We start from the raw sequence: 111,563 nt of genomic DNA on the forward strand, positions 1-111,563 counted from the left end.
GAGCAGAAGGCGCTGGCGTTGCGCGCTGCGCTTGATCCGGTCTGGGCCGCGCAGCAGCGGTTCAACATGGAGATGGCGGAGGCCCGCACGCTCATTTCGGCAGGCGCCATTTCCCTGGACGAGTATGTCGCCAAGCTGCGGATGGAGCAGGCGGCGCTGGACGCCGTCCAGACTGTCCAGGTGCGGGCGACCGCCACCAGCGGCGCGATGCGCGCCGGCATGCAACAGCTGGGGTTCCAGGCGCAGGATTTTACCGTGCAGGTCATCGGCGGAACAGATGCGATCCGCGCCTTTGCGATACAGGCACCCCAGGCAGTAGGCGCGCTGCAATTGATGGGCAGCAATGCCGATGGAGCAAAGGGGAAATTCGCCGCATTTACGAGTTTTCTTGGCGGGCCGTGGGGCGTGGCCCTGGGCGTAGCCATTCCGCTCGCGGTCATGCTGGGTGAAAAGCTGATCGGGGAGGCCGATGCTTCAAAGGAAGCCGCGAAAGCCGCAGATGCGCATAGGAAGTCGATAGAATCGGTAAGCGCAGCGATGCGTGCATCCATCCAGACGGCCGAAGACAAGGCGCGCGCGAATTACGTCCTGCTCGAAAGCGAACGCCTAATCGCGGCGCAGGAAGAGCGTTCGCTGCAAGTCCAACTGATCCGCGCGAAGGAACTCGCGCAGGCAGCGAAGGGCAGCAGCCTGGCTGCCGGCGGGCCGGGTGGCGCGCAGTCCATCGTTGCCAATCAATATGCGTCAGAGGTGGAAAGGCTTCAAAAGTCCCTAGCCGCCTCGCAGGAGCGGCTGAACCAGCTGACCCGCGACGCCACCACGGCGATGGGTAATTATCAGCGCGTGATTATTGATCAGGTGTCCAACGAGCGTGGCCGCGTCGCGCGCCGATACGAGAGCGACATCAATGAGGCGGTCGGTCGCGGTGACGCGGAAGCCATTGCGAAACTCAGTCGAGCGCGTGACGCGGAACTCAAGAAGATCGATGACAGCACGAGAGCGTTGGAGCGGAGCGCTCAGGCAAGGCGCGATGGAGACACCGCCACTCCGAACCAGATCAGCAAATTGCTGCTGGAGGCGTTCGGCGGCACGATCACGTCCACCACCGGCGGGAGGCATGTAAAGGGAAGCTATCACTATCGCGGGCAGGCGGTCGATTTCGTCCCGACCGGCGGCATGACTGCCATCAGCAAGGATCAGATTCGGCAAGTTTTGGAAGGCGCCGGCCTGACGATCAAGGAATTGCTGGGGCCGGGTGACAAGGGGCACAACGATCATTTCCACGTCGCCTGGAGTGGTGGCAAAGGCGCGATCGACAGCGCGCGCATCACGGACCGTTTTGCAGAAGAGCAGGCGCGCGCAGCGATGAAGGCGCAGGTTCAGCGCAACGGTTGGGCCAATGAATATGACGTCGGAGGCGCTGCCAACAACCTTTTCGAAGCCCAGGCGAACGATCTAGCCGATCGGCAGCGCCTGATCCGGTCGATGAACGACGATATCAGCGCGGGTACAGCCCTGCTCAATGTCGAATGGGAGATGCGCGGCAAGTCGCGGCGCGAGATCGAGGCGGCTGTTGAGCTCAAGCGCTATGAGATCGACCTGCAACAGCAGGGCATCGACCTTGCCAGCGCGGAAGGCCAGCAGCTGGTGGCGCGCAAGGCGAGCCAGATTGGCTTCAACCAGGCGCTGGACCAGAGCATCGACAAGATGACGGCTATGCAGGACATCGGCGCGAACCTCGCCGATACTTTGCTCAATCCGGCGACCTGGAGCAGTTGGAAGAATGTCGGGCTGAGCGCGATCAACGAGGTAACGTCGGCGCTCTGGAAGCTGGCGATCGTCAACCCGATCCAGAACCAGCTGACCGGCGGATCGCTGCCCACCATCGGCAGCCTTTTCGGATTGCTGGGCAAGAAGAGCGTGCCCGGCAGCGCCATTGGCCATGCGTATACGCCCGCCGGCGCGATGCTGGTGGGCGAGAATGGCCCGGAAATCGTGAACATGCCGCGCGGCGCAAAGGTGATGACTGCCAGCGACACGCGGCGCGCGATGGCGGGGGGCGGCGCGGCGGAGGTTACGGTGCGCGTGATCAAGGGCCCTATGTTCGACGTGGAGGTGACGCAGATTAGCGGCGCGCAGATCGCGCAGGCGGCACCCGTCATCGCGGCCGGCGCCAGCAGCGGCGCGCAGCGGGCCGTCTACCGTCGCAATTCGCGGCGGCTGGCATGATCGTCTGGTCGAGCGTGGGAGCGGTGGCGAGTGTCACCCCGACCTTTGTCGACAATGGCGGCACGATTCGCGGCGCGACCAATGCCGCCGGCTTGCGCGTCGATCGGCTGGGATCGCATTATCGCGCCGCGATCACGATCGGCATCGGGACGGCGAATGGTCGCGCCGCCCTGATCAGCGATCTGGTTCGGGCCAAGCAGGAGGGCATGCGCCTGCCCTATCCGCTGATGGGCGTGGACCAGGGCGCGCCCGGCGCGCCTGTGATGGACGGGGCCAACCAGGCGGGACGGGTCATCAATCTGCGCGGCCTGACGCCCGGCTATGTCGCCGCCAAAGGCTATTGGCTGTCGATCGTGGACGCAGCCGGGCAGCATTATCTGCACAATGTTCATGTCGGAGGCACGGTGGCGGGCGATGGCAAGGTGACCATCACGTTGGCCGAACATTTGCGCGTGCCCTTTGCTAATGGGGCGACCGTGAAGCTGGCGACGCCAATGATCGAGGGTGAGATTAGCGGGAATGAGCAAAGCTGGCAATTACAGCGGGGCAATCGCGTGATCGGCATCGGCTTCACGATCGAGGAGATGGGGTGATGACTGACATTGCATTATCAAGGCCCGCCCCTAAAACTGTCGGTATGGATGACGCCACGCGGGCCTATCTTGAGCGAGACTATCGATTTGGAAGTGAGGAGGCTGCCGAGCGCCTCCGCTTTTCTGTCGGCTTCGCGCAGAGCGGCTTGCAAGCTCTGACGTTGATCAACGGCGGTGCTCTGGTCGCGCTGTTCACTTTCGTGGGCGCGGCCGGGTCGATCCGGTTCAGCATCGCCATGCTGTGGTGGTCTTTCGCCTGCTTCGCGGCTGGGCTGACCTGCAACATCCTTGCCTATCTGTTCGCGCATCTGTCGCAGGATCAATTCTATATTGCCGCGCAAGGCGGCGCATGGGATGCGCAGGAACAGCTGAACGGTGTGCAGCCTGACCGCGACCATATGCCCCATCTTCGGTGGGGCGATCGTTATCGTATGGGCGGCGTGGCCTTCGCCTTATTGGCGCTAATCGGTTTCGTCGCGGGCGCCGGCTTCGCACTTAGCAGCGTCATCTCCGCCTGAATTCCGACCATTTGAACCCTTGCGTGCGGCGTGATGCCGCATGTTTGTCGTGGGAGTTTGCCCTTGGACCGCATCCGCCTTGCCGGCCTGCTGAAGCTGGAATTGCGCGACGGGCGCGTCATTCAGCTGTGCGATGGCGGCTTCGTGCCATGGGGCAGCGAAATCTACCGGGTCAACGATACGCAGTTCGGCATTATCGGGTCGATCGACAGTTTCGAGGAAGGCGTGGGAGACGAGGTGCCGGCCTTTTCCATCACCTTCCTGCCTGCCAGCACGGCCGCGGCTGTCGATCTGGCCGCGCCGGGGATGCAGGGGTCGCGCCTGCGGCTGTTGATCGCGGAAATCAACGACCTGACCGGACAGATCATCGGCACGCCCGATCAGCAGTTTGACGGGATGCTGGATCAGGTGCGGCTGGTCACCGGACGCGCCAAGCGGGAATTGCCGATGACATTCGTCCCGCGTGGCGAGCGGTTCTTCAATTCCAATGACGGCAACACGCTGTCAAGCGCGTTCCACAAGTCGGTCTATCCCGGCGAACTGGGCGAGGACAATGCCACCGGCCTCACCAGCGCGGTCGCCTGGGGCGTGGAGGCGCAGCCGGGCAGCAATGGCGGGCGCGCCGCGTCCATCTATCCTGGATCGGGTTGGTCCAACATCATCAACAATCCGCCGTTCCGTGAAGTCTGATCTGCCGCGCCGCGCGGCGGCGACTCGCAAGACGCTCGACAAATATCGAGCCATGCCGTTCGACTGGCGCGCGCGGGCGACCTGCATCCATCTGGCGCGCACGCATCTGCGCAACATGGGGCACAAGCCGCCGGCCATCCCGGATTTTCGATCGCCCGTTAGCGCGCGGACGGCTTTGGCGCGCACGGGAAATAGCGATCTGGTCGGGTTGCTCGACAGTCTGCTACCCCGGATCGGCGCGGCGGAAATCCTGGTCGGCGACCTTGTGCTGATCCCCGGCGATGATCTGTTCGACTGCATCTGCGTGTCGGCCGGGGGCAAGTTGTTGGGATGGCACCCGGATGATCCGAGTGGGATCAAACCGCTGCATGTCGTGGGCGAGATATTGGGGGCGTGGCGTGTCTAGCGAGATTCATCGGCAAAACAACGAAGTGCCTGCTTAGCGGTCATCCACGAAACCACATGCGTGCCTTTAGTTGCCTTCGAAAGATCGATCCTAGCAGCGCTTAGTCCCGCCGATACTCCGCCTGAAATCCATATAATAGTCACTCGGTTTGGTCGGTCCGGCTGTCGATAAACATTGGGCGCGAGCCAGCCTTCCATGTCGATCAGGCATCTTTCAACGTCTTCGAGCGGCAAATCCGTGTCGTATTCTCCTACCGGATCCCGGTTATCGAACTTCGAGATAGGGCCAGCCGCCTGAGCTGCATAAGCAACAGCGGCAAAAAGCACCGTGATTAAAGTTCGCATCAGTCCCTCCAAATTCGGGGTGTATTTAGCGCAATGTCGAAAGCGTTGAAAACCGTTGCTGTCATCGCGGGAGCGGTTGCCTTGGTGGCGACTGGCGTTGGCGCGGCGGCGGGCTTGGGCGCTTTGGGGGCGGTGGGGTCTGCATCGGCGACTGCCGCAGCAGCGACAGCATCGACCGTGGCCACCATCGCCTCCGTAGCATCCACCGTCGCGTCGATTGGCGCGCAAATGACGGCGAAGAAGCCGCCGGCGCGCGGCACGATCAACCAGGTGATCATCGCCGCCGAACCGATATCGCCCTGCATCCTGGGCCGCACCTATTCGGGCGGCGTGCTGCGCCACGATGTCGGCTATGGCGCGAAGCTGAAGAAGGTGCCGAACCCCTATAGGGGGATGGTGATCGAATATAGCGTGGCGGGGCCGTGCGACGGGCTGGATGGCATGTATCTCGACTATGCCCCGGTTCCTTTTTCGGGCGACGCGGCCACGGGCTATTATTCCGGCTTCCTCTATCGCAGCGTGCGCAGCGGGCTGTGGAGCGAAACCGCGCTGGCCCCGCACTGGAGCGGGATGCCCGACTGGACCAGCGCGCACAAGCTGTCGTCCAAGGCCGCGATCCTGTGGAACGCCAAGTTCGACCGCGACGGCAAGCGCTTTGCGTCCGGCTTCCCAGCGTCGGGGGCGGTCTGGCGCGGGGTCAGGGGATATGACGCGCGCCAGGACAGCACATTTCCCGGCGGATCAGGGCCACAGCGTGCGAATGACGAAACGACATGGGCATATAGCGAAGACCCGGGCGTGCAGGCGATATCCTATGTGCTGGGGCGGTTCCGCAACGGCAAGAAGGTGTTCGGCGTCGGTTTGCCGTTGGACGGCATTATCGTCGAGGATTTCGTGGCGCTGTCCAATATCTGCCAGGCGAATGGCTGGAAGGTGGGCGGCGTCATTTATGAACCCGGCGATCGCTGGGCCAATTTGAAGCGCATCCTGGAGGCGGGCGCAGCCGAACCGATGTGGCGCGGCGGCCGGCTGGGCGTGCGCTTCAACGCGCCGCGCGTGTCGATCCATACGCTGACCGAAGATGATCTGGCTGACCCCGATGTCGACGTGACCGCGATGCAGCCATGGGGCGCGCGGATGAATGGCATCCGGCCCAAATACCGGTCGGAAGCCAATAAATGGGAATATGTCCAGTCCGAACTGGTGTCGATCCCCAGCTACGTCACGGAGGATGGCGAGCAGAAGATCGAGGAAGTGCAATGGGATCTGGTCCAGGACAAGGATCAGGTCGCGCAGCTGGCCGCCTACCGCCTGCTGAACGCGCGCGAGCTGGCCCCGATCATCCTGCCCTGCAAGCCGCATATGCGCCATTTCGGACCCGGCGACATGCTGACGATCGACCTGCCGGAGCATGGCCTGGGCGGCGTGGACGCGGTGGTCATCAAGCGGGAACTGGACCCGGCCTCCATGGTCGTCACCTTCACGCTGATGTCGGAAAGCGCGGGCAAGCATGATTTCGCGCTCGGCCGCACCGGCACCGCGCCGCCGACGCCGGCGCTGACGACGGGGGAAGAGCGCGACGAGGTGTCGGATGGCGTCGATCGCGGCGCGGACGGCTTTTCGATCGCACCGTCGGCATGGGTGCGGGCGATCAGCTGCACCTATGCCGGCGTGCCGAAATCCGGGCAATTCCCGCTGTCGGCGACCTATTATGTGTATCAGGGGTCGGAAGATATCAGCGAGGACCCGCTGACCACCTACAGCCTGACCACCAGCAATTGCGTGGCGGCGCTCGGTGGCGCGAACAATCGTGTGCTGACGATTAGCTCGATGGCCGCAGATCGCGCCACAGCTCAGGTGACGATAAGCTATGACGGCACCGCTATCGGCGTCGCCAACGTCAACCTGACGAAGGTGCGGGATGGCGGGTCGGTGAACAGTGCGACCGATACGACGCTGACGATCAACAACAGCGCCACCTATGGTCCGGTCAATGGCGGGCCGCTTGCCCTAGCAGTGGGACCGGACGGGCTGATTTCGGCTCAGGTCAATCTGCCCTATTCGGCGTCGGTGGGTAGCGCGAAGTTGGCGGGGAAGATCCAGTATCGCACGACGCCGGGCAGCGGCAGCTGGACCGACATGGCGGCCGAAGTGCAGGACGATTACGGCGCCACGGCCGGGGAGCCATCCGTCCTGTCGATCGACCAGTCCATGGCAGGCCCCGCCAGCGCGACGACGTGGGAATTCCAGTTGCTGACGCGGCGCTATCTGGGGGCTGGCACGCTGACAGTCGATTCTGACGCGGCCATGACGGTGGGCTGGAACTGATGAACGACCGCCCAACACACCGGCTGAAAGCCGACGGGTCGCTGATTTTCCCCGAGGGCTATGCCGCCGCCGATATCGAGCTGCTTCCCGCCGGCTATTATGACGCGATCAACCTGGCGGCGGCCGAAGCGAGCCTGATCGCCCGCGTCGATCGCAAGCGGGAACAGATGCGGTCCGCCGTAATGACGCAGGGCGTGGGGCAATCCTACGCCTATGCGCAAAAGGCGGCGGAGGTGCGGGATTATCGCAATACGCTCGCCAGCGTGATCGCCGCCCTGACGACGCCGCAGCGTACGACCCGCTTCCCCTTCGCCATGGCGGAGGTGACCGCCACCGGCGACAGCCTGGCGACGGTGATCGGCCGGATCGAGGCGGGCATGACCGCATCCTGCGCCCGCATCGCTGCCGTCGAGGCGGCGGCTGTGCTCGCCAAACGCCGCATTCGCGCGGCGACCAGTACCGCGGCAAAGCAAGCCGCTTTCGACACCGCCACCTGGCCAGCCTGACACCCTAAAAATCCGAGGACAATCCATGACGATGTTCCGCACCGTTTCCGGGGCGCTGACGATCTATGCCGGTGATCCGCGCCCGGTCCATTTTCCCTTCTTCGACGCGGCCGGCGTGCCGCAGTCGTTGTCGGGGCGCAGCTTTGTTTTTGCGGTGCGGCGGGACATATTGACGCAGGCGATCTTCGACCCGATCCCGATGATCCTGTCGAATGATGGTTTCTACGTGACGGCGCCGATCACGGCTGACCAGGCGACCGCCATCTATGAGGCGGGTGTCGGCTACCCTATCGTCTATGACGTCATCGAGACGACGGCCGGGGCATCGACGACGCGATGGACGGGGCGCATCGCGGCGCTGCCCAGCACGGCGCTGCCCAGCGATGCCCCGCCCCGTTGGATCGACCTGCCGGTGGCCGAACTGGTTGCGGAAGGCGCTATCCTGCGCGTGAGTGAACGCGGCGCGGCGGGGCCCGGCGTCGAGCAGCGGTTGAAGGACCTGGGCGACATTGCCGAGGCCGATCCTGCGCTGATGCGCGACAAGATCCGCGAGTGGGGCGGCGAAGGTGGCGCGCCATTTGCGGAGGCGGCGCAGATGGCCGCACAGTTCGCGGAACAGCAGGCCGGCGTCGCCCAGGGCTTGAAGGACGCCTCGGAAGCGGCTCGCGATATCTCGATCGATGCGGCGGACCGCGCGGATGCCGCCGCTCTGTCCGCCACGGCGCAGGGGCCGCTGTGGCTGGACAAGGACGAGGGGCTGTCCGCGACGGATGAAGGCGATCAGTTCCGGTTCTACAACAGCGCCACCAAGCTGGTGGAGGTCTATACGAAGACCGGCGGGGCGGCCGTCTATCTGGGCGTCGACCTGCCGACGTCATCCTATATCGTCGATCGCACGCGGGCGCTTAACTACAACCCGATGACGGTGGACGGCGACGTTGCGGTGATCGCGGACCCGGCATCGGGACGCATGCCGTGGTGGATCGACGCCATGGGCCGCCTGTTTGCCGACGCGCTCGATCGCGGCGGCAACCCCTATCTGACGCGGTATAGCCGCCCTACCGTCGATGGCGATGCCGCGTCCTTCTACGACCCTGTGAGTGGGCGCTTACCATGGTGGATTGATGGTCATGGCAGTCTTCATGCGGACCACCGCACCATCGACGGGGCTAAACTGACTCCGTTGGACATGTTCACCGCCGCGGTTGCAGGCCTCCGCTATGACGGGCAGACCGTCGACGGCGATGCGGCGCTGATCATGGGGCCGGACCAGCGACTGCCCTTGTGGGTGGACGGGCGAGGCAACCTGCGCGGCGGCGCGTTGGATGCCGCCGGCAATCCCTATCTGACGGCACTCTCCGTCCCTTATGGGCAGCGGTCGCTTTATGCTCCGGACCGGCTGCGCCAGGCGGCAAGCCGGCTGCGCTCGATCAAGAGCGGAACGAGTTCCGTCGCGGTCACCTTCGCCATGATCGGCGACAGTTGGACCGGCACTTCGCTCTACTGGATACGCGCCTTCACCGAATATATGCAGGCGGAATATGGTGACGGGGGGCCGGGCTGGACCGCCTTCGCCTTCTCCTCCTCCGGATCGATTGCCGGATGCGCCCGCGCCGACGTGACAGTGACGAAATCCGGATCGTGGGTGTCCAACTATTTCGCCGGCGGTTCGGCCGATGCCGGGCAGGTCAGCAGCAGCACGCCGGGCAACAAATACACCATCACGCTCGCCGGGCCGGCGATCGTGACCGATGCGATCCTCCACGCGTCGAACGGGACACTGCGGTATCGCTGGAACGGCGGCGCGTGGACCGAAATCGCGATCAGCAACGATGCGCTCCAGACCTTTGCCCTTGCCGGCGTGCCGGCGACCGGATGGACGCTGGAGATCGAGGTTGTGTCGGGCACGGTCAGGATGAGCGGGATCGACCTGCAGAAGTCCGGCGGGGGCGTGCGCGTCCACAAGCTTGGCAAGAACGGATCGAATACGGCCCACTGGACCAGCGTGCCGGAGGCCGACTTCATCACCGGCATGGCCGCACTGGCACCGCATGTCGTGCAGATCATGCACCTTACCAACGACCAGATATTGAGCGGGCAGGCGCCGGTTTCGCCGGAGCAGCATGCTGCGAACGTGACGGAGATGATCCGGCGCGCGCGGATCGCCGCGCCGGTGGCGGACATGCTGCTGGTGTCGCCTCCTTCGGTGCGCAGCCAAGGATCGCCGCAAACGGCTTATGCCGTCGCCGATCGCGGGGTGGCTATCACCCAAGCCTGCGCGCATCTCGACCTGCAATATGTGTTCGGCGAGCGGTACGACGACTATGCCTATGGAGCGGACCGCGCCCTGCTCGACAACACGCTGATCCATCCCACCCAGACATTCGGCCGCGCGACCATTCTGGACGCGTTGATCCGCACGCTCACCACCGCAACGTAAAGGACGCCCGATGCCCGACATTCTCGGCCTCAATTCCGGACCGATCGAATCCAGCGATATCCCGCTCTGGGTTCCCGACCGCCTGCTGCACGGCGCGAACGGCGGCGTTATGGGACTGTTCGACCTCGCATATGCGCCCTGTTTCGAGGGCGCGGCGGCGGGCCGATCCCCCGTCGCCGGTGAGACGATCAGGGATATCGCCACCATGCTGGTCGACGGCAGCCAGAGCGAGACCACCTACAATGCCGTGATCGACATGGATTTCGAGGGCGGGTTGCCCAGCTATGAGGGGCACGGCTTCGATTATTCGACAGCGACGATCATCGGGTCCACCGTGTCCGTGCCGAACATCGCCGAGCATGTGACGGCGCAGGCGAACCAATATTGGTATCAGTGTTTATATGTCCGCCTGCCCATCAAGGCCAATTGGCACGCCAGCGGCAGCATCCGCCCCTTCACGGCGTACACCACTGATGCCGGCGGATTCCAGGCCGAGCCGGACCTGCTGACCATCGGGCAGGCGTATAGCGCCAACCAGCTGCTGCGAGCGGTGCGCACCACCAGCGCGGGCACCTATGAGCAGCTTCAGTTCACGCCGTTCGATGCGCATTTCGGGCAGATGGCGCAAATCCTGTGGTGGCGGGACGCGGCGGGCATCGGCCTTCAACTGCGTACCCAGGCCGGCGGCGTCCAGTCAATACAGGGCGCTGCGGGCGTAAAGACCACCCAGAACCTCGCCGGCAAGAAATGGCGATCCGGCCTTGGCCGCAGCTTCTGGCCCGGTACGCCGCCGCCCGCCGCGCGGTTCCGGCTCTATCGCGGTTGGGCGGAGGATGTGGAACTGTCCGGCCGCGATGCCCGCACTGTCGCAGATCAGGACTGGCGGCGCGTCATGGCACGGCCGGCGCATGTCGCGTTTTCCTGAACCTGCCGGGCCATGCCGGTCATGACATCACAACAGGGAGCATCGGCGATGACTGAAATTGGGAGGTGTCCATGATGACGGCAATCCTCGGCGCGGCGGGCAGCGCCATCGCCAACATGATCGAGCAAAGCCCTGCCACGGCTGCCCCGCCCAGTTTCGACAATGGCGCGTCGCTCTATCTCTTCAACCTGTTCCTGATGACAGCGACGACGTTCCTTGGGGCCATGCTGGTCGGCAAGCAGTGCAGCCGCATCTGGACGCAGCGTTTCTGGGACCATCCCCTCCACCCTGTTACGCTCTATCGCGCCGTTACCTTCTGCGCGGGCGTGGGCATCACCTTGCGATGCGGGGCGGAGGCGATGTTCCTGTGGGGATGGAACCCGCAGGACATCGTCACATCGGCCCGGGTATCGATGGCAAAGCGGTGGATCGACCCCATTGCCATCGGCTTTGGTCTTATGTGGATGACCATCGTGGTTCTGGGCGAACCCGGGATCGAGCATCAGCTGCGCAAAGCCCCTTTACCCGTCGACATGTGGTCGCGCTGGCCGGTTTTGGTCCGCGCGGCCGCTGTCATCCTTTTGAGCTTCGTGGCTGCGCTGGCCGCCGTATGTCTGCGGTGAGACTGGGCGCGGCGCTGGGGGCAGCCGCAATGACCTCTGTAGCATCTCGCGAGCCGGTGATCTGGTGGATCTTCGGCGAGCCGTTTCACGCTGGCCCCACCATCGTCTGCATCTGCGCCGTCATCATCACGCGCGTTATCATTGGCCTTCAGGCCAAAGGCCGCGCGCAGGTGGCGCTCGATATTTCCATCACGCTTCTGTCGCTGCTGGTCGCCATCCTGTGGGTGCAGGATCAGCAACTGGAACTGCTGGCCGCCGGCATCACCGGCATCGGCATCGGCAGTCTGGGCGCGGGCATCATCGGCATCGCCAAGGGCGCCGTCGGCGGCCGGGTGCGCGCCGCGATCGATGCCTTCTTCGGCATGAAGTCCTGACGCAGGACTGAAAACTTCCAACATTGCGAGGATCCAATGACCATCATTTCTGATGACGCTTTCGTGCGCCTGTGTCAGGCGCGCTATGGCCTGAAACAGGACGGTATCGCCGGGGCAGTGACAATCGGACGGCTGGGCCTCAAAGCGCCCCGTCGCCTGCCCGTCGATGACGATACCTTCGTGCGCCTGTTCCAGGGCAAGCATGGACTGAAGATTGACGGATGGTCGGGGCGCGACACGATCGCGATGCTTGACAGCCTGAAGCCGCCGGTGATCGATCCCAGCGACGCGGCTGGCATCCCGGACAGCTACTGGCCCATGCTCTCCCGGATCGAGAGCAGCGACAAGCCCTATGCGCAGGCGCCCACGTCCAGCGCGTCCGGCCTCTACCAGTTCATCAAGTCGACCTGGATCGGCGAAGGCGGCAAATGGGGGCCGACGCTGCGCCCGGCATTTGGGGGGCTCAAGCCGACACCGGAAGAGCAGCTGGCGCGTGCGCGATCCTTCACGGCGAAGAACGCCGCCTATTTGCGGTCGCGCGGCGTGCCGATCAATCGGGCGACGCTCTATGCTGCGCACTTTCTGGGCGCGGTCACGGCCGGGTCGATCCTGGCAGCGGACAAGGCGCAGCGCGCCGACCTGATCGCCGGCAAGGCAGCGACGGCGGCCAATCCGTCGATCCTGGAGGACAAGACGGTTGGCGACTTCATTGACTGGTTGCGCGGCAAGACGGGTGATGCGGCAAAGTGAACGCACTTTCATCCACGCTGCGCGGCTCGGCAGACGGCGGCATCCTGTTCATGTGCCCCGGTTGCAAGGCGGTGCATGGCATCAAGGTAGGCGAAGGTGCTGGGCCGCGCTGGGGCTATAACGGCAATCCCGAAGCGCCGACCTTCACGCCGTCCATCCTGGTGACCACCGGTCGCGCGGTGGACCCGTCCTTTAAGCCTGAGCCTGGCGATCCGCCGGAGGTATGCCATTCCTTCATCACCGATGGACGCATCCAGTTTCTGACCGACTGCACCCACCGGCTGGCCGGCCATACCATCCCGCTGCCGCCCTTCAGTTGGGGCGAAGAGTGATGGGGCTGGGAAAGATTGCACGCGGCCTCGGCAAGGTGGGGCAGCTCATCGAGGGTGTTGGCTATATCATCGCGGCGGGTCGCGTGCTGGTTCGTTCCATAAAGGGTGACCCTGCCGAACGCCGCGATGATGAGCGACAGGATCAGGCGTCCAATGGCCCCAGCGGCGACGAAGAGCAATAGAGAGGGGGGAAACCAAAGCGGCGTCGCGGCCTAGCCGACGCGCAACGCCAAATTGACATTCGCCGACCAGCAATGCACCGTACGATAATGCGAAACCAGACAGAGCATGTTCACATTAACAGCGTGCCAAGATTGGTTGTCGGACAGCCGGGCCTTACAACAGTGATAGTTTTAGCGTTTTCGCTTGCGGGGTGTTCACCCTCGCGAGGAGCAGATAGTGGTCAGCAAATCATCGACCGTGTTGAGGCCACTTGGAATATTAAAAATCCGGTTGGCGCTTATCAGATGCTTCCCGGGGAGAATCCGTCTTCTGTAGCCGTGCTAGACACGCGCACAGGTCGTCTACAAAACTGTTTTCTCGTGGATTCCCGCTATCACTGCTTGGCGCAGACCAACGTCAGCCAGCAGCGAGGCGGTTTGCCATCGTCCTAATTATGGTGGATCTGGCCGGTGTATTACGGTGCCGCGTGTTGACATCAAACTTCAGTGAAAGCAGCTTACCCGCCCCATGTGTAATCGAGCGGAGCGCGGGCAGACGGATAAGGTGCTGCGCCTTTTCAAGGCGCGGCCGGGCTTGCGTTTCAACGAAGGACCGATGGAAACACATCCTGGGCAGCCGGGCACGATCATACGGATCGAAGATAGCGAACGGGTGCTGGAGCAGATGACTTGGGGCTTTCCGGTTAGCCTGAAGAGCAAGAAAACCGGCAACCTGCTGAAGCCCAAACCAGTGAACAATGCGCGGTTCGACAAGCTGGGCAGCTTCTGGAAACGGTGGGCGACCGACCCCGGCAACCGATGCCTAATCCCGACGGCACGCTATGCGGAGGCGGTGGGCGAGCCGGGGCGGATGACGGAGACGTGGCTGTCCGTTACTGATCAGCCAATCTTTGCCTGGGCGGGGCTATGGACCAACAGCGACGAATGGGGCGCCGTCTATACCGGGGTGATGACCGACAATGCGCCCGAGCTACACGACATTCATGATCGGTCCCCGGTGATCCTTGATCCTCAGGATTGGGAGACATGGCTGCATGCGCCGCTGAAGGACCTTTATCAGTTTGACCGACCCTATCCGGCGGAGCGCATGACGATCGACCGAACGGACCGGCCATGGTTCAGAAAGGCCGGATCGGCAGACGCGCAGCGCCCTTTGTTTTGATGGCGACAGACTCCGCAAAATATTGATCCCAAATGGTTCTCCCCGCCCGAATGGCATAGACAACTATTCTGTCCCGGGCGTAGATAGCGCCGTCGTCGATCCGGCGACTATTCGGGGGTTACTATGAAAATCATGAAGTTCGCCGCGGCGTGGTGCGCCGTTGCGTTTTCGTCGTTCGCGGCGTCGGCCGCCACGCTTCCTGCCAACACCATGATCGTTGTCACGCCGGTGCAGGAAGTGACGTCCAAAAAGATGAAGGAAGGGGACGCCGTCGCATTCCAGGTCGTGAATGACGTGGTGGAAAATGGCGCCGTGATCATCCCGCGCGGCACGCCGGTCAAGGGCACGGTGACCTGGCGCACCGGCAAGGGCATCGGCGGGAAGTCGGCCAAGTTCGAGGTCACGTTCAATTCGGTGCAGCTGGCTGGCCGGGATTGGGGCCTGCGCGGCAGCCATCGTCAGGAGGGTCGCGGCAACACGATGGCGGCGCTGTTCGGATCAATGCTGATTTCGGGTCGATCGGCCGTGATGGTGCCGGGCCAGTTGGTCAATGCCTTCACATCAGAGGCGATCGTCACGCAATGACGACCATGCGGGGCATCGAAATGGTGCCCCGCCTGATATGGGTGACAGGGCAGGAGCAGGTCTGGCGGTGCTACAGGTCGATATTCCGGCGCTCCATTTCGCCCAGCGCCAATTCCTCGCGTCGGGTCGGATGCTCATGATCAGCCGCATTCAGCCAAATCGCCAATATCTCGGCGTCCGTTAACGCGGCCAGTTCGGCTTCAAGCTCATCATCTGTTGCCATAAGAGATCGTCTCCTTGAGCGCTGATTCGGTCAAGCCTTCGCTTCAGGCGCGAGATGGGCTATTTTGGCAGATGCTCTGCAAGTCGATCTGCCCAGGTTTCCGCGCCTTCTTCGCGCAGCGCCTGCGCCAGTTCCCATATCTCCATCGGGTGGACATAGGTGCCAGCGTCGATTTGCTTCATGAGGATGTTCAGTTCAGCGGTGAGCGGGTGATGATCGGGCAGGACAGGCATGCGCTCTGTTCGCGCAATGTTCTTGTGCTCGTCAAGCCAAATCCGGTTTACGCCTGCGCCCCAACACATTGAAAAGGCACAGCGCAATTTCTGGCCGTTTTACAGATTGGGTGGCAGAAATCCGGGATTCTGTAGAGCTTGGAAGGCTAGTGCTCTACCATTGAGCTATACCCGCCCGGCAGAGGAGCGCCCTGCCATCATCGCGGGGGGTTCGTCAACCCGGCTTTGCGTGGAAAGCGCGCGAAGATGGCGCTTACGCATGGAGGCCATTTCCTCTATCACCGGCGCATGAGCAGCCCGTCCCTGCGCCAGTTGGATATTTTCGCGCAGATGGTGGCGGCGGGCAGCGTGGCGCGCTGTGCCGAGGATATGGGTCTGACCCGGCCAGAGGTGCTGGACGGGATCGCGGCGCTGGAGATGCGGCTGGGCTATCGGCTGTTCGACGATCCAGGCGGCGAAGCGCGGCTGACGCCGGCCGGGCGCAAGACCGCGCAGGCGATGATGCAGCTGGGCGGCGACGCGCCGGCGGCCGTCGATGCGTCGGCGGCGGATATGCCGCCTTTGCAAGCAGTGCAGCCCACGCCGCCGCGCGATGCGATCATCCTGGCCGCGCCCGCGCCGATCTTCGGCCATTTCCAGGACGCGCTCGCTGCGTTCGAGGCGGCCAATGACGATATCGCCATCAGCATCGACCTGCATGTCCACAGCGCGAACGACGCCGCGGCGGCGCTGGCGAGCGGGCACGCCGACATCGCCTATTTCTACGCGCTGGAAGAGCCGGCCGCGCCCCCGTCCCGCTATGGCTGGTCGGAGCCGGTCAACCTTTATGCCGGAAGCGGCCATAGGCTGGCGCGCGCGGACATGGTGGGGCGCGCGGACCTCGCTGCGACGCCGCTGCTGACGATGGAACGCAGCAACGGAATGCGCGACATCGTCGAGGCGGCACTGGCGCGCGGGCGCGCATCCTTTGCGATGGCAGCGCTGGAAAGCGACAATATGCTGGAGATCGTCGAGGCGCTGCGTGATGGAGCCGGCTGCTTTGCCGCCTTTGGCCCCCTGGCGCGCGACCTTGGCCGGATGAGCGGCATCCGGCGGCTGGCGCTGGACATGCCCCTGCCCGCCATCGAAATCCGGCAGGCGGTGGGACCGCATCTGGCCGACAAGCCGGCGGCCGAGGCGCTGGCCGACTATCTGTTTCTATAAGCCGCCATTGTCATTGCCGCCATGTTTCCGCGTCGTGGCGCATCGTCGCAAATTTCCGACGAACAGGCTTGTTACGGTGTAACATCCTAGATACAGGGTCGGCATCAGATCATAGTCAAAGGGTTGATCCTCCATGTCCCGCTTTTCGATGCTGCGCGCCGGCTGCGCCCTGCCGCTGCTGTGCCTTTCCGTCCCGGGCCTTGCCCAGACCGCGCCGGCCGCCGACGCGGATCAGGATGGCAGCTATCATGACCAGCGCGCCGACATTGTCGTCACCGCCCTGATCCCGCGGCGGCAGGGGGACATATTGTCGGGCACCAGCGTCCTGACCGGTGAGAAACTCACCCGCGAACTGCGCCCCAGCATCGGCGAAACGCTGGCGCGTCAGCCGGGCGTGTCGGCGACCTCCTTTGGCCCCAGCGCATCGCGCCCCATCCTGCGTGGCTTTCAGGGCGAGCGGGTACGCATATTGACCGATGGCATCGGCAGCTTCGACGTGTCGAACACATCGGTCGACCATGCCGTGGCGATCAATCCGCTGACCGCCGATCGCATCGAAATCCTGCGCGGGCCGTCCGCCCTGCTCTATGGGTCGTCGGCGATCGGCGGCGTCGTCAATGTGATCGACAGCCGCATTCCGCGCCGCGTGCCCGATGAGCCGATACATATCGACGCGATCGGCACCTATGGCAGCGCCGCCAATGAGCGTACGGGCGCGGGCGAAATCGAAGTGCCGCTGGCCGACAAGTTCGTCGTCCATCTGGACGGCAGCTACAGCAAGACCGGCGATCTCGACACTGGCAACTATATTCTGACGCCGGCGCTGCGCGCGCAGGCGGCGGCGAGCGGCGACGCGGAGATTGCCGACCTTGCGAACCTCAAAGGCAAGCTGCCCAACAGCGCCGGGCGCGTATGGGAAGTGGCCGGCGGCGCGGCCTATATCGACGATGGCGGCAATCTGGGCGTGTCGTTCGCGCATACCGACAATTTCTACGGTGTGCCGGTGCGCTATGCACTCGCCCCCGATGGCGAGGCGGAGGAGGTGCGGCTGCGCATGAAGCAGGACCGCGTCGACCTGCGCGGCGAAGTCGCCGTCAATGGCGGCTTCCTCGACAGCATCCGCCTGCGCGCAGGTTATGCCGATTATCAGCATCAGGAAATCGAGGATACGGGTGAGGTCGGCACGACCTTCTACAACCAGTCGATGGAAAGCCGGCTGGAATTCGTGCAGTCCAAGCGCGGCGGATGGGACGGCGCGTTCGGCGCGCAATTCTTCACGCGCCGCTTTCAGGTCGAAGGCGAAGAAAAATTCCTGCCCAAGAATGAAACCAACCAGATCGGCTTCTTCACGCTGCAATCGCTGGACCTGGGCGACACCCGGCTGGAAGGTGGCGCGCGCTTTGAACATACCAATGTCAGTGCCGACGCCGACGAGGCGCTGTTTTTCGACGGGCGCCGCCGCAGCTTCGATGCGCTGTCCGGTTCCATCGGCATCAGCCAGGCGATCATGCCCGGCTGGCGCGTGGGCCTGAACGCGTCGCGCAGCGAACGCGCGCCATCGGCCGAGGAGTTGTTCGCGCGCGGCAATCATGCCGGTACGCAGGCCTTTGAGTTGGGCAACCCCGATTTCGGCAAGGAAAAAAGCTGGGGCCTGGAAGGCACGCTGCGCGGATCGGGCGACGGCTACAGCTTCAGCCTGGCGGCTTATCATAACTGGTTCAGCGGCTATATCTATGAAAGCGTCGCCGCCGACAGCGCGTGCCAGGCGGTCAATGGCGGCGAGGAGCTGGAATTTCCCTGCTACGCCTTCAACCAGGCCGATGCCCGCTATTACGGGTTCGAGGCGGAGGCGACGGTCAAGCTGGCGCAGCTGGGCAGCTATGCGATCAATGTCGATGGCGTTGCCGATTATGTCCGCGCCACCATCAAGGGCAGTGGCCCCGCGCCGCGCATCCCGCCGCTGCGGCTGCTGGGCGGGCTGGAAGCGCAGGGCGATCGGCTGTCCGCCCGCGCCGAAGTCGAGCATGTGTTCGATCAGGATCGGGTGACGGACTTCGAAACGCCGACCGACGGCTATACGATGGTCAACGCATCACTGTCGTTCAAGCCGCTGCCCGGCAACGACCGCACCACGCTGATGCTGTCGGCCAACAATATCTTTGACGTGGAGGCCCGGCGCCATGCCAGCTTCCTCAAGGATTTCGCGCCGCTGGCCGGCCGCGACATCCGCGTGACGGCGCGCTTCTCGCTATAGGGCACGGAACCGGGGCCGGACGATGCGTCCCGGCCCCGACCGGCCGATTGCGCATTATGACGTTTATGTTACATGCGATCGATGCGCCAGATCGCCGCCCTGCCCTATACGACCGCCGCCGATGGTTCGATGCAGATCCTGCTGATCACATCGCGCGATACCGGACGCTGGGTGATTCCCAAGGGCAATCGCATGAAGGGGCTTGCGGGGCATCGCGCCGCCGAACTGGAAGCCTATGAGGAAGCGGGGATACAGGGCATCGCCTGCCCGGCCCGCATCGGTCGCTACCGTTATGACAAGCGCCGCCGCAAGGGCGGATCGCGCGAGGCGATGGTCGACGTATTCCCCCTGGCCGTCACCCGCCACTTGACCCACTGGCCCGAACAGGGGCAGCGCGAACTGCGCTGGTTCCCGCTCGCCGAAGCGGCGAAAGCGGTGGACGAGCCGGACCTCCAATCCATCATCGCGCGCTTCCGCAAACCCCCCGCCGATCCGGGCTGGTTCTTTCGCGTCCTGATCGCTATGCGCGACCGGCAGAATGAAAGGACAGGTCTATTGCGCTGGTTCCACGCGCTGATGCCCAAGCAGGGGCGTTTCTTCGAACAGTTTGAGGATCATGCCACGACATTGGTCGCGGGCGCGGATGCGCTGGCGCGGCTGATGCAGGGCGGACCGGACATGGCGACCCATATCCGCACCATTTCCGATCAGGAGCATGTCGCCGACGACATCATCCGCGATGTGCTGAAGGATGTGCGGCGCATCTTCGTCACGCCTTTCGACCGCAGCGCGATCACCGACCTCATCGGGGTGATGGACGACGCGATCGACCAGATGAACCAGACCGCCAAGGCGGTCGCGCTCTACGAAGTGACGACATTCCCGCCGCAGATGCAGGATATGAGCGCTCTAATCGTCGAATGCGCGCGCATCACGGAGGAAGCGATCCCGCTGCTGCGATCGCTCAATCTCAACGCCGCGCGGCTGCACGACCTGACGGAGAGGCTGGTCACGCTGGAAGGCCACGCCGACATATTGCATGAAGACGGGCTGAAACTTCTTTATGCGCAGGCCCGCGACGGCAATCCGATGGACTTCATCGTCGGCCGGGAAATCTACAGCCATCTGGAAAAGGTGACCGACCGGTTCGAGGATGTCGCCAACGAGATTTCCGGCCTGGTCATCGACCACGCCTGATCCCGCGCACATCCCATGGACCCCATCGCCCTTCCGCTGCTGATCGCGCTGGTCGGCGTCGCCCTGCTGTTCGATTTCCTGAACGGGCTGCACGACGCCGCCAATTCGATCGCGACCATCGTGTCCACCCGCGTGCTGAAACCGCAATATGCGGTCGCCTGGGCGGCCTTCTTCAACTTCATCGCCTTTCTCTTCTTCGGCCTGCATGTGGCGACGACGGTGGGCAAGGGTATCGTCGACGCCAGCATCATCGACCCGCAGGTCATCTTCGGCGCACTGATGGGGGCGATCAGCTGGAACCTCATCACCTGGGCGCTGGGCATACCGTCCTCGTCCAGCCATGCGCTGATCGGCGGATTGCTGGGCGCGGGCGTATCCAAGGCGGGCCTGCCCGCCGTGGTGTGGAGCGGGGTGTTCAAAACCAGCGTCGCCATCGTCCTGTCGCCGGCGGTCGGCCTGTTCCTGGCGCTGATGCTGGTGCTGGTGGTGAGCTGGATATTCCGCCGCTTCACGCCACAGGGCGCGGACCGGGTGTTCCGCAAGCTGCAACTGGTATCCGCATCGCTCTATTCGCTGGGTCATGGCGGCAATGACGCGCAGAAGACGATGGGGATCATCGCCGTGCTGCTTTATTCGCAGGGCATGCTGGGCGGCACCTTCTACGTACCCTTCTGGGTGATCCTGTCCTGCCAGGCGGCGATGGGGCTGGGCACGTTGCTGGGCGGGTGGAAAATCGTCCACACCATGGGGTCGAAGATCACGCGGCTGACGCCGGCACAGGGTTTCTGCGCCGAAACCGGAGGGGCTATCACCCTGTTCATGGCGACCCATCTGGGCGTGCCTGTGTCGACCACTCATACCATCACCGGCGCCATCGTCGGGGTGGGCGCGTCACGCCGCCTGTCGGCCGTGCGCTGGAACATCGCGTCGCGCATCGTCGTCGCCTGGGTCGTCACCCTGCCCGCCGCCGCGGCGATCGGCGCGCTATTCTATGGGCTGACGCAGCTGTTCTAGGCAAGACGAAGGCGCGGTCGGTTGCCCGCCGCGCCTTTTCCTCTCCTAACCGATACCGTCAGGCCACGCGGCCCAAGCGATGATAGAGATTGGCATATTTGACCGATTCAGGCTGGTCCTGCACTTCGCGCAGATAATGGGCGATGGCGGTGCGAATGAGGCTGAAATCCTCCTGACTGAACACCGCGCGCGAACGGGCGGGCTGGGGATGGCCGTGGGTCGGTTCGATCGTCTGCGCCTGCATGAGTCGGTTTCCTTGTGTGATGCCCCATAGCGTTGGGGCCATGGACAGCGATGTAGACAGATGCGGCGGCGGCTCACAGGCCGATGAATGGCCGCCAGTCATGATTTGAATTGGTCATAGTGTCAAATCATGACATAATGACCGCATGGCAGAGGCTGGCGATCGCAAACTCTATCTTGGTCCCAAGCTCCGCGTGCTTCGCCGCGAACTGGGCCTCAACCAGACGCAGATGGCCGAGGAACTGGGCGTGTCGCCGAGCTACCTCAACCATCTGGAGCGTAACCAGCGTCCGTTAACGGCCCAGATGATGCTGCGGCTCGCCAATACCTATGACATCGACATTCGCGATTTCGCCGCACCCTCGACCGATGGCGGGCCGCGCGAACTGGGCGAGATATTGTCCGACGCGCTGGTGCGCGACATCGGCATATCGCGCGACGAGGTGCTGGAGGTCGCGGAAAATTATCCGGGCGTGACCGAGGCGGTGGCGCGTTTCTACCGGGCGCTGACCGACCTGCGCCGGGTGCCGGGGGAGGCGCTTGCGGGCGGGGCGGAGCGGGTCCCGATGACCGCGCCGATCGACTGGTTGCGCGAGATGATCGCGCGGGCGGGCAATCATTTTGCCGAGATCGACGCCGGCGCGGAAGTGATCGCGGCGGATTTGCCGGAAGACCCGGCGCTGCTTCAGGCGGCCTTGCGCACGCGGCTCAAGGACCGGCATGGAATCAGCGTGCAGACGGTCCGGGCAGACCTGATCGCGGGACGGCTGCGCCATTTCGACATGCACCGCCGCCGCCTGATGCTGAGCGAGCGATTGGCCCCATCGGGCCGACTGTTTGGCGTAGCCTGGCATCTGGTGGCGCAGGAACTGGTCGAGGCCATCGCCGCGCAGGTTGCGCGCGCCGCGCCGCCGGACGAGGACAGCCGCCGACTCGCGACGATCGCACTCACCAACCATGCCGCCGCCGCGCTCGTCATGCCCTATGAGCGGTTTCGCCAGGCGGCCGAGCAGAGCCGGCACGACCTGCCATTGCTGTGCGACCGGTTCGGCGTGTCGATGGAGCAGCTGGCCCATCGCCTGACCAGCCTCAACCGCACCGGGGCGCGCGGCATCCCCTTTTTCATGGCAAAGGTCGATGGGGCGGGGCAGATCGCCAAGCGGTTCGATGGCGAGGCCTGGCCCTTTGCCCGCTATGGCGGCACCTGCCCGCGCTGGGACGCGCATGACGCGCCAGCATCCGGGGCAATCGCCGCGCAGCTGATCGAGACAATGGAGGGCAAAAGATTCGTCACGCTGGCGGCCAGCCTGCCGCACGGGGCGGCCGGCGGGCGCGCGCGGAGCGTCATCGCGCTGGGGTGCGAAGCCAAACATGCCGCCCGCATTGTCCATGCCGATGGGCTGGACGCAGACCGGAGCGACGCGACCGAGGTGGGACCGGGCTGCCCACTATGCGAACGTCGCGCCTGTCCTGACCGCGCATTGCCGCCGGTCACGCGCGCGCTGGACCTGCACAGCTATGAACGGACGACCGCACCTTACCCGTTCCGCCGGGTCTGAGGAGGAACGTGGGAGCCTAATCAGGCCGCGACTTCTTCCGCGTCCTCCGGCTCCACCTTCTTGCGATCAGTGAACCAGATGGCGATGATCGTGACTTCGTAGAGCAGCAGCAGCGGGATGGCGAGCATCAGCTGCGACACGACATCGGGCGGGGTGAGCACGGCGGCCAGAACAAAGGCGGCGACGATCATATAGCGGCGCAGGCCAATCAATTGCGCGCGCGTAACAAAGCCCGCGCGGTTGAGCAGCATCAGCAGCACGGGCATCAGGAAACTGATGCCGAAGGCGAGGATGAACTGCATGACAAGGCCGAGATAGGCGTCCGCGCTGGGCAAGGCCTCGACCGACAGGCCGCTGCTGTCGCCCTGAAACTCCAGAAAGAAGTGGAAGGCGGTGGGCATCACCACGAAATAGGCGAGGCTGGCGCCCATGGCGAAGAGGAAGGGCGTCGCCAGGATGAAGGGCAGCAGCGCCTTTTTCTCGCGCGCGTACAGGCCGGGCGCGACAAAGGCCCAGAGCTGGTTGGCGATAATCGGGAAGGAAAGACAGAAGGCACCGAAGAACGCGATCTTCACCTGCACGAAAAAGGCTTCGTAAAGCTTGGTGTAGACTAGGCGCCCGCCGCCATCGCCGAAGGCTTCCTTGAGCGGGTGGACGAGGATGGCGAACAACTGCTCGGAAAAATAGAAGCAGATCGCGCCGGTGATGGCGAGCGCATAGACGCATTTGAGCAGCCGGCCGCGCAGCTCGATCAAATGGTCGAGCAAGGGCGCCTTGCTGTCGTCAATATCGTTGATCATGCCGCCGTGTCGCCCTTGTGCGCAGGCATGGCATCGTCGTCCTTGGCGGGGGCTTGCGCCACATAGGGCGGACGATCGACAGCCGGTTCCGGCGCGGGCGCGGGACGCGATTCGGCGACGAAGGGCGGCTTGGGCGCTGGATCGGCCACATAGGGCGGCGCCTCGGTGCCCCCTGCCCCCTCAGTGACCGACGCGCCCGGTTCGGTTCCGGCATCAGGTGCCGGCAGCGCATCCACCGCCGGCGCAGGCGGATGATCGTCCATGATCCGCTTGTTCTGGGCGGCCCATTTCTTTTCCAACTCTTCCAGCTCGACTTCGCGCACCATGGCGTCGATGCCGGTGCGGAAATGGCGCGCCATGCCCTGCGCCTTGCCTACGATCTGCCCGACCTTGTAGAGCGCGCGCGGCAGGTCCTTGGGACCGATCACGATCACCGCAATGATCACGATCACCAGAAATTCGGTCGAATCGATGCCAAACATGCGCGACTACCGGCCCAAAGGTTGAAGGATCAGGCCTTGGTCTTTTCTTCGGTGGTCGCGCTCGGCGCGTCCTGTTCAGGCACGCGATGACCCTCGATCCGGGTGGCGGGCTTGGCGGGCGTCACGTCGTCATCGTCGTCGGCCATGCCCTTCTTGAAGCTTTTGATGCCCTTGGCAACGTCACCCATCAGGCCGGAAATACGGCCGCCGCCGAACAGCAGCATGACGACCAGGAGCACGATCACCCAGTGCATCAGCGAGAAGGAACCCATAATATTTACTCCTGTCAGAGGGCCTTACTAGGCCTCTTCCTCATCATTTTCCAGAACGGATTGGCCGCCCATAGCCTCCAGTGCCAGATCGACGGGATCGAGCAGCCCGGCGGCGCGCAAATCCTCCAGCCCCGGCAGGTCCCGACGGCTGCTAAGGCCGAAATGTGACAGAAAGTCTACGCTGGTCGCATATATAAGCGGCCGGCCGGGCACTTCGCGGCGCCCCGCCGGACGCACCCAGCCCGCCTCCATCAGCACGTCCAGCGTCCCCTTGGCGACCTGAACGCCGCGGATCGCCTCAATCTCCGCGCGACTGACCGGCTCATGATAGGCGATGATCGCCAGCGTCTCCATTGCCGCGCGTGACAATTTGCGCGGCTCGTCCTTTTCCCGGCGCAGGATATGGGCGAGGTCGGGCGCGGTCTGGAAATGCCAGCGCCCGCCGCGCTCGACCAGATTGACGCCGCGCCCGGCATAGGCGTCGGCCAGACTCGCCAGCGCGGCGGCCATATCGCCATCGCCGACATGAAGTTTCAGTTCGGCCGGAGACATGGGCGCTTCGGCGACGAACAGGGCGGCTTCGATGGCGCGCATATAATCATCGGGTTCTGAATTCACGGCGCCATCCGTCCCGGCACGGCGGCGCGCAGATAGATGGGCTGGAAAATCCCGTCCTGCTGGATATCGAGCCGCCCCTGCCGCGCCAGTTCCAGCGCCGCGACAAAGCTGCTCGCCAGCGCCGACTTCGCCTTGGGCTGCTCCAGACCGGCCGGCAGGAACGCCTCCAGCCGCGTCCAGTCCAGCGCCGCGCCGACCAGCGCGCCGACGCGCTGGATCGCCTCGTCCAGCGTCATGACCGGGCGCACGGCGATGGTGTGGACCACCGGCTGCGTACGCGCGCGAATCTGGCCATAGGCCTGGATCAGATCATAGAGGCTGGCTTGCCACTGCGCCTTTTTGACAAGGGCCAACCCTTCCGGGCGGCGGCGGCGAAACACGTCGCGGCCGATGCGGTCCCGCGCCATCAGCCGCGCCGACGCATCGCGCATCGCGTGCAGCCGCTGCAACCGCAATTGCAGCCGCAGCGCCAGTTCCTCCGGGCTGGGGTCGGGTTGTTCCGCACGGGGCAGCAGCAGCGAGGATTTGAGATAGGCGAGCCAGGCCGCCATTACCAGATAGTCGGCGGCGAGTTCGAGCTTGAGCTGCCGCGCCCCTTCGATGAAGGCGAGATATTGCTGCGTCAGCGCGAGGATCGAGATTTCGCGCAGGTCGACCTTCTGGTTGCGCGCCAGCGTCAGCAGCAGATCGAGCGGCCCTTCCCAATGGTCGAAGCTGACGGTCAGCATCTCCGGCCGCGCCGCGCGGCTGTCCTCATCCTGCGCGAACTGGTCGGCGCTCACTCCACCGTCACCGATTTGGCAAGGTTGCGCGGCTGATCGACATCCGTGCCCTTGGCGACGGCGACATGATAAGCGAGCAGCTGCACCGGTACGGCATAGACCAGGGGCGCGATCAGCGGATGGACCTGCGGCATTTCGATCGTCGCCATGCAGCCTTCGCCCGCGATGGCGATGCCGTCCGCGTCGGAAATCAGCACCACCTTGCCCCCGCGCGCTTGCACTTCGGCCATGTTGCTGACGGTCTTTTCGAACAATGGGCCGCTTGGCGCGATCACGATGACCGGCACGGCATCGTCGATCAGCGCGATGGGGCCATGCTTCATTTCCCCCGCAGCATAGCCTTCGGCGTGGATGTAGCTGATCTCCTTCAGTTTCAGCGCGCCTTCCAGCGCCATCGGATAATCCGGGCCGCGCCCCAAATACAGGACGTCGCGCGCCGGCGCGATCAGGTGCGCCATCGCCTCGATCTGGCCGTCGCGGGCCAGCGCCTGGTTGAGCGCGGCAGGCGCTTCGGACAGGTGCCAGACGATGTCGGCTTCCTCTTCCGCCGTCAGCTTGCCCTTGGCGCGGGCGAGATTGGCCGCCAGCGCCGCCAGCACGGCGAGCTGACAAGTGAAGGCCTTGGTCGATGCGACGCCGATTTCCGGCCCGGCATGGGTGGGCAGCAGCAGGTCCGCCTCGCGCGCCATCGAACTGGTCGGCACGTTGACGACCACCGCGATAATCTGCCCTTCGGCGCGGGCATGGCGCAAGGCCGCCAGCGTGTCGGCGGTTTCGCCCGACTGGCTGATGAAGAGGGCCAGGCCGCCGGCCTCCAGCACGGGTTCGCGATAGCGGAACTCGCTCGCCACATCGATGTCGACGGGGACACGGGCGAATTTCTCGATCCAATATTTGGCCACCAGACCCGCGTAGAAGCTGGTGCCGCAGGCGACGATGGTGATGCGCTTCACTCCGCCCAGATCGAAATCCATGTCGGGCATGGCGATCTGATTGTCCATGCGGCGCAGATAGGAACGCAGCGTCTGGGCGACGACGACCGGCTGCTCGTAAATTTCCTTCTGCATGAAGTGGCGATGATTGCCCTTGTCGATCATCGCGCCCGACACGCCGGAAATGGTGACGGGGCGATCGACGGGGTTGTTGTCCTTGTCGAAAATCTCGGCGCCGTCGCGGGTGATGACGACCCAGTCGCCCTCCTCCAGATAGGCGATGCGCTGTGTCAGCGGCGCGAGCGCCAGTGCGTCGGAGCCGAGGAATGTTTCGCCCTCGCCATAGCCCACCACCAGCGGCGATCCCAGCCGCGCGCCGATCAGCAGGTCGGGATGCGCCCGAAAGGCGATGGCGAGCGCGAAGGCGCCGTGCAGGCGCGGCAATATGGCGCGCACGGCGTCGGTCGGGGACGCGCCCTGCTCCACCTGCTCGCTTACCAGATGGGCGACGACTTCGGTGTCGGTCTGGCTGTCGAAATGACGGCCGCGCGCAACAAGTTCCTCGCGCAGCGGCTTGAAATTTTCGATGATGCCATTGTGGACCAGCGCCACCTGCGCCGTCGCATGCGGATGGGCGTTGCTGGTGGTCGGCGCGCCATGGGTGGCCCAGCGGGTGTGGGCGATGCCGGTGGTGCCGGGCAGCGGTTCGGCGACCAGTTCCTTCACCAGATTGTTGAGCTTGCCCTCCGCGCGGCGGCGTTCGATCGCGCCGTCATGGATGGTGGCGACGCCCGCGCTGTCATAACCGCGATATTCCAGGCGCTTCAAACCATCGACCAGCCGTTCCGCCACGTCGTCCCTGCCGATGATCCCGATAATGCCGCACATGAAGGAAACGCCCCGCTATTTTGTCCCGCTCAAGCCCCTCGCGCGCCGCAATCGGCTGCCAAGGCCACGGACCAGCCATTAAAGACTCCGCGCCCCTGCGCCAACAGCGCGGCACAACTATTTCGGCGCGGCGGGCCGGATGGTGAGGAACCAGATGTCGGGCGGGGCGAGCATGCGAAAAGGCAGGCCGCTGGTGCCCACGCCTGCAGCGACGATCATCTGACGCTGGCCATCGCGATAACGGCCGCAGGCATAGCGCGTCCCATATTTCGACGGCACATAGACGATGCCGGCGAAGGGGAAGGCAATCTGGCCGCAATGGGTATGCCCCACCAGCGTTAACAGGGGCGCGTCGGGCAGGCGCGGAAATACATCCGGCCCGTGCGACAGGAGGATGGGCGCGCCGCCGACGCGCGCCATCGCCGCCAGCGTCCCGTCAATCGCGGGCTTGCGGGTATAGATGTCCTTCAGCCCGCCGATCGCCAGCGGCCCGCGTCGCACCGCACCGTCCTGCAACAACGTGATGCCGACCGCATGGAACGCCGCCTGCCAGTCGCTCGCGCTCATGGCCCGGCGGTTCTGCTTGCTGCGGCTGTCATGATTGCCCAGCACCGCCACCACCCCCATCGGCGCGCGCAGCGCGGCAAAGGGGGCGATGCTGGCGCGCGCATCATAAATGGCCGCGCCCTTGTCATCGCCGATATAATCACCGCCCAGAAGGATGAGGTCTGGCCGCAGCGCGTTGATCTGCGCGACGATCCGCGCCATGCGCTGCGGGCTGTTGTCCGGGCCGGACAGATGCGTGTCGGTCAGCAGCGCGACGGTGACGGGGCGCAGCGCCGCACCAGCCGGATAGGGCAATGTCACCTCCGCCCGCCGCACCACCGGCATCGCCCGCGCATTGTGGATCAACCACAGGGCAAAGCCGACGCCCAGTACCAGCAACGCCGCCAGCCCCAGGAGCAATTTGCGGATCACGAGCGGTACGCGCTCAAGGGCGCAGCTTCTTCGCCTGCATCCTTTCGCGGAAGCGGGCCGCCCAGCCGGTCTTGCCGACCTGTTCGGGCCGGACGAGGCAGAGCGAATCCGGCTCTACCGGACGGGTCACCACGCTGCCGGCCGCGACGATCGCGCCCGCGCCGATGCTGGCCGGCGCGACCAGCGCGCTGTTGGAGCCGATGAACGCACCCGCGCCGATCTCCGTCCGATATTTGAAATAGCCATCATAATTGCAGGTGATGGTACCCGCGCCGATATTGGCCCCCGCCCCCACGCTGGCGTCGCCGATATAGGACAGGTGATTGGCCTTGGCCCCTTCGCCCAGCGTCGCCTGCTTGATCTCGACGAAATTGCCGACCTTGGCCTTGGCGCCGATCTGCGCGCCCGGACGCAGCCGCGCATAGGGGCCGACGGCCGCGCCGCTGTCGACGCTGGCCCCTTCCAGATGGGAAAAGGCGTGGATGATGACGTTGTCGGCAATGGTGACGCCGGGGCCGAAGACGACATTGGGCTCCACCACCACGTCGCGACCCAATAGCGTATCATGCGAGAAGAAGACGGTTTCGGGCGCGACCAGCGTCACGCCGTCGCGCATCGCATCGGCCCGGCGGCGCGCCTGCCACAGCGCCTCCACCCCGGCCAGTTCAGCGCGGCTGTTGACGCCCGCCACTTCCCACGCGTCGGTTTCGATGACCGCGCTCTGGCCGCCGGGCAGCATGACGATGTCGGGCAGATAATATTCGCCCGCTGCATTGTCGTTGCCGATCGCGTCGAGCAGCACGAACAGGTCGGTCGATCGCACCGCCATCAGGCCGCTGTTGCACAGGGTGACGGCGCGCTCGGCTTCATCGGCGTCCTTATATTCCACCATTTTCTCGATAATGCCCTGCCCGTCGGCGATGATGCGGCCATAGGCCGCCGCATTGTCGGGACGAAAGCCCAGCACCACGGCGCGCGGCTCATCGCCCCGGTTGAGCCGGTCCAGCATTGCGCGCATCGTGTCGGCGCGCACCAGCGGCACGTCGCCATAAAGGATCAGCACATCGCCCGCGAAACCGGCCAGCGCGTCATGCGCCTGCGCGACCGCATGGCCGGTGCCCAGCTGCTGGTCCTGCACGGCGACAATCGCGCCGGTGCCTTCGACCGCACGCTCGACCTGATCCCGGCCCGCGCCCACGACCACCACCTGCCGTTGCGGCGACAATTGCGCCGCGCTCGCCAGCAGATGCAGCAGCATCGGCCGCCCGGCCACCGGGTGCAGCACCTTGTGCAGCGACGATTTCATCCGCGTCCCCTGCCCGGCGGCAAGGATGATGACGGCAAGCGGGCGAGCGGCGGAACTGGTCACGATGATTTCCCGATGATTGGCCTGTGCTGGGCGTTCTGTGCCATGTTTGCCTTGCCTTTGCCACCGCGCACGCGGCATGGAACGCGGCCATGAACAGCATTCCCTTCGATATTGTCGGCTTTGACCTGGATGGCACGTTGATCGACACCAGCGGCGATCTGGCCGCCGCGGTCAATCATGCGATCGGCACCATCGGCCGCGATCCCTTCCCTGCGGCCGACATCCGCCCCTTCGTCGGCAAGGGCGCGCGAGTGATGCTGCAACGCGCGCTGGATGCGTCGGGGGGCTGTGACGCGGCGATGCTGGCCGATTTGTTGCCCATATTGCTCGACCATTATGCGCAAAATCTGACGATCCATTCGACGCCCTATCCCGGCGCGGTCCGGGCGCTCGACGCACTGGCGGCGCGGGGCGTGCGGATCGCCATCTGCACCAATAAGGCGGAGCGGTTCACCATTCCCCTGATGCGGCAGATCGGCCTCCATGACCGGTTCGCTTCCATCGTCAGCGGCGACACCGTCGGTGTATCCAAGCCCGACCCCGCGCCCATCCGGGCGATGATCGAGCGTGCGGGCGGCGGCCGCGCGATCTTCGTGGGCGACACGATCAACGACATTGCCGGCGCGCGCAATGCGGGCACCGCCAATATCGCGGTCGGCTTCGGTTTTCTGGACGGGCCGGTGGAGCAACTGGGTGCGGACGCGGTGATCGCGCATTTCGACGAGCTGGTGCCGCTGCTGGAACGCTGGCCGGGATGAGGCCGCGGGCATGACGCTGCGCCTGGAGCACGACGGGCCGATCGCGCGCCTGCTGATCGACCGGCCCGCGCGCCGCAACGCGATGACGCAGGCGATGTGGGAGGATGCGCCGCGCCTCGTCGCGCAAGCCATGGCCGACGATACGGTGCGCGTGCTGATCCTCGCCTCCGCCACGCCCGGCCTGTTCTGCGCCGGCGCGGATATCGACGAATTTGCCCGCTGCGCGGCCGATCCCGACTGGCGCATTGCCAATCAGGCCGCGATCCGTTCCACCCAATATGCGCTGGCCCATGCCGACAAGCCGGTGATCGCCGCGATCGGCGGGGATTGCATAGGCGGTGGTTGCGGCATGGCGATCGCCTGCGACCTGCGCATCTCTGCGCCCGCCGCGCGGCTGGGCATCACGCCCGCGAAACTGGGCATCGTCTATTCGCTGTTCGACACCAAGCTGCTGGTCGACCTGGTCGGGCCAGCGCGGGCCAAGCGCATCCTTTTCACCGGCGCGCTGCACGATGCGCAGACGGCGCTTACAATTGGCCTGATCGACGAGATCGCGCCCGATCCGCTTGCCGCCGCCGATGCGATCGCCCGCGCGATCGCCGCCAATGCCCAGCACAGCGTGCGATCCGCCAAGGCGATCATCCGCCGCATCCTCGACGGCCAGGCCGACGACGACGATGCCACATTATCGCTGTTCCGCGACGCCTTCACCCTGCCCGACTTCACCGAAGGCGCCGCCGCCTTCCGCGAAAAACGCCGCCCGAATTTTTGAGCATCCAAGCAAAAAGGGGCAGATAACCGCCCCTTTCCTTTCTATCACTATAGGACCAGTCACATCACATCGTGATTTTGGCACCCGCATACATATAGCGGCCGACATAGCTGATCGGATAGTTGCTCGACGCAATCGAAGGTTGCTGGTCGAACAGATTGTTGGCGCCGACATAGAAACGGAAGCGTTCGTCCACGTCATAGGCGACATAGAGGTCGTGCTGCCACTTTTCCTTGTACCACAGATATTTGGATTCCGCGATGTCGGGATTGGCATTGGTCTGTTCGATTTCGTAGCGCCGCGTCTTGCTGAACCAGCTGATGCCGTAGTTGACGGTCAGCTTGTCAAGCTTCCAGGTGATGTCCCCGGTCGCGTTCCACTTGGGATAATAGGGCTCTTCGCGATCGACATCGACGGTCGCGCCCGGGGTCGGGATGAACTCCAGCTTGTTGAGATAGCCGCCAACCAGCGATAGGGCGAAGTTGCCGGCGCTGGCGGTTTCAAACTGATAGTTCAGCTTGAAATCCGCGCCGGAGGTACGGAAATTGGCCACATTCTGAGGCTGCACGAACCAGCCGTTGATATAGCCGGTCGTGGGATCGCGCGAGATATTGCCGCAGAAGACATTGTCCAGCGACGGCTGGTCGACGCATAGTTCGGCGACTTCCTCGGCCGTGGCGGTGTTGACCGCGTTCTTCAGCTTGATGTCATACCAGTCGAAGGATGCCACCAGCCCGCGAATGAAGCTGGGCCGCACCACGACGCCCGCCGTCCAGGTCCGCGCGGTTTCTTCACGCAGATTGCGATTGCCGCCGCTGTTTCCGGGCAGGCTGACCGTCGCCGTCGGATCATTTTCCGGGTTGAAGGCGGCAATCTGATCGGGCGTCAGGCCCAGGGCAGACAAAGCCGCCTGGCAATTGGCGGCGCGATATTGCGTGCCTTCGCCGATATAGACCGGGTCGCACGGATCGCCGATGAACGAGAAGCCCCCATTCAGCGGAGCGAACAATTCCGTGATGTTGGGGGCACGCACCGCTTCCGACCAGGTGCCACGGAAAGTGATGTCCGGGATCGGCGCGTAGGTGCCGTCCACCTTCCACGTCGTCGTCTTCCCGATGGTCGAATAATCCGACAGGCGGAGCGCGGCCCCGAAGCTCAGATTATAAGCGAAGGGCACTTCCTTGAGTACCGGTACCGACAATTCGCCGAAGACTTCCTTGACGTCGAAGCTGCCGCGTTCGGGAAGCTGGAGCGAGAAATCGGCGAGCGCTCCCTGCTGGAGCAGATCGTCAGGCACAAAGCTGCTCTTTTCCTTACGATATTCCGCGCCAAGAGCAAAGCCGACCGGACCGCCCGGCAATTCGAAGAATTGGCCGAAATCGCCGGAGATGGACCCCGACACGACATGCTGCTGAATCTTCGCGCGGTTCATGATGTCCGCATTGACCCAGTCGAGCGCAGCCTGGCTGGGCGATCCGTTGCCCAGCAGGTTGAGCGGCTGGCACCCACTGCCGGCGCCAGGCGTGAAGGTCGTGGCCGGCGCGTCATAATTGTCCGGATTGATATTGCCCGTCGGGTCGAGGGTCGAGCGGCAGACGATCTGGCCAGTCGCCGGATCGCGCACCGCGTCGATCGCCGCCCAATAGCGATCGCCGATGCGATAGTCGGTCAGCAGCACCTTCGACTTGGTCTGGCCGAAGGTGTAGGACAGTTCGTAGCGGGCATGATCGGAAATCGCGCCTTCAAAGCCGCCGACAAAGCGCATCGTTTCGCGGTCATTCTCCTCACCGCGGACGCCCATGTCGAAATTGTCGCGGGAAATCAGCGCACCATCGGGTGCCAGCGCGCCGAACTGATCCTGCAAATAGGCATTATCAGGCGACAGATAGGTGAAGAAGTCGAAGGATGGCTGCGCCAGCGTCTTCGTCTTGTTCTTCACATATTTTGCTTCGAAGAAGAATTTGACGGCGTCGCTGAAATCATAATGCGACAGCAGGTTGATATTATGGACACGGTTATAGGCCTGCAAATCGCCCTGATAGCCAGCAAGCGGCGTGCTGTCGCCGCCCTGCGTCAGGCCGCCCGACGACGGCAGCAACGTGCCGCGATCATAGATTTTGCCTTCGCCGGTATAGTCGGGAATGCCATCGAAATCGACGTCGATCGCGCCGCCCAGCGAACTGTCCGCATAGCGCAGATTATTGGTCGGCACGCGATCGGGGATGTTCGGATCGTCGGGAAAGTCGAGAGGATTGCGCACGATGCCATAGGTGTCGAGCGGATTACCAGTGCGCGCCCGGTTGAAGCTGCTCAACCGATCCTGTTCGCGAAATTCATAGGATAGCGCGATATTGCCGCGCCCGTCGCTGAAATTGCGGCCATAGGTCAGCGATCCATAACGCTGCCCGGCGTCGCCGCGGCTGGAAATGCCGACCTGGCCGCTTGCCTTGAACCCGTCGAAATCGCGCTTCAGGCGGAAATTGACGACGCCCGACACGCCGTCCGCGCCATAAATGGCCGATGCGCCGCCGGTGAGGACATCGACCGCCTCCACCAGATCATTTGGGATCGTGCTGATGTCCACGGCGGCCGACCCCGCCAAGCTGGCCACATGGCGGCGGCCATTGACCAGAACCAGCGTGCGGTTTTCGCCCAGACCGCGCAAATCAAGCAGCTGGACGCCGACCGCACCGAAGTCCGCGTTCGATCCCGATGTCCGCGCGCCGTTGAGCGAATTGATGAGCGCGGGGTTCTGCGCCAGCGTATCGACCAGCTGGATGTTACCCGCCTGCTCCAGTGCTTCGGCGGTCACCGTGACCAGCGGGTTGGCAAGATTATAGTCGCTGCGCTGAATACGGCTGCCGGTAACGACTATCGTGTCGCCGGCATCGGCGGGCGCGGCATCCTGCGCAAAGGCCGGCGCGACGATCAGGGTGGACAAGGCGCTGGCCGCAAGCAGCCGGCGCGCCGCAACAGCGGTGCGATGCATATATTTTCCCTCTGTTTTGTGAGAGTTCGGGGGCGAACTCAATCCGGTGAAAGACGCCAAAAGCGATCCGACGGATCAACCCCGGTGCGACGAACAGAGGGCAATTGTAACGTTTTTGTTGCGACGTGTAGCATCACTGCAACACAGCCCGAAGCGGACCGCCGTTCGTTCGAAAAGTCTTACTCCCGCTTATCCCCCTACGGCTTCCGCACGCGCGATGAGCGCCCTGGCCTGTTCGACGTGCATGGTTTCGATCATGCGGCCTTCGAAGCGTTCGGCGCCGCCGGTGGCGGCTTCGATCAGGCGGCGGGCGTCGGCCAGGGCCTGGGCGTCTGGGCCGAACACCTGATTGGCGACCGGGACCTGTGCGGGGTGGATCAGCGTTTTGCCATCAAAGCCCAGCGCATGACCCTCGGCGCATTCCGCCTCCAGCCCCGCTTCATCGTCCAGCCGGTTGAACACGCCGTCGAACACCGCGATGCCCGCCGCCCGGGCGGCGAGCACCACCGTCTGCATCGCAAGGCCTAGGCCCGCGCGCCCGGCATTGTCGGGAAGGCCAAGGTCGCGGCGCAGGTCGTTATTGCCCATGAACAGCCCGGCGCAGCCTTCCCCCGCGGCGATGGCATTGGCCGCCAGCACGCCACGCGCGCTTTCGATCATCGCGATCACCGGCTTTTGACTGACGGAAAAGACATCCTTGACCTGCTTGGGATGTTCGACCTTGGGCAGCACCACATAGTCGGCCGCCGTGCCCTTGAGCGCGATCATCTCGCGCCCATGGGTGGCCGCCCCCTCGATATTGATGCGCACGGCGGCAAGCCTTGTTCCAAAACCCTGGCCCAGCGCATCAAGCGCCTGGTCCAGCGCCTCTGCCTTGCGGTCATCGGCCACGGCATCTTCCAGGTCCAGGATCACCATGTCGCACGGCAAGGTGCGCGCCTTGGCGATGGCGCGCGGGTTGGATGCGGGCAGGAACAGCAGCGAACGGGCGTGGCGCAGCAACATGGGGCTTACTCTCCTTTGCGGTTTGACTTTCCTCGTTAACGAAACAGGCGCATGATCCAAGCCGGACATGCCCCTCACGGAAAATGGAAGCGCCATGCTGACCACCTTTGCCCTGACACTGACCGGCCTTGTGCTCTTCTACCTTGCCGTTAGCGTGAAGGTCGTGCGGCAAGGCTATCAATATACGATCGAACGCTTCGGACGGTTCACGGAGGTCGCCCGGCCCGGCCTCAATTTCTACCCCGCCTTCTTCTACGCGGTGGGCCGCAAGATCAACATGATGGAGCAGGTTGTCGATATTCCGGGGCAGGAAATCATCACCAAGGACAATGCCATGGTGTCGGTCGATGGCGTGGTCTTCTTCCAGGTGCTGGATGCGGCCAAGGCAGCCTATGAGGTGAGCGAACTCTATGTCGCGATCATGCAGCTGGCGACGACCAACCTGCGCACGGTGATGGGGTCGATGGATCTGGACGAGACATTGTCCAAGCGCGACGAGATCAACGCGCGGCTGCTGTCCGTCGTCGATCATGCGACCAACAGCTGGGGCATCAAGATCACGCGCGTCGAACTGAAGGATATTCGCCCGCCCGCCGATATCGTCAACGCGATGGGCCGACAGATGAAGGCAGAGCGGGAGAAGCGCGCGCTGATCCTGGAATCCGAAGGCCTGCGCGCGTCGGAAATATTGAAGGCCGAGGGCGCGAAGCAAAGCCAGATCCTCGAAGCCGAGGGCCGTCGCGAGGCCGCCTTCCGCGACGCCGAGGCGCGCGAGCGCGAGGCCGAGGCGGAGGCCAAGGCGACGCAGATGGTGTCGGACGCAATTTCGTCGGGCAATCCGCAGGCGCTCAACTATTTCATCGCGCAGAAATATACCGAGGCGGTGCAGCAATTTGCGACATCGCCCAATGCCAAGACGATCCTGTTCCCGGTGGAAGCGACGCAGCTGATCGGGACGCTGGGCGGCATCGGCCAGCTTGCCAAGGACGCGCTGGGCACCGATGGCCAGCCCATTCCCACCCCGCCCGCGCCGCCGCGTCGCGGCCCGTTCGGCCAGAGCCAGGGGTAAGGGCGATGGCGCGTGACGGCGGCAGGAGAGAGCATGCATGACCGACTGGATCGCCCTGATGGAGGATCATTGGGCCTGGCTGGTATTCGCCGCGCTGCTCGGCATCGGCGAAGTGCTGATCCCCGGCGTATTCCTGATCTGGATCGCGATCGCCGCGGCGATCACCGGGCTTGCCGCGCTGGCGCTGCCGATCGGCCTGCCGCTGCAATTGCTGTTGTTCGCGGCGCTCAGCATCGTGGCGGTCTATGCCGGGCGGCGCTGGTATGTCGACCATCCGGTCGCTTCCACCGATCCCCTGCTCAATGACCGCGCCGCCCGGCTGATCGGCGAGACGGTCAGCGTGGTGGAACCGATCAGCGGCGGCGAGGGCCGGGTACGCGTGGGCGACAGCGTCTGGACCGCGCGCGGCCCCGACGCCCCCGCCGGCGCCCGCGTCCGCATCATCCGCGCGGAAGGCGCGACCTTGTGGGTAGAGGGGGCTGAATAGGGTTATGATTTCGACGTCATCCCCCGGTTGATCTTGAGCACTCTGTCCGTATCCGCCTGCGACCGAGCATAATCACCGAGGGATTCATATATATATCGCCGCGCAGGCGGAGCGCCCATAAGTCATCAGGATCATGCCCGATGGCTGCGGAAAGTTGCTCTATGGCAGCATGGGGATTTCCGCCATGAAGGCTTAGCAGCGCGCGGCCGTGCAGAACGATAACATTAGACCGGTCAATTGCATCAACTTTCTGAAAATCAACAAGTGCTTTCTGGGTGTCCCTTTTCCAAACATAAGCAATACCCCTGTTTGCCAACGCTGTAGCGTTTTCGGGTTCCAAGTTAGCGGCCTCGGTAAAATCCGCTATGGCCCTATCCAACTCGCCATCGTCAAGAAACAGCAGTCCGCGATTGAGGAACGCCTCCCCATTCTTATTGTCTTTTTTGATGGCCTGACCGTAGTGACGAATACTGGCGCTGCGATTGCCGAGTTTGGTTGAAACGAGACCCAGATTGCACCAAACTGCCGAACTTTCGGGATCGAGATTTGCCGACGCGGCGTAGTCTCGTTCCGCCAATATATAATTTTTCTGGTCATAGTGGCCGTTACCCCTAGCCAGCAATATGTCCGATCTCTGCGCTCGACCATTGGCCCCTTTCAGCAACGCATTGCACGCTTCGATTGCCTCTACGGCCGAAAAGCGATCCTGATAATTATGGCATTTTTCCCGCTCTTGCTGGACCGGCGCATCACGAACACCAATCGCGCCCATGGAAATACATAGCCCACCAAGCGTGCCGTTCCACAGTAGCGCTGCCCAAAAGCGCTTAGGCTGAGATTTACGCTCAAATGTCCAGTCCACACCCCTAACGATGGGTTGGATTCGACCCTTGCGAAAAGCTGACACGATTGTGGAAGCCGCCCATAGCCCCATCAGTACGATGAGCAAGGGCCAAAAGGATGGCGACCTGGCGAATGCGTCTGCGGTCGGTGTGAAAATGAATAAACTGAGTGAGATCAAACCAGCGAGAATGAAAAAATTGCGTCTAAATTGCGCCACCGATCGCCAACCATAGTCTTTAGGATCGGAGGTAATATCTCGTCGAAGCGGCGTGTCGGTGAGGTATCTAAAGATATAAAGTGCAGGTCCGTACGCAGCGATTGCAATCGCGAACAATATCCAGACCCGAACCGACACATCATCGAACATCACTATTGATTGGAACATCCGCTCCCAACACGCAAGATATCGTAGAAGCCCCTTCGCTACTCTATCGTCACGCCCACCACCTGCCAGCCTGCATCACCCTGTTCCAGGGTCACGGTTTCGACCGCGTTCGGCTTGGCGGCGAAGTCGGTGCGGAATTTGATGACGGTGTAGCCGGCCGGTGGGGCGGGCAGTTCCTGTTGGCTCAGGAACTGGCGGGAGGATACCGCGCCCAGCGGCACGCGCACCTTGTCCGAAACGGACGCCCATACCTGCGGCGTGTTGAGCTTGCGGAAAGCGGGTCCGAACAGGCGATAGCTCTCGTCCCAGCGGCCGGCGTCGACCAGCGTCAGGAAATCGCGCGCCTTCTGCACCAGTTCGGCATCTTGCGGCGCCTGCGCCTGGGTCGCGGCCGGCTGCGTCGTCGCGCCATCGGGGGAAAGGGTCGTCATGGCGAGCAGGCCAAGGATAAGGGTCATGAGCATCACTCCTGTCAGGATCATGGGCAGGCGGGTTGCCCGCCCCGCGCCGTCCATCAGCGCTGCCTGCTCATCCCCCGGCGCGCGCGCCGCGTCGTCCCTGATTTCGCTGTCCCCAAGATTTTCGGGGGGTCGCGACGCTTCACCTGCCCCTTCCACATCCAGCAGCATCCGGGCCGCTTCCCGGCTGCTCGATACCGCCAGCTTGCGCCGCGCGTCGCGCAGCCGTTCGTTGATGGTGTGAACCGACAGGCCCAGGCTGCGCGCGATCGACTTGGCGTCATGCCCGCGCACCATCAGGCGCAGCGTCTGCTTCTCCTTTTCAGTGAGGGCCAGAACGGCTTCTTCCACGCGGCTGCTCATGGCGATCATGCCTAAGGCCCCTGCCCAGGCGCAGCCACCCCAAAAAATTGGGGTCATGCCGCCGCCCGCGCCGGGAATGGCCTCCGTTCGCCTCACCGGGCGCTCGCATGACCGGCAGACTGGCGCGCGCCGCGTCGTTCATTCATCAATCGGCAATATTCGCCGGAACAGGCAGGACGGGCTTATTCAAGAGGATGGAGGATCACCCATGTCTATCACGTCAAAGGGAGGCGCCGCGCTGCTGGCATGTGCGTTGCTCACCGGGCCGATGGCGAGCCCGCTGGCAGCACAGGACGCGCCGCCGGCCGACCTGTCGGCCACGATTACCGAACCCGAGCCGGCCCCTGCCGAAGCGGTCAAGGGACCGACGATCGAAGGCTTCATCTCCGCGCGCAGCGGCGACCAGATGCAGGTCACGGGCGAGGATGGCGCGAACAATGTCGTGGCCATCGGGGAAGCGACCGTGGTGCGCGCGAGCGGCGGCTTCCTGGGGCTGGGCCGCGAAACGCTGGGGCCGGACGCGCTGCTGAACGGTCTGCCCGTCAGCGTCGAGACGGTGCAGGGCGCGCAGGGGCTGGTGGCGACGCGCATCGCGCTCAAGAACAAGGACCTCAAAACCGCGTCGATGATCCGCAACGGGACGGCGCAGGGCTTTGCCGAACAGAGCGCCGCGACCGAGGCGCTGCGCGGCCGGGTTGCCGATATCGACCAATATAATGTGAAGGGGACCACCAACGTCAATTTCGACACCGGCAAGACCGCATTGTCGCCCCAGGCCAAGAGCGATCTGTGCGCCACGGCGGCCAGCGCCGAACAGATGGACAACGCCCTGCTGCTGGTCGTGGGCTATACCGATTCGACCGGGTCGGAAGAGTATAACCAGATGCTGAGCGAGAAGCGTGCGGGGCGGGTGGTCAATTATCTGCAACAGCATTGCAACTGGAAACCCTATCGCATGCTGACGCCGACCGGCATGTCGGAAGCCCAGCCGATCGCCAGCAACGACACCGCGCAGGGCAAGGCCGAAAACCGCCGCGTGTCCGTCAACATCCTGGTCAGCAAGGGGCTGGACGGGATGTAGGACCCGACCGTGGCGGAAGGCGCGCGGCGTGGGTTCAGGCCCCGCCGCGTTCCTTGACCCAAGCATCGACATTGGCGGCGAGCACGGTCATCGGCACGCCGCCCCCCTTCACCACCATGTCGTTGAACAGGCGAAAGTCGAACCGGTCGCCCAGCGCCCGTTGCGCGTCCCCGCGCAGCCGTACGATTTCGCCATGGCCGACCTTGTAGCCGCAGGCCTGGCCCGGCCATGCGCAATAGCGGTCAACTTCGCCCTGCACATCCTCCAGCGTCGATCCGTTGGTGCTGGCGAACCATTGGATCGCCTGATCGCGCGTCCAGCGCTTGGCGTGCAGGCCGGTGTCTACCACCAGCCGGCAACAGCGATAGGCGATCGACTGGAGATAACCCAGCCGCCCGGCGACATCGCCATCATAGACGCCCAGCTCATCGCCCAGCTGCTCGGCATAGAGCGCCCAGCCCTCGCTATAGGCGTTGAACGCCAGCAGCGATCGGATCAGCGGCAGTTTATAGGTATATTCGCCCTGCCATATATGGCCCGGTATCCCTTCATGATAGCAGAGCGTCGGCAGGCTGTAGCGCGGCCAGATGCCGGTATCGCGCAGGTTGATATAATAGTTGCCCGGCACGCTGCCGTCGATGGAGCCGGCCCCGGCATAGGCGCCCGGCGCGCCCGCCTCTATCTCCACCGGCACGCGCTTGACGATCAGCTTGGCCGGCACCAGCGTTGCAAAGGCGCGCGGCAGCCGGGTGCGGATGTCGGCGAGCCGCCCGTCGATATAGGACAGGATCTGCGCCCGGCCTGCATCGTCATTGGGGAAGAGGTAGCGCGGGTCCTTCCCCATGGCGGTCATGCGTTCACCCACCGTACCCTTGGTCATGCCCAGCCCCTTGAGCAGGCCGTCCATCTGCCCTTGCAGCGCGGCAAGCTGGTCAAGGCCAAGGCTGTGCACCTCATCAGGGGTCATGCGCGTCGTCGTGCCCGCGCGCAGCGCCCAGCGATAATAGTCCTCGCCCTGCGGCAGTTTCCATACCCCCGCGTCCATCGTCGCGCCCTGACGCTGGCGCTGAAGTTCGGCGCGCTGGCGGGCGAGCGCGGGCGCGACCTTGTCGCGCACGATCGCCTGCGCGCGCGCGGCATGGTCCCCCGGCACGTCCTGCGTACGGCGGGCCAGCGAGGCGACGGGCACCCATTGATCGATGGGCTGCGCCTCCACCCGCGCCATCTGCCCCAGCGTCTTGTCGAGCAGGAAGGCGGGCGCGACGACGCCGATGCCCGCGTCATGGCGCAGGCGCTGGGTTTCGCCATCCAGATTGGCGGCATAGGCCTCCAGCCGGGACAGATAGGCGTCCGCGTCGGCGGCATTGCCGATCTTGTGGTTGGAATCGAGGAAGTCGGGGGTTTCGACGAAGCTGCCGGTATTCTGTGCCACCGCATAAGGGCTGTTGCGGTAGGACCAGTTGCTGTTCATCATCGCCATATCGCCGAACGGGAAGGCGAAACCGTCCGCCGCAAGTTCGTGCGACGTGCGCACCACCTCCACATCGGTGCGGGTCGCGGGCGACAGCGCATTGAGGTCGATCGCGCGCAGCCGCGCCAGCCGGTCGCGCACATGGGCGGCGATGCGCGCTTGGCCTGCCGGGCTCTTGTCGCCCAACCGCGCCTTGAGCGGCGCGCGCGCGCCGGTGTCGATGCCAAGGCCGCTGGCGGTTTCCGGCGCATCGACCAGCATCGCTTCGGCCATCTGCGCCAGCAGCGCCTCGGCCTGCGCGTCCGCGGCGGTGGCGGCGCGCGCACGGGGCGGCAGGGCGGACAGGGCCAGCGCACTGGCGCCGGAGGCTAGCAGGTCGCGGCGAGTGATATGCATGGGAAAACGGTCTCCGGCGTGGCTGGTTATCGCCTGCTTTGGCATAGTCGCCGCAAAATTCGATATCTTATTTGACTGTCAGGCCGATGGCGCATCGTCAGGATCATCCTGACCCGTCAGTTTCCAGCGGCGCAGCAGCGGCGGCATGGTCAGCCCCTGGAGGAAGATCGAAAAGGCGACGACGCCGAACGCCAGCACGATGATCTGTCCACGCTCCGGCACGCTGTCCGGCACCGCCAGCGCCAGCGCCAGCCCCACCGCGCCGCGCAGCCCGCCCCACAGCAGCACATGCTGATACGGACCGGGGAGGCGCAGACGGGTCGGACGGAACAGCAGGGCGATGGGGTAAACCGCCGCCGCGCGGCCGACCAGCGTCAGCGCGATGACCACGGCCAGCGCGCCGGACACCAGCGCGAGCGGCTGATGCGCCTCATGACTGCCGATCATCAGGAACAGCAGCGAATTGGCAAGGAAGGCGGCATATTCCCAAAAGCCGAGCACATGGCCGCGCCCATTTTCGGAAATGGCGCGCCGCCAACCCAGATTGCCGACGATGACCCCGGCGACCAGCGCAGCGAACACCCCCGATGCGCCCAGATGTTCGGCCAGCAGGAAACTGCCCCATGCGATGACCGTCGTCAGCGTGATTTCGACCAGATGATCCTCCGTGCGCCCAGCCAGTTTCAGGAGGACGAAGGCGACGGTTCCGCCCGACGCGATCCCGCCCAACACCGTCCAGGCAAGCGCGCCCGCCGCCGCGACAGGGGTCAGCGCGCCGCCGCCCGCCAACCCCAGAAGGATCGAAAAGCCCACGGCGGCGACGCCGTCATTGAGCAGACTTTCGGACTCGACCACCATCCCCAGGCGCGGCTCAGCCCGCATCTCCTTGAAGGCGGCGATGACGGACACCGGGTCGGTCGCGGCGATCAGCACGCCGAAAAAAGCCGCGCCCAGCCAGCTCCATCCGAGCAACCAGTGAAGGCCGCCCGCCACCACGGAGGCGGAAATGGCGACGCCCAGAAAGGCGAGCGTGATCGTCAGCGGCAGTTGATCGCGCAGTCGCTTCCATGGCATTTGCAACGCCGCCTCGAAGATCAGCGGCGGCAAAAAGATGTTGAAGATCAGTTCGCGCGACAGCGGCAGGTCGATGCCGATCGGCAGCAGCGCGAGCACAATGCCCGCCGCCACCAGCCCCGCCGTATAGGGCAGCCCGATGCGCCGCGACACGATCGCCACCAGTGACGTGACGACCAGCAACATGCCAAAGTCGATCAGTTGCAGTTCCGCCATGCCTGTCCCGCCCCCGCCTGCTGCAACCGGTCAGCGCACGACCGATCGCAGCACCGTATAGGCGCTGTCCGATCGTTCAAGCACACTCATGCTGCCATCGCTTTCCAGCACGACCGCGCCCACATCCTCGATCCGGCCGATGCCGCTCTTGCGAATAGACGCTTCCACCTCCGCGCGGGTGACGCGTTCGTCGCGCATCGCTGCGTCGCGAAAATCGCCATCCTCCACCAGCAACCGGGGGCGGGAGCGGACCAGGTCGCTGAACCAGGAGGACCGGATCGACAATTGCGCGACGATCCATTGCAGTAGCGCCAGCATGCAAAAGGCCAGCGCCCCTTCGGCAAAGGCGACATCCTTGGTCAGCAGCACCGTCGCCAGCGTGGACCCGAGCGCGACCGTGACCACCAGATCGAACGCGTTGAGCTTGGCGAGCGATCTCTTGCCCGACAGGCGCAGGACAAAGACCAGCCAGGCATAGGCAAGCACGGAAATGACAAGGACGCGCATGAGGCCGTGCAGGGTATCGAAGAACATGAACATGGAAGCGTTGGGAGCGCCGCGCGGTTCCGCGCCGGCCCAACCTGCATCAGCCAATGGCGTGCCCGGCACGGTCCTGCCTGCGTCGCGCTTGTCAGCGGCCGCTGCGACGGGCAAAGCCATCGCATTCCTTCCCGTTCCGCGAGCATCCATGTTTCCTTCCTTCGACGTCCAAGCCTTTCTGCGCGATCACTGGCAAAAGCAGCCGCTGCTGATCCGCAACCCCTGGGACGCGTGGGCCAATCCGCTGGAGCCTGACGAACTGGCGGGCCTTGCCTGCGAGGAAGGGGTCGAATCGCGGATCGTGGTGCAGACGGACGGCGACTGGGCGCTGGAACATGGCCCCTTTGCCGACGATCGGTTTGCGACATTGGGCGGGTCGCCCTGGACCCTGCTGGTGCAGGCGGTCGATCATCACGCCCCCGATGTCGCTGCACTGATCGCGCCCTTCCGCTTCATCCCCGACTGGCGGATCGACGATGTGATGGTGAGCTATGCCAGCGACGGCGGCGGGGTCGGGCCGCATTTCGACCAATATGACGTGTTTCTGGTTCAGGGGCTGGGCCGCAGGCGCTGGCGCGTGGGGCAGCGCTGCGACCGCGACACGGCGTTGCGCCCGCATCGCGACCTGCGCCTGCTGCCCGATTTTGCCGCGACGGACGAATGGGTGCTGGAGCCGGGCGACATTCTCTATGTCCCGCCCGGCTTCGCGCATGAGGGCGTTGCGGTGGGCGATGATTGCATGACCTATTCGATCGGCTTTCGCGCGCCGTCGCGCCCCGACATGCTGGTCGAATGGGCCGACCATTTGGCCGCCGACATGCCCGATGATGACCTTTATGCCGATCCCGACATTCAACCCGCCGCCAGCCCCGGAGAGATCGAACCCGATGCAATCGCGCGGCTGCACGCCATGACGATCGCGGCGATGGCCGACAGGTCCGCCTTCGCCGCCTGGTTCGGCCAGCATGTGACGGCGCCCAAATATCCCGACGCGGATTGGCGGCCGGAGGAGCCTGTCACGGCCGAGGAACTGATGGCCCTGATCGACGAGGGCGCGGAATTGTGGCGCAATCCGGCGAGCCGCTTCGCCTTCCTGCGCGAAGAGGATGGCGTGACGCTGTTCGTCGATGGCAGCGCCCATCCTTGCGCGGGCGATCTGGCGATATTGGCGCGGCAACTATGCGCGCATCCTGCCGTCACGCTCGACCGGTCGATGGCTGCGGGCATCGACCTGCTTGCGGCGCTCGTCAATCAGGGCAGCCTGATGATCGAAGACGGGCAAGAGGACTGACCCGCATGGCCCGGCTGATCCTGTTCAACAAACCTTATGACGTGCTGTCCCAATTCACCGATTCCAGCATCGGCGCGGACCGGCGCACCTTGTCGGACTTCATCGACGTGCCGCGCGTCTATCCCGCCGGGCGGCTCGACCGCGACAGCGAGGGGCTGCTGCTGCTGACCGACGATGGACGGTTACAGGCGCGCATCTCCAATCCGCGCTTCAAGACGCCCAAAACCTATCTGGTGCAGGTGGAAGGCGATGTGACGCCCGATGCGCTTGCCTGCTTGCGCGCCGGCGTGAGCCTGAAGGACGGGCCGACCCTGCCGGCGGAGGCGGAGCGGATCGACCCGCCTGCACTCTGGCCGCGCGATCCGCCGGTGCGTTTCCGCAAGACCGTGCCCGATTGCTGGATCAGCCTCACCATCCGCGAAGGGCGCAACCGGCAGGTGCGCCGGATGACCGCCGCCGTCGGGCACCCGACGCTGCGACTGGTGCGCTGGCGCATCGGCGACTGGACGCTCGATGGCGTGGCGCCGGGAACATGGCGCGACATGCCGATCTGATGGACCAGCGCGCCTAGGGGCGGAACAGCACGCCGCCGGTCATCGGCGCGGGCGCGCCGGTCGTGCCGGGAAAGCTGATCGGCAGGGCTTTTAAGTGCCGCACCGCCATATAGGCAAAGCCCTGCGCCTCCAGCGCGTCGCCGTCCCAGCCCAGATGATCGACGCCAAGCACTCTGGCCCCCGTCCGCTCGGCGATCATCTTCATCAGCGTGGCGTTATGCCGGCCGCCGCCCGCGACATGGATTTCGGCCGGGCGCTCGGGCAGATGGTCGATCGCGCGCGCCACCGCCGCGGCCGTAAAGGCCGTCAACGTCGCCGCGCCATCCTCAAGGGTCAGGCCCCGCACCGCTTCGATCGAAAAGGCTTCCCGGTCGATGCTCTTGGGCGGCGGCAGGTTGAACCACGGGTCGGCCAGCATCGCGGCCAGAATTGCCCCATTCACCTGCCCCCGCGCGGCGCAGGCCCCACCTTCATCATAGGACGCGTTGCCCTGCATCTGCATCCAATTGTCGATAAGGCCGCTCGCCATGCCGGTGTCGAACGCGATCAGCGCGCCGTCCGATCCGATGACGGTGATGTTGGCGACCCCGCCCAGATTGAGGATCGCGGCGGGCTTGGCCAGCGCGTCAGCCAGCGCGCGGTGATAGACCGGCAGCAGCGGCGCGCCCTGCCCGCCTGCAACGACATCGGCCTGGCGCAGGTCGGCGACCACCGGGATGCCGAACGCCCCGGCCAGCCCCGCGCCATCGCCAATCTGCCAGGTCCAGCCGCGCTCCGGCCGGTGGGCGACCGTATGGCCGTGAAAGCCGATCACGCCGATATCCTGCGCGACATGGCCGCTGCGCCCCAACAGGTCCGCCACCGCCTGCACATGGCGCTCGGTCAAATCCGCCTCGACCGACGCGATCAGCGGTTCGAAGCCCGGCCGCTCCATCGCCATCGCGCGCTGGCACGCTTCGGCCAGGCGCAGGCGAAAGCCCTCGTCATAGGCCATGGCGTGAAATTCCAGCGCCGCGACCGCGCCCTCCCCATCCGTTTCGATGAGCGCAGCGTCGATGCCGTCGCGCGACGTGCCGGACATGAGGCCGATGGCCAGGGTCGATTGAGGCATAAAGGAAAAATCCGTTCGGGGCTGAACCTGTGCAACCACTATCCTTGAAACAAGTCGCGCCCTTCGACAAGCGCGGGGCGAACGGTATCTTTCGCTCAACTCTCCGCGATGCTACAGGCGCGCGCCATGAGCCAATATCAGTCCCAACTGCTGCGCCTGCTCGACGAGCGAGGCTATATCCACCAGCTGACCGACGCGCAGGGCCTTGATGCTCTCGCCGCGCGCGACGTGGTGCCGGGCTATATCGGCTTTGATCCCACCGCGCCCTCGCTCCATGTCGGCAGCCTGGTCCAGATCATGATGCTGCGCCGGATGCAGCAGGCCGGGCACAAGCCCATCGTCCTGATGGGCGGCGGCACTGGCAAGATCGGCGACCCCTCCCTGCGAGACGAGGCGCGGTCGCTGCTGACGGTGGACAAGATCAACGAGAATGTCGCCAGCATCAAGCGGGTGTTCGAACGCTTCCTGACCTTCGGCGACGGGCCGAGCGATGCGATCATGGTCGACAATGCCGACTGGCTCGATGCCCTCGAATATATCCCCTTCCTGCGCGACATCGGCCAGCATTTCTCGGTCAACCGGATGCTGAGCTTCGACAGCGTGAAGCTGCGTCTGGACCGCGAACAGTCGCTGAGCTTTCTTGAATTCAACTACATGATCCTGCAGGCCTATGATTTCCTGGAGCTGTCGCGGCGTGCCGGGTGCCGCCTCCAGATGGGCGGCTCCGACCAGTGGGGCAATATCGTCAACGGCATCGAACTGTCGCGCCGCGTCGACGGCACGCAAGTGTTCGGTCTCACCTCCCCGCTCATCACCACGGCGGATGGCGGCAAGATGGGCAAGACCGCCAAGGGTGCGGTGTGGCTGAACGCCGATGCGCTATCTCCCTATGACTATTGGCAATTCTGGCGCAATACGCAGGACGCCGATGTCGGGCGTTTCATGCGGCTGTTCACCGACCTGCCGCTGGATGAAATCGCCCGCCTCGAACGGCTTGAAGGGGCAGAGATCAACGACGCCAAGAAAGTCCTCGCCGACGCGGCGACCGCCATGGCGCATGGCGCGGACGCCGCCACCGCAGCCGCCGAAACCGCGCGCCGCACGTTCGAGGAAGGCGCATCCGACGCCAATTTGCCGACGATCAGCCTGGGCAGCGAGGGGTTGAGCGTCGTTCAGGCGACCACCGGACTTGGCTTTGCCACGTCCAACAAGGAAGTGCGCCGGAAGCTGAGCGAAGGGGCGATCAAGGTCAATGGCGTGGTCGTTACCGATCCGGCGGTTCTGCTGAAAGCCGGCGACAAGTTGAGTTTCGGCGCCAAGAAGCATGGGCTGGTCATCGATTGACGCGCGCCGGGGAAAAACCCCGCTCCGTCAAGGCGATCATGGGATGGCTGGAAAAGGCTTAACCTGCTGCTAAGCCTGTTTTTGCGTATCTCGTTCATGATCGCATGCTTAGGCTTGCGGCCATGCCTAACTCGGTCTTCGCCAATCTCGACCATGTGATGCGATCGCGCGACCCGTCGGTCGAACAGCGTCGGGCTAAGCGTCACCTGGTGGATCTCGTCAGCCACGTCACCGCGCGCGGGCAAACCCATGGCGTGCGGGTCATCAACATCTCGGCGCTCGGGCTCATGTGCCGATCGGACGAGTCCCTGCTGACCGGAGAGCGGATCACCATCTGGCTGCCGGTGGTGAAGGATTATGCCGCCGAAATCCGCTGGGCGGAAAATGGCCGGGTCGGCATGGAGTTTCTGACCCCCGTCAGTCCGCGCCTCTATGACGCGATGATGGCGCTCATTCCGCCGCGGCAGACGGCCTGGTAGGCGGCGCCCACTGTTCAAAGCCCTCTCCCGGCTCCAGCCGATGGCGGCTGCGCACCAGCGCTTCGGGCATCTGCATACGCAAAAAGTCCATCACCGCTTCGCGCACTTCACAGCGCAGGTCGAACGCGATGCCGGCGTTGCGCGCGGACAATAGTCCGCGCAATTCCAGTGCGTCGGCGCGATGGTCAGTCACTTGCAGGATGGCGACCCGCCCGTCCCACCGGCTGTTTGCCTTGACCGCATCGACGAAGGCGTCGCGGATCCGCCCGACGTCAGCCGCGGGATCGACATAGAAGAACACCGTGCCCAGCAGGTCCGACGTTCTCGTCGTCCAGTTCTGGAACGGCTTTTCCAGAAAATAGGACACCGGCACCACCATGCGCCGATCGTCCCAGATTCGGACCGCGACGAAGGTCAGCGTGATATCCTCGATCCGGCCCCATTCGCCCTCCACGATCACCACATCGTCAAGGCGGATGGGTTCGGAAAAGGCCATCTGGATGCCGGCGATCAGATTTTTCAGCGCAGGCTGCGCCGCCGCGCCCACCGCCAAGCCGACCAGACCCGCCGACGCCGCCAGCGTCACGCCGATCGACCGGACGCCGGGAATGGCGATCAGCACCATCGCGATCACCAGCACCGCGATCATGCTCTGGGCGATGCGATAGAGGATACGCACGCGCGTGTGCCGCTGCCGCGCCTTGAGATTATCCTCGGCGTTGATGTCGCTATGGCTCTCGATCATTTGCCGAACGGCGCGCAGGGTGCGCAGCAGCAGCCAGCCGGCCAGCAGCGCAAAGAGCATCTTCGACCCGATCGACCAGAGCGCTTCCACTCGAGGCCCAAGCTCCAGCGGCTGGATGCCCGCGCCCAGCGCGAACAACACGACCAGCCAGCGCGTCGGCTGGAAGATGGCGGGCAAAAGGATCGGCGTCATGCGCGCGCGCACCACGCGCACGGCAATGGCGTAGAGCACCCAGTGGATCAGGAAGGCCGCAACGACCGAAATCGCGATGGAAACCGCGGCCAGCGACGTGATATTGGTCAGGCTGATGTCCGGCATGAAGTAGGCAACGTCATTGCCCGCAAATTGTTTCGCAGGCGCAGCATGAACGGAATGGCGATTGATTTATTGGGCGCAGATCCGGGTCCGCTCATTCACCCAGCATCCGTCGCGCTTCGTGACGACGCCCAGCGGGTCATAGGCCCGGCTGTCATCCGGCTCCTTGTTCCAGGTCGCGATGGTGCGACCGTCGCTCTGTGTCGTGACGACCGCGAAATGCGACTGGCGCGGTTTGCCGCCGTCCCATGTGTTGAGCGTATATTGGTCCTTTCCCATCGGAAAGACACGGCAAGGCCCGTCAATCAGCCGCTTGCCGTCCACCTCGAAATGGCAGTCGCGCATGGAGGATGTCATGCCCGCACCGGCCTGATCGCCCGCCTGTGCCATGGTGCCGCGGATCGTATTTGGCGCTTGTGCGGGCAGGCCGGCATTGCTGGCAGCGACTTCCGTTTCAGCATTAGCGATGGTCGCGTCGGTCTGTTTCGCCTGCGGCGCCGAATGGCACGCCGCCAGCGCCAGCACGGCCACCAGAAACCCACATTGTCTCACGGCACGCTCCTTTACAGATGCCGGCATGGAACGATCAGGGAGGACATTTCTATCCGCCTTGCCGGTTCGATTGGCGTGCGCGTCACCCGCCGCGCAGCAATCCTACGGCCGCATCCTTTTCGAATAGATAGAGGCAGGTACGCGCGGCCTGCCCCCGCGCGCTATCCAGCCCGCCGTCGCGTTCGATCAACAGATGCGCGTCATCGCGCGCCGCGTCCACCAGCGCCGCGACATGCTCCGGGGTGGCCAGTTTCATCACCGCATCGCCCGACTGGCGCGTGCCCAGCACCTCCCCTGCTCCGCGCAATTTCAGGTCCTCCTCGGCGATGCGGAACCCGTCATTGGTCTCGCGCATGAGCGCCAGCCGCGCGCGCGATGTTTCGCCCAGGGCGTTGCCGCGCAGCAGCAGGCAGGTCGATGACTTGTCGCCGCGCCCCACCCGACCGCGCAGCTGATGCAATTGCGCCAGGCCGAACCGGTCCGCGCCCTCGATGATGATCAGGCTGGAGTTGGGCACATCGACGCCCACCTCGATCACCGTCGTCGCCACCAATATCTGCGTCCGATTGCCGGCAAAGGCCTCCATCGCGGCGTCCTTTTCCGGCCCCTTCATCCGGCCATGGACCAGGCCGACGCGGTCGCCGAACCGCAGCCGCAGCGATTCCGCCCGCGCCTCAGCCGCGGCCTGGTCACTGGTCTCGCTTTCCTCCACCAACGGACAGACCCAATAGGCCTGCCCGCCGCCGTCCACATGGCGGGCGAGCGCATCGACCACTTCGTCCAGCCGGCTGGCGGCCATGACCAATGTCTGGATCGGCTGGCGGCCCGGCGGCATTTCATCCAGCCGCGACACGTCCATTTCGCCATAATAGGTCAGCGTCAGCGTGCGCGGGATCGGCGTCGCGGTCATCACCAGCAAGTGCGGCGCGCGTTCGGCCTTGTTCGCCAGCATCATCCGCTGCGCGACGCCAAAGCGATGCTGTTCGTCGATCACGGCCAGACCCAGCGCCTTGTAGCGCACCGCTTCCTGGAAAATGGCGTGGGTGCCGACCAATATGTCGATGCTGCCGTCGGCGAGGCCCATCAGCGTGGCCTCGCGCACCTTGCCCTTTTCGCGCCCGGTCAGGATCGCGATTTCAATGGGCAGGCCCGATGTCATCTTGCGCAGCGTGTCATGATGCTGCCGCGCCAATATCTCGGTCGGGGCCAGCATCGCCCCCTGCATCCCCGCTTCCACCGCGTTAAGCAGCGCCATCAGCGCGACCAGCGTCTTGCCAGACCCGACATCCCCTTGCAGCAGCCGCAGCATCGGCGTCGCCTGCGCCATGTCGCCCTCAATCTCGCCGATGGCGCGGCGCTGCGCGCCCGTCGGCGCGAAGGGCAGTTTCGGCATCGCGCGCAGCCGCCCGTCGCCCTCAATCGACACGCCGCGCCTGCGCCGCGACGATTGCCGCACCAGCATCAGCGCCAGTTGCCCGGCGAAAATCTCGTCATAGGCGAGCCGTTCGCGCGCGGGTCCATCGCCCGGATCGGCATGGGCACGAGCCAGCGCCTCGCGCCAGGCGGGCCACCCCTTGCGCGCCAGCAGGCTGGGTTCGATCCATTCGGGCAGGTCGGGCGCGCGCGCCAGCGCCTGCGCCGCCAGGTCGCGCATCCGGTTGTTGGTCAGTCCTTCGGACAGGCCATAGACCGATTCGCGCGCGGGCACCGTATCGGCTTCCTCGGGCGGCAGCACATGGTCGGGATGCACGATCTGGAGGTTTTCGCCATAGGCCTCCAGCTTGCCCGACACGAATTTGGGTTCGTTCAGCGGCAACAGCTTGCGCGGCCAGCCGCTATTCTTCCCGAAATAGACGAGGGCGACGCCATTGCCCTGCCCGTCCGCCGCCAGCACGCGAAACGGCGCGCGCGCGCTGCCACCGGCGCGATAATCGACCGGCGTCAGCAGCGTGCCGATGATTCGCCCCGCATCGGCCATGTCTAGCCGATCGGTAAGGTGACGATCGACCCAGCCGACCGGCAGATGAAAGGCGACATCGACCGCGCGTTTGAGGTCCAGTCGCTCCAGCGGACGGGCCAGCGCCGGCCCTACCCCCTTGAACAAGGAAATTTCGGCAAAGAGCGGATTGAGAATATCGGGTCGCATGGCTATCTCACGCGCTCTAGCCCAGCCGGGACGGTGGCACAAATGGCGGCTCGCACCTCTTTACAGCCGTTCGTGCTGAGTGGGGCGGAGCGACCTCGAAGACCCGTATCGAAGCATTCTGCGTCGAACGATCCTTCGATACGCCGCTTCGACTTCGCTCAGCGGCTAATCAGGACGAACGGATGAAGCGAATGACCATGACCGACACTCCCCATCTGCGCCGCATGAAGTTTCGCGCCTGGCACCGGGGGACGCGCGAATCGGACTATACCGTCGGCGGTTTCTTCGACCGCTATCATGCGACCTGGAACGAAGAGGAAATCGCGTGGTTTGAGCGCTTCATGGAAGAACAGGATGCCGACATCATGGGCTGGGCGATGGGGACGATCCCCGTGCCCGACGAATGGAAAGGCCCGATGATGGACCAATTCCTGAAACTCGATTTCGTGAAGATCGTGTAGTTGCTTCCTCCCCGCTGGGCGGGGATCGATGTCCGGGCGACAGCCCAATTTTGCAAGGCATGGGGCATGGATTCCCGCCTTCGCGGGAATGACGAATATCCTATGACCGACCTTCAGAAAATCCTCAGCGCCAAGGCGCCGATCACGCTCGCTGGCGCGCCGGCCGGTTTCCTGCCCTGGCTGCTTGCGGACCTGGCGCGCGCGGCGGGCGGGGCGGCATCGGGCCGCGCCGTCTTCATTGCCGCCGACGAACAGCAGGCGCGGGCCATCGCCGACACCGCGCCCACCTTCGCCCCGGAACTGGAGCTGATTGACATTCCGGCCTGGGACTGCCTGCCCTATGATCGCGCCAGCCCGTCGCTACGCGCGGCGTCTGCGCGTCTGGCGGGTCTCCACGCCTTGCAGGTCAAGCCCAGGGGGCCGCAACTGGTCGTCACCACGCTCTCGGCGATGACCCAGCGCACGCTGACCCCCTTTCGCGTGCGGCAATTGGTGGCGAAGCTCGCGCCCAAGGAACGGATCGCGATCCAGCGGCTGGCCGACATGCTTCAGGCCAATGGCTATGTCCGCACCGACACCGTCCACGACCGGGGCGAATTCGCGATCCGAGGCGGCATCGTCGATCTGTTCCCCGGCGGCGAGGACCAGCCGCTGCGCCTTGATTTCTTCGGCGACGAGATCGAGACGGTGCGCCGTTTCGACCCGGCCGACCAGCGCACCACGGGCAGCGTCGAGGGCTTCACCCTGCTCCCCGCGTCCGAAGCACTGCTGGACGAGGACACGATCAAGCGGTTTCGCCTGCGCTATCGCGAGACATTTGGCGCGACCGCGACCGGCGACCCGCTCTATCAGGCCGTCAGCGATGGCCGCCGCCTCGCTGGCATGGAACATTGGCTGCCGCTGTTCGAGGAAAAGCTGGTCCCGCTGACCGATCATCTGGGCGATGCGGTGATCGTGCGCGATTCCGGGGTCGCGGGCGCGGCGGAAAACCGGTTCGAGGCGATCCGCGATTATCACGCCAACCGGGTGCAGGCGAAATCATCCGATCCGGGCTCCTATCGTCCGCTCAAACCCGACGCCCTCTATCTCGACGCCGCCGAATGGGACGCGGCGGTCGCATCGCTGCCGATGCACGCGACGACGCCTTTCCATGAGCCCGAAAGCGCGACCGTGCTGGACTTCGCGGTGGACGGACCGCGCGACTTCACCCCCGAACGCGCACAGAACAGCAATATCTACGACGCGGTCAGCGCCCATATCGACGGCCTGCGCCGCAAGAAGAAGAAAGTGGTGATCGCCAGCTATTCGGCGGGCGCGCGCGAACGCCTGTCCGGGTTGCTCGCCGATCATGGCGTGGCGCGGATCGCGGCGGCCGATGACTGGCAGGAGGCGCTGGGCCTTGCCGGCGACGGGCGCGTCGCGCTGATCGTCCTTGGCCTCGACCATGGTTTCACCGCGCCCGATGTCGCGGTGCTGACCGAACAGGACATGCTGGGCGACCGGCTGGTGCGCCGCGCCAAGCGCAAGAAGAATGCCGACGCCTTTCTCCAGGAACTCGCCACGCTGACGCCCGGCGACCTGGTCGTCCATCGCGATCATGGCATTGGCCGCTATGATGGCCTGACGCAAATCCCGGTGTCGAAGGCCGCGCATGATTGCGTCGCGCTGGAATATGCGGGCGGCGACAAACTCTATGTGCCGGTCGAAAATCTGGAGGTCCTGTCCCGCTACGGCTCTGAAACCGACGGCGTAAGCCTCGACAGGCTGGGCGGCGAAGCCTGGCAGCGGCGCAAGGCGAAGATGAAGGAGCGGATCCGCGAAATCGCGGGCGAGCTGCTCAAGACCGCCGCCGCCCGCGCGCTGCGCCCGGCCACCGTCGCCGAACCCGATGTCGCGGGCTATCCCGCTTTCGTCGACCGCTTCCCCTATCAGGAAACCGACGATCAGGACCGCGCGATCAGCGACGTGATCGAGGACCTTGGCGCGGGCAAGCCGATGGACCGGCTGGTATGCGGCGACGTGGGGTTCGGCAAGACAGAGGTTGCGCTCCGCGCCGCCTTCGTCGCGGCGATGGCGGGGATGCAGGTCGTCGTCATCTGCCCCACCACCCTGCTCGCGCGGCAGCACCACATGAATTTCGTCGACCGCTTCCGTGGTTTCCCGATCGAGATCGGCCGCCTGTCCCGCCTCGTCCCCGACAAGGAGGCGAAGGCCGTCAAGGCGGGCCTTGCCGACGGCAGCATCGACATTGTCGTTGGCACCCATGCGCTGCTCGCCAAGGGCATCGAGTTCAAGCGGCTGGGGCTTGTCATCGTCGACGAGGAACAGAGGTTCGGCGTCACCCACAAGGAACGGTTGAAGGGTCTCAAGACCGACGTCCATGTGCTGACGCTGACCGCCACGCCGATTCCGCGCACGCTGCAAATGGCGATGTCGGGCCTGCGCGAATTGTCCGTCATCCAGACGCCGCCGGTCGATCGGCTTGCGGTGCGCACCTATGTCATGCCGTGGGATGGGGTGGTCATCCGCGAAGCCCTGCTGCGCGAACATTATCGCGGTGGGCAGAGCTTTTTCGTCGTGCCGCGCATCGCCGACCTTACCGAAGTCGAGGAGTTCCTGCGCAACGAGGTGCCCGAGGTCAAGCCGATCGTCGCCCACGGCCAGATGAGCGCCACCGAGGTGGAGGAGCGCATGTCGGCCTTTTACGACAAACGCTATGACGTGCTCTTGTCCACCACCATCGTCGAATCCGGCCTTGATATTCCGAGCGCCAATACGCTCATCATCCACCGCGCCGACCGCTTCGGCCTGGCTCAGCTCTACCAGCTGCGCGGCCGCGTCGGCCGGTCGAAGACGCGCGCCTATGCCTATATGACGACGCCCGCCAACCGCATCATCACCGACACGGCGGAAAAGCGGCTGAAGGTGTTGTCGGACCTCGACACGCTGGGTGCAGGCTTCCAGCTTGCTTCCCATGACCTCGACATTCGCGGCGCGGGCAATCTGGTCGGCGACGAACAGTCGGGCCATATCAAGGAAGTGGGCTTCGAACTCTACCAGTCGATGCTGGAAGACGCGATCCTGGACGCCAAGGCAGGCGGCATTGCCGAGGAACGGCGCAGCGAGGAGTTTTCGCCGCAGATCAGCGTCGATGCGCCGATCCTCATTCCGGAGGATTTTGTGCCCGACCTCGACCTGCGCATGGGGCTATATCGCCGCATCAACGAACTGGAGGATCGCCAGGGCCTCGAATCCTTCGCCGCCGAGCTGATTGACCGCTTCGGCAAGCTGCCGCTGCCGACGCAAAATCTGCTCAAGATCATTGAGATCAAGCAGAATTGCCTCGCCGCCAACATCGCCAAGATCGACGTCGGCCCCAAGGGCGCACTCGTCACATTTTTCGAGGATCGCTTCCCGAAGCCGGAAAATCTGGTCGCCTATGTCCAGCGATTGAATGGCGTCGCCCGGCTGCGCCCCGACAGCAAGATCGTGCTGGACCGCGCCTGGGGCGATCCGCAGGCGCGCCTCAATGGCGTGCTGCAATTGTCCAAGGGGCTGGCAAAGGCCGCAGGATAAGGCGAGACGGGCGGGCGGCGCGCATCATGCGCCCCGCCCGTCGCACGCATCGTCAGCCGACGAAGGCGCGCTCGATCACGAACTGGCCGGGGGCCGCGTTGGAGCCTTCGGTAAAGCCGGCGCCTTCGAAATAGGCGGCGAACTGCTTGATCATCTCCATGCTGCCGCACATCATGATCCGGTCGGTTTCCGGGTCGAACTTCTTCGCGCCGGGAATCCCTTCGAACAGCGCGCCGCTCTCGACCAGCGCGTCGATGCGCTGCGTGTTGCCCTCGAACGGTTCGCGGGTGACGGTCGGCACATAATGGAATTGCGCGGGCGCCTGTTCGGATACCAGCGGATCTTCCGCCCATTTGGCCTCCAGATCGTCGCGGAACGCCAGGTCGGACACGCGGCGCACCGAATGGACGATCACCACCTGCTCGTAAAATTCATAGACGTCCGGGTCGCGCGACAGGCTGAGGAAGGGAGCAAGGCCCGTACCGGTCGACAGCATGAAGAGCCGCTTGCCCGGCAGCAGCGCGTCGGTGACGAGCGTGCCGGTGGGCTTGCGGCCCAGATAGATCTGGTCGCCCGGCTGGATCAGCTGAAGCTTCGACGTCAGCGGACCATCCTGCACCTTGATCGACAGAAACTCGATTTCCTCGTCCCAGCTGGGGCTAGCGACCGAATAGGCGCGCAGCAGCGGCTTGCCATTGTCGCCCTTGAGGCCGATCATCACGAACTCGCCCGAGCGGAAGCGGAAGCTGGCGGGGCGCGTGATGCGGAAGCTGAACAGATGTTCGTTCCAGTGCTTCACCGACAACACGGTTTCCACGGAAAGCGCGCCGGTGGGTTCCAATACCGGCTTTTCGGTCGTTACGTCGGTCAACTAACTTCGTCCTTGCTTGCCAGGGCGCGGCCAGCGCCGCTCTAGTTGCGGATCATTCGCAACAATTCAGATGGCCGCGAATTGGCCCTTCCGCGCCGCGAAGGCAAGGCCAAAAAAACTTGGGGTGGCCAAAGCGCGGGCTTTTACCTGCCTATGCGATTTAGCCGAACAGTCCTTTGGCGAAGCCGCTGAGTTCATTGGCGGGATTGCCGTCACCGTCCCGGTCGAACAGGCTGCCGATCTGGCCCATGATCGCTTCGGGGCCGCCGAAACCGGCCATCAATTGCTGCAACTTGTCGGCCGACACGCCATGTTCCGCTGCGGTTTCGGCAAGCGCCGCCACGCTTGTTTCGCCAGACCCGATCTTTGCTGCGATTTCGCGCATCAGCGCCTGCATCTGCTCGGGCGTGACGCCGATCTGCGCGGCGACTGCTTCCAGCCCGCCCAGTTTACCGATGATGCTGTCGAACATGCGCGTCACTCCTTTTGACTGTCCTTGCAGAATAGCAGGGGCACCGCGGCAACGCAAAACGTGCCCGTCTCCCTTGCAAGGAAAGGATGAGTGGGGCGCATAGGAAAAGGGCGGGAAACCATGGTCCCGCCCCTTCCGTCATATTGTCGTTCGCGTCAGGCGGCAGTCAGCGCCGCGCCGCGCACGCCATCGTCGACATGATCCTCGAACTGCGCGAAATTGTCGACGAAGGCCTTGACCAGCGTTGCTGCCGTTTCGTCATAGGCCTCGCCATCCGCCCAGGATGCGCGCGGATCGAGAATGGTCGAGTCCACCCCTTCCACCGCGACCGGCACCTGGAACCCGAAATTGGGGTCGGTGCGGAACTGGGCGTTGTTCAGGCTGCCGTCGAGCGCGGCGTTGAGCAGGGCGCGCGTGACCTTGATCGGCATGCGCTTGATGCCCGGCATCGTCGCCTTACCGCCCGACCAACCGGTGTTGACCAGCCAGCAGGTAACGCCGCCCTTGTTGATCCGTTCTTTCAGCAGATTGCCATAGACCGACGGATGGCGCGGCATGAAGGGCGCGCCAAAGCAGGTCGAGAAGGTGGCGGTCGGCTCCGTCACGCCGATTTCGGTGCCCGCGACGCGCGCGGTATAGCCCGACAGGAAGTGATACATCGCCTGTTCGGGCGTCAGCCGCGCGATCGGCGGCAGCACGCCATAGGCGTCGGCAGTCAGGAAGATGATGTTCTTCGGGACCGGCCCCAGATTCCTTTCCGATGTATTCGGGATGAAGTCGATCGGGTAGGATCCGCGGCTGTTTTCGGCCAGGCTGTTGTCGTCAAGATCGATGGCGCGGGTTTCCTCGTCCATCACGACATTTTCCAGCACCGTGCCGAACCGCTTGGTAGTGGCGAAGATTTCCGGTTCGGCCTCGGCCGACAGGTTGATCATCTTGGCATAGCAGCCGCCCTCGAAATTGAAGACCGCCGTGTCCGACCAGCCATGTTCATCGTCACCGATCAGCGTGCGGCTGGCGTCCGCCGACAGCGTGGTCTTGCCGGTGCCACTGAGGCCGAAGAACACCGCCGTATCGCCGTTCGCGCCGATATTGGCCGAACAATGCATCGGCATCACACCCTTGGCCGGCAGCAGATAGTTGAGGATGCCGAACACGCTCTTCTTCATTTCGCCGGCATAGGCGGTGCCGCCGATCAGGATCAGCTTTTCGGTCAGGTTGACCGCGATCACCGTTTCGCTGCGGCAGCCATGGCGCGCGGGATCGGCGCGGAAGCTGGGCAGGTCGATGATCGTATATTCAGGCGCAAACCCGCTCAGTTCTTCAGCGCTCGGCCGCACCAGCAGCGTGCGGATGAACAGATTGTGCCAGGCAAATTCGTTGATGACGCGCACATTGACGCGATGCTCAGGCTGCGACCCACCAAACAAGTCGGCGACGTAGAGCGTTTCCTTTTCGCCCAGCGCCTTGAAGAAATCGTCCTTCAATGCGGCGAAATGCTCCGGCGTCATCGCGACGTTGGTGTTGCCCCACCAGACGGTGCCTTCGGTCTCGGCGTCGCGGACGATGAACTTGTCCTTGGCGCTGCGGCCGGTATGCTTGCCGGTCTTGACGACCAGCGGGCCGTCCTTCGACAGCTTGCCCTCGCCATTGCGCACGGCCGCTTCGACCAGCGGCGCGGTGCCGAGATTCCAATGCTGGGTGGCATGAGTAGTGATGCCCTGGTCCGCCAGGGTGATAGAGGATTTGGCCTGCACGCCTTTGCTCCTGAATATGTTGTCGCCCGCCCCTATGATCAGGATGACGGCCGATCCGGCTCCCCGGCAACCCGCCGTTTTACGGCGTGGCGTCCGGCTTGCCGACAAGGCTGGGCATAGGCCGTGACGCCCCCAGCGTCAAACTGAGTCGATGCTGCGCCGCAGCGATCGTGACAGCACCGTGACGGACCATGCCGCGCGCCTTTCTTGCAGCCCCGCGCCCCATGGTCTAACGCTGCTGCGCTCTGCAACCTGACATGTCCGGGACGCCGCATGACCGCAACCATCGCATTGGTGGACGACGACAAGAATATCCTGACCTCCGTGTCGATCGCGCTACAGGCCGAAGGCTTCGTGACGCGCATCTATCCCGATCCCGAAGGCGCGCTCAAGGCGCTGCTCGACAATCCCGCCGACCTTGCCGTCTTCGATATCAAGATGCCGCGCATGGATGGGCTGGAGCTGTTGCGGCGGCTGCGGGAAAAAAGCGCGATGCCCGTCATCTTCCTCACCTCCAAGGCCGACGAGCTGGACGAGGCGCTGGGCCTGGCCATGGGTGCGGACGACTATATCTCCAAGCCCTTCTCGCAACGGCTGCTAATCGCGCGCATCCGCGCCATTTTGCGCCGGGCCGAGGCGAACCGCGCGCCCGAAACCAGCGACGAGCCGGTGGCCGAACCCATCGTGCGCGGCCGGCTGAAAATGGACCCGGCCCGGCACCGGGTCAAATGGGACGGCAAGGACGTAACGCTGACCGTCACCGAATTTCTGATCCTGGAAACGCTTGCCCAGCGCCCCGGCGTGGTCAAGAACCGCAACCAGCTGATGGACGCCGCCTATCAGGACGACGTCTATGTCGATGACCGCACCATCGACAGCCATATCAAGCGCCTGCGCCGCAAATTCCGTGAGGTAGACAGCCAGTTCAATGCAATCGACACGCTCTATGGCGCCGGATACCGATTCTCCGAGGAATGACCGCTTGCCCGCACCCGAGCGCTGGTCGGGGCGGGTCAGCCTCACCCCGCGCATCCTGGCGGTCAATGTATTCGCGCTGGCGCTGCTGGCGGGCGGATTTTTCTATCTCGACAGCTATCGCACCCGCATCGTCGATGACCGGCTGGTCCAGTCCGCGCGCGAACTGAAGCTGCTCGCCATCGGGCTGGACACCGCGCCGACCGACCGGCAGGACCGGCTGATCGCTGCCTATGCACGCCAGACCGGCGACCGCGTGCGTCGCTATGGTGCGAACGGCGCGTTGATCGCCGACAGCTTCGCCATGGACGCGCCGCGCTATGAACTGCGCTCACCCGAAGACGAAGCCTTGCGCCGCCATGTCGCGCGCTTCCTCGACAAGATGGTCGACAGCGTCGTGTCCGCAGACCGACCGCCCGATTTCGAGGAACCGGCGGTCGATCGCGCCAGCGCCTGGCCCGAACTGGTCGCCGCGCGCCGATCCGGCCAGCCCGAAGCGATGAACCGCTATGCGCCCGACCGCACATTCATGATCTCGGCCGCCGTGGCGATGAAGGACGGGACCAGCCTGCTGGCCACTGAAAACGCGCGCGACATCACCCGCACCGTGCGCGCCGAACGCTTCCGCCTGGGGCTGGTGCTGGCCGCGGCGGTGCTCGCCTCGGTGCTGCTCTCGCTGTTCCTCGCCCGCACCATCGTCCAGCCGCTCCAGCGCCTCGCGCGCGCCGCCGTGCGCGTGCGCCTGGGCCGCGCGCGCGAGGTCACGGTTCCGCGCCTGCCCGAACGGCGCGACGAAATCGGCATGCTGGCCCGCGCCCTCTCAGACATGAGCCATGCGCTGCGCCAGCGGATCGACGCGACCGATGCCTTCGCCGCTGACGTCAGCCATGAACTCAAGAACCCGATCGCCTCGCTGCGCTCCGCGCTCGATTCGCTCGAACGGGTGGACCGCCCGGACCTGCGCGCGCAATTGATGGCGATTGCGCAGGATGATGTGCGCCGGCTCGACCGCCTCGTTACCGACATTGCCGAAGCCTCGCGCGTCGACGCGGAACTCTCGCGCACACGCTTTGAACCCATCGACCTGGGCCTGCTGATCGAGAAAATGGTGATCGCCCGCGAAGCGCGCGGCGTGCCGCGCAGCGTGCGCCTGGCCTTCGCCCGCCCGCGCAAGGATGTCGCCGTCGTGCTGGGCGAAGAAGGCCGGCTGGTGCGCGTGCTCGACAACCTCATCGACAATGCGGTGTCCTTTTCGCCCGACGGCGGCCTTGTCCGCATCATCGCCACGGTGGCGGACGATCAGGTGCTGGTCAGCGTCGAGGATGAAGGGCCGGGCGTCCCTGAATCCGAACGCGAACATATTTTCCGCCGCTTCCACAGCGTCCGGCCCGAAGGCGAAAGTTTCGGCAAGCATTCGGGCCTGGGTCTGGCCATCGCCCGCTCCATTGTCGAAGGGCATCAGGGCCGCATCAGCATCGGCGACCGGGAGGATGCGCAGCGTGGCGCCAGCTTCGTCGTGCGCCTGCCGATGGCGGTGGCGCGCGACCCCGGCATTGTTTCGGAATAAGACGGCGGGGCGACGCTCGCCCATTTTCATCGGCCGCGACAGGCGTTAGAAGGGGCGGGATAATGGCGCGCGCCCTTTCCTCCGAAACGCTGCATGCGACCAGCGTGGCCATCGATGGCCGGGCCGTATTGCTGTGCGGACCCAGCGGCGTCGGCAAGTCCGACCTTGCGCTGCGCCTGATCGACCGTGGCGCCACGCTGGTCAGCGACGATTACACGCTGGTCCAGCGCATCGACGGCGCGCTGCGCGCCACCGCGCCCGACACGATCGCGGGGAAGATGGAGGTGCGCGGCCTTGGCATCGTGCCCATGCCCCATGGCGACGCGCCCGTCGCACTGCTGTGCGACCTGTTCGACCAGGTCGACCGCATGCCGCCCGAAGGCCTGTCCCGCGCCGTCGCCGGGCTTCAGGTTCCGGTTATCAAAATTGCCCCGTTCGAAGTCTCCGCCGCGATCAAGGTCGAACTGGCGCTCAGGACGCTGGCGCCGCGATGACTGCATCCCACCCCAAATCGATCCTTTTGCTGTCGGGCCTGTCAGGCGCGGGCAAGACCACCGCGCTCAAGACGCTGGAGGATATGGGCTGGGAAGTCGTCGACAATCTGCCGCTGATGCTGCTCGACCGGCTGCTCGACACGCCGCTGCCGGTCGGCCATGGCGCGGATGCCGACCGGCCGCTGGCGCTGGGCATCGACGCGCGCACGCGCGGCTTTGACGCCGGCGCCATCGTGCGCCGCATCAAGGGGCTGCGCGAACGCCACGGCCACGACATCGAAACCCTGTTCCTCGACTGTTCGGACGCGGAACTGGAACGGCGCTTTGCCGAAACCCGCCGCCGCCATCCGCTGGCGGCCGATCGCCCCGCCGCCGATGGCATCGCGCGCGAACGCGAACTCACCGAACCGCTGCGCCGATGGGCGAGCCAGGTGATCGACACCACCAGCTTTTCCAGCAACGCCCTGCAACAGGAAATGCGGGATCGCTTTTCGCGGCCCGGCCTGTCGGAACCGGTGCTGACCATCCTGTCCTTCGGCTTTTCGCGCGGGGTTCCGCGCAACGCCGACCTGATGTTCGACATGCGCTATCTGCGCAATCCGCATTGGGACGATGCGCTGCGGCCCAAAACCGGGCTGGAGGCCGACGTCGCGGCCTATATCGCGCAGGATCCCGCCTATGCGGACAGCGTGGGCCGGATCGAGGATCTGCTTGTCACGCTGCTGCCGCGCTATGCCGAAGGGGGCAAGACCTACATCACCGTGGCGTTCGGCTGCACCGGCGGGCGGCACCGCTCCGTCCATGTCGCCGATCGGGTCGCGAGGCACTTGCAAGCGGCGGGCTTTTCGCCCACGGTTCTGCACCGCAATATAGAATCAGCGCCCCAGGACAGTCTGGAGAAGCGCCGGCCGGGAGGCCCGAAAGCAGAATCATGACACAGGTGGGCCGCACAAGCACATGATCGGACTCGTTCTCGTCACCCATGGGTCGCTGGCGACCGAATTCGTTGTCGCCATGGAACATGTCGTAGGGCCGCAGCAGCAGATTGCGACGATCTGCATCGGCCCGGAAGACGATATGGAATTGCGCCGCGCGGACATCGCTGCGGCGGTCGCGCGCGTCAATGATGGGGCGGGCGTCATCCTTCTCACCGACCTGTTCGGCGGCACGCCGTCGAACCTGGCCATCTCGCTGCTCAAGGCCGGCGAGATCGAGGTGATTGCCGGCATCAACCTGCCCATGCTCATCCGCCTGGAAAGCGCGCGCAAGGTCATGGACGTGCGCGCCGCCGTCGCCGCCGCGCGCGAGGCGGGCCAGAAATATATCAGCGTCGCATCGGAATTGTTGGGCAGCACTGCATGAACGAATTCAGCCAGGACGTCCGCATCACCAACAAGCGCGGCCTTCACGCCCGCGCCAGCGCGAAATTCGTGACCCTGGCGAGCGGCCTGCCCGCTGACGTCACCGTCAGCAAGGACGGCCATCACGTCACCGGCACGTCGATCATGGGGCTGATGATGCTGGGCGCGGCGATGGGCGACCAGATCACGATCAAGGCAACGGGGCCGGACGCCGCGCAGGCGCTCAGCCAACTCGTCACCTTGGTCGAGGACAAGTTCGGGGAAGAATAGGCGCGGCCGGCTGGCAAAGCGGCGCTGGCATATTTTTCCACTATGCGTGCGTCCTTCCGATAGGATCGCATTTCCTGGAGCCACCCCATGACCATGATGCCCCCGCCACTGAACGCGCATCGCCCCTCGATCCTTGTCCGCCATATCGCGGCGCTGGTCGGCATGGTCGCGCTCAGCGCGCCGCTGGCCGCCCAGACGGCCCCGCCCCCGCAACAGGGCACGATGGCGGTCGAAGCGCATCTTGCTGACGGCAGCCGCGACGGCACGACCGAAAGCGCGCGCGACGCCGCGGGAGAGGCGCTTTCGGCGCGCGGCTTCACCTTGCTGGATGGCGCGGATCATGCGGCCTACTGGATGGAACTGGTCATCGACCGGTCCGACGTCGGCACCGGCGACGCAAAGGTCGCGCCGTCCAGCTCCAACCTTACGAATGGCGGCGTACCCGGAGCTGCGGGCTCCGTCTTCAAGGTGCCGCTGCCATCGGGCAAGTCGCGCCATGTCGCGCTGCAAAAAACGCGGCTGGACATGATCCTGCGCAAACGGGGCAGCGCGGCGTCGGTCTGGCGCGGATCGGCGGTCACGGTGCGGTCTGCGGACCAGCAGGACGCGGCGGCTACGGCGCTCAGCGGCGCATTGGTGCGCGCCTATCCGGCCCAGTCCGACGCCGTCATCGGCGTGCCCTGAACCGCTGGCCCTGCGCAATGCCGAAGGCCAGGATAAGAGTTCCAATGTTGGATTTTATCTGATCTATCCTGCTGGATATCGTCCATCCAGCCTCTTGTGACACGCGCGCCGCGCCCGATCGTGAGGCGCCATCGGCCTGTAGCGTCGGGTTCGCGCAGGTGTCGCTTCAGTGTCGCGTCGCAGTCGCCTAGTGGTCGCTTCCGCCCGCAAAAGCGCCACGACACTGTGAACTTCGGACGCCTGACAGGTCGGACCGCCTCGTCAGCCCTCCTTCGCCGCGTCGATGCCCGCATCCTCCCCCCGCATCCGGGTGAAGATATTCCATGTCGCGATGAACAAAGCCGCGATCACCGGGCCGATGACGATGCCGTTGAAGCCGAACAGCTCCAGCCCGCCCAGCGTGGAGATGAGCACGACATAATCGGGGATGCGCGTGTCGCGGCCGACCAGGATGGGGCGGAGCACATTATCGACCGACCCGATCACCAGCGCGCCGCACACGACCAGCACCACGCCCTGCCACACCGCGCCGGTGGCGAACAGATAGATGGCGACGGGCACCCACACGATCGCGGTGCCGATCGCGGGCAGCAGCGAAAAGGCGCCCATGAGCACCCCCCAGAGCAGCGCGCCCTGGATGTCCAGCGCCCAGAAGACCAGCCCGCCGATCAACCCTTGCACGATGGCGACGACGATGCTGCCCTTGATCGTGGCGCGGGTGACGATGACGAACTGCTCGATCAAGGCGGTGCGCTGTCCCGCGCGCAGCGGCGCGGCGGCGGCGACCTTGCGCGCCAGCCAGTCGCCATCGCGCAACAGGAAGAAGGCCAGATAGAGCATGACGCCCAGCGCCACGAAGAAGCTGAAGGCGCTCTGCCCGATCTGGAACGCCTGGCCCGCCAACGTGCGGAAACTGCTGGTCAGCCCCCGCGTCACCATTTCCTGCGCGGCATAGAAATTGGTGATGCCCAGCCGCTGGACATAGGGGCGCAACCAGTCGGGCAGCGCCGCGATCACGTCGTAGAACAGGCGAACGAAATTGATCTCGCCCGACTGCACCTTGCCATAGAAAAAGGTCGCTTCCTGCAACAGCGCCGCGCCCAGGACGAAGGCCGGGACGATCACCACCAGCAAAATGAGGAGCAAGGTCAGCAGCGCCGCCGCATTGGTCCGCCCCGGCATCTGCGCGCGGATGCGATGATGCACCGGAGCGAACACGATCGCGACGATGACGCCCCACAGGATCGCGGCGAAAAAGGGTTCGATAACCAGAGCGAAGGCGACCGACACCAGCAGCACGAAGCCAAGGAAGAAGCCATCTTCCAGCTTGATCGACAGGTGCATGGGCGGCGGCGGATCGGAATCGGGTGTCATGGCGCATCCTTGGCAAAATCCTTGCGCCAAATCCATCGCCCTGCGCGGGGCAAGCCTGTCCTTTTGCGCTTGTGCCCGCTAAGGAAGCCGCCTGTTTATCTCCAGCATGGGCATATCGGCGCAGTGGCACGTGAAATCACCGGTTTTTCCAACCCGCTGGTCAAGCGCGTCCGTAGCTTGCGGGAAAAGAAATATCGCAAGGCCGAAGGGCTGTTCCTGGCCGAAGGGCTACGCATCCTGACCGAAGCGCGCGAGGAAGGCGTGCTGCCCGAAATGCTCTTCCATGCCGGCGCCACACACCCGCTGGCGCTGGAACTGATCGACGCGATCGAGGCGGCGGGCGGCGACGTCATCGTCACCACGCCCGATATCCTGTCCAAGATCAGCGGCAAGGACAATGCACAGGCACTCGTCGGCGTCTATCGCGACCGGCTGACGCCGCTGGCCGCGCTCGACCGGAGCAGCGCCGACATCTGGATCGTCGCCCAGTCGCTGCGCGATCCCGGCAATCTGGGCACGATATTGCGCACCGGCGACGCAGTCGGCGCGGGCGGCCTCATCCTGATCGACGACTGCGTCGATCCCTTCTCGGTCGAATCGGTGCGCGCCAGCATGGGCGCGCTCTTCACCCAGTCGATCACGCAGGCGCGATGGGAAGAGTTCCTCCCCTGGCTGCGCGGCGGCGCGGGGCAGTTGATCGGCACCAGCCTCAAGGCCACGCAGGATTATCAGGAGCCGGCCTATCAAAGCCCCAGCTTCCTGCTGGTCGGCAACGAGGCCCAGGGCCTGCCCGCCGACTATGAAGCGCAATGCGACCTGCTGGTCAAAATGCCGATGCGCGGCAAGGCCGACAGCCTCAATGCCGCGGTGGCCACTGCGGTGATGGCCTATGAGCTGCTGAACCAGAGGCGAAAGACATCATGACTGTCATCCCGGCGAAGGCCGGGATCTCACTTTTCTTTACCGCGACAAAGGCAGAGAGATGCCAGCCGTCGCTGGCATGACGAATTCCGGGGGGCGAAAAAACGTGACACAGACCAGCGGCGTCGGCGAAATGTGGCGGCACAAGCGCGTGCTCGCGGCCAGCCTGATCGGCACGGCGGTCGAATTTTACGACTTCTACATCTACGCCACCGCCGCCAGCCTGATTTTTCCCGCGCTGTTCTTTCCCGCATCCTCCCCCACCGCGCAACTCATGGCCTCCTATGGCAGCCTTGCTCTCGCCTTCTTCGCGCGGCCGCTGGGCGCGGCGGTGTTCGGCCATTATGGCGACCGGGTCGGGCGCAAGGCGACGCTGGTGACGTCGCTGATGCTGATGGGTGGCTGCACGCTGGCGATCGGCTTCCTGCCCACCCATGCGCAGATCGGCTGGTGGGCGCCGCTGATCCTCTGCCTGCTGCGCTTCGGCCAGGGTCTTGGCCTGGGCGGCGAATGGGGCGGCGCGGCGCTGCTGGCGGTGGAAAACGCGCCGCCGGGCTGGCGCGCGCGTTTCGGCATGTTCCCGCAGCTGGGCGCGCCGGTCGGCTTCATCGCCGCCAACGGCCTGTTCCTGCTCCTTGACACCGTATTGTCTGAAGCCGATTTCCTCGCCTGGGGCTGGCGCCTGCCATTCCTGGGCAGCGCAGTGCTGGTGTTCCTGGGCTTGTGGGTCCGCCTCAAACTCACCGAAACGCCCGAATTTGCAGCGGCGCAGGCGGAAGCGCCACCCCCCGCCCTGCCGCTCGCCACGCTGCTGCGCGATCATCTGGGCGCGGCCATTGCCGGCACCTTCGCGGTCGTCGCCTGCTTTGCCGTCTATTATATCGCCACCGCCTTCGCGCTGGGCTACGGCACCACGACATTGGGCATCGACCGCAGCGTCTTCCTGTCGCTGCAACTCGGCGCCATCCTGTTCATGGCAGTGGGCATTGTGCTGGCCGGCTGGTGGTCGGACCAGCGTACGCCCACGCGCGTGCTGGCCTGGGGCTGCGCGGGCACGACGCTGATGGGACTTGCCTTCGGACCGATGATCGGCACGGGCGCGCTGCTCCCTATCTTCGCGATCCTGGCGATCGCCCTGTTCCTGATGGGCTTCGTCTACGGCCCGCTGGGCGCCTATCTGCCCGCGCTCTTCCCGATCCAGCTGCGCTATACCGGCGCGTCCTTCGCCTTTAACCTTGGCGGCATCATCGGCGGCGCGCTCGCCCCGATCGTCGCGACCTGGCTGATCGCGGCGCAGGGTGTGGCGCTGGTCGGCCTCTACATGACCGCGGCCGCAGCCATCAGCCTCGCGGGCCTGTGGTGGACCAGCCGCGCCACCTGATCGGTCAGCGCAACATGCGCACCGCGATCCAGGCGCTGGGCAAGCCGATAACCAGCGCAACGCCCAGCGCATAGACCAGGAAGAAGACCATGGCGAAGACGACCATCCCGGTCGTCCCGCCCGGTTCCTGCGGCTGCGGCCCCGCCAGCGTGATTACCAGCATCACGGCAAAGGCGATCAGCGCCAGCAGGGGAAAGGCGGACGCCGCGACCAGCACCTGCCGCCCGGCGCTCAGGTCCGGCCAGCGGCCAAGACTGAACTTCGCCGCGCCGAAGCTCATCAGGATCGCCAGCAGCGCCGACCCGACCAGAAAGCCCATCGTCCCTAATCCGCGCAAGGCTGCGGCGGCAGCGTCTTGCCGGCACCGTCCAGCGACTGCACCGCAAACCGCCCGTCCGCATAGCGGACCGTCACAATGTCCCGTGCGCGCAAGTCGCCCCACAGTTGACGAAAGGCCGGCGACCGCGCCGCATCCGCAATATGCACGTCGCCCCGCTTATCCGTCATGAAGCGCGTTTCGCGCGACCCGGAGCGCGAGGAGGCTATGAGCCGCAACTGGCTATCGGGCGGCGGTGCCTGCCCTTTGATCTGCGCCATGATCGTCACCGCCCTGCCCTTGCACGACAGGTTAAGCGCGCCGCCTGTGGGCGAATCCCATTGCCCGGTCAGATACTCGCTAACGCCGTTCTGATAGGCATAGGTCCACATGGATTTCCCCGACGCCGGCAGCGCGGCTGGCAGGGCGATGACGGCGACCGCCGCAAGTCCCGATATGATGCGCATCTCTATCTCCTCGCCATCACGGAAGGATAAGCGCGCCTGGCGGCCCCGAGGTTCCCGGAGGGCCCGGGACAAAAAAAGGCGGCGAGCCGAAGCCGCCGCCTTTCCTTACCCTCAGGTCTGATCGCGCGGCGATCAGCCTTCGCTGCGGGTGTCGCGGCGCTCGGCGATACGAGCGCGCTTGCCGGTGCGGCCACGCAGATAATAGAGCTTGGCGCGACGCACGACACCGCGGCGAACGACAGTGATCGAATCGATGTTGGGCGAATAGAGCGGGAACACACGCTCCACGCCTTCGCCGAACGAAATCTTGCGCACGGTGAAGTTGGATCCCATGCCCTTGTTCGAGCGGGCGATGCACACGCCTTCATAATTCTGGACGCGGCTGCGGTCGCCTTCCTTGACCTTGACGCCCACGCGCAGCGTGTCGCCGGGGCGGAAGTCGGGAATATCCTTGGCGAGGGCGGCGATGCTTTCCGCCTCGATCTGCTGGATGATGTTCATGTCACACTCAGTCCTTGGTCGTTCGTTGCGCACCAGAGGGCGGCTGGTCCCGAACGCCGATATGACGTTCCCAAAGGTCCGGCCGCCTTAGCCGTGTATCCTCCTCCGCCCTTTGTTTCCGCCAGGCGGCGATTTTCGCATGATCCCCCGATCGCAACAGTTGCGGGATCGTGCGCCCCTCCCATTCCACCGGGCGGGTATAATGCGGATATTCGAGCAAGCCCGTTTCGAAGGATTCCTCGACTCCGCTGGAAGCCGCGCCCATTACACCGGGAAGCAGCCGCACGCAAGCGTCGAGCAGCAGCAGCGCAGCCATTTCCCCGCCCGACAGGATGATGTCGCCCATGCTGACCTGTTCGATGGCGCGCGCTTCGAAAATCCGCTCGTCAAACCCCTCGAACCGGCCGCACAATATGGTCGCGCCCGGCCCGGCGGCCAGGTCGCGCACACGCGCCTGCGTGATCGGGCGTCCGCGCGGCGTCATCGCCAGCACCGGCAGGTCGGGCCGCTTGTCCAGCGCATGATCCACCGCCTTGCCCAGCACGTCGGCGCGCAACACCATCCCCGCGCCCCCGCCCGCCGGCGTATCGTCCACGGTGCGGTGCTTGTCCGCCGCGAAGGCGCGGATCTGGATTGGGTCACACGCCCATTTCCCCTCGGCCAAAGCCCGCCCTGCAAGCGACACGCCCAGCGGTCCGGGAAACATTTCCGGATAGAGCGTGAGGATCTGCGCGGTGAAGGTCATCCGCGCCGCCTCGCCCGCAGCCGCGCGGCGGAAAAGCCGCCGGCAAGGCACAGCATGCCGCAGACAAGCAGCGTCAGGCCGAAGCGGATCAGCAGGTCCGACCAGCCATCCTGCCGCGTCATGCCTGGCAAAATGAAGAGCAAGGGCATCGGCAGGACGAGCGCGAACGCCACCGCGATCTTGACGCCCGTGCGCCAGCTTATCCCCCACAGTCGCCACCCCGCCGCGAGCAGGAATAGCAGATACAGCATCAGGACGATTTGCGGGACGACAGCCATATCGCCGCGCTTAGGCGATGGGGCGGGCAGCGTCCAGCAGGCGCGCCTCATGGCTGGCGGGCGACCAGCTTCAATTCCTGAATCCCTGCTGTCGGCGTTGGCGCAAGCAGCAACGTCCCGTCCACACGCCCGCGCTCGCACGACCAGGTAAAGCTGCCGGACAGATTGCCGCTGGCCGAGATCGGCGCGTCCGTGCGGCAGTCCCCCACTTCACGGCGCAATGCAGCGAGCCGACGCGTCCAGCTGTCTGCATCGCTGTCCATCAGCATGTTCATCGCCAACCGCTCGCGCGCCGCCAATATATTTCCAGCCGCATAGATTTGACCCGCAGCGGCATAGCCGTCAGCCAGATGCGGCGTTACCGGCGGCTCCCGCGCAACCAGCGCACCTGCCTGCTTCAAAGCGACCGCCGCATCCCAGGCCGGACCCGCCCCGCCATTATAGGTGCGGTTAGTGAAAACGAAAATGCCCACGCCATAGTCCGGCATCAGCATCACATGGCTGCCATAGCCGGGATAGCCGCCGCCATGGGACAGGGTCAGCCCCAAGTCGCAATCCTGCGCGACGCGCATGCCAAAACCATAGGCCGCCGCCTGCTTGCAAGCGCTCGGCCCGCTCTTGCCATTGCGCTGCGCCAGCTTCGCGAAATTGCTGCCCTGCGCCAGCATCCGCACCGACGCGCGCGAGACCGGCGCTTGATCCGGATCATCCCGTGCCGGCCAGGCCGACAGCAAGAAGGCGACCCAGCGCGCATAGTCGGTCGCGCTGGTCTGCAAGCCCCCCATCGCACCGAACGCGCCATCGTCCATGTCCGGCTCGCGCAGCCACCGCCCTTCCTCCCAGCGATAACCAAGCGCGCGCCGATCCTGTGGCCATTCACGCACGGCATAGCCGCTCGACGTCATGCCGATCGGACCAAGCAGGATGCGTTCGACATAGCGGCGATAGGGCATGCCGCTCACATTGGCGATCACCCGGCCGAGCAGAGCATAGCCAAGATTGCTATATTCATAGCGCGTACCCGGCGCGGTGTTGAACGGCACGCCCTGTGCCAGCAACCGCGTGAATGCCTCCTGCGGCATCGGCGTCTGGCGGTCGCCCCATGGATTGTCGTCGACGAACCCGGCGCTGTGGGTCAAAAGGTCGCGGATGCGGATGCGCGGACTGTCCTTCGTGGGATAGGTCCACTGGCGCAGTTCGGACACATGCTGTTCCGCCAGGTCATCCAGCGTCAGCTTGCCGTCTTCGCGCAGCTTGAGGATGGAGAGCGCGGTGAACGCCTTGGTCATCGATGCGATGCGGAACAGGCTGTCGGGCGTGACCGGGCGTTTCTGGTCCAGATCCTGCACGCCAAAAGCCTTTACATGGACCAGACGCCCATTGGCGACGATGCCATAGATAAGGCCGGGGGAATGGCTGTCTTGCCCAAAATCATGGAACAGGCGGTCGATGTCAGGGACGACAGCAGCGATCTTCTTTTCGTCTGCCTGCGCATGGGCAAGGGCGGGAAAGCAAAGCAGCAGGAGCACCAACCAGAACTTCACAGGGTCCAGTCCTCCATTTTCAAGCCCTCGATATCCGCGAAGTCCTTCCGATTACGCGTCACCAGAATCATTCCGAGCGCCAACGCCTGTGTTCCGATCAAGCGATCGAAGCTGTTGCGAGGAATGCCGACCTGGGCCGCCACCTGCGCATAGGTCCGCGATGTCGCGTCATCAAAGGGCGCAATATTCAGCAGAAAGAGGAAGGAATCCACCCGCCGCCCGTCCCCTACCGGATCGCTGGACGTGCGATTACCCACCCGCAATTCGGCAGCGGTTATCGCCGACACGCTCAACGCGTCCAGGCAATCGCCCATGCGCCGCGCCAGCGGCCCGCTTCGCCCCAGCAGGAAATCAATGCAAACATTCGTGTCAAGCAGATAGAGCGACGTCGTCATGCGGCCTGGGTCGCGGCATGGCTCCAGTCACGGTCATCTTGAGCCGTATCGTCCCGGCCATCCGCCATGAAGCCGGCAGACATGCTGCCGTAAAGTCCCATCAGGACCTCCCGCGCCCGATCCTGTCGCCAGAAGAAAAAGCTGCCATCGTCATGCGAGACGAGCGTCACTTCTTCGCCTTCCTGCAGCCCCAGCGCCTTGGGCAGGCGCAAGGCCAGGCTGTTGCCCGACTTGAACACCTTGGACTTATACTCTTCGCCCATGGGACGCCTCCGTATATACGAGCCGTATATACTATTCCACGAACGCAGCGTCAATCACAGCTCCGCCGTCGCCCAGCGTCACCGCATGCATCGGCACCATGAAGCGCTTGCCACTGGCGCGTTGCACTTCGACAATGTCGCCCGCGCCGAAATTCTCAACCGCGACGACGGTGCCCAGCGCCTCGCCCGTGCTGGATGCGCAGGGCAGGTCGATAAGGTCGACATGATAATATTCGCCCTCGCCCAGCGGCGGCAGGGCGGATCGCGGCACTGTCAATTCCGTGCCGCGCAGCGCCTCGGCCGCGCCGCGATCGCCGATTTCAGCAAAGCGAGCGACCGCGCCATTGGGGCCGGCGCGCACCGACTTCAGTGTCAGCGTGCGCCCTGCGGCCATGAAGGCGCCATAGCCCTTCAAGCTGTCCGGCCCGTCGCCGAACAGCTTGAGACGAACCTCGCCCGTCACCCCATGCGCCCCAGTGACGACGGCCAGAGTGACGGGCTTGTCGGTCAAGTCGATCAACCTTCGGCCTGCTCGGCAGTGGCTTCTTCGGCGGGCGCGGCTTCCTCAGCAGGAGTCTCAGCCGGCGCGTTGGCGGCTTCTTCCGCAGCCTTGCGGGCTTCTTCGGCCTCGGCAGCCTTGGTAGCGCGATCTTCCGCGCGGTCCTTGGCCTTCTGGCCCGGCTCCGCCTTCTTGGGGTTGTTGCGGGCAGCGCGTTCCTTCACGCCGGCGGCGTCCAGGAAGCGGGCTACGCGGTCGGTCGGCTGCGCACCGGCGGCGACCCAGTGCTTCGCGCGCTCGATGTCCAGAACGACGCGCTTTTCATCGCCCTTGGGCAGGACGGGGTTGTAGCTGCCGATACGCTCGATGAACTTGCCGTCACGCGGCGCGCGGCTGTCAGCGACGACGATGCGATAATAAGGGCGCTTCTTGGAGCCGCCGCGCGACAGACGGATGGAGGTTGCCATGGATATTTGCCTTTCTGTTCAAACCAAATACGTTGTAACTGCTTATTTCTTCATGAAATTCTGAAAGCCTGGGGGAAGCTTTGGCATGGTGCCGCCAAGACCGCCCAGTCCGCCCAGCCCCGACAGGTCGGGCGGCGTGCCGCCTTCAGGACCGCCCGCGCCGCCCAGGCCGCCCATTCCGCCGCCGCCGAACATCTTGGCCAGCCCTTTGAGGCCGCCCATCTTGCGGATCTTCTTCATCGCGCTTTCCATTTCCTGATGCATTTTCAGGAGCCGGTTGACCTCCTGCACCGTGGTGCCGGAGCCTTTGGCGATGCGGATCTTGCGCTTGGCGTTGATGAGCGCGGGCTTCTCGCGCTCCTTGGGCGTCATGGAGCCGATCATCGCGTCGAGATGGATCAGCGTCTTGTCATTGGCGCCACTGTTGGCCATCGCCGCCTGCGCTTTTTTGAGGCCCGGCAGCATGCCCGCCAGCGCGCCCAGCCCGCCCATGCGGCGCATCTGATTGAGCTGCGCGCGCAGGTCGTTCATGTCGAACTGACCCTTGGCCATTTTCTTGGCGAGCTTGTCGGCTTCCTCGGCGTCGATCGTCTCGGCCGCCTTTTCCACCAGCGACACGACATCGCCCATGCCCAGAATGCGTTGCGCGACGCGCTGCGGGTGGAAGGGCTCGATCGCGTCGAGCTTTTCGCCCGTGCCCGCGAATTTGATCGGACGGCCCGTCACCGCACGCATCGAGAGCGCCGCGCCGCCGCGCGCATCGCCGTCCATGCGGGTCAGCACCACGCCAGTCAGCGGCACCTGGGCGGTAAAGCTGGTCGCGACATTGACCGCGTCCTGGCCGGTGAGCGAATCGACGACGAGCAGGATTTCGGCGGGCGTGGCGACATCGGCCACCGCCTTCATCTCGTCCATCAGCGCCTGGTCGACATGCAGGCGACCGGCGGTGTCGAGCATCACCACATCGAAGCCCTGGAGCTTCGCCGCCTGCAACGCGCGGCGGGCGATGTCGACCGGCTGCTGACCGGCAATGATCGGCAGGGTCGCGACGTCCGTTTGCGTGCCCAGCACCGCCAGCTGTTCCTGCGCGGCCGGGCGCTGGACGTCCAGCGACGCCATCAGCACCTTCTTGCGCTCTTTTTCCTTCAGGCGCTTGGCGATCTTCGCGGTGGAAGTCGTCTTGCCCGAACCCTGCAGGCCGACCATCATGATGACGGCGGGCGGCGTCACGTCGATCATCAGGTCGGACGTGTCCGAACCCAGCGTTTCCGTGAGCGTGTCGGACACGATCTTGACGACCATCTGCCCGGGCGTGACCGAACGCAGCACATCGCTGCCCACCGCCCGCTCGGTCGCCTGATCAACGAACTGGCGCACCACGGGCAGCGCCACGTCGGCTTCCAGCAGCGCGATTCGCACCTCGCGCATCGCGGCGCGGACATCGTCCTCCGTAAGCGCACCGCGCCCACGCAGCTTATCGAAGACCCCACCTAGGCGATCGCTGAGCGAATCGAACATCAACACCTCATCCGGGCCGAAGCCCTTGAAAATTCGTAGCAGACCCATCAAACGACAAAATCGCCGGCGGGCGAAACCTCGCCGGCCAGCGTCCATCCGATGCCCCGATTGGGCGCCCTGGAGTCGTCAGAGTCGAACGGCACGCCGCCCGATGCTGGGCGTGCCCTTAGGGGAAAGCGAAGAGGAGCGCAAGCGATCGCCTTGCAGCGAGACAACGGCCTCCTCTTCATGTAGTCAGAAAACCGATCACCAAGTCAAACATTATTATGCGGCACAAATGATTACCAAAATCTTATAAATGAAATATTTCTGACTAAACCTAAAAAAGACGAGAATATAATTCTGCTGGATCATTAACTATATATCTAGAATATGATCCAGATCCGCTAATTTTTTTCATTTCTACAAAATGAATTTCTTGATCAAATCCTTTTGTTTCTGAAATAATTTCGTAATTCGGATTTATAGACGGCCCCCTCGGGAATATATCTACTTTTGCCGAAACATCTTTAAGCAATATCAATAAATGGAATGCTGACCCTTCAAATCCGGCTATACGCTCAGCGGTAGCTAAAACTTCCAACTGGCGATCTACGCTGTGCTCCTGAGAATGAAATATATCCCAACCCTGTTCTATTAACAGAGATTCGATCTCAAGGTCGTTTTCGATACCGCCATGCTTTTCCGCGAGTTTTGAGCGAGATAGCCAGATTTTACGGCCAGGAACAGTCTTGGCGGAATACTGCCCCAAAAATTCGGCATGATAAGATTTGAAAAATGATCGGATGGAAAATCCGCACTCTCCCAATATTAAATTGGGGACACGAAGCGGATTCGACAAGAATATATGTTCGTTACGCAATTTAAGAGTTTGGCAAATCAACTTCTGCCATCCTTTGAGATGGGGGTCCTTCAACCAAACAATTGGCAGATCAGGAAATTCTCTCGCGACATGTAATCGCGAGATAGACTCAAGAAGAAAATGACCAAAATGACTGTAAATATAGCCACCAAACATGACCGGAAAATCAATTTTGTCCGTTACGTCGTTCGTGTCGAGCGGCTGGGAATAAACCATTTTGACGCCGGTCCGATAGAATGCCGACTCTTCGACAAACTGGCCCTGCTGGTCATATACTCCGCCAACGAGTGCGCCCGGCGGGCCATCCTCCCTTTTAGTTACGGGGACCAAGAATGCTTCGCTTACACTAGTAAAATTTGACATTGAAAACTCAATAAATCACGCAATCGAATTATCTATAACTGGTCCCCATCGCGGTTCAAGCCGAGGGACGCACATTCCTCACAAACCGCCTAAGATCCTGCAGATACCAGCGTTTCCTTCTATGCCTCGCGTGGATCGAAACGACAGCTGAATGATCCATCCGCCTTGCAGAAGCTTCTCTTTTAAGCCAGCAGGAGCGCAAGAAACGTCAGGGGAGCCTACACGCATGAGTTGGACACGCCGCAAGCCGATGGAGGCCATGGTGCCGCAGGATAGCGGGCATCAACTCGCCCGCACCCTCTCCTGGCCGCACCTGCTGGCGTTGGGCGTCGGCGCGATCGTGGGGACGGGCATCCTGACGCTGATCGGCGTCGGCGCGGACCGGGCGGGGCCGGCCGTCCTTCTTTCCTTCGCCATTGCCGGCGCGATCTGCGCCTGCGCGGCGCTCGCCTATGCCGAACTGTCTACCATGATGCCGGCGGCGGGCAGCGCCTATAGCTACTCCTATGTCGTGCTGGGCGAAGGCATCGCCTGGATCGTGGGCTGGTCGCTGATCCTGGAATATAGCCTTGTCGTGTCGACCGTGGCGGTCGGCTGGTCAGGCTATGCCGGCCCGCTGCTGACCCCGCTGGGTTTCCCGCAGGCGCTGACCAAGGGACCGGAACTGGGCGGCATCATCAACCTGCCCGCCATCTTCATCATCGCCGTGGTCGCAGGATTGCTAATGTTCGGCACGCGCGAAAGCGCGCGCCTCAACACCATCCTCGTCCTCATCAAGATCGTGACGTTGAGCCTGTTCGTTGCTTATGCCCTGCCTGCTTTCGACGCCGCGAACCTGGAGCCGTTCATGCCCTTCGGCTTTGCCAAGTCGATGAGCCCCGATGGCGTCGAGCGCGGTGTCATGGCCGCGGCCGCGATCATCTTCTTCGCCTTTTACGGCTTCGACGCGATTTCGACTGCGGCCGAGGAAGCGAAAAACCCCGACCGTGACCTCGCCATCGGCATCGTCGGGTCGCTGATCGTCTGCACGCTTATCTATGTCCTCGTCGCCGCCGCCGCGATCGGCGCGCTGCCCTTCACCCGCTTTGCCGACAGCCCCGAACCGCTGGCGCTGATCCTGCGCGAAATGGGACAGGGCGGCATCGCCCGCATTGTCGCCATCGCGGCGGTCATCGCGCTGCCAACGGTGCTGCTGGGCTTCCTCTATGGCCAGAGCCGCATCTTTCTGGTGATGGCGCGCGACGGCTTTCTGCCGCAGGGTCTGGCTCGCATATCGAAGCGCGGCACCCCGGCGCGGATCACGCTGGTGACGGCGGTGCTGGTCGCGATCATCGCGGGGCTGCTGCCGATCGACGAGATCGCGGCGCTGGCCAATGCCGGCACGCTGATCGCCTTCACCGCCGTTGGCCTCTGCCTTCTCGTCCTGCGCAAGCGCGCGCCCGACCTGCGCCGCCCGTTCCGCACCCCGGCGGCCTGGATCGTGGGCATCGGCGCGGTCGCGGGCTGCGCCTATCTGTTCCTCAGCCTGCCGATGATGACGATCATGGCCTGCGCCGCCTGGAATGCGATCGGCCTGGCGGTGTATTTTCTGTATGGGCAGCGACGGGCGAGCGCCGCAAAATAAGGAGCTGGAATTGACTGCCTTACTAAGCATCATGCTGGCCGCGACACTTGTTCCAGCAATGCCGGCAAAGTCGCCCGGATATTGGCTGAGCGACGACGACTACCCTTCGGGTGCGCTGAAGCGGAAAGAGGAAGGGCCGGTAGCATTTTCCCTTCTCATCTCGCCGACCGGGCGCATTGCCAACTGCATGATCACGCAGACCAGCGGCTCGGCGGATTTGGACGAACGAACCTGTGCCATGATCGCGTCACGCGGTCGCTTCAAAGCGGCGAGGGACGAAAATGCCGCTGCGACATACGGCTCGTATAGAGGAATGCTGTACTGGCGCCTTCCCGGCAAGCTAGGTGGCCCATCCTATCGCTATGTGCCTCCTGTTGATATGACATTACAGGTCAAGCGCTTGCCCGGCGGAGCGCAGGAGGAGCGCGTAACGCTGACCGCAAAGTTTGATCAAACCGGACATGTCACTGCTTGCCAAGCGTTCAACCCCGACCAATCGTCCGCAAAACTGGTTGAGGTCGCATGCCAGCAGACACAGCAATTCTTTAGCTCAGTCACCGCCGACGCCGACGGGCGTCCAGTGCCTATCGTGCAGCAGCTCACTGTCAAATTCCAGGTCGCGGCACCTTAAGCCCGGACTCGCCTTTTCCCCTCACTCGCACTACATGCCCGCGCATGGGGCGCTTCTCGAAAATGCATGGCCTGGGCAATGACTTCGTGGTCATCGACGCGCGCGCCGCGCCGGTGGCCATGACCGAGGCGCGCGCCCGCGCCATTGCCGACCGTCATGCCGGCATCGGCTGCGACCAGTTGATCGTGATTGGCGATGCGCCCGACGCCGACGTGTCCATGCAAATCTTCAACGCCGACGGCAGCGAGGTGGAGGCGTGCGGCAACGCGACCCGCTGCGTGCCGCTGTTTATCGGCCATGACGTCACCATCCGCACCAGGGCCGGCCTGCTCGACGCCCGGCTGATCGACGGCGGGGCGAGCGTCGACATGGGCGCGCCGCGTTTCGACTGGAACGCGATCCCGCTCGCCTATGCGATGGACACGCTGACGATGCCGGCAAGCTGGGAAGAGCTGCCCGCTCCAGCCGCGGCCAATGTCGGCAATCCGCATGTCATCTTCTTCGTTGATGATCTGGATGCGGTGGACACGGCGCGGCTTGGCCCCATGATCGAGCAGGACCCGCTCTTCCCGCAGCGGGTGAACGTCAATTTCGCGCAGGTCGTGGGCGAAAACCACATCCGCCTGATCGTCTGGGAAAGGGGCGCGGGCCTCACCCGCGCCTGCGGCACCGGCGCCTGCGCCACCGCCGTCGCCGCGATCCGGCGCAAGCTGGCGCACGGCCCTGTCCCCGTGACGCTGCCGGGCGGCGATCTCGTGATCGACTGGCGGCCGGGCGGCACCATCCAGATGACCGGCCCCGCCACCCATGTCTTCGATGGCGAGGCCGACTGGGCGCGCTTCTGATATGAGCGGCCCCGACATCATCACCATGGGTTGCCGCCTCAACATCGCGGAGAGCGAGGCGATCCGGCAGATGGCGGCGGATCAGGACGATCTGATCGTCGTCAACAGCTGCGCCGTCACCGCCGAAGCGGTGCGCCAGACCCGCCAGGCGATTCGTCGGGCGCGACGAGAACGACCCGACGCACGCATCCTCGTCACCGGCTGCGCCGCGCAAACGGAGCCGCAGACCTTTGCCGCCATGGCGGAGGTGGACGCTGTCATCGGCAATCGGGAGAAGATGGAGGCGGCGACCTACCACCGTCCGTTCGGTTCGAGCGAAGTCGAGAAGCGGCTGGCGCATCCTGATCGTTTCTCGACTGTGTTCGAAGCGAACGGTGGGTTGGACCTGCCCAAAGTCCGCGTCGCCGACATCATGGCCGTGCGCGACACCGCGCCGCATATGGCGAGCGCCTTTGCCGACCATGCCCGCGCCTTTCTGGAGGTGCAAAATGGGTGCGACCATCGCTGCACCTTCTGCATCATCCCCTATGGCCGGGGAAACAGCCGCTCCGTCCCGGCGGGCGCGGTCGTGGACAAGGCGCGCGAGTTGGTGGACGCGGGCTATCGCGAAATCGTCCTGACGGGCGTCGATGTCACCAGCTATGGCCCCGACCTGCCCGGCGCGCCGACGCTCGGCCTGCTGGTCGAGCGCATACTGAAAGGCGTGCCCGACCTGCCGCGCCTGCGCCTCTCCTCGATCGACAGCGTGGAGATGGACGATCGCCTGTTCGATCTGATCGCGCACGAACCGCGCATGATGCCGCATGTCCATCTCTCGCTCCAGGCGGGCGACGACATGATCCTCAAGCGCATGAAGCGCCGCCACAGCCGCGCCGATGCGGTGCGGATCGTCGAGCGGCTCAAGGCCGCACGGCCGGACATCAGCATCGGCGCGGACATCATCGCCGGCTTCCCGACCGAAGACGACGCGATGTTCGCGCGCAGCCTGGCCCTCATCGACGATTGCGCCATCGTCCACGGTCATATCTTTCCCTATTCCCCGCGTGAAGGCACGCCCGCCGCGCGGATGCCGCAGGTCGATCGGCCGACGATCAAGGCCCGCGCCGCCCGCCTGCGCGCCGCCTGCGCGAACCGCCGCGACGCTTGGCTGCGCAGCCTGATCGGCACGCAACAGTCCGTACTGGTCGAACGCAGCGGCCTGAGTGGCCATGCGGAAAATTTCGCGCCGGTGCGTTTTACGGCGACGCAGACACCCTCCGCCATCGTGCGCGCGACCATCACGGGACTTGAGAAGGGCGTCCTGATCGCGCAAGAGGCGGCATGACGGATTATCATCATGGCTGACACTAACTGGCGCGATCGACTGTTTGGCGGGCTCAAGCGCACGTCCAACAGGCTCGGCGACAATCTGACCGGCCTTTTCACCAAGGCCGCGCTCGACGACCAGACGCTCGACGAAATCGAGGAGGCGCTGATCGTCTCCGACCTTGGCCCGGCCATGGCCGCGCGCGTGCGCGACAGGCTGGCCGAAGGGCGCTTCAATCGGGAACTGACCGAGGAATATCTGCGCGAGATCATCGCCGAAGAGATTGAAAAGACGCTCGCCCCCGTCGCGCGCCCGCTGGAGATTGAGGCGTTTCCCCGACCCCAGGTCATCCTGGTCATCGGCGTCAATGGATCGGGCAAGACCACCACCATCGCCAAACTGGCGCATAATTTCCTGGAACAGGATTATGGCGTGATGCTGGCCGCCGGCGACACATTCCGCGCCGCCGCCATCGGCCAGCTCAAGGTCTGGGCCGAACGGCTGGGCATCCCCATCGTCGCGGGCAAGGAAGGGGGCGATGCCGCCGGCATCGTGTTCGACGCCGTCAAGCAGGCGACAGCCACGGGCATCGACGTGCTCATCGTCGATACCGCCGGGCGGCTTCAGAACAAGACCGAACTGATGGACGAACTGGCCAAGGTACGCCGGGTGCTGGGCCGTTTGAACCCGGCGGCCCCACACGACGTTGTGCTGGTGCTGGACGCCACGACGGGACAGAATGCGTTGAACCAGATTGAGGTCTTCAAGGAAACCGCGCAGGTGACGGGGCTGGTCATGACCAAGCTGGATGGTACGGCGCGCGGCGGCGTATTGGTCGCGGCGGCGGAGAAGTTCCGCCTGCCCATCCACGCCATTGGCGTGGGCGAAAAGATCGAAGATCTACGCCCCTTCGATCCCGGCGACATGGCAAAGGCGATCGCGGGCACCGCTTATGCGCGGTAAGCGATAAGAAGCCGTTCGGGTTGAGCCTGTCGAAGCCCAGCCCTCCTCTTGAGAAAAGCGAGGCCCTTCGACAGGCTCAGGGCGAACGGATGATGCAATGACCGCGACAAAATCTCCCCATAACGGCACCCTGTCCCTTGCGCTCGACTTCGGGCCGCTCCTTGTGTTCTTCCTGACTTACAAAGGCGCAGGCTGGATCTGGGGTGCGGGCAATCCGATCACGGCGATGATTTTTGGCACCGGCGCCTTCATGGCCGCGATCGTCATTGCCGTCATCATCTCGAAGGTGAAGCTGGGCCGCGTATCGCCGATGCTCTGGCTCTCGGCGCTGCTGATCCTCTTTTTCGGCGGCCTCACCATCTATTTCCGCGACCAGAGCTTCATCCAGGTCAAGCCCACCATCATCTATGCCTTTTTTGCGCTGATGCTGATTGCAGGACTGTTGCGTGGCCAGCCTTTGCTCAAATATCTGCTTCAGGCGGCCTATGACGGACTGACGCATGAAGGCTGGATGAAGCTGTCGCGCAACTGGGCGCTGTTCTTCGTCGCCATGGCGATCGCCAATGAAGCCATGCGCCGGTCGATGAGCTTCGACACCTGGCTCGCGGTCAAGGTCTGGGGCGTGACGATCGTCTCGGTGGTTTTCGCCGGCGCCAACATCCCGATGCTCATGCGCCATGGCCTGACGCTGGGCGAGGAAAAGCCGAGCGACGAAATCGGCGAAACCACCCCGCCGCAGGGCTGATTTCTGCGATCGTTTCGCAATAGGCACAAGCCTCTTTTAATCCGCGCCGGCGAACGCATATGGGAAGCGCGGCGGGCTTGCAGCCTTGCTGCACCGATGAACCTTTCGGCCGCTCCGTCCGTTGAGCGGCCGTCCCCATAACGAACCCGAGGAGTTCCGCCATGGCCTTTGTTCTGCCCGACCTTCCCTATGCCAAGGACGCCTTCGGCGACATCCTGTCGGCCGAAACCTTCGACTATCACCATGGCAAGCACCATAATGCCTATGTGACCAAGGCCAATGAACTGGTCGCCGCGGATGCGTCGCTCCAGGGCAAGTCGCTGGTCGAGCTGATCAAGTCGTCCAAGGGCGGCCTGTTCAACCAGGTGGGCCAGATCTGGAACCACACTTTCTACTGGCATTCGCTCAGCCCCGAAAAGAAACAGCCGTCGGGCGAGCTGCTGGAAAAGATCAACGATGCCTTTGGTTCGGTCGATGCGCTGATCGACAAGATGAAGGCGGAGGCCGTGGGCCATTTCGCCAGCGGCTGGGCCGCGCTGATCCTGAAGGACGGCAAGCTGGAGGTGACCAGCTATCACGACGCCGACACGCCGGTCGCGCATGAAGGCCACACGCCGTTGCTGATCCTCGATGTATGGGAACATGCCTATTATATCGACTATCGCAACGCGCGCCCCAACTATGCCGAGCGCGTGCTCAAGGAAGCGATCAACTGGGATTTCGCAGCCCAGAATCTGGATGGCCAGGGCGTCAGCCGCGCTGACCAGCCGGCCTGATGTTCAAACGCCGCCCTGCCGCTACGGCAGGGCGGTGCTTTCCCTGCCATAATGCGCAGGATGACAAGATATTCTTAAATATCTGCGGCGATGATCTACCCTCCAGCGCGACGCTAGGAGGGACGGATGGACCTGGACGAGTTACGCCGCCAGCATGCAGCGATCGGCCTCACGGCGCGCGCGCTCGAACAGGCGGTTTCAGAAACATATCAACCCGACGGCGTGGCGAGACTGCGCTGGCAACTGGCGCGGCAGCTTATGACGCATGTCGCGTTCGAAGACCGCATCTTTTATCCCACGCTTAAAAGATCAGCCGAAGCGCGAACGCGGGACCGGGCCACCATGCTTGAAAGGGAACTTGGCGCACTGGGCGACCGCTTCAAAGCCTACATGACCGACTGGAGCGATGCGCGCATCCGCCGCGAATGGCCGGCGTTTTGCGCGGAGACGCGGCCGATCCTCAACATGCTCATGGACCGTATCGGTCAGGAAGACCGCCTGTTTGACACATTGGCGCACGATCGCACGATTCGTCACGGTACCACCGCCCGGTCCGCCTGACCGGGATCAGGCCGCTTCCAGCTGCGCCACGAATTGGTCGGCCGCGCGCTGCAAGGCTTGTGCTGTGCGGGACAATCCCGAAGCGGCGCTCGACACGCGATCGGAAAGGCTTTCGGTGCTGCGCGCCATATCGGCCGCTTGCTCCACCTGCTGCGCCATGCGCGTTACGCCTTCGGCCGTATCGCGGGCCGACTCGCCGATGGCGCTGGTCGCATTACGCTGGCTATCGACGGCCTGCTGGATCTCCCCGGCTGCCGCCGCCAGCTGCTCGACCACGCGCGCAACGTCGGACAAGGCGCCTTGGGCCACGCCCGCACCCTGATGCGCAGATGTCGCTAGCGATTGAATCTCGCCGGTCGCGCTTGCCGCCTGCCCGGCCAGTTGCTTCACTTCCTGCGCCACGACCGCGAACCCGCGCCCGACCTCTCCTGCGCGGGCGGCCTCGATCGTCGCGTTGAGCGCCAGCAAGTTGGTTCGTGCCGCGATTTGCGTGATCGAATCGGCAAAGCTGGTGATGGACGCGGTGCGGCTTTCCATGTCCCGGACAGCATCGTGCCCGGCGCCTGACACGCGTTTTGCGTCGCTGCCGAGGGTGGCCTGCTGTGCCGCTGCCGTGGCGATGGCGGTGATGGACTGGGACAATTGCTCGATACGGCCGGCCAGTTCCGCCGCGCGATCCGACGACCGCTCGGCCGCCGCCACGGTTTCGTCCGTCCCCGCGCTGGCGCGCCGCGCCAGTTCGTTGAGCGCTCGCGCCGACTCGTCCAGTTCGCGGGTCGCACCGCTGACCGCGCCCACGACATCCGCAATCGACTGGCGAAAGGCCTTAACCAGCGCCAGCGTTTCCGCGCGCCTTTCCGTGGTGAGCCGCGCGCGCTCCTGCTCGCGTTCGGCGCGCATCGCATCTTCGAGCAGAGCCGCCTCGCGATTTGCCGCCATGGCGCGTTCGGCGGCGCTTCGCCCCGCCTCCGCCGCCTCGGCCAGCTGCGCCGCCGCGTTCGCATGACTATCGAGCGCAAGCAATTGCGACCGCAAACGCACCGCCAGATAGCATAGCACTGCCGCCTGCAAGCTGACTGCCACGCCATGAACGGCGACCCGCTGCACATCACCGCTGCCCAAAAACACCCAGTCGGGCGCGATGAAATTAAGCGCCAGATGGTGCAGCGCCGTCAGGCCCGCCGACAATATGATCGGCCGCCAGTCATAGAGCAGCGCCAGTCCCGCCAGCGCCACGAAGAAGAACATATGCGCGTCCATCTGCCACCGGTGGCCGGACAGCAGGAAGACGCCAAGCGCCGGCTGCACCGTCGCGAGCGTGCTCATCATCAGGCGAACGACGCCATCCTGTCGATGGCGCAGGACCATGATGGTGGGCATGATGTTGACCAGCGCCGACACCAGCAGCACCTGAGCCCCATCGCCAAGCCCCAGCCCCAGCGACAGCAATCCCAAGGCGCCGCTCCAGATCCAGCTGCCCAGCAACAGAATCTGCAATCCCTGAAGCCGCAGGCGGCTCAGACTATCGATCGCCCGCATCAGCCGATCTCTCCGCAACCGCCTGCGCGCGCCGAGAGCACCAGCACGCCGCTGTGCAGCAAGGGCTGTATCAGGCGAGCGCGTTCACCTTCGATAAGAAGACTATGCCCCGGCCCCGCGCCCACCAGCCTTGCCCCATGGGCAATCGCAACCGAAGCGAGCGCGGCGCGACCAGCGGTGGTTACAGGGACCAGCGCCATCCGGCCCGATGGGGGCGGCATGACATACAGAAACATCAGCCCAAGAAGGCCAAGGCCGCATTGCAGGAAAACAGGCGCGCTACGCCCTAATCGAGCAGGAATCGTCATACCGTCGCGATAAGGGCGGATGGTAAGGATGTGATTAACGATCCGCTGCGGCAGACAGCCCCAATTCCCGCGCCAGCATGTCCAAATCAGCCTTTGGGCGCACCAGCAACCAGTCACGACTGTCGGCGCCATTTACGACGGTAACAGCATTTTTCGGGCATATGCCGAGGCAATTCACCTCGACGATTCCCGCTGCGGCCTTGCGCCCTTTTTTCAACGATAAATGCCGGCGCAATGCCTTGGCCAAATGCTCGTCGCCATCCGGGCCAAATCCGCCGTCAACCTTCTTGGAGCATTTGCGGCAGATCAGCACCGCCTGCTGCCAGTTTGATCGGACATGATCCTTCAATCCGCTGCCTTTCAGTCCGCCGCCGCGCGCGGTTTCCAGGTCCGGCGCTCCTCGGCGGCGCGCAGTACCTCATAGGCGGCCTGTATGGCCTGAAACCGCACCGCAGCCTCGGCATCGCCCGGCTTCACATCCGGGTGATTTTCCTTTGCCAGCCGTCGCCAGCTTTTCTTTACCGTCTCGAAGCTCGCATCGTCCTCAAGCTCCAGTGCCTTGAGGGCATGGAGTTCGTCGCGCGACCGGCTGCCATCGCCCGGCCCGCCCCAGCCATGATAGGCGCTGGACTGAAAACCGCTGGCGTCGCGGCGCTCCGCCCGCTCCCGCTGTTCGCGCTCTTCCTGGTCCAGCCCCTGAAAATAATCCCAGTTCCGGTTATATTCCGCGGCGTGATCGAAGCAGAAATACCAGCGTTCCGGGCTGTTGGGGGATTTGGGTGCCGGACACTCCCCCGGCTTTTCGCATCCATGGCGATCGCATAACCGCACCTGCTGCGCCTCGCGCGCCGCGCCATAGCTGCGCCACCGGGGAAATCCCCAGTCATTGGATCGACCTTGTTTCGCCATCACTGCAAACTAGGGAATATGCGCACTGAATACCAGTGCGGGCCGTCATCACGGGTTAACGAAGTGAATAGTGCCCACGCTGCCGCCACAGCCCATGGCGCCATCGGGGCGATAGGTCTGTTCATACTTCGCTCGCGACATCAGCGCCACGCCATTGGGGCTGAACACGATCGGCGGATAAGCGGCAATCACCCGCGCATTCAGCACTTTGCCGTCGGCCGACACATCATGCTGAACCCGCGTCCAGCCCTCGATGCCCAGACGCACCATGTCGGTGGGATAGTCGTTGCTGGATACATTGACCCCACGAAGCATGGGCTGCGCATCGACGATAGAACATTGCTGTTCGGTCAGCCCGGTCGCCTGGTAATCCGCCCGCGCCCCGGCAAAATCTTTTGCCGCTGCCCGTACCGAAGCCCGCCGCATCAACGCCGCAACCCGCAGGGGATCATCCTGCGCCAACCGTGAATCGGCGATGATGCCATCCAGTATCGCCGGGTCCCGTCGCCGGCGCCGCGATTGCGGCCGGTCGTAGTTCAGCAATTGGGCACGCGCATAAGCGGCCGGATCAGCGGCATAGGCACTGGCGTCCAGTTCATCAGAGCCGGTCCTGCGCGACAGCCAATCCGCCCACAACCGGACCGGTGCCGGTGCGCCCGCCGCGTCCAGCAAGGATCGCAGTTGCGCCTTGTACGCCTCCGCCGTGGCGCCGGTGACCAGCGGATTTTCCAGCAGGTCCGACAGCAGCATGGCCTGCGCCAACGGATTGGTCGCGCCTGCGCGTCGCCGTTCAAGTTCGGCCACCAGCATCGCGCGCCGCTGCGCTTCCGATCCGGCGTCGGCCAGATAGGGCTGGACACCCCGGCTCTCGACCCAGTCGCGAAACGCCGCGCGCGCGCCGTCGGCCAGCGACGGTCCGCCTTCGCTGGTCGAACAACGCAGTTCCAGGCGCGTCACCAATCGGAACAGCCACGGAATTTGCGCGACCTCTTCTGGACGCCAGGTCCAGTTCTGCACCGCGCGCGCAAACGTCAGCGGCATGGCGCCAGGACGCGAGCCATATATCGGCCGGGCGTAGCTGACGGTCCCGTCATCGGCGATGCCGAACTCGACCACCGCCATATCGTCGGGCTTGATGCCGTCCTCGCCGCAGATGGGCAAAGCCATGTCCGCGCCAAGACCGAAGTCCTGTTTCTCCATTCGACCCGCGCCGGTGTAGAGCAGATATTGCTGCGCCTTGTCCCGGTGCCCGGCCAGCAGCGCGGCGATCGAGGCGTTGGATCGCGCGACCAGATCGTCATAATTGACCTTGCGCGACAAGCCGCCTTCGGCCGCGACCGTCCTGGCGAACGCCTGCTCCGCCTCGGCAAAACGCCCCAGATTAAGGAGCGGCTGCCCGCGCATGGACGCGGCATAGCCGGCGACCGATTTGTCGCCCTTGGCGCTTTGCTCGATCAGCGCCGCTGCGGCATCGGCATCGGCCAGCGCGCGGTTCGCATCGATGAACGTTCCGGCCTGGGCCTTGCCCAGCAGGCTGGCGATGCGTTCGGACGGGTCGATCGCGACCGCCAGCGAGCGATCATAATAATCGAATGCCGCTTCGTAGTCGAGGTCGTGCAATTCCAGCCGCCCCAACGTACGAAGGGCTTGTCCACGATCGATATCCAGGCTGCGGTCATCCATCGGCAGAGCCGCCAGCGCCTGTTCCAGCAGCGGCCGTGCCTCCTTCCAGCGGCGCAGCTCGCTCAGCGCCATGCCCCGGCGCAGTCGCACGATGGCCAGGCTGCGCGGATTCTTGACCCGCTGCTCCAGGGTCGCCAGCATCGCGGCGGCGGCGGCATGATCGCCCTTGCCCGTGGCAGCGGCGGCGGCATCGAAAATTTGCTGCACGCTTTGCGTCGGCTGCTCCTGCGCCTGCGCCGTCCCGGCCGCCAGCACGCACGCCAGCGCCCAACCCCATAGCTTCATCGCCACCCCCGTTTGGTCCATGGCCCATGCAGCATGAAAAGACAGGAAAATCAAATGCCAGAGGGCCTGTAAGCCGGGTTCTGTCCACCTTCTTGCGAAGGATGGGCGACCATTCCTCTAGGGAACGGATTGCTCCGTTCCTCCAGCAACCAACCCGGGCGGTCTCGGCCGAAATCTGCCTAGCAGCATGACGCTGCGCGCCGCCCCTATTCGGTCTTGCTTCCGGTGGGGTTTACCGTGCCGTCTTGCGTTGCCGCAGACGCGGTGCGCTCTTACCGCACCCTTTCAATTTCGCTGGGCCTAGGCCTTAGCGACCTGCTTTCTGTTGCACTGTCCCTTGGATCGCTCCAGCCGGCCGTTAGCCGGCACCGTCATTTCGTGAAGCCCGGACTTTCCTCGCCGTGGAAGTTACCCGCCACGCCGCGGCCGCCCGGCCCTCTGGCGTCCAGCGCCCTAGCGCGCTTTTCCTGCTCCGTCACCTGGCTATTCGTCACCGCGCGGCTTTGGCAGCAACAGCGCCAGCAAAATCGCCCGGCATTCGCCATCGATCACCCCGTCGATCAGCTCGGGGCGGAACCGGCGTTGAAAGGCGATGACCGCGGCTTGCGGCTCGGCGATGTCATAGCCGAACCGCTCCAGCGCCAGCAGAAAGGCGCTGTCGGTCCAGAGTGGGTCCATCAAATTGCGGGTCGGACGCGGCAGGGCCAGGCGCAGCCGCGCCAACTGCCCCCAGGGGAAGAGTTCGCCGGGGTCCTGCTTGCGCGCCGGGGCGACATCGCTATGCCCGACAATGTTGCCGCGGGTGATGCCATGGCGCTGAACGATGTCGTGGATCAACGGAATAAGCGCGCCGATCTGCGCCTGCGGAAAGGGCCGATAGCCCCATTCATGGCCCGGATTGACGATCTCTATGCCGATGCTGGCGGAATTGACGTCGTTGATGCCGCGCCAATGCGACCGGCCAGCATGCCAGGCGCGCTTTGCCTCATCGACCATGCGGATGATCTGCCCGTCTTCGCACACGACATAATGCGCCGATACTTTCGATTCAGGGCTGGCGAGCCAGGCGACCGCGCTCTGCGCGTCCCGCATACCGGTATAATGCAGCACCAGCATCGACACCGGCGACGTGCGCTCGTCGAAATTGGGCGACGGCGTCTCGATCATCGGCACATCGGTCATCGGGAAAGGCCAGTCACGTCCACAATTTGCTCATCGCGCCCTTCCGGCCGGTCGAACGGAAATTCGCCCGCGCCGACCATGACGCAGTCCTGCGATGCAATCAAGTGTGGCCGGCAGTGCGCCCGGGGAATCAGCCCGCGCGCCGCATCCTGGCGACATGCTGCGCGGTCACGGCCGTCTGGCGCGCATAGCCGCCGCGAAAATCGCCATGGGCGATGAAATCGTCCCCCTGCCCGATGACCGTTTCGCCGGCGCCCAGCAGCAGCACGGATCCGGAATGGCTGTGGCGGCCCAGCAGCGTCAGAACCGTCTTGCGCCGTTCAGGCGTGAAATAGAGGAGGACATTGCGGCACAGCAGCAGGTCATATTCCCCGGTCGGTTCGCGCGGGTCGAACAGATTATCCTGACGGAAACTGATCATCCGCCGCAATTCCGGGCTGGCCCGCCAGTCATCGCCATGCGGTTCGAACCATTTGACCAGATCGCCGATCGCCAGCCCGCGCTGCACATCCATCTGCGAATAGATGCCCGACGTGGCCTGCTCGATCGCGCGGCCGGAAATATCGGTCGCCAGTATCTCGATCTGCCATCCATTCCAGCGCGACCAGCCATTGCGCAACTGGATCGCCAGCGAATAGGCTTCCTGACCCGTCGAACAGCCGGCGCTCCAGATCCGCAGCACGCGGTTGGCGCGCGTTTCATGCAGATGCGGCAATATCTGGGTTTGCAGCATATCGAACAGTTGAAGGTCGCGGAAGAAGCTGCTTTCATTATTGAGCAGCGCCTCCACCACGGCCTTTTCCAGCATGACATCGGCCTTGCGCAACAGCCGCGCCGTCAATGCGTCAATATCCGCCAGCCCATGATCGCGGAGCACCGGACGCAGTGCCGTTTCCATCCGCCAGGCGCGCCCTTCCGACAGCGTCTGCCCCGTTCGGGACTCCAGCAAGGCGGTCAGGATGCGCGACGCGCCCTGTTGCGTATCGGCCCCACCCATCGTCATCAAGCCACTACCTTTCCGCGACGTGCTACGAACGCCATCATTTCTCCGGGCGCCATCATCGCGCAGGTCAGGCCTTCGCCAGCGACGGATCCCGGCATGCCCCACACGACGCTGCTCGCCTCATCCTGCGCCACGACCCATCCGCCGGCGGCAACGATATCGCGCGCGCCCACCGTTCCGTCGCGCCCCATGCCGGTAAGCACTATCCCCGCCGCGCCCGCGCCAAAGGCCTGAGCCATGCTGGCGAACATCGGATCGACGCCCGGCAGATTGCCCGCAGGCGTGCGTTCAGGATTCAACTGGATGGTGACGCGCCCGTGCAACCCTTTCCGCAATTGCAGATTGGCGTCGCCCGGCGCGACGTAAATAGTGTCCGGCGCGAGTAGATCGCCGGTTTCGGCAACCTTGACGCGCAGGCTGGTCATCCGCGCCAGTTGCTGCGCGAAATAGACAGTGAAGCTCAAGGGCAAATGCTGCGTCAGCAGGATTGGCACGCCCAGCGGTGCGTCCAGCCCGTCCAGCAACTGGCTCAGTGCATGGATGCCGCCAGTCGACGCCCCGATTCCCAGACAGGCGAGTGGCTGGGTCGCATTCTGGCTGGCCGGGTACGCAGGGGGCTTTGATGCAGGCGGCGGCATATCCTGCGCGTCATCATCGAAAAGGCGGTTCAGCCGTTCGACCAGCGCATGGGGGAATTGCTCGCCAAAGCTCCCGCTTCCGGGCTTCGACAAAATATCGCTCGCGCCCAGCGCCAGCGCCTCAACCGCCGCCGCGCTGCCTTCCTCGCACTTGCCCGACAGGATTGCGACCTTGACGCCAGCGCCTGCCTGCAAAATCGCGGGCAGCGCCGCCAGGCCGCTCTGGCCAGGCAATTCGATGTCCAGCAGGATCAGGTCGACGCTATTTTCCGACAGGAAAGCAAGCGCCTGCTCGGCGCTGCTGCTCTTGTTGACCACGACGAACCGGTCATTGCCGTTCAGGATGCGCTCTATCACCGTGCGCACGACGACCGAATCATCGACGACCAGCGTGCGGATCGGCTTCGACACATGGCTGGGACTGGTCATGATCGGCGCACTGGGCATCGCGAAACTTCCTGAACGAATGACGAAAGTGAAACCGGGCTCCTTCGAAACGGCATCAGGACCGCGTTGCTAGATGATCCCCACGATCGACAATTTGCTTTCCAACGTTTCCCGATCGAACGGCTTCATCACATATTCGTCGGCCCCGGCATCCACCGCTGCCTTGATGTGGCTGATGCCGTTTTCCGTGGTGCAAAAAATGATCTTGGGCCGAGCGGTCATCTTGGCGCTGGACAGGGCCTGGAGGAATTCCATACCGCTCATGATCGGCATGTTCCAGTCGAGCAACACGACGTCTGGCGCAGCGGCTTCGCACTGGGTCAGCGCATCCTGGCCGTCCACCGCTTCGCTGACAGACAGATCGAGCGATTCCAATATATGACGGGCCACCTTGCGGATAACCTTCGAATCGTCGACGACGAGGCAGTTTTTCATGGAGCGTCCCTTTGATACGTGCATCCCGTTGACCGGGATTTAGTCAGCAAAAGCGAGTATTTGGTAAATATTCGCAAAAAGCTTGTTGCCTGCGCGACGTCAGGCCGCCTGCGCGGCCGATGCCCCATCGATGAATGCGGGTAATGATACCAGCAGCCACGGGTGGCCGTCATACTCCACGACCGCGCTGGCATAGGGCGACCAGGATCGGTCAAGCTGCCCCCGCAACGGCGCCGCCCCTTCGGGCACGCGGCATATGTCCAATACGCTGTCCAGCATCAGCCCATAGCTGTGGCCGCTGATATCGGCGATGATCGCCAGCCCGCGCCGGTCGGACGGCGTCGGCAGCCCGTGCACGATCGCAGCGACGTCGACGATGGTGAGCACCCGGCTGCGCAATGCCGACAAGCCCGCGACATGCGCGCCCATGCCGGGCACCGGGGAAATATCGGTCAATTTCACCACAGCCTCGACTTCGCTGGCTTCCACCGCGACGCGCGTGCCGGCCAGGATCGCGAACAGATAGAGATTGTCCATGCCCCTTACCCCTGCCTTCCGCCGATAGCCGCCATCAGCGCATCCTGGTCGTAGCGATAGATGCTGCCGTCCTGCGGCCCCGCCGCGCGCGGCGAGGCGCGCAGCTGCACGACGCGGCAGCCCAGCATCTCACCGGCCTGCGCCGTATCCGGGCCATTGCACAATATGATGTCGCGCGGGTCGACCGGCGCTTCGGCCGGCAGGCCCAGGGTCACGTCATGGCCAGCCTGCCGCAGCAGGGGCGCCAATATCTCCCGTGTCCACCCGTCCTCGCTTTCCACCAGGATGCAGCGTCCCTGACGCGCCGGATCAGGCCGCTCCTGCGGCAGGGACGCGAACAACGCAAAGGGGCTCAGCACCTCCAGATGCTCGCCATCGATGACGGATACGCCGCTCAGCAAGCCGTGCAGGGCAACCATGTCGGGCACCAGTGGCATCTGCACGATGTCCAGCACCGCAGCCACCGGATAGCAGGTTTCCTGCTCGCCGTCGCGCAGCCGCAGCGCGCAGACCTTGTCCCCGGCAAATGTGCTATAGCCATTCACGACCGTGATCAGTCGCCCGTCGAGCCGGACGAAAGCCTGGCCGCCGGATCGTCCGAACAGGCTTGTGTCGATATCCTCGACTCGCTCGATCAGCGACAATTTGAGCAGGCGGCGCTCCCCTGACAATTCCTCGAAGCGCAACGCGGCCACCATCTCGACGCCGGCGGCTTCGCTTTCCTCTTCCTGCCTACGCGCAGCATCATCCTCGACGACGTCAGGCAGGCGCGCCACGCTGGCCAGACCGGCCGCATCCAGCAGCAGCATCGGCCGGCCATTGTCCGGCAGGGTCATGCCGGCATAGACGCCGCTCGCCATCACCAGGGGAGACGCGGGGCGAATCACCAGTTCCTCGTGATTGTCCACGGCGGCGACGCCCAGGGCAAACGGCATGCCAGTGCTCGACCGCACCACCATGATCGCCCGCGGCACGCGCTGCGGCTCCTTTTCCATCCCCAACACCGCTTCGAGATCCACCATCGAATGGCGCACGGCGCGGATCGTCGCGATCTTGGCGCCGCCGACTTCGCTGATCTGAAGCATGTCGTTATTGTCATGCAGGATTTCGACCACGGCCGCGCGGGGGATCGCGAAATGCTGGCCCCCTGCGCGCACGATCAGACCTGGAATGATGGTGAGCGTCAGCGGCACGCGCAGCGTGATGCACAACCCCTGACCCGGATGATTCTCCAGCGAAATGAGACCGCCGATCCGTTCGACATTGGCGCGGACAACGTCCATGCCGACGCCCCGCCCGGAAATCGCCGTCACCTGCTGGGCGGTCGACAGCCCGGCCATGAAGATGAGGTCGAGCTTTTCCTGCTCGGTCATCCGCGCGGCGGCATCGGCCGTCAGTCGACCTGCGGCAATGGCCTTATCCACCAGCCTGCCCGTGTCGATCCCCGCGCCATCATCGCTGATCATGATGACGATCTGGTTGCCCGACTGGCGCGCTTCGACGCGCAGACGTCCAGCCTCCGGCTTGCCGGCCGCGCGGCGGCGTTCGGGCGTCTCAATGCCATGGTCGATGCTGTTGCGCACGATATGGGTGAGCGGGTCGACGACCATCTCCACCATCTCGCGATCCATTTCGACATCGCCGCCTTCGAGCGTCAGGTCGATGCGTTTGCCAAGGTCCCGTCCCAGGTCGCGAACCATGCGCGGGATCGCGGCGAACAGACGATCGACGCGTTGCATTCGCGTCTTGGAGATGACGTCGCGCATGTCGGCGACGCAGGTCGACAGGCGTTCAAACACGGTATCCAGCTCGGCGTCGTTGCTCCGCTCCCGCAATTTGCGCGACATTTCGTTGCGCGCCAGCACCATGTCGGACACGCCGTTCATCAGTTGGTCGATCAGGCTCAAGGGCAGGCGAATGGTGCGCGGAGCCGCCTGCGACGCTTGGGCGCGCGCGACGGAAGCTGGCGCAGCCGCGCCTTGAGCGGCATCGGCGGCCGGGGCTTCGAGAGCGCCGGCATCGGGCCGCGCATGCAGCGCCGCGATCAGATAATCGTCATTTTCATTGGGCAAAGCGGCCCCCATGGCGACCGCCTCTGTCAATTCGCCGATCCTGTCCATCAGGCCAAGGACCGCGCTCACCGTCGCCGGATCGGGCTGCCGTTCGCCCGCGCGGATGTCGGCCAGCACATCTTCGGCCGCGTGGCTCAATCGCTCGAACCTGGGCAGGTTGAGGAAGCCGCAGCTGCCCTTGACCGTATGGAAAAAGCGGAAGATCGCGTCCAGCCGGTCGCGATCCGATGGATCAGCCTCCCAGGCGACGACCTCACCCGCCAGAGCCTCCAGCGTCTCCTGCGTTTCTGAAATGAATTCCTGAAGTAGTTCGTCCATGCCCCTGGCCCTGATGGCTGCGCGCCAGGGCACCATGGCGGGGCGTGGTTAAGGCTGCGTTAAAACCGCGACGACACGAAAAAGGGCGCCACGGCAAGCCGCAGCGCCCCTTCGAAACTCGATCGGGCAGCGATTACTGCTGCTTTTCCACCGCGTCCTCGGCTTCGTCGCCGGCTTCACGCGTGGCGTCGGCCTTGTTCTCCAGACGATCGGCTGCATTTTCAGCCGCCATTTCAGCGTTGCCCGACAGGTTGTCGGCCATGGCTTCCATATTGTCAGCCTGGTTGTCGAGCGCATCCGCCTGATTTTCGTAAGCATTCTCGACCTGGTTTTCCTTGGCGGAATCGCACGCGGCGAGCGCGACAAGGCTGGCAAGGCCAAGGACAGTGACGAAGGTTTTCACGGCGTTATTCTCCTGTTGTGCCCCCGGGGGCTGACGTCTCTGGGCAAGGCGTCAGGCTGCCATGGCAACCCCTCACCCTGACGGCGATCAACCGGTCGCATGCCGGATGGTTCCCGCCGCCAACTCGTTTCGTCGCATAAACGATTATTTTTTCAAGGAGTCGCGGATCTCGCGCAGCAAAATAATATCTTCGGGCGTGGGCGGCGGCGGCGCGGCTTCCTGCTTTGCCTCTTCCTTGTGCGTCAGGCGATTGACGGCCTTGACCATCAGGAAGATGATGAAGGCCAGGATCAGGAAATTGACCAGCACGGTCAGAAATTCGCCCCAGCCGAACATGGCAATGCCCGCCGCCTTCAGGTCGGCATAGCTGGCCGGATTGCCCTTGAAGCTTTCCGGGATGGGCCCCAATCGCACGAAATAGCGCGAAAAATCCGCTCCGCCAAAGACATAGCCGACGACCGGCATGATCAGATCGTCGGTCAGTGACTTGGTGATGGTGGCGAACGCGCCGCCGATGATCACGCCGACCGCCAGGTCCATGACGTTGCCGCGATTGATGAAGGTCTTGAATTCGGACATCAGCCCCATGTGCATATCCCTTTGCAGTGACGATGATGAAGTGAGGATGGCCCGTTGCGCCGCGCAGGACAACGTCCTATTTCCACGATCGAAACAAAGCCGAGGATGTTCCATGTCGCTGCTGCGCCGCCTTTCTTCCGTCCTGCTGCCGATTTTCGGTGCGCTGGCCCTTTCCGCCTGCGGCATCAACAGCGTGCCCACAGCGGAGGAGGAAGCGAAAGCGAAATGGGCCGACGTGCAGGCGCAATATCAGCGCCGCGCCAATCTGGTCGGCAATCTCGTCGCTACGGTGAAGGCGGCGGGCAAGCAGGAACAGGATACGCTGGTCCGTGTAACGGAGGCGCGCGCCAAGGCGACGTCGGTGCAGGTCAATGCGGAAGATCTGTCCGATCCCGCCAAGGTCGCCCAGTTCCAGGCCGCGCAGGCGCAACTGAGCCAGGGCCTGGGGCGCCTGCTCGCGAGCGTCGAGGCCTATCCCGATCTCAAGACCAATGAGAATTTCCTGCAATTGCAGTCGCAACTCGAGGGCACCGAAAATCGCATCGCCGTCGCCATCCGCGACTATAATGGCGCGGTTCAGGCCTATAATACGCGCATCCGCACCTTCCCCGACGCGATCGGCGCGAAGCTGATCCACGGCGCCAAGCCCATGACACCGTTCGAAGCGACCACGCCGGGCGCGGAAGAAGCGCCCAAGGTCGATTTCGGCAACTGACCAGGACGTGCATTTCGCCCCGCACAGCCCCACGCCCCTGCACCCTTTCGGCCTGAGCCTGTCGGAGGTTCGTCCTTTTGCTGCGGATCGGCGGGTCCAGGTGCATGCGCTGTTCCTGCTCCTCGCTGTCCTTCTGCTCGCTCTGGCATCTGCGGCGCAGGCGCAGACCTTCCCCAAATTCGATGACAAGGGCGTGGTCGACGCCGCCAATATCCTGACGCCGCAGCAGGAACAGGCGCTGAGCCAGAAACTGATCGCGCAGAAACAGGCCAGCGGCCGATCTCTGGTCGTGGCGACCATTCCTGATCTTCAGGGCTATGACATCGCCGACTATGGCTATCGCCTGGGCCGTGCCTGGGGCATTGGCGACAAGGACAGCAATGGCGCACTGCTGATCGTTGCGCCGGCCGAGCGCAAGCTGCGGATCGAGGTCGGCTATGGCCTTGAAGGCATCCTGACCGACGCGCTATCCTCGCAGATCATCCGCACCGTCATCGCCCCGCGTTTCAAGGCCGGCGACATGGCCGGCGGCATCGACGCGGGCGTCGATGCCATAACCACGCTGCTCGCGCTCCCCCCCGATCAGGCGCGGGCGCAGGCGGCCAAGGCGGAAGCAGCCGCGCGCGACGGCAAGGACAGCGGGGGCGGGATCATCGGTTTCTGGATCATCCTGTTCGTCGTCTTCTTCATCCTGCTGCCGATGCTGTCGCGGGCGCGCGGCGGTCGGCGTTATCGACGTGGCGGCAGCGCGCCCGTCGTCATCTGGGGCCCGGGGCTCGGGTCCGGCTGGGGGTCGGGCTCGGGCGGTTCGGGTTGGGGCAGCGGCGGTAGCGGAGGCTGGGGCGGCGGCGGCTTTTCGGGCGGCGGCAGCTTCGGCGGCGGCGGCGCGTCGGGGGACTGGTGATGCAGCTTCATCTGACCCAGGCCGACCATGCGCTCGTGTCCGCCGCCGTGGCGGAGGCGGAGGCCCATACCTCTGGTGAGATCGTCACCATCGTCGCCCGCCGGTCCGACAGCTATCATGACGTGGGTTTGAGCTGGGCGGCGGCGGCGGTGTTCATCGCCCTGGCGCTGATGGCCGCCTTTCCCGCCCAGCTGCGCGCCTTCCTGTCGATGCTGCTGCTCGATTGGGAGCATGAACTGGCGGACTGGAAGCTGCTGACGGGGCTGCTCGGCCTGCTGATCCTTAAGTTCCTTATCGTGCGGTATCTTCTGGCGATCATGCCGCTGCGGATGCTGGTGACGCCCAAAGCGACCAAGGCCCGCCGCGTGCGCCGCCGCGCGATCCTCCTCTTCCGGACCGCCGCCGAAGCGCGCACGCGCGGCCGCACCGGCGTGCTCCTCTATATCAGCCTGGACGAACATCGCGCCGAACTGGTGGCCGACCGGGCCATCAACGAAAAAGTGTCGCCCGATGCGTGGGGCGATGCCATGGCGACGCTGGTCGATGCGCTGCGGCAGGATCGTGCCGGCGAAGGGCTGGCCGCGGCCGTGACCCAGGTCGGCGCCGTCCTTGCGCTCCATTTTCCGCGCGCGACCGATGATATCAACGAACTTCCCGACAGGCTGATCGAACTATGACCGACCCGGACCGCGACCTGCCCGAAGAGATCATGTGGGCGGGCCGCTTCATCACAGCCAAGACGCGCGGAAAATGGGAATATGTCTCCCGCGCGCGCGGCATCCATGCTGCCGTCATCCTGGCGATCGACGAAGCCCCTGACGGGCGGCACGTCCTACTGGTCGACCAATATCGCGTGCCGCTAGCCCGCCGCTGCATCGAATTGCCCGCGGGCCTTGTCGGCGATGAACAGGCCGGCGAGGAGGCGAGCCTGGCCGCCGCGCGCGAACTGGAGGAAGAAACCGGCTATCGCCCCGAACGGCTGGAACGGCTGGGCGACTTCAGCGCCTCGCCGGGCATGGTGTCCGAAGGTTTCACTCTGTTCCGCGCCCATGGCCTCACCAAGACCGGCGCGGGCGGCGGCGTCGCCGAAGAGGACATTCTCGTTCATCGCGTGCCGCTCGACCGCATCGCCGATCATGTCGCCGACTGGCGCGCACAGGGCTATGCGATGGACGTGAAGCTGCTGCTGCTTCTGGGAGCCGGCATGGTCGCGTGAGGACGCGCCCTCACGGCACCCGATACCAGTCCGCCACCCGGTCCAACGCCAGAGTCAGCACCAGCTTGCCAGCGCGGCTGGGCCAGCAGAGCGCCTTTTCTGCCGCCGCCAGCCCTTCGCCCGCGCAAGCGACGCGCCAGAGAATGTCGGCCAGCCCCGGCCCCGCCGCCCGGATCGCGCCATCAAACCGTTCGCGCGCTGCCATTTGCGCCAGCGTGGGATCAGAGGGCCGGCTTGGCCCTCGCCGCCCGCTATCCCGCGCCGCCGCGTCCCAGCGCATCGTGACCCGCGCACCCAGCCCCGCCCGCTCCCAGTCGTTTCGCAACATATCGCCCGCAATGAAATGCCGCTCGCTCAGCCGCCCGCGCGACCGCAGCCAGGCGAGCGGCGATTCGCCCATATGCACCAGCACCGATTGGCGAACCCCCTCAGGATCCTCGATCATCTGTTGGACATGGCTGGCCATCGACATCTCCCTCGCTTCGGACTTCAAGGCGATTGGACTTGCCATGGGGGATAATCTGTAGGAAAGGGGAAACCAAATAGGTTATACGGAACATTGCCATGATCACCCGCATCCGTGAAGTCCGCAAGGCGAAGGGACTGACGCTCGAACAGGTGGGCGCGCTCTGCGATCCGCCGACCACGGCGCAGACCATCGGGCGGCTGGAAACCGGCACCCGCACGGTTTCGGTCAATTGGCTGAACCGCATCGCTCTGGCGCTGGGCGTTACCAGCGCCGAACTGGTCGCGCTGCCGGGCCACAGCGAAATCGCCGTGGCGGCATTGCTGGGCCCCGACGGCGTGCGCGCCCCGACCCGGCCCCTCGCTTTCCCCCCGCCCATCGCGTCCGATGGCATGGTCGGCGTGCATGTCGGCGCCAGCATCGGCGATTATCGCGCCGGCGACGCGATCTGGTGTCGCCGCATCGCCCCTGCGGACTATGGCGCTGCGCTCAACCGCGACATATTGCTGCCGCGCCCGGCGGGCCGTTTCCTGTTCGGTCGCCTGATCGGGCGCGAAGGCGACCGGTTGCAGCTCCTCCCGCTTGGTTCCGGCACGCGCCAGCTGGTCGTCACCGATCCGCCCTGGGCGGCGGTTGCCGAACAGCTCGTCCGACGTCTCTAGCCAATTGGTCGCTCCGCGCTTAACCATGTATCAAAGCTGTGCATCCAAAGAGGGGTCATGACACTCAACGTCCTTACGCTCTCGACCCTCTTTCCGGACATGAGCCGCCCCAATTTCGGCGTCTTCGTCGAACGCCAGGCGCGCGAGCTGGCCAGCCGCCCGCAAGCGGACGTGACCGTCATCGCGCCGGTGGGCATCCCAATCTGGCCCTTTTCGCTCGCCCCCGGCTATGCCGCATTGCGCGCACTGCCGCGCAAGGAGCGCTGGCGCGAAGTCACCGTCTATCGCCCGGTCTTCCGCACCATCCCGAAAATTGGCGGCCGCACCAATGTCGGCGCGATGACGCGCGCCATCCTGCCGCTGGTGCGCCGCCTGCACGCACAGCGTCCCTTCGACGTCATCGACGCCAGCTTCTTCTTTCCCGACGGCCCGGTCGCCCGTCGCCTGTCAAAGGCGCTGGGCATCCCCTATTCGGTCAAGGCGCGCGGCGCGGACATTCATCATTGGGGCACGCAGCCCGCGACGCGCAAGCTGGTGCGCCAGGCGGCTGATGACGCGGCCGGCCTGCTCGCCGTATCTGACGCAATGCGCCGGTCGATGGCGCGCATGGGCATCGATGCCGACAAAATCCGCGTCCATTATACCGGGGTCGATCTCGACACGTTCGAACTCACCGATCGGCAGGCGGCGAAGGCTGCGCTGGATTTCAACGGCCCTGTCGTGCTGAGCGTCGGCGCGCTGATCCCGCGCAAGGGGCAAGACCTGCTGGTGCGCGCATTGCCGCATTTGCCCGACGTGACGCTGCTGCTCGCGGGCCAGGGTCAATATCGCCGCACGCTCGAAACGCTGGCGCAGGAATTGGGTGTCGAGCGGCGGATCGGATTTCTGGGTTCAGTCCCCCACCACAAGCTGCCCCGCATTTTCGCAGCGGCGGACGTAATGGCGCTGGTGTCCGAATCAGAAGGCCTGGCCAATGCCTGGGTCGAATCGCTTGCTTGCGGCACGCCCATCGTCATCAGCGATGTGGGCGGCGCGCGCGAATTGCTCGACCGAGCGGAAGCGGGCCGGATCGTGGAGCGCGATCCCGAAGCCATTGCCGCCGCCATCCGCGCGATCCTGGACAATCCACCGGCGCAGGCCGCCGTCCGCGAATCCGCGCTGCGCTTTACCTGGCAGGCCAATGGCGACGCGCTGCTCGCGCATCTTCATTCCATCGCCGCGTCCGACGACAGCTGAAGCGGCAATAATCGCGCCCGCCCGTCGGGCGTCGGGAACCGCCCGTCATCGAACGGCACCTCGCCCCAGCGCCAGGGCGTGAGTTCGGCATAGGCCGGGTTGGAAATAGGCGCATGCCGCTTGAGATTCAGCACCCGTTCGCCGATGTTGCCATAAGCGGTCAACCGCACATGCTCGCGGTAAATATCCGCCGGCCGCTCATAGTGAAAGGCGTCGCCCCACCCCATCGCCTGCGCGATCCGGGTCAGCATCCACCAGCCGGATCGCACCTCGCCCGGCAGGTCGAACAGACGGCGCTGCCGGCTCACCAGCCGATCAAGCGCGGTCATCGTCCCGTCCTGCTCTATCCCGACCGGAGCTGGCAGCAGCGCGGTCCACCCGTCCGCCACCGCGTCCGCGTACGTGCTGGCGCGGATCGACAGGGCGACGCCCGACCGCGCCTGCGCCAGCCAGTCCATAGCGCCTGCTTCGTCGCCAATGCTGATCAGCGCGCGCACAGCCCCGTCGCGGATCGCCTGCAACAGCGCCTCGCCCTCCAGCCCAGGTGCCTGCGCCATGGTGCGCGCGCCCCAGAAACGTTGCGCATCGACAATGCTGTCGGGCGTAAAATCCCGATGCGCCGCCAAAGTGTCGGCCAGGCACCCAACCTCGCGCGCGCCCATCCCATTCGCCGCCCGCCCCAGCGCGAACGGCCCCGCGCCCGGCCGGGCGATCCGCCCTGTCACCAGATGCAGGTTCAGGATCGCAGTGGAGATCGCCGCATCCTCTGCGCTGAACAGCGACAAGGCGCGATCCTGCGATGCCCACAGATCATAGAAATCGCGCACACCTTGCGGCGACAGCCCGCATGTCCGCGCTACCGACCAGATGTCATGGCCCGGGCGCAGCGATTGCCAGAAATCGGGCGGGGCCAGTGCGGGCGGGCGCCCATCCGCCTGACCCATGCCGGCATCATGGACATGCAGCAGCAATCCGCGCAGCAAGGGCGCGATGGCCTTTTGCGCCACGGGCAAGTGCAGATCCACGTCCAGCCCGTCCCCGTCCCCGGCCGGCGCGACGAGCACGAGGCGCGCGCCGCTTTCCGCTCGCATGGCCTGCACCCGGTCGAATAGCACGGGATGATCCGTCACCAGTGCGTCACCGATCATCAGGATCAGGCCTGCGCTGCCGATATCCTCAAAACTCGCCGGCATGACGTCCTCGCCAAAGGCCGCGCGGTGCAACCGATCGATCGCGCCGCGCCAGGGCGCATGGATATGCGCGGACCCGAAAAAGCCCTTCATCAGCTTGTTGGCGACATAATAATCCTCGGTCGGCATCCCGCCACCGACATGCAGCACCACGCTGCCCGGACCATGGCGCGACAACACCGCCGCCAGCCGCCGCGCCAGCAGCGCGATCGTCCGCTCCCAGCCCTGCCTGCGTCCCTCCACCAGCGGATGGAGCAATCGCCCGTCGAGCGCGCAGCCATCGCGCAGCCGTTTCGCCTTCGCGCACAGCAATCCGCCATTGGCCGGATGCGCCGAATCACCCTCCAGGTGCAGGCGGCGTTCCTCGCCGGTCACGGCGCGAATACCGCAGCCCACGGCACATTCCCCACACAGGCTTCGCACAATGGCCATGGTCAGGCGATATCGCTGCGGCGAACGGTCATGGCCCGGGTCCTAGCCGATGCCGCGCCCGGACAAAAGTGGAGGCGCCTGCCTTGCTTTCGGACCCCGCATCGACACAGTGCACGCATGTCGATTCCCTTGCTCCGTATCCTCGCGCTTCTCGCGCTGCTGCTCGCCCCCCTGTCGCCCGCCGCCGCGCAGGAGCGCGGGCCGTTGCTACTGGCCGCCGCGAGCATGCAGGAGGCGATGACCGCTGCGGCTGATGCCTGGGCCGCACGCGGCCATCCGCGCCCCGTCCTCTCCTTTGCAGGGTCCTCCGCGCTCGCACGGCAGATTCGCGCCGGAGCCCCCGCCGACCTGTTCCTGTCCGCCGACGAAGACTGGATGGACGATGTGGAAAAGGCCGGCTTCGTGAAGCGCGGCACGCGCGCGGACCTTGCCGGCAACCGGCTGGTCCTGGTCCGCCCGGCCGACAGGCGCGTGTCGCTGCGTATCGGCCGCAACATGGCGATCGCGCGCGCTTTGGGCCGTGGCCGCCTTGCCATGGCCAATCCCGACAGCGTGCCGGCGGGCAAATATGGCAAGGCGGCGCTGACCGCGCTCGGCGTCTGGCCCTCGGTCGCAGCCAAAGTCGCGCGTGCCGACAATGTCCGCGCCGCGCTGGCGCTGGTCGAACGCGGCGCGACACCGCTCGGCATCGTCTACGCTACCGACGCGCGCGCCGGCAATGGCGTGGCGATCGTCGGCACCTTCCCGCCGAGCAGCCATCCGCCGATCCGCTATCCGCTTGCCCGCCTGACCGGCAGCCGCCACCACGATGCGGAGGGATTCCGCCGCTTTCTCCTGTCCTCGGCTGGCCGCGCGATTCTGGCGCGTTATGGGTTCAGCGCGCCGTAAGCCTTATTTCTGGCAGGCGATGATGGCGGCGATCACCGCCAGCGTTTCCTGCGGGTCGCGCACGCGCACCGTGTCCAGGCCCAGTTGCTTGGCCGGATAGTCATTGCCACCCGGAAAGATGGCGTCGCCGATGAACATCATCGCGTCCAGCGCGATCCCGCTGGCATCGCGCAATTTGCGCAGGCCATAGGCCTTGTCCACGCCCTCGCGCGTGATGTCGATGGACGTCGCGCCGCCCATGTTGATCGACAGGCCGGGGAGGCGCTGACGCAGATCGGCCTGAATGAGCTTGCGCTTGGCGAAATCGGGGTCCCACGATTCCTTGGCGTGGATGGGCGCCTGCTGGCCCAGCGCGGAAAAGGTGATCTGGCTGCCCCGGTCCTCGATCCTCTCGCCCCAAGTCTGCTCGGGCATGAACCCAGTCGCGGCCAACGCCGCGTCGAACGCCGCCAATATCTTCGCTTTCTGCGCGGCATCGAACAATTCGGCATAGACGGCCGACCAGCCATCCGCGCCATATGTATACAGCTTGGTCCCCGTCGTCGGCATCAGCCACAAGCGCGAGCGGTCCGTGCGCGCCGGCAGACGGCTCGCCACCTGCTTGTCGAATTGCGGCCAGTCGCCGCCCGAAATGACCGCAACATGCGCGACGGTCAGCAGGTCGGCCAGCGCCTCGGCCATATCCGATTCCAGCGGCTGCTTGCTCAGCGCCAGGGTTCCATCAAGGTCGAAGGCAATCAGTGATTTCATGGCGCTGTCCCATCCATGCGGGCGTGTCGTCGCCCGGCGCGCTACACCAGCGCGCCGATGCAGTGCAACCGCGCTAACTATAGTTGCGCTTGCTTGACGCGCGAACGGCAATCGCCCAACCACCGGCGATGGATTTTTCCCTGTCACCGCAGGACTGGACGGTCATCGGCCTGTCGTTGAAGGTCAGCCTGGTCGCGGTAGCGGTCATGTTGCCGATTGCCTTCGCACTCGCCTGGATATTGGCGCGCTGGCGCTTTCCGGGCAAGCTGCTGCTTGACGCGCTGGTGCATCTGCCTCTGGTCGTGCCGCCGGTCGTCACCGGCTGGCTGCTGTTGCTGCTGTTCGGCATCAACGGTCCGATCGGCAGCCGGCTCGACCAATGGTTCGGCGTCACCTTGTTGTTTCGCTGGACCGGGGCGGCGCTGGCCGCTGCTATCATGGCGATGCCGCTGATGGTGCGCGCGATGCGCTTGTCGATCGAATCGGTCGATCGGAGGCTGGAACAGGCGGCGCAGACGCTGGGCGCTTCGCCGCTGCGCCGCTTCCTGTCCATTTCGCTGCCGCTATCCTTGCCGGGCATCTTTGCCGGCGCGATGCTGGGCTTCGCGCGTTCGATCGGGGAATTCGGTGCGACTATCACCTTCGTATCCGACATTCCCGGCGAAACCCGCACCTTGCCCATCGCCATCTATGCGGCGCTTCAGGTGCCCGGCGCCGAAGCCGCCGTGAGCCGCTTTGCGATCATTTCCGTGCTGCTGTCGTTGGGCGCGCTTTTGATCTCGGAACTGCTCGCCCGCCGCGCGACGCAGGGACGCATGCCCCATGTCCTTTGACCTGCGCCTGCGCCGCCGCCTAGGCGACCGCACCATCGCGCTCGACTACATCGCCGACGCGCGCCTGATCGCGCTGACCGGCCCATCGGGCGTTGGCAAGACCAGCATCCTCAACATGGTTGCCGGCCTGCTCGCCCCCGATGAAGGCCATATCCGCATCGATGGCGAAACGCTGTTCGACAGCGCGAGCGGCATCGACCGGCCAGCCGCAGACCGCCATGCCGGCTACCTGTTTCAGGACCTGCGCCTGTTTCCGCATATGCGCGTGGATCGAAACCTGCGCTACGGTCGCCGTCCGGGCGGCGCGCTGTCGGAAGAGGACGTGCTGGCTTTTCTGGGCATCGGCCACCTGCTCCACCGCATGCCGTCCACTCTGTCGGGTGGCGAAGCGCAGCGCGTCGCCATCGGCCGCGCCCTCCTCTCCGCCCCCCGCTTCCTGCTGATGGACGAACCGCTGACGGGGGTCGATCGCGCTCGCCGCGCGGAAATATTGCACCTGATCGAACGCGTGCGCGACGAATTGCGCCTGCCCATTCTCTATGTGACGCATGATCTGCGCGAAGCGGAACGGCTGGCCGATCGCATCGTCGAAATGCCCGAAGGATGAGGTCGCCAGCACAAAAACACCGTGACAGCGCCCATTTTGCCCGCCATCAGGATCGCGATCACAGCAGAAAGCCGTCACACTGAGCCCTCCGACCGACAATCAGAGCAAGTCGCCTCCAAAAGACGCCGACATCGAAAGACGGTTGCGCGCTCTAGAGCGAATGATGGGTGAAAGCCTGGGACGACTAGATCGCATTCAGCACGGCCTGGAACTGCTCGTAGCCGAAACTTTTGCACGAAGGCTGGACCATGCTTCCGAGCCTGATTCCGCCATACAATGGTCGACCGCCGGCTTCCCTGTCATTCCCAGAAATCTGCCAATTTACTTTGCCAAGCCGACGAAGGGTGGCCAACCTGATCCGGATGTCTACCTGGCCGACTGTTGGCATGAGCGCGAAGCTTGGGGTGTATGGGGACGTGACGCCCTCCACGCGCTGCGTTTCGCCTTGGACAGATGGCGCGGCGGCTATGTGACAGTCAGCATGGCCCTTCGCGCCTTTCAACCGATCGGGAAAACACGGCCCCACGTCGATTTTACCGCCAATGGCTATTTTCTGGGGAGCCACCAATTGGGATCTGTGGAGCAGGTGATCAAACTTCGCTTGCCCCCCTCATGCATCGGCAACGGTGACGTTGTCTTGCAGATGGTGCACGAAGCGCCCCTCTCTCCCCTATCCTTCGGTACGGCCAATGATGGCCGCCAATTGGGCGTCGGTTTGGCGATGCTTGCGGTCGGGTGATATTCGCCCGAACGCCGATAGCATGATTGCGAATAGCGCGACTTTGCGGCAAGTGCGAAGTCCGGTCGACATATATATACCGCTTGGACGAAGCGGATCTTCATATCATCCCTGCGTCCATCGGCGGCGCGCGGATCAGCTAGGGAGCGAAAGAGAAGGCACATGGCCAATCTGATCATTACCGGGGGCGCAGGCTTTATCGGCGCGAATTTCGTCCGCCACTGGCGCAAGGTGTCGCCCAATGACGGGATCGTCGTGCTCGACGCCCTGACCTATGCGGGCAACCCCGCCAACATTGCAGACGTACCGGACGTTTCCCTGGTCGAAGGCGACATCTGCGACACCGCGCTTGTGTCGCAACTCATTGCCGATCACGATGTCGACACCATCGTCCACTTTGCCGCCGAAAGCCATGTCGACCGTTCGATCACGGGCCCCGACGCCTTCGTCACCACCAATGTCATCGGCACCCACAGCCTCCTGAAAGCCGCCAAGGCCGCCTGGCTCGACAAGGGCACCGGCCGGCCCCACCGTTTCCATCATGTCTCGACCGACGAAGTCTATGGCACGCTGGAACTCGATGATCCCGCGTTCAGCGAATCCACGCCTTATGCTCCCAATTCGCCTTATTCCGCATCGAAGGCGGGGTCGGACCATCTGGTGCGCGCCTATCACCACACCTATGGCCTGGAAACGACGACCAGCAATTGCTCGAACAATTATGGTCCCTACCAGTTTCCCGAAAAGCTGATCCCGCTCTTCACGCTCAATGCGCTGTCGGGCAAGAATCTGCCCATCTATGGCGACGGCATGAATATCCGCGACTGGCTGCATGTCGAAGATCATTGCATCGGCATCGAACTGATCATGCGCAAGGGCCGGATCGGAGAGACCTATAATGTCGGCGGCGGGCAGGAACTGCCCAATATCGAGGTTATCAAGGAAATCTGTCGCGGCGTTGACGAAGCCTTTGCGCGCAATCCCGCACTCGCGTCGGTATTTCCCGATGCGCCGGCCGCCCACGGCCGCCCGTCGGCCGAACTCATGACCTATGTGCAGGACCGCAAGGGCCATGATCGCCGCTACGCGATCGACGAAACGAAGATCCGCAGCGAACTGGGCTATGAACCTTCGCGCGATTTCCCACAGGGCTTTGCCGATACGCTCAACTGGTTCCTGGACAATCAGGACTGGTGGCGTCCTCTGGTGGCGCGCGCCGCCCTGGCTGGCTGATCCTTCAATCGCCGGGCAGGCCACGCAGGACCATCGATGACGCTCGATATCATTCTTCCCATTTATCGAAACGTCGACATGGTCCGGGCCTGCCTGGACTCCCTTGTCCGGAATCTCGACGAGATCCGCGATCACAGTCCCCGCCTGATCGCGATCAACGATTCGCCCGATGATCAGGCGATCGATGCCTATCTGCGTCAATGTCATGCCGAAGGCCTGATCGACGTCCACATCCGCAATCCCGAAAACCTCGGCTTCGTACGGAGCGTCAACAAAGGATTGGCGATGGCGCGCCGCGACCGGCGTGCTGCCCTGCTCGTCAACAGCGACACGCTGACCTATCCCGGCACATTGTCGGAAATGCTGGCCGTGCTGCATGCCGACCCGCAGATCGGCTTCGTCTGCCCGCGCTCCAACAATGCCGCGCTAGCGACCTTTCCGCCCGCGCCGCATAATCTGTCGGGCATCGCGACGACGCCGGAAATCTGCCATATCGCCTGGGAATCGGTACACCGGCACCTTCCCCGCTACAGCTTCGCGCCGACCGCCGTCGGCTTCTATCTGCTCATTTCAGGGCAGGTGGTCGCCAATTTCGGCTATCTCGATGAGGATTTCGGCGTTGGCTATGAGGAGGAAAATGACCTCGTCATGCGGGCGGGCAAGGTCGGCTTTCGCGCCGTGCTCGCCAATCACGCCTTCGCTTATCATGCCGGTTCAGCCTCCTTCAAGCTGCACGACATTGACTATAAGGGCCAGCAACAGGCCAATCTGCGCATGATCGATGCGCGCCATCCTGAATTCCTGCCCCTGGTCTGGGCGCATGAAGCATCGGCTGAATATCGCGCGATCGCCCAGATGGCGAACCTTGTGCCGACTGTCGACAGCAAGCTCAAAATCGCACTCAATCTGCTCAGCGTCGGCCATCATCACAATGGCACCAACGAACTCATCATGAACTTCGTCCGCTGGTTTGATCGCCAGCCGCAGGACGGGTTCGAACTGCATATTATCTGCAAACGGTCCGTCGCAGAATTCCATGGCATCGACCGCCTGGACCATGTGCGGCTGCGTACCGATGTGACGCCGGGCTATGCCGTGTCGATCTTCTTTGGCCAGCCCTTCGAACTCGACCAGATCAGCGTCATGGAGCATCTCGCCCCGGTCAATATCTATGGCATGCTCGACGTCATTGCGCTCGACTGCGGCAATCTGCGCGCGGACAATGACGTGCAAACCCTCTGGTCCTATGTGGCGCGCAACGCCAACGGCCTCTTCTTCATCAGCCGGTTTTCGCAAGAAACATTCCGGCATCGCTTTCCCCGGCGCTTTGGCGCGCAGGTCCATACCCGCCTTCTGCCTACCCGCCCCTCGGCCTACGCGGCGCGCTATGAAGGACTGGAACTGCGCCGCGACCATGCGCTGGTGCTCGGCAATCATTTCGCGCACAAGGCATCAAGCGCATCTGCCCGTATCCTAGGCGAAGCCATCCCCAGCCTGTCGGTCCTTGTCATGGGCAAGGGCGGCGATGACATGCCCTCCAACGTGCGCCAACTTCACGCCGGCGTCATTCCCGACGTCGAGATGAACGAGATTTTCGCGTCCAGCAGCGTCATCATCCTGCCTTCTTATTATGAGGGCTTCGGCCTGTCGGTGATGCACGCGCTGGCGCTCGGCAAGCCGGTGGTCGCCCGCGACATCCCTGCCACGCGCGAAATCCTCGCGACCTTCAGCGCGGTGGAGGGCGTCTTTCTCTATTTCAACGACAGCGACCTGCCCGACGCCGTGCGCCAGGCCGTCGAATGCGAACAGGCGCGCGTGGTGGAACAGGACGGGGCTGACTGGGACGACTGGTCGCGCGACCTCTTCGCCTTCGCCACCGGCTTGCTCGACCGGTCCGACATTTGCGACCAATTGATCGCCCGGATTGAAGATGGCGACATGCTCCGCCGCCACAGCGCAGCCAAGGACGGCACGGCGCCTTCTGGCGCAAGTGGCGGTCCGGTCGCGCTCAATCTCGCGCCGGCCGCGACGGTCGATCTGCCGGCCATTCTTGCGCTCGACGGCGACGCCTTCATTGAGGCCTTCTATATCCAGATACTGGGCCGTCGTGCCGATCCCGCCGGCCTCGACCATCATCGCGCCCTCATCGCCAACGGCATGACCAAGGAAGACATGCTGCGCGCCATCATGGAATCGCCCGAGTTCAAGGACCGTCGCGCGACCATCACCGTGATCGGCGCCGACCGCCTCGACAAGAAAGCCAAACGGCGACGCAAGCTGCTGTCGCTGGGCTGAAGCCGTCGCGATTGGGCGCGCCTGCACCAGCCCAAACAAAGCACTTGACCACCCGCCTGCCGCCGCCTATCTGCGGCCTCCCGAGCGGGAAACCGCTTACGATCGGTGCCCGATCGTCTAAAGGTAAGACTACGGACTCTGACTCCGTCAATTGAGGTTCGAATCCTCATCGGGCATCCAAATTTTCCTCCTCCTGACATCCAGGCGCTTGGCTGCGATATCCATGCGCCCACGCCGTCCCGCTGGCGGCCGTCAGGCCGCTGAGCGCGCGACCGGGCGGGTTTCTGACACATCGGCAAAGGACGCAACGACGCTTCCCGCCGCAATCTTCCGTTCGGCCCTGCGAACGGGCATGACGAGAAGGTCGAAATAGGAGCGCGGCGGCCGCACATCCTCGAGCCCCAGTGCAGGATGTTCGTCCGGCGCAGGAAAATGGGCGGTGCCGAACAGTTGATCCCAGATCGAAAAGACGGGCGCGAAATTCTTGTCGAAATGCCGCGTCTCGACACTGTGATGGATGCGGTGGAACCTGTTATCGACCAGCAGCCAGCGCAACGGCCCGACATGAAGCCGGGTCGACGCATGGATGAAGAAATTCCAGAAAGCGACCATGACCACCGCCAATGCCGGCACGGCGACGCCTTTCAGTCCCAGCAGGCTGAAGGGCAGAATCTTGAAGAAGAATTGGCAGATCAACTGCACCGGGTGCGCATAGGTATGGGCTGCATGTAGCTGCGTGGGCGCATGA

At 64.5% G+C, this 111,563-nt stretch carries 116 protein-coding genes, 1 tRNA gene, 1 other RNA gene and 1 pseudogene (1 of these 119 running past the window's edge); 62 read left to right on the forward strand and 57 right to left on the reverse strand.

The window, feature by feature from the left end:
• From LL253_RS08080 to LL253_RS08100, 5 genes and pseudogenes are all read left to right on the forward strand, one after another.
• Window positions 1-2,229 (forward strand): annotated as a pseudogene (locus LL253_RS08080) (hypothetical protein); the annotation flags it as partial.
• The gene (locus LL253_RS08085; RefSeq protein WP_228226851.1) at window positions 2,226-2,822 is read left to right on the forward strand and encodes a hypothetical protein; all 597 of its coding nucleotides are present in this window, start codon (window positions 2,226-2,228) and stop codon (window positions 2,820-2,822) included. The pseudogene LL253_RS08080 and the gene LL253_RS08085, both read left to right, overlap by 4 nt.
• Before the next feature lie 44 nt (window positions 2,823-2,866).
• Complete coding sequence (locus LL253_RS08090; RefSeq protein ID WP_228226852.1) at window positions 2,867-3,340, forward strand: hypothetical protein; 474 nt, start codon at window positions 2,867-2,869, stop codon at window positions 3,338-3,340.
• 63 nt (window positions 3,341-3,403) lie between these two features.
• Window positions 3,404-4,030 carry a hypothetical protein gene (locus LL253_RS08095; protein WP_228226853.1) on the forward strand — a complete coding sequence of 209 codons (627 nt, stop codon included), beginning with the start codon at window positions 3,404-3,406 and terminating at the stop codon, window positions 4,028-4,030.
• Window positions 4,020-4,436 (forward strand): DUF6950 family protein, encoded by a 417-nt coding sequence (locus LL253_RS08100; RefSeq protein WP_228226854.1) that lies wholly within the window; start codon window positions 4,020-4,022, stop codon window positions 4,434-4,436. Before LL253_RS08095 ends, LL253_RS08100 begins: the two co-directional genes overlap by 11 nt.
• On the opposite strand, the gene LL253_RS08105 is transcribed toward LL253_RS08100, so the two are convergent.
• On the reverse strand, window positions 4,433-4,780 hold the full coding sequence (locus tag LL253_RS08105) for a hypothetical protein (protein ID WP_228226855.1): 348 nt from the start codon (window positions 4,778-4,780) through the stop codon (window positions 4,433-4,435). The two genes, LL253_RS08100 and LL253_RS08105, sit on opposite strands and share 4 nt — an antisense overlap.
• Window positions 4,781-4,864: 84 nt before the next feature.
• Between LL253_RS08105 and LL253_RS08110 the strand changes: the two genes are divergently transcribed.
• From LL253_RS08110 to LL253_RS08160, 11 genes are all read left to right on the forward strand, one after another.
• Window positions 4,865-7,108 (forward strand): phage tail protein, encoded by a 2,244-nt coding sequence (locus tag LL253_RS08110; RefSeq protein ID WP_228227009.1) that lies wholly within the window; start codon window positions 4,865-4,867, stop codon window positions 7,106-7,108.
• Entirely contained in the window at window positions 7,108-7,614 is a 507-nt protein-coding gene (locus tag LL253_RS08115) for a hypothetical protein (protein WP_228226856.1), read from the forward strand. The genes LL253_RS08110 and LL253_RS08115 overlap by 1 nt, the downstream gene beginning before the upstream one ends.
• 25 nt (window positions 7,615-7,639) lie before the next feature.
• A complete protein-coding gene (locus LL253_RS08120; RefSeq protein WP_228226857.1) occupies window positions 7,640-10,054 on the forward strand; it encodes an SGNH/GDSL hydrolase family protein in 2,415 nt (804 codons plus the stop codon).
• Window positions 10,055-10,064: 10 nt separating this feature from the next.
• On the forward strand, window positions 10,065-10,979 hold the full coding sequence (locus LL253_RS08125; protein ID WP_228226858.1) for a hypothetical protein: 915 nt from the start codon (window positions 10,065-10,067) through the stop codon (window positions 10,977-10,979).
• 71 nt (window positions 10,980-11,050) lie between these two features.
• Window positions 11,051-11,602 carry a hypothetical protein gene (locus LL253_RS08130; RefSeq protein WP_228226859.1) on the forward strand — a complete coding sequence of 184 codons (552 nt, stop codon included), beginning with the start codon at window positions 11,051-11,053 and terminating at the stop codon, window positions 11,600-11,602.
• A gap of 29 nt (window positions 11,603-11,631) precedes the next feature.
• The gene (locus LL253_RS08135) at window positions 11,632-11,976 is read left to right on the forward strand and encodes a hypothetical protein (protein ID WP_228226860.1); all 345 of its coding nucleotides are present in this window, start codon (window positions 11,632-11,634) and stop codon (window positions 11,974-11,976) included.
• Window positions 11,977-12,012: 36 nt separating this feature from the next.
• Window positions 12,013-12,726: a lysozyme family protein gene (locus LL253_RS08140; protein ID WP_228226861.1), complete on the forward strand. Its 714-nt coding sequence runs from the start codon at window positions 12,013-12,015 to the stop codon at window positions 12,724-12,726.
• Window positions 12,723-13,058 carry a DUF6527 family protein gene (locus LL253_RS08145; RefSeq protein WP_228226862.1) on the forward strand — a complete coding sequence of 112 codons (336 nt, stop codon included), beginning with the start codon at window positions 12,723-12,725 and terminating at the stop codon, window positions 13,056-13,058. The genes LL253_RS08140 and LL253_RS08145 overlap by 4 nt, the downstream gene beginning before the upstream one ends.
• Window positions 13,058-13,240, forward strand: a complete 183-nt coding sequence (locus tag LL253_RS08150; protein ID WP_228226863.1) for a hypothetical protein — start codon at window positions 13,058-13,060, stop codon at window positions 13,238-13,240. The genes LL253_RS08145 and LL253_RS08150 overlap by 1 nt, the downstream gene beginning before the upstream one ends.
• A gap of 508 nt (window positions 13,241-13,748) precedes the next feature.
• Complete coding sequence (locus tag LL253_RS08155; RefSeq protein WP_323133407.1) at window positions 13,749-14,402, forward strand: SOS response-associated peptidase; 654 nt, start codon at window positions 13,749-13,751, stop codon at window positions 14,400-14,402.
• 123 nt (window positions 14,403-14,525) lie between these two features.
• Window positions 14,526-14,987 carry a hypothetical protein gene (locus LL253_RS08160; RefSeq protein ID WP_228226865.1) on the forward strand — a complete coding sequence of 154 codons (462 nt, stop codon included), beginning with the start codon at window positions 14,526-14,528 and terminating at the stop codon, window positions 14,985-14,987.
• A gap of 70 nt (window positions 14,988-15,057) precedes the next feature.
• Here LL253_RS08160 and LL253_RS08165 read toward each other — a convergent pair whose 3' ends face one another.
• Both LL253_RS08165 and LL253_RS08170 read right to left on the reverse strand, forming a co-directional pair.
• Window positions 15,058-15,210 (reverse strand): hypothetical protein, encoded by a 153-nt coding sequence (locus LL253_RS08165; protein ID WP_228226866.1) that lies wholly within the window; start codon window positions 15,208-15,210, stop codon window positions 15,058-15,060.
• A gap of 59 nt (window positions 15,211-15,269) precedes the next feature.
• Entirely contained in the window at window positions 15,270-15,443 is a 174-nt protein-coding gene (locus LL253_RS08170; protein ID WP_228226867.1) for a hypothetical protein, read from the reverse strand.
• A gap of 288 nt (window positions 15,444-15,731) precedes the next feature.
• Between LL253_RS08170 and LL253_RS08175 the strand changes: the two genes are divergently transcribed.
• From LL253_RS08175 to LL253_RS08190, 4 genes are all read left to right on the forward strand, one after another.
• On the forward strand, window positions 15,732-16,646 hold the full coding sequence (locus LL253_RS08175; RefSeq protein ID WP_228226868.1) for a LysR family transcriptional regulator: 915 nt from the start codon (window positions 15,732-15,734) through the stop codon (window positions 16,644-16,646).
• Window positions 16,647-16,779: 133 nt separating this feature from the next.
• Window positions 16,780-18,900 carry a TonB-dependent receptor gene (locus LL253_RS08180; RefSeq protein WP_228226869.1) on the forward strand — a complete coding sequence of 707 codons (2,121 nt, stop codon included), beginning with the start codon at window positions 16,780-16,782 and terminating at the stop codon, window positions 18,898-18,900.
• 81 nt (window positions 18,901-18,981) lie between these two features.
• Window positions 18,982-20,097, forward strand: coding sequence for a DUF47 family protein (locus tag LL253_RS08185; protein ID WP_037542530.1), 1,116 nt, complete (start codon window positions 18,982-18,984; stop codon window positions 20,095-20,097).
• A gap of 15 nt (window positions 20,098-20,112) precedes the next feature.
• Window positions 20,113-21,111, forward strand: a complete 999-nt coding sequence (locus LL253_RS08190; protein WP_228226870.1) for an inorganic phosphate transporter — start codon at window positions 20,113-20,115, stop codon at window positions 21,109-21,111.
• A gap of 58 nt (window positions 21,112-21,169) precedes the next feature.
• On the opposite strand, the gene LL253_RS08195 is transcribed toward LL253_RS08190, so the two are convergent.
• Window positions 21,170-21,355: a hypothetical protein gene (locus LL253_RS08195; RefSeq protein WP_009820985.1), complete on the reverse strand. Its 186-nt coding sequence runs from the start codon at window positions 21,353-21,355 to the stop codon at window positions 21,170-21,172.
• Between the two features lie 145 nt (window positions 21,356-21,500).
• Between LL253_RS08195 and LL253_RS08200 the strand changes: the two genes are divergently transcribed.
• A complete protein-coding gene (locus LL253_RS08200; protein WP_228226871.1) occupies window positions 21,501-22,913 on the forward strand; it encodes a helix-turn-helix domain-containing protein in 1,413 nt (470 codons plus the stop codon).
• A 20-nt stretch (window positions 22,914-22,933) separates the two neighbouring features.
• Here LL253_RS08200 and tatC read toward each other — a convergent pair whose 3' ends face one another.
• The 8 genes from tatC to glmU form a co-directional block, all read right to left on the reverse strand.
• Entirely contained in the window at window positions 22,934-23,713 is a 780-nt protein-coding gene (gene tatC / locus LL253_RS08205; RefSeq protein ID WP_228226872.1) for a twin-arginine translocase subunit TatC, read from the reverse strand.
• On the reverse strand, window positions 23,710-24,195 hold the full coding sequence (locus LL253_RS08210; RefSeq protein WP_228226873.1) for a Sec-independent protein translocase family protein: 486 nt from the start codon (window positions 24,193-24,195) through the stop codon (window positions 23,710-23,712). Before LL253_RS08210 ends, tatC begins: the two co-directional genes overlap by 4 nt.
• Before the next feature lie 29 nt (window positions 24,196-24,224).
• Window positions 24,225-24,467: a twin-arginine translocase TatA/TatE family subunit gene (locus LL253_RS08215; RefSeq protein ID WP_021228632.1), complete on the reverse strand. Its 243-nt coding sequence runs from the start codon at window positions 24,465-24,467 to the stop codon at window positions 24,225-24,227.
• A 27-nt stretch (window positions 24,468-24,494) separates the two neighbouring features.
• Window positions 24,495-25,085: an SMC-Scp complex subunit ScpB gene (scpB, locus tag LL253_RS08220; RefSeq protein ID WP_228226874.1), complete on the reverse strand. Its 591-nt coding sequence runs from the start codon at window positions 25,083-25,085 to the stop codon at window positions 24,495-24,497.
• Window positions 25,082-25,813, reverse strand: a complete 732-nt coding sequence (locus tag LL253_RS08225) for a segregation and condensation protein A (protein ID WP_228227010.1) — start codon at window positions 25,811-25,813, stop codon at window positions 25,082-25,084. The genes scpB and LL253_RS08225 overlap by 4 nt, the downstream gene beginning before the upstream one ends.
• Window positions 25,814-25,863: 50 nt before the next feature.
• Window positions 25,864-27,687: a glutamine--fructose-6-phosphate transaminase (isomerizing) gene (gene glmS / locus LL253_RS08230; RefSeq protein ID WP_228226875.1), complete on the reverse strand. Its 1,824-nt coding sequence runs from the start codon at window positions 27,685-27,687 to the stop codon at window positions 25,864-25,866.
• 117 nt (window positions 27,688-27,804) lie between these two features.
• Window positions 27,805-28,578, reverse strand: coding sequence for a metallophosphoesterase (locus LL253_RS08235; protein WP_228227011.1), 774 nt, complete (start codon window positions 28,576-28,578; stop codon window positions 27,805-27,807).
• Window positions 28,579-28,678: 100 nt separating this feature from the next.
• Window positions 28,679-29,971, reverse strand: a complete 1,293-nt coding sequence (gene glmU / locus LL253_RS08240) for a bifunctional UDP-N-acetylglucosamine diphosphorylase/glucosamine-1-phosphate N-acetyltransferase GlmU (RefSeq protein WP_266100930.1) — start codon at window positions 29,969-29,971, stop codon at window positions 28,679-28,681.
• A gap of 152 nt (window positions 29,972-30,123) precedes the next feature.
• On the opposite strand from glmU, the gene LL253_RS08245 reads away from it, so the two are divergent.
• Window positions 30,124-30,792: an HAD family hydrolase gene (locus tag LL253_RS08245; protein ID WP_228226877.1), complete on the forward strand. Its 669-nt coding sequence runs from the start codon at window positions 30,124-30,126 to the stop codon at window positions 30,790-30,792.
• 10 nt (window positions 30,793-30,802) lie between these two features.
• The gene (locus LL253_RS08250) at window positions 30,803-31,564 is read left to right on the forward strand and encodes an enoyl-CoA hydratase/isomerase family protein (RefSeq protein WP_228226878.1); all 762 of its coding nucleotides are present in this window, start codon (window positions 30,803-30,805) and stop codon (window positions 31,562-31,564) included.
• A 64-nt stretch (window positions 31,565-31,628) separates the two neighbouring features.
• Here LL253_RS08250 and LL253_RS08255 read toward each other — a convergent pair whose 3' ends face one another.
• Together LL253_RS08255 and LL253_RS08260 are read right to left on the reverse strand one after the other, a co-directional pair.
• Window positions 31,629-34,553, reverse strand: a complete 2,925-nt coding sequence (locus tag LL253_RS08255) for a TonB-dependent receptor plug domain-containing protein (protein WP_228226879.1) — start codon at window positions 34,551-34,553, stop codon at window positions 31,629-31,631.
• Window positions 34,554-34,742: 189 nt separating this feature from the next.
• Window positions 34,743-35,558, reverse strand: a complete 816-nt coding sequence (locus LL253_RS08260; RefSeq protein ID WP_228226880.1) for an HpcH/HpaI aldolase/citrate lyase family protein — start codon at window positions 35,556-35,558, stop codon at window positions 34,743-34,745.
• Window positions 35,559-35,652: 94 nt separating this feature from the next.
• Here LL253_RS08260 and LL253_RS08265 point away from each other — a divergent pair, with 94 nt between their 5' ends.
• Both LL253_RS08265 and LL253_RS08270 read left to right on the forward strand, forming a co-directional pair.
• Window positions 35,653-36,627 (forward strand): SPFH domain-containing protein, encoded by a 975-nt coding sequence (locus LL253_RS08265; RefSeq protein ID WP_037542527.1) that lies wholly within the window; start codon window positions 35,653-35,655, stop codon window positions 36,625-36,627.
• 37 nt (window positions 36,628-36,664) lie between these two features.
• Window positions 36,665-37,114, forward strand: a complete 450-nt coding sequence (locus LL253_RS08270; protein ID WP_228226881.1) for an NfeD family protein — start codon at window positions 36,665-36,667, stop codon at window positions 37,112-37,114.
• A 16-nt stretch (window positions 37,115-37,130) separates the two neighbouring features.
• Here LL253_RS08270 and LL253_RS08275 read toward each other — a convergent pair whose 3' ends face one another.
• Complete coding sequence (locus LL253_RS08275; RefSeq protein WP_228226882.1) at window positions 37,131-38,324, reverse strand: tetratricopeptide repeat protein; 1,194 nt, start codon at window positions 38,322-38,324, stop codon at window positions 37,131-37,133.
• 56 nt (window positions 38,325-38,380) lie between these two features.
• Window positions 38,381-39,163, reverse strand: coding sequence for a helix-turn-helix domain-containing protein (locus tag LL253_RS08280; protein WP_228227012.1), 783 nt, complete (start codon window positions 39,161-39,163; stop codon window positions 38,381-38,383).
• Window positions 39,164-39,371: 208 nt separating this feature from the next.
• Between LL253_RS08280 and LL253_RS08285 the strand changes: the two genes are divergently transcribed.
• Window positions 39,372-40,244, forward strand: a complete 873-nt coding sequence (locus LL253_RS08285) for an OmpA family protein (protein WP_228226883.1) — start codon at window positions 39,372-39,374, stop codon at window positions 40,242-40,244.
• 34 nt (window positions 40,245-40,278) lie between these two features.
• Here LL253_RS08285 and LL253_RS08290 read toward each other — a convergent pair whose 3' ends face one another.
• From LL253_RS08290 to LL253_RS08300, 3 genes are all read right to left on the reverse strand, one after another.
• Window positions 40,279-42,111, reverse strand: coding sequence for a DUF885 domain-containing protein (locus LL253_RS08290; RefSeq protein ID WP_228226884.1), 1,833 nt, complete (start codon window positions 42,109-42,111; stop codon window positions 40,279-40,281).
• 78 nt (window positions 42,112-42,189) lie between these two features.
• Entirely contained in the window at window positions 42,190-43,401 is a 1,212-nt protein-coding gene (locus LL253_RS08295) for a cation:proton antiporter (protein ID WP_009820964.1), read from the reverse strand.
• 30 nt (window positions 43,402-43,431) lie between these two features.
• Window positions 43,432-44,061, reverse strand: a complete 630-nt coding sequence (locus LL253_RS08300) for a DUF421 domain-containing protein (RefSeq protein ID WP_228226885.1) — start codon at window positions 44,059-44,061, stop codon at window positions 43,432-43,434.
• Between the two features lie 28 nt (window positions 44,062-44,089).
• Here LL253_RS08300 and LL253_RS08305 point away from each other — a divergent pair, with 28 nt between their 5' ends.
• Together LL253_RS08305 and LL253_RS08310 are read left to right on the forward strand one after the other, a co-directional pair.
• Window positions 44,090-45,232, forward strand: a complete 1,143-nt coding sequence (locus LL253_RS08305) for a cupin domain-containing protein (RefSeq protein ID WP_228226886.1) — start codon at window positions 44,090-44,092, stop codon at window positions 45,230-45,232.
• A gap of 5 nt (window positions 45,233-45,237) precedes the next feature.
• Entirely contained in the window at window positions 45,238-45,786 is a 549-nt protein-coding gene (locus LL253_RS08310; protein ID WP_228226887.1) for a pseudouridine synthase, read from the forward strand.
• A 13-nt stretch (window positions 45,787-45,799) separates the two neighbouring features.
• Here the strand turns inward: LL253_RS08310 and LL253_RS08315 are convergent, their stop codons facing one another.
• Complete coding sequence (locus LL253_RS08315; protein ID WP_228226888.1) at window positions 45,800-46,897, reverse strand: anhydro-N-acetylmuramic acid kinase; 1,098 nt, start codon at window positions 46,895-46,897, stop codon at window positions 45,800-45,802.
• Between the two features lie 126 nt (window positions 46,898-47,023).
• Between LL253_RS08315 and tyrS the strand changes: the two genes are divergently transcribed.
• Window positions 47,024-48,241: a tyrosine--tRNA ligase gene (gene tyrS, locus LL253_RS08320; protein WP_228226889.1), complete on the forward strand. Its 1,218-nt coding sequence runs from the start codon at window positions 47,024-47,026 to the stop codon at window positions 48,239-48,241.
• A 122-nt stretch (window positions 48,242-48,363) separates the two neighbouring features.
• Window positions 48,364-48,720 carry a PilZ domain-containing protein gene (locus LL253_RS08325; protein WP_009820958.1) on the forward strand — a complete coding sequence of 119 codons (357 nt, stop codon included), beginning with the start codon at window positions 48,364-48,366 and terminating at the stop codon, window positions 48,718-48,720.
• On the opposite strand, the gene LL253_RS08330 is transcribed toward LL253_RS08325, so the two are convergent.
• The 3 genes from LL253_RS08330 to recG form a co-directional block, all read right to left on the reverse strand.
• On the reverse strand, window positions 48,692-49,783 hold the full coding sequence (locus LL253_RS08330) for a mechanosensitive ion channel family protein (RefSeq protein ID WP_228226890.1): 1,092 nt from the start codon (window positions 49,781-49,783) through the stop codon (window positions 48,692-48,694). The two genes, LL253_RS08325 and LL253_RS08330, sit on opposite strands and share 29 nt — an antisense overlap.
• 66 nt (window positions 49,784-49,849) lie before the next feature.
• Window positions 49,850-50,332 carry a hypothetical protein gene (locus LL253_RS08335; protein WP_228226891.1) on the reverse strand — a complete coding sequence of 161 codons (483 nt, stop codon included), beginning with the start codon at window positions 50,330-50,332 and terminating at the stop codon, window positions 49,850-49,852.
• A gap of 82 nt (window positions 50,333-50,414) precedes the next feature.
• Window positions 50,415-52,478: an ATP-dependent DNA helicase RecG gene (gene recG, locus LL253_RS08340; protein WP_228226892.1), complete on the reverse strand. Its 2,064-nt coding sequence runs from the start codon at window positions 52,476-52,478 to the stop codon at window positions 50,415-50,417.
• Window positions 52,479-52,675: 197 nt separating this feature from the next.
• On the opposite strand from recG, the gene LL253_RS08345 reads away from it, so the two are divergent.
• Window positions 52,676-52,939, forward strand: a complete 264-nt coding sequence (locus tag LL253_RS08345) for an FAD assembly factor SdhE (RefSeq protein WP_037542518.1) — start codon at window positions 52,676-52,678, stop codon at window positions 52,937-52,939.
• Between the two features lie 102 nt (window positions 52,940-53,041).
• Entirely contained in the window at window positions 53,042-56,515 is a 3,474-nt protein-coding gene (gene mfd / locus LL253_RS08350; RefSeq protein WP_228227013.1) for a transcription-repair coupling factor, read from the forward strand.
• 52 nt (window positions 56,516-56,567) lie between these two features.
• Here mfd and LL253_RS08355 read toward each other — a convergent pair whose 3' ends face one another.
• The 3 genes from LL253_RS08355 to LL253_RS08365 form a co-directional block, all read right to left on the reverse strand.
• Window positions 56,568-57,386, reverse strand: coding sequence for a ferredoxin--NADP reductase (locus tag LL253_RS08355; protein ID WP_228226893.1), 819 nt, complete (start codon window positions 57,384-57,386; stop codon window positions 56,568-56,570).
• A 160-nt stretch (window positions 57,387-57,546) separates the two neighbouring features.
• A complete protein-coding gene (locus LL253_RS08360) occupies window positions 57,547-57,858 on the reverse strand; it encodes a hypothetical protein (RefSeq protein WP_228226894.1) in 312 nt (103 codons plus the stop codon).
• A 155-nt stretch (window positions 57,859-58,013) separates the two neighbouring features.
• On the reverse strand, window positions 58,014-59,615 hold the full coding sequence (locus tag LL253_RS08365) for a phosphoenolpyruvate carboxykinase (protein ID WP_228226895.1): 1,602 nt from the start codon (window positions 59,613-59,615) through the stop codon (window positions 58,014-58,016).
• 273 nt (window positions 59,616-59,888) lie between these two features.
• Here LL253_RS08365 and LL253_RS08370 point away from each other — a divergent pair, with 273 nt between their 5' ends.
• From LL253_RS08370 to LL253_RS08400, 7 genes are all read left to right on the forward strand, one after another.
• A complete protein-coding gene (locus LL253_RS08370) occupies window positions 59,889-60,593 on the forward strand; it encodes a response regulator transcription factor (RefSeq protein ID WP_009820949.1) in 705 nt (234 codons plus the stop codon).
• The gene (locus tag LL253_RS08375) at window positions 60,562-62,157 is read left to right on the forward strand and encodes a sensor histidine kinase (protein WP_228226896.1); all 1,596 of its coding nucleotides are present in this window, start codon (window positions 60,562-60,564) and stop codon (window positions 62,155-62,157) included. The genes LL253_RS08370 and LL253_RS08375 overlap by 32 nt, the downstream gene beginning before the upstream one ends.
• A 62-nt stretch (window positions 62,158-62,219) precedes the next feature.
• Window positions 62,220-62,651 (forward strand): HPr kinase/phosphorylase, encoded by a 432-nt coding sequence (locus tag LL253_RS08380; protein ID WP_009820947.1) that lies wholly within the window; start codon window positions 62,220-62,222, stop codon window positions 62,649-62,651.
• Window positions 62,648-63,586 carry an RNase adapter RapZ gene (rapZ, locus tag LL253_RS08385; RefSeq protein WP_228222097.1) on the forward strand — a complete coding sequence of 313 codons (939 nt, stop codon included), beginning with the start codon at window positions 62,648-62,650 and terminating at the stop codon, window positions 63,584-63,586. Before LL253_RS08380 ends, rapZ begins: the two co-directional genes overlap by 4 nt.
• 22 nt (window positions 63,587-63,608) lie before the next feature.
• Window positions 63,609-64,013, forward strand: a complete 405-nt coding sequence (locus tag LL253_RS08390) for a PTS sugar transporter subunit IIA (protein WP_009820945.1) — start codon at window positions 63,609-63,611, stop codon at window positions 64,011-64,013.
• A complete protein-coding gene (locus tag LL253_RS08395) occupies window positions 64,010-64,282 on the forward strand; it encodes an HPr family phosphocarrier protein (protein WP_009820944.1) in 273 nt (90 codons plus the stop codon). Before LL253_RS08390 ends, LL253_RS08395 begins: the two co-directional genes overlap by 4 nt.
• Window positions 64,283-64,369: 87 nt before the next feature.
• The gene (locus LL253_RS08400; protein WP_228226897.1) at window positions 64,370-64,966 is read left to right on the forward strand and encodes a hypothetical protein; all 597 of its coding nucleotides are present in this window, start codon (window positions 64,370-64,372) and stop codon (window positions 64,964-64,966) included.
• Between the two features lie 261 nt (window positions 64,967-65,227).
• On the opposite strand, the gene LL253_RS08405 is transcribed toward LL253_RS08400, so the two are convergent.
• The gene (locus tag LL253_RS08405) at window positions 65,228-66,340 is read right to left on the reverse strand and encodes an AI-2E family transporter (RefSeq protein ID WP_228226898.1); all 1,113 of its coding nucleotides are present in this window, start codon (window positions 66,338-66,340) and stop codon (window positions 65,228-65,230) included.
• Window positions 66,341-66,463: 123 nt separating this feature from the next.
• Here LL253_RS08405 and LL253_RS08410 point away from each other — a divergent pair, with 123 nt between their 5' ends.
• Both LL253_RS08410 and LL253_RS08415 read left to right on the forward strand, forming a co-directional pair.
• Window positions 66,464-67,264 (forward strand): TrmH family RNA methyltransferase, encoded by an 801-nt coding sequence (locus LL253_RS08410; RefSeq protein ID WP_228226899.1) that lies wholly within the window; start codon window positions 66,464-66,466, stop codon window positions 67,262-67,264.
• Between the two features lie 58 nt (window positions 67,265-67,322).
• Window positions 67,323-68,642: an MFS transporter gene (locus LL253_RS08415; RefSeq protein ID WP_228226900.1), complete on the forward strand. Its 1,320-nt coding sequence runs from the start codon at window positions 67,323-67,325 to the stop codon at window positions 68,640-68,642.
• 4 nt (window positions 68,643-68,646) lie between these two features.
• Here the strand turns inward: LL253_RS08415 and LL253_RS08420 are convergent, their stop codons facing one another.
• From LL253_RS08420 to LL253_RS08475, 12 genes are all read right to left on the reverse strand, one after another.
• Entirely contained in the window at window positions 68,647-68,961 is a 315-nt protein-coding gene (locus LL253_RS08420; RefSeq protein ID WP_228222101.1) for a hypothetical protein, read from the reverse strand.
• Window positions 68,962-68,966: 5 nt separating this feature from the next.
• Entirely contained in the window at window positions 68,967-69,425 is a 459-nt protein-coding gene (locus LL253_RS08425) for a hypothetical protein (protein ID WP_228226901.1), read from the reverse strand.
• Between the two features lie 132 nt (window positions 69,426-69,557).
• Window positions 69,558-69,926, reverse strand: a complete 369-nt coding sequence (gene rplS, locus LL253_RS08430) for a 50S ribosomal protein L19 (RefSeq protein WP_009820937.1) — start codon at window positions 69,924-69,926, stop codon at window positions 69,558-69,560.
• A 7-nt stretch (window positions 69,927-69,933) separates the two neighbouring features.
• A complete protein-coding gene (gene trmD, locus LL253_RS08435; RefSeq protein WP_228226902.1) occupies window positions 69,934-70,671 on the reverse strand; it encodes a tRNA (guanosine(37)-N1)-methyltransferase TrmD in 738 nt (245 codons plus the stop codon).
• Window positions 70,668-71,000, reverse strand: a complete 333-nt coding sequence (locus LL253_RS08440; RefSeq protein ID WP_228226903.1) for a hypothetical protein — start codon at window positions 70,998-71,000, stop codon at window positions 70,668-70,670. Before LL253_RS08440 ends, trmD begins: the two co-directional genes overlap by 4 nt.
• Complete coding sequence (locus LL253_RS08445; RefSeq protein ID WP_228226904.1) at window positions 70,997-72,493, reverse strand: serine hydrolase domain-containing protein; 1,497 nt, start codon at window positions 72,491-72,493, stop codon at window positions 70,997-70,999. Before LL253_RS08445 ends, LL253_RS08440 begins: the two co-directional genes overlap by 4 nt.
• Window positions 72,490-72,888, reverse strand: a complete 399-nt coding sequence (locus LL253_RS08450; protein WP_228226905.1) for a type II toxin-antitoxin system VapC family toxin — start codon at window positions 72,886-72,888, stop codon at window positions 72,490-72,492. The genes LL253_RS08445 and LL253_RS08450 overlap by 4 nt, the downstream gene beginning before the upstream one ends.
• Window positions 72,885-73,151: an AbrB/MazE/SpoVT family DNA-binding domain-containing protein gene (locus LL253_RS08455; RefSeq protein ID WP_009820932.1), complete on the reverse strand. Its 267-nt coding sequence runs from the start codon at window positions 73,149-73,151 to the stop codon at window positions 72,885-72,887. Before LL253_RS08455 ends, LL253_RS08450 begins: the two co-directional genes overlap by 4 nt.
• A gap of 31 nt (window positions 73,152-73,182) precedes the next feature.
• Window positions 73,183-73,662 (reverse strand): ribosome maturation factor RimM, encoded by a 480-nt coding sequence (gene rimM, locus LL253_RS08460; protein WP_009820931.1) that lies wholly within the window; start codon window positions 73,660-73,662, stop codon window positions 73,183-73,185.
• 5 nt (window positions 73,663-73,667) lie between these two features.
• Window positions 73,668-74,117, reverse strand: a complete 450-nt coding sequence (gene rpsP, locus LL253_RS08465) for a 30S ribosomal protein S16 (RefSeq protein ID WP_009820930.1) — start codon at window positions 74,115-74,117, stop codon at window positions 73,668-73,670.
• Window positions 74,118-74,159: 42 nt separating this feature from the next.
• Complete coding sequence (ffh, locus tag LL253_RS08470) at window positions 74,160-75,635, reverse strand: signal recognition particle protein (RefSeq protein WP_228227014.1); 1,476 nt, start codon at window positions 75,633-75,635, stop codon at window positions 74,160-74,162.
• 319 nt (window positions 75,636-75,954) lie between these two features.
• Window positions 75,955-76,860, reverse strand: coding sequence for a glycosyltransferase 61 family protein (locus LL253_RS08475; protein ID WP_228226906.1), 906 nt, complete (start codon window positions 76,858-76,860; stop codon window positions 75,955-75,957).
• A gap of 226 nt (window positions 76,861-77,086) precedes the next feature.
• Here LL253_RS08475 and LL253_RS08480 point away from each other — a divergent pair, with 226 nt between their 5' ends.
• From LL253_RS08480 to LL253_RS08515, 8 genes are all read left to right on the forward strand, one after another.
• Window positions 77,087-78,484, forward strand: a complete 1,398-nt coding sequence (locus LL253_RS08480) for an amino acid permease (RefSeq protein WP_228226907.1) — start codon at window positions 77,087-77,089, stop codon at window positions 78,482-78,484.
• A 31-nt stretch (window positions 78,485-78,515) separates the two neighbouring features.
• Entirely contained in the window at window positions 78,516-79,115 is a 600-nt protein-coding gene (locus tag LL253_RS08485) for an energy transducer TonB (protein ID WP_228226908.1), read from the forward strand.
• A 44-nt stretch (window positions 79,116-79,159) separates the two neighbouring features.
• Window positions 79,160-79,960, forward strand: a complete 801-nt coding sequence (dapF, locus tag LL253_RS08490; protein ID WP_228226909.1) for a diaminopimelate epimerase — start codon at window positions 79,160-79,162, stop codon at window positions 79,958-79,960.
• 1 nt (window position 79,961) lies between these two features.
• Window positions 79,962-81,284, forward strand: coding sequence for a tRNA (N(6)-L-threonylcarbamoyladenosine(37)-C(2))-methylthiotransferase MtaB (gene mtaB / locus LL253_RS08495; protein ID WP_228226910.1), 1,323 nt, complete (start codon window positions 79,962-79,964; stop codon window positions 81,282-81,284).
• A gap of 12 nt (window positions 81,285-81,296) precedes the next feature.
• Window positions 81,297-82,229 carry a signal recognition particle-docking protein FtsY gene (gene ftsY, locus LL253_RS08500; protein ID WP_228226911.1) on the forward strand — a complete coding sequence of 311 codons (933 nt, stop codon included), beginning with the start codon at window positions 81,297-81,299 and terminating at the stop codon, window positions 82,227-82,229.
• Between the two features lie 97 nt (window positions 82,230-82,326).
• The gene (gene ispZ / locus LL253_RS08505) at window positions 82,327-82,974 is read left to right on the forward strand and encodes a septation protein IspZ (RefSeq protein ID WP_009820921.1); all 648 of its coding nucleotides are present in this window, start codon (window positions 82,327-82,329) and stop codon (window positions 82,972-82,974) included.
• 161 nt (window positions 82,975-83,135) lie between these two features.
• Window positions 83,136-83,750 carry a superoxide dismutase gene (locus LL253_RS08510; RefSeq protein WP_009820920.1) on the forward strand — a complete coding sequence of 205 codons (615 nt, stop codon included), beginning with the start codon at window positions 83,136-83,138 and terminating at the stop codon, window positions 83,748-83,750.
• Between the two features lie 126 nt (window positions 83,751-83,876).
• Entirely contained in the window at window positions 83,877-84,311 is a 435-nt protein-coding gene (locus LL253_RS08515) for a hemerythrin domain-containing protein (RefSeq protein ID WP_009820919.1), read from the forward strand.
• 6 nt (window positions 84,312-84,317) lie between these two features.
• Here the strand turns inward: LL253_RS08515 and LL253_RS08520 are convergent, their stop codons facing one another.
• From LL253_RS08520 to mscL, 14 genes are all read right to left on the reverse strand, one after another.
• A complete protein-coding gene (locus LL253_RS08520; RefSeq protein WP_228226912.1) occupies window positions 84,318-85,850 on the reverse strand; it encodes a methyl-accepting chemotaxis protein in 1,533 nt (510 codons plus the stop codon).
• Window positions 85,850-86,086: a hypothetical protein gene (locus LL253_RS08525; RefSeq protein WP_009820917.1), complete on the reverse strand. Its 237-nt coding sequence runs from the start codon at window positions 86,084-86,086 to the stop codon at window positions 85,850-85,852. The genes LL253_RS08520 and LL253_RS08525 overlap by 1 nt, the downstream gene beginning before the upstream one ends.
• A gap of 106 nt (window positions 86,087-86,192) precedes the next feature.
• Window positions 86,193-86,546, reverse strand: coding sequence for a (2Fe-2S) ferredoxin domain-containing protein (locus tag LL253_RS08530; protein WP_407696087.1), 354 nt, complete (start codon window positions 86,544-86,546; stop codon window positions 86,193-86,195).
• On the reverse strand, window positions 86,519-87,067 hold the full coding sequence (locus LL253_RS08535; protein ID WP_228221692.1) for a J domain-containing protein: 549 nt from the start codon (window positions 87,065-87,067) through the stop codon (window positions 86,519-86,521). The genes LL253_RS08530 and LL253_RS08535 overlap by 28 nt, the downstream gene beginning before the upstream one ends.
• Window positions 87,068-87,115: 48 nt before the next feature.
• Window positions 87,116-89,056 carry a hypothetical protein gene (locus tag LL253_RS08540; RefSeq protein ID WP_228226914.1) on the reverse strand — a complete coding sequence of 647 codons (1,941 nt, stop codon included), beginning with the start codon at window positions 89,054-89,056 and terminating at the stop codon, window positions 87,116-87,118.
• A gap of 32 nt (window positions 89,057-89,088) precedes the next feature.
• An RNA gene (gene rnpB / locus LL253_RS08545) (RNase P RNA component class A) lies at window positions 89,089-89,477 on the reverse strand.
• A gap of 41 nt (window positions 89,478-89,518) precedes the next feature.
• Window positions 89,519-90,217, reverse strand: coding sequence for an N-acetylmuramoyl-L-alanine amidase (locus LL253_RS08550; RefSeq protein WP_228226915.1), 699 nt, complete (start codon window positions 90,215-90,217; stop codon window positions 89,519-89,521).
• A 130-nt stretch (window positions 90,218-90,347) separates the two neighbouring features.
• Window positions 90,348-91,220: a CheR family methyltransferase gene (locus LL253_RS08555; protein ID WP_228226916.1), complete on the reverse strand. Its 873-nt coding sequence runs from the start codon at window positions 91,218-91,220 to the stop codon at window positions 90,348-90,350.
• Window positions 91,220-92,305 carry a chemotaxis protein CheB gene (locus tag LL253_RS08560; protein ID WP_300111940.1) on the reverse strand — a complete coding sequence of 362 codons (1,086 nt, stop codon included), beginning with the start codon at window positions 92,303-92,305 and terminating at the stop codon, window positions 91,220-91,222. The genes LL253_RS08555 and LL253_RS08560 overlap by 1 nt, the downstream gene beginning before the upstream one ends.
• 69 nt (window positions 92,306-92,374) lie before the next feature.
• Window positions 92,375-92,740, reverse strand: coding sequence for a response regulator (locus LL253_RS08565; RefSeq protein ID WP_009820910.1), 366 nt, complete (start codon window positions 92,738-92,740; stop codon window positions 92,375-92,377).
• A gap of 99 nt (window positions 92,741-92,839) precedes the next feature.
• On the reverse strand, window positions 92,840-93,277 hold the full coding sequence (locus tag LL253_RS08570) for a chemotaxis protein CheW (RefSeq protein WP_228226918.1): 438 nt from the start codon (window positions 93,275-93,277) through the stop codon (window positions 92,840-92,842).
• Between the two features lie 5 nt (window positions 93,278-93,282).
• Complete coding sequence (locus LL253_RS08575) at window positions 93,283-95,667, reverse strand: chemotaxis protein CheA (protein ID WP_228226919.1); 2,385 nt, start codon at window positions 95,665-95,667, stop codon at window positions 93,283-93,285.
• 133 nt (window positions 95,668-95,800) lie between these two features.
• The gene (locus LL253_RS08580) at window positions 95,801-96,070 is read right to left on the reverse strand and encodes a hypothetical protein (protein ID WP_009820907.1); all 270 of its coding nucleotides are present in this window, start codon (window positions 96,068-96,070) and stop codon (window positions 95,801-95,803) included.
• A gap of 144 nt (window positions 96,071-96,214) precedes the next feature.
• On the reverse strand, window positions 96,215-96,658 hold the full coding sequence (mscL, locus tag LL253_RS08585; RefSeq protein WP_009820906.1) for a large conductance mechanosensitive channel protein MscL: 444 nt from the start codon (window positions 96,656-96,658) through the stop codon (window positions 96,215-96,217).
• Window positions 96,659-96,761: 103 nt separating this feature from the next.
• Between mscL and LL253_RS08590 the strand changes: the two genes are divergently transcribed.
• From LL253_RS08590 to LL253_RS08605, 4 genes are read left to right on the forward strand one after another with little or no spacing between them, the layout of a single operon-like run.
• The gene (locus tag LL253_RS08590; RefSeq protein ID WP_009820905.1) at window positions 96,762-97,364 is read left to right on the forward strand and encodes a LemA family protein; all 603 of its coding nucleotides are present in this window, start codon (window positions 96,762-96,764) and stop codon (window positions 97,362-97,364) included.
• Window positions 97,365-97,422: 58 nt separating this feature from the next.
• Complete coding sequence (locus LL253_RS08595; RefSeq protein WP_228227015.1) at window positions 97,423-98,268, forward strand: TPM domain-containing protein; 846 nt, start codon at window positions 97,423-97,425, stop codon at window positions 98,266-98,268.
• Window positions 98,268-98,945, forward strand: a complete 678-nt coding sequence (locus LL253_RS08600) for a TPM domain-containing protein (RefSeq protein WP_228226920.1) — start codon at window positions 98,268-98,270, stop codon at window positions 98,943-98,945. The genes LL253_RS08595 and LL253_RS08600 overlap by 1 nt, the downstream gene beginning before the upstream one ends.
• On the forward strand, window positions 98,942-99,484 hold the full coding sequence (locus LL253_RS08605; RefSeq protein WP_228226921.1) for an NUDIX hydrolase: 543 nt from the start codon (window positions 98,942-98,944) through the stop codon (window positions 99,482-99,484). Before LL253_RS08600 ends, LL253_RS08605 begins: the two co-directional genes overlap by 4 nt.
• 10 nt (window positions 99,485-99,494) lie before the next feature.
• Here LL253_RS08605 and LL253_RS08610 read toward each other — a convergent pair whose 3' ends face one another.
• Window positions 99,495-99,950 carry a DUF6456 domain-containing protein gene (locus LL253_RS08610; protein WP_228226922.1) on the reverse strand — a complete coding sequence of 152 codons (456 nt, stop codon included), beginning with the start codon at window positions 99,948-99,950 and terminating at the stop codon, window positions 99,495-99,497.
• A gap of 98 nt (window positions 99,951-100,048) precedes the next feature.
• On the opposite strand from LL253_RS08610, the gene LL253_RS08615 reads away from it, so the two are divergent.
• Both LL253_RS08615 and LL253_RS08620 read left to right on the forward strand, forming a co-directional pair.
• On the forward strand, window positions 100,049-100,612 hold the full coding sequence (locus LL253_RS08615; protein WP_009820900.1) for a helix-turn-helix domain-containing protein: 564 nt from the start codon (window positions 100,049-100,051) through the stop codon (window positions 100,610-100,612).
• Between the two features lie 57 nt (window positions 100,613-100,669).
• The gene (locus LL253_RS08620) at window positions 100,670-101,848 is read left to right on the forward strand and encodes a glycosyltransferase (RefSeq protein WP_228226923.1); all 1,179 of its coding nucleotides are present in this window, start codon (window positions 100,670-100,672) and stop codon (window positions 101,846-101,848) included.
• On the opposite strand, the gene LL253_RS08625 is transcribed toward LL253_RS08620, so the two are convergent.
• Window positions 101,818-103,470, reverse strand: a complete 1,653-nt coding sequence (locus LL253_RS08625) for a molybdopterin-dependent oxidoreductase (RefSeq protein WP_228226924.1) — start codon at window positions 103,468-103,470, stop codon at window positions 101,818-101,820. The genes LL253_RS08620 and LL253_RS08625 overlap by 31 nt on opposite strands.
• Window positions 103,471-103,587: 117 nt before the next feature.
• Between LL253_RS08625 and modA the strand changes: the two genes are divergently transcribed.
• The gene (gene modA, locus LL253_RS08630; RefSeq protein WP_228226925.1) at window positions 103,588-104,358 is read left to right on the forward strand and encodes a molybdate ABC transporter substrate-binding protein; all 771 of its coding nucleotides are present in this window, start codon (window positions 103,588-103,590) and stop codon (window positions 104,356-104,358) included.
• 3 nt (window positions 104,359-104,361) lie between these two features.
• Here the strand turns inward: modA and LL253_RS08635 are convergent, their stop codons facing one another.
• The gene (locus tag LL253_RS08635) at window positions 104,362-105,108 is read right to left on the reverse strand and encodes an HAD-IIB family hydrolase (RefSeq protein WP_228226926.1); all 747 of its coding nucleotides are present in this window, start codon (window positions 105,106-105,108) and stop codon (window positions 104,362-104,364) included.
• A 128-nt stretch (window positions 105,109-105,236) separates the two neighbouring features.
• Here LL253_RS08635 and modB point away from each other — a divergent pair, with 128 nt between their 5' ends.
• From modB to LL253_RS08665, 6 genes are all read left to right on the forward strand, one after another.
• Window positions 105,237-105,941, forward strand: coding sequence for a molybdate ABC transporter permease subunit (gene modB, locus LL253_RS08640; protein WP_228226927.1), 705 nt, complete (start codon window positions 105,237-105,239; stop codon window positions 105,939-105,941).
• The gene (locus LL253_RS08645) at window positions 105,931-106,548 is read left to right on the forward strand and encodes an ATP-binding cassette domain-containing protein (protein WP_228226928.1); all 618 of its coding nucleotides are present in this window, start codon (window positions 105,931-105,933) and stop codon (window positions 106,546-106,548) included. The genes modB and LL253_RS08645 overlap by 11 nt, the downstream gene beginning before the upstream one ends.
• Before the next feature lie 160 nt (window positions 106,549-106,708).
• Window positions 106,709-107,287, forward strand: coding sequence for a hypothetical protein (locus LL253_RS08650; protein ID WP_228226929.1), 579 nt, complete (start codon window positions 106,709-106,711; stop codon window positions 107,285-107,287).
• A gap of 162 nt (window positions 107,288-107,449) precedes the next feature.
• Window positions 107,450-108,520 (forward strand): dTDP-glucose 4,6-dehydratase, encoded by a 1,071-nt coding sequence (gene rfbB / locus LL253_RS08655; protein ID WP_009820892.1) that lies wholly within the window; start codon window positions 107,450-107,452, stop codon window positions 108,518-108,520.
• Between the two features lie 36 nt (window positions 108,521-108,556).
• Complete coding sequence (locus tag LL253_RS08660; RefSeq protein WP_228226930.1) at window positions 108,557-110,815, forward strand: glycosyltransferase; 2,259 nt, start codon at window positions 108,557-108,559, stop codon at window positions 110,813-110,815.
• Window positions 110,816-110,921: 106 nt separating this feature from the next.
• Window positions 110,922-110,995 (forward strand) — tRNA-Gln (locus tag LL253_RS08665).
• A gap of 72 nt (window positions 110,996-111,067) precedes the next feature.
• Here LL253_RS08665 and LL253_RS08670 read toward each other — a convergent pair.
• Window positions 111,068-111,563, reverse strand: partial view of a sterol desaturase family protein gene (locus LL253_RS08670; RefSeq protein ID WP_228226931.1) — the 3' portion only. The gene runs 308 nt beyond the window's last position; only the last 496 of its 804 coding nucleotides appear in the window; the start codon falls outside the window, past its right edge — the gene reads right to left on this strand; its stop codon occupies window positions 111,068-111,070.

Origin of the sequence: Sphingobium soli (genome assembly GCF_020782245.1) — a bacterium.
Taxonomy (GTDB): Bacteria; Pseudomonadota; Alphaproteobacteria; order Sphingomonadales; family Sphingomonadaceae; genus Sphingobium; species Sphingobium soli.

What these genes read in the sequence shown, in the direction of transcription:
- LL253_RS08475 (WP_228226906.1), bottom strand. Translation starts at nt 76,860, where the DNA reads ATGTCAAATTTTACTAGTGTAAGCGAAGCATTCTTGGTCCCCGTAACT.
- dapF (WP_228226909.1), top strand. Translation starts at nt 79,160, where the DNA reads ATGGGGCGCTTCTCGAAAATGCATGGCCTGGGCAATGACTTCGTGGTC.
- rpsP (WP_009820930.1), bottom strand. Translation starts at nt 74,117, where the DNA reads ATGGCAACCTCCATCCGTCTGTCGCGCGGCGGCTCCAAGAAGCGCCCT.
- LL253_RS08515 (WP_009820919.1), top strand. Translation starts at nt 83,877, where the DNA reads ATGGACCTGGACGAGTTACGCCGCCAGCATGCAGCGATCGGCCTCACG.
- LL253_RS08155 (WP_323133407.1), top strand. Translation starts at nt 13,749, where the DNA reads ATGTGTAATCGAGCGGAGCGCGGGCAGACGGATAAGGTGCTGCGCCTT.
- LL253_RS08265 (WP_037542527.1), top strand. Translation starts at nt 35,653, where the DNA reads ATGCTGACCACCTTTGCCCTGACACTGACCGGCCTTGTGCTCTTCTAC.
- LL253_RS08400 (WP_228226897.1), top strand. Translation starts at nt 64,370, where the DNA reads ATGACCATGATGCCCCCGCCACTGAACGCGCATCGCCCCTCGATCCTT.
- LL253_RS08600 (WP_228226920.1), top strand. Translation starts at nt 98,268, where the DNA reads ATGCAGCTTCATCTGACCCAGGCCGACCATGCGCTCGTGTCCGCCGCC.
- LL253_RS08270 (WP_228226881.1), top strand. Translation starts at nt 36,665, where the DNA reads ATGACCGACTGGATCGCCCTGATGGAGGATCATTGGGCCTGGCTGGTA.
- LL253_RS08520 (WP_228226912.1), bottom strand. Translation starts at nt 85,850, where the DNA reads ATGCGGGCGATCGATAGTCTGAGCCGCCTGCGGCTTCAGGGATTGCAG.
- glmU (WP_266100930.1), bottom strand. Translation starts at nt 29,971, where the DNA reads ATGAAATCGTCGCTGCACAAGGTGCTGCACCCGGTGGCCGGGCGGCCG.
- LL253_RS08135 (WP_228226860.1), top strand. Translation starts at nt 11,632, where the DNA reads ATGACCTCTGTAGCATCTCGCGAGCCGGTGATCTGGTGGATCTTCGGC.
- LL253_RS08555 (WP_228226916.1), bottom strand. Translation starts at nt 91,220, where the DNA reads ATGACGATGGGTGGGGCCGATACGCAACAGGGCGCGTCGCGCATCCTG.
- LL253_RS08310 (WP_228226887.1), top strand. Translation starts at nt 45,238, where the DNA reads ATGGCCCGGCTGATCCTGTTCAACAAACCTTATGACGTGCTGTCCCAA.
- LL253_RS08300 (WP_228226885.1), bottom strand. Translation starts at nt 44,061, where the DNA reads ATGGCTTTGCCCGTCGCAGCGGCCGCTGACAAGCGCGACGCAGGCAGG.
- LL253_RS08200 (WP_228226871.1), top strand. Translation starts at nt 21,501, where the DNA reads ATGGCAGAGGCTGGCGATCGCAAACTCTATCTTGGTCCCAAGCTCCGC.
- LL253_RS08105 (WP_228226855.1), bottom strand. Translation starts at nt 4,780, where the DNA reads ATGCGAACTTTAATCACGGTGCTTTTTGCCGCTGTTGCTTATGCAGCT.
- LL253_RS08525 (WP_009820917.1), bottom strand. Translation starts at nt 86,086, where the DNA reads ATGTTTCTGTATGTCATGCCGCCCCCATCGGGCCGGATGGCGCTGGTC.
- mfd (WP_228227013.1), top strand. Translation starts at nt 53,042, where the DNA reads ATGACCGACCTTCAGAAAATCCTCAGCGCCAAGGCGCCGATCACGCTC.
- LL253_RS08575 (WP_228226919.1), bottom strand. Translation starts at nt 95,667, where the DNA reads ATGGACGAACTACTTCAGGAATTCATTTCAGAAACGCAGGAGACGCTG.
- LL253_RS08295 (WP_009820964.1), bottom strand. Translation starts at nt 43,401, where the DNA reads ATGGCGGAACTGCAACTGATCGACTTTGGCATGTTGCTGGTCGTCACG.
- modA (WP_228226925.1), top strand. Translation starts at nt 103,588, where the DNA reads ATGTCGATTCCCTTGCTCCGTATCCTCGCGCTTCTCGCGCTGCTGCTC.
- LL253_RS08650 (WP_228226929.1), top strand. Translation starts at nt 106,709, where the DNA reads ATGATGGGTGAAAGCCTGGGACGACTAGATCGCATTCAGCACGGCCTG.
- LL253_RS08660 (WP_228226930.1), top strand. Translation starts at nt 108,557, where the DNA reads ATGACGCTCGATATCATTCTTCCCATTTATCGAAACGTCGACATGGTC.
- LL253_RS08620 (WP_228226923.1), top strand. Translation starts at nt 100,670, where the DNA reads ATGACACTCAACGTCCTTACGCTCTCGACCCTCTTTCCGGACATGAGC.
- LL253_RS08130 (WP_228226859.1), top strand. Translation starts at nt 11,051, where the DNA reads ATGATGACGGCAATCCTCGGCGCGGCGGGCAGCGCCATCGCCAACATG.
- mscL (WP_009820906.1), bottom strand. Translation starts at nt 96,658, where the DNA reads ATGGGGCTGATGTCCGAATTCAAGACCTTCATCAATCGCGGCAACGTC.
- recG (WP_228226892.1), bottom strand. Translation starts at nt 52,478, where the DNA reads ATGCGACCCGATATTCTCAATCCGCTCTTTGCCGAAATTTCCTTGTTC.
- tatC (WP_228226872.1), bottom strand. Translation starts at nt 23,713, where the DNA reads ATGATCAACGATATTGACGACAGCAAGGCGCCCTTGCTCGACCATTTG.
- modB (WP_228226927.1), top strand. Translation starts at nt 105,237, where the DNA reads ATGGATTTTTCCCTGTCACCGCAGGACTGGACGGTCATCGGCCTGTCG.
- LL253_RS08550 (WP_228226915.1), bottom strand. Translation starts at nt 90,217, where the DNA reads ATGACCGATGTGCCGATGATCGAGACGCCGTCGCCCAATTTCGACGAG.
- LL253_RS08645 (WP_228226928.1), top strand. Translation starts at nt 105,931, where the DNA reads ATGTCCTTTGACCTGCGCCTGCGCCGCCGCCTAGGCGACCGCACCATC.
- LL253_RS08290 (WP_228226884.1), bottom strand. Translation starts at nt 42,111, where the DNA reads ATGCATATCACTCGCCGCGACCTGCTAGCCTCCGGCGCCAGTGCGCTG.
- LL253_RS08480 (WP_228226907.1), top strand. Translation starts at nt 77,087, where the DNA reads ATGAGTTGGACACGCCGCAAGCCGATGGAGGCCATGGTGCCGCAGGAT.
- LL253_RS08225 (WP_228227010.1), bottom strand. Translation starts at nt 25,813, where the DNA reads ATGCTGACCGTCAGCTTCGACCATTGGGAAGGGCCGCTCGATCTGCTG.
- LL253_RS08325 (WP_009820958.1), top strand. Translation starts at nt 48,364, where the DNA reads ATGCCTAACTCGGTCTTCGCCAATCTCGACCATGTGATGCGATCGCGC.
- LL253_RS08370 (WP_009820949.1), top strand. Translation starts at nt 59,889, where the DNA reads ATGACCGCAACCATCGCATTGGTGGACGACGACAAGAATATCCTGACC.
- LL253_RS08540 (WP_228226914.1), bottom strand. Translation starts at nt 89,056, where the DNA reads ATGGACCAAACGGGGGTGGCGATGAAGCTATGGGGTTGGGCGCTGGCG.
- LL253_RS08405 (WP_228226898.1), bottom strand. Translation starts at nt 66,340, where the DNA reads ATGACACCCGATTCCGATCCGCCGCCGCCCATGCACCTGTCGATCAAG.
- LL253_RS08360 (WP_228226894.1), bottom strand. Translation starts at nt 57,858, where the DNA reads ATGTTCGACAGCATCATCGGTAAACTGGGCGGGCTGGAAGCAGTCGCC.
- LL253_RS08180 (WP_228226869.1), top strand. Translation starts at nt 16,780, where the DNA reads ATGTCCCGCTTTTCGATGCTGCGCGCCGGCTGCGCCCTGCCGCTGCTG.
- ftsY (WP_228226911.1), top strand. Translation starts at nt 81,297, where the DNA reads ATGGCTGACACTAACTGGCGCGATCGACTGTTTGGCGGGCTCAAGCGC.
- LL253_RS08485 (WP_228226908.1), top strand. Translation starts at nt 78,516, where the DNA reads ATGCTGGCCGCGACACTTGTTCCAGCAATGCCGGCAAAGTCGCCCGGA.
- LL253_RS08345 (WP_037542518.1), top strand. Translation starts at nt 52,676, where the DNA reads ATGACCGACACTCCCCATCTGCGCCGCATGAAGTTTCGCGCCTGGCAC.
- LL253_RS08395 (WP_009820944.1), top strand. Translation starts at nt 64,010, where the DNA reads ATGAACGAATTCAGCCAGGACGTCCGCATCACCAACAAGCGCGGCCTT.
- rapZ (WP_228222097.1), top strand. Translation starts at nt 62,648, where the DNA reads ATGACTGCATCCCACCCCAAATCGATCCTTTTGCTGTCGGGCCTGTCA.
- LL253_RS08285 (WP_228226883.1), top strand. Translation starts at nt 39,372, where the DNA reads ATGTCTATCACGTCAAAGGGAGGCGCCGCGCTGCTGGCATGTGCGTTG.
- trmD (WP_228226902.1), bottom strand. Translation starts at nt 70,671, where the DNA reads ATGACCTTCACCGCGCAGATCCTCACGCTCTATCCGGAAATGTTTCCC.
- LL253_RS08635 (WP_228226926.1), bottom strand. Translation starts at nt 105,108, where the DNA reads ATGAAATCACTGATTGCCTTCGACCTTGATGGAACCCTGGCGCTGAGC.
- LL253_RS08610 (WP_228226922.1), bottom strand. Translation starts at nt 99,950, where the DNA reads ATGGCCAGCCATGTCCAACAGATGATCGAGGATCCTGAGGGGGTTCGC.
- LL253_RS08535 (WP_228221692.1), bottom strand. Translation starts at nt 87,067, where the DNA reads ATGGCGAAACAAGGTCGATCCAATGACTGGGGATTTCCCCGGTGGCGC.
- LL253_RS08245 (WP_228226877.1), top strand. Translation starts at nt 30,124, where the DNA reads ATGAACAGCATTCCCTTCGATATTGTCGGCTTTGACCTGGATGGCACG.
- ispZ (WP_009820921.1), top strand. Translation starts at nt 82,327, where the DNA reads ATGACCGCGACAAAATCTCCCCATAACGGCACCCTGTCCCTTGCGCTC.
- LL253_RS08210 (WP_228226873.1), bottom strand. Translation starts at nt 24,195, where the DNA reads ATGTTTGGCATCGATTCGACCGAATTTCTGGTGATCGTGATCATTGCG.
- LL253_RS08190 (WP_228226870.1), top strand. Translation starts at nt 20,113, where the DNA reads ATGGACCCCATCGCCCTTCCGCTGCTGATCGCGCTGGTCGGCGTCGCC.
- LL253_RS08375 (WP_228226896.1), top strand. Translation starts at nt 60,562, where the DNA reads ATGGCGCCGGATACCGATTCTCCGAGGAATGACCGCTTGCCCGCACCC.
- rplS (WP_009820937.1), bottom strand. Translation starts at nt 69,926, where the DNA reads ATGAACATCATCCAGCAGATCGAGGCGGAAAGCATCGCCGCCCTCGCC.
- LL253_RS08455 (WP_009820932.1), bottom strand. Translation starts at nt 73,151, where the DNA reads ATGGGCGAAGAGTATAAGTCCAAGGTGTTCAAGTCGGGCAACAGCCTG.
- LL253_RS08175 (WP_228226868.1), top strand. Translation starts at nt 15,732, where the DNA reads ATGAGCAGCCCGTCCCTGCGCCAGTTGGATATTTTCGCGCAGATGGTG.
- rfbB (WP_009820892.1), top strand. Translation starts at nt 107,450, where the DNA reads ATGGCCAATCTGATCATTACCGGGGGCGCAGGCTTTATCGGCGCGAAT.
- LL253_RS08120 (WP_228226857.1), top strand. Translation starts at nt 7,640, where the DNA reads ATGACGATGTTCCGCACCGTTTCCGGGGCGCTGACGATCTATGCCGGT.
- LL253_RS08570 (WP_228226918.1), bottom strand. Translation starts at nt 93,277, where the DNA reads ATGGACAATCTCTATCTGTTCGCGATCCTGGCCGGCACGCGCGTCGCG.
- LL253_RS08260 (WP_228226880.1), bottom strand. Translation starts at nt 35,558, where the DNA reads ATGTTGCTGCGCCACGCCCGTTCGCTGCTGTTCCTGCCCGCATCCAAC.
- LL253_RS08215 (WP_021228632.1), bottom strand. Translation starts at nt 24,467, where the DNA reads ATGGGTTCCTTCTCGCTGATGCACTGGGTGATCGTGCTCCTGGTCGTC.
- LL253_RS08305 (WP_228226886.1), top strand. Translation starts at nt 44,090, where the DNA reads ATGTTTCCTTCCTTCGACGTCCAAGCCTTTCTGCGCGATCACTGGCAA.
- LL253_RS08280 (WP_228227012.1), bottom strand. Translation starts at nt 39,163, where the DNA reads ATGAGCAGCCGCGTGGAAGAAGCCGTTCTGGCCCTCACTGAAAAGGAG.
- LL253_RS08170 (WP_228226867.1), bottom strand. Translation starts at nt 15,443, where the DNA reads ATGCCTGTCCTGCCCGATCATCACCCGCTCACCGCTGAACTGAACATC.
- LL253_RS08315 (WP_228226888.1), bottom strand. Translation starts at nt 46,897, where the DNA reads ATGCCTCAATCGACCCTGGCCATCGGCCTCATGTCCGGCACGTCGCGC.
- LL253_RS08330 (WP_228226890.1), bottom strand. Translation starts at nt 49,783, where the DNA reads ATGCCGGACATCAGCCTGACCAATATCACGTCGCTGGCCGCGGTTTCC.
- LL253_RS08565 (WP_009820910.1), bottom strand. Translation starts at nt 92,740, where the DNA reads ATGAAAAACTGCCTCGTCGTCGACGATTCGAAGGTTATCCGCAAGGTG.
- LL253_RS08415 (WP_228226900.1), top strand. Translation starts at nt 67,323, where the DNA reads ATGCCAGCCGTCGCTGGCATGACGAATTCCGGGGGGCGAAAAAACGTG.
- LL253_RS08150 (WP_228226863.1), top strand. Translation starts at nt 13,058, where the DNA reads ATGGGGCTGGGAAAGATTGCACGCGGCCTCGGCAAGGTGGGGCAGCTC.
- LL253_RS08185 (WP_037542530.1), top strand. Translation starts at nt 18,982, where the DNA reads ATGCGCCAGATCGCCGCCCTGCCCTATACGACCGCCGCCGATGGTTCG.
- LL253_RS08420 (WP_228222101.1), bottom strand. Translation starts at nt 68,961, where the DNA reads ATGGGCTTTCTGGTCGGGTCGGCGCTGCTGGCGATCCTGATGAGCTTC.
- LL253_RS08250 (WP_228226878.1), top strand. Translation starts at nt 30,803, where the DNA reads ATGACGCTGCGCCTGGAGCACGACGGGCCGATCGCGCGCCTGCTGATC.
- LL253_RS08195 (WP_009820985.1), bottom strand. Translation starts at nt 21,355, where the DNA reads ATGCAGGCGCAGACGATCGAACCGACCCACGGCCATCCCCAGCCCGCC.
- LL253_RS08165 (WP_228226866.1), bottom strand. Translation starts at nt 15,210, where the DNA reads ATGGCAACAGATGATGAGCTTGAAGCCGAACTGGCCGCGTTAACGGAC.
- LL253_RS08390 (WP_009820945.1), top strand. Translation starts at nt 63,609, where the DNA reads ATGATCGGACTCGTTCTCGTCACCCATGGGTCGCTGGCGACCGAATTC.
- LL253_RS08255 (WP_228226879.1), bottom strand. Translation starts at nt 34,553, where the DNA reads ATGCATCGCACCGCTGTTGCGGCGCGCCGGCTGCTTGCGGCCAGCGCC.
- LL253_RS08085 (WP_228226851.1), top strand. Translation starts at nt 2,226, where the DNA reads ATGATCGTCTGGTCGAGCGTGGGAGCGGTGGCGAGTGTCACCCCGACC.
- LL253_RS08560 (WP_300111940.1), bottom strand. Translation starts at nt 92,305, where the DNA reads ATGCCCAGTGCGCCGATCATGACCAGTCCCAGCCATGTGTCGAAGCCG.
- LL253_RS08590 (WP_009820905.1), top strand. Translation starts at nt 96,762, where the DNA reads ATGTCGCTGCTGCGCCGCCTTTCTTCCGTCCTGCTGCCGATTTTCGGT.
- LL253_RS08510 (WP_009820920.1), top strand. Translation starts at nt 83,136, where the DNA reads ATGGCCTTTGTTCTGCCCGACCTTCCCTATGCCAAGGACGCCTTCGGC.
- LL253_RS08115 (WP_228226856.1), top strand. Translation starts at nt 7,108, where the DNA reads ATGAACGACCGCCCAACACACCGGCTGAAAGCCGACGGGTCGCTGATT.
- LL253_RS08425 (WP_228226901.1), bottom strand. Translation starts at nt 69,425, where the DNA reads ATGCGCATCATATCGGGACTTGCGGCGGTCGCCGTCATCGCCCTGCCA.
- LL253_RS08615 (WP_009820900.1), top strand. Translation starts at nt 100,049, where the DNA reads ATGATCACCCGCATCCGTGAAGTCCGCAAGGCGAAGGGACTGACGCTC.
- LL253_RS08160 (WP_228226865.1), top strand. Translation starts at nt 14,526, where the DNA reads ATGAAAATCATGAAGTTCGCCGCGGCGTGGTGCGCCGTTGCGTTTTCG.
- LL253_RS08440 (WP_228226903.1), bottom strand. Translation starts at nt 71,000, where the DNA reads ATGAGGCGCGCCTGCTGGACGCTGCCCGCCCCATCGCCTAAGCGCGGC.
- LL253_RS08090 (WP_228226852.1), top strand. Translation starts at nt 2,867, where the DNA reads ATGGATGACGCCACGCGGGCCTATCTTGAGCGAGACTATCGATTTGGA.
- LL253_RS08605 (WP_228226921.1), top strand. Translation starts at nt 98,942, where the DNA reads ATGACCGACCCGGACCGCGACCTGCCCGAAGAGATCATGTGGGCGGGC.
- glmS (WP_228226875.1), bottom strand. Translation starts at nt 27,687, where the DNA reads ATGTGCGGCATTATCGGGATCATCGGCAGGGACGACGTGGCGGAACGG.
- LL253_RS08380 (WP_009820947.1), top strand. Translation starts at nt 62,220, where the DNA reads ATGGCGCGCGCCCTTTCCTCCGAAACGCTGCATGCGACCAGCGTGGCC.
- LL253_RS08140 (WP_228226861.1), top strand. Translation starts at nt 12,013, where the DNA reads ATGACCATCATTTCTGATGACGCTTTCGTGCGCCTGTGTCAGGCGCGC.
- LL253_RS08125 (WP_228226858.1), top strand. Translation starts at nt 10,065, where the DNA reads ATGCCCGACATTCTCGGCCTCAATTCCGGACCGATCGAATCCAGCGAT.
- LL253_RS08275 (WP_228226882.1), bottom strand. Translation starts at nt 38,324, where the DNA reads ATGTTCGATGATGTGTCGGTTCGGGTCTGGATATTGTTCGCGATTGCA.
- LL253_RS08625 (WP_228226924.1), bottom strand. Translation starts at nt 103,470, where the DNA reads ATGGCCATTGTGCGAAGCCTGTGTGGGGAATGTGCCGTGGGCTGCGGT.
- LL253_RS08450 (WP_228226905.1), bottom strand. Translation starts at nt 72,888, where the DNA reads ATGACGACGTCGCTCTATCTGCTTGACACGAATGTTTGCATTGATTTC.
- mtaB (WP_228226910.1), top strand. Translation starts at nt 79,962, where the DNA reads ATGAGCGGCCCCGACATCATCACCATGGGTTGCCGCCTCAACATCGCG.
- tyrS (WP_228226889.1), top strand. Translation starts at nt 47,024, where the DNA reads ATGAGCCAATATCAGTCCCAACTGCTGCGCCTGCTCGACGAGCGAGGC.
- ffh (WP_228227014.1), bottom strand. Translation starts at nt 75,635, where the DNA reads ATGTTCGATTCGCTCAGCGATCGCCTAGGTGGGGTCTTCGATAAGCTG.
- LL253_RS08235 (WP_228227011.1), bottom strand. Translation starts at nt 28,578, where the DNA reads ATGCCGGTGGTGCGGCGGGCGGAGGTGACATTGCCCTATCCGGCTGGT.